We start from the raw sequence: 115,343 nt of genomic DNA, 5'->3' as shown, positions 1-115,343 counted from the left end.
ATGCCGTTGGAGAAGTAAGCCAGACCCGGCGTCTGTTTCAGGAGCGCCGTGTACATCGATGGAGCGAGCCCCAGGTAATTGTTGGTCGGGGTAGGCGGCCCGTACTGCAGGAAGTCCTGAATCGCATTCCACAGCCAGGCCAGGGGCCCCGGGTCCGACGCGTTCGCCGCCGCGGCCTGAGGTGCGCCGATCGAGGCGGCGGTCTGCGCCGAAGTGCCCGCCGGGCTCGCGGCGGCCTTGCTCACCGCCAGCGCCTGGCGGGCCACCCCGTCGGGCGCGCTGGTATGCGGTGGTGCGGTGAACGGAGGCAAGTCCGAAGCGGTCGCCGAGGCGCCGGCATAGCCATACATCGCCGCGGCATCCTGCGCCCACATCTGCAGGTATTCGGCCTCCGTGGCCGCGATCGCCGGGGTGTTCTGGCCGAAGAAGTTCGTCGCGGTCAGCGTCGCCAACGACACCCTGTTGGCGGCGATCACCGGCGGCGGCACCGTCATCGCGAAGGCCGCCTCGAAGGCGGCCGCGGCGGCGCGGCCGCGGCCGGCGGTGTCTTCGGCCGATGCCGCCACCGCGCCCAACCAACTCACGTACGGCAGCACCGCGGACAGCATCGACGACGACGCCGGCCCCACCCACGGCCCGCCGGTCAGTTCCGAAACCACCGCGCCGTAGCCACTGGCCGCGGTCGTCACCTCGGCCGCGACCTCGTCCCAGGCCGCCGCGGCGGCCATCATCGGCCCCGAACCCGGACCCGCATACATGCGGCCGGAGTTGACCTCCGGCGGTAACGCACCGAAGTCCATCGCCTACGAAACGACCGATCCGAACGGCATCTGCATTCCTCGCAACTGGTCTTGGCCGACTGACCTGCAAGCGTTTGCCTGCTTGTTGCGAAGGCTAGGTTCCGCTGGTGGCTGACCGCTGGCCGTGATTCGGACGCGGGAGGGGTGAGCCGACTACCGGACGGCCCTCAATAGCGGCGGCGCCGCAAACGCGCGGGCGGCCGTCCGCGCCGAGAAGTCATGGCACTGCCTGCGGGAACACCGCGCCGGGCGGTCGGTCACGCCCGCCCGCCCCGGGAGGCACGCGGCGCGACGGGCCCGACGGGCCGGATAAAAATCCGGGCGCAGAAAATGCCGCCGCGGCAAGGGGCCGCTCGTTGCGGCGGGGCAACGAGCCGCGCCGGGGCGGCGCGCTGAAAGACGCTTTAGCGCGGCACGTTTCGCGCGCTAAAGCGTCTTTCAGCGGGTTACGAGTAGCTACCCGGCGAACGGTGGGCGGGCCATGACGGTGGGCCGGAAGCCGTATCGGGGTCCGGCGCCGGCGTGGGTGCCCGAGCCCATGCCCGCCAGGGGCATGCCGCCGAGCAGGTTGCCCGGTCCCCCGGCCGCCTCCGGGGCGGCGCTGATCGCGCTGACCGGAATGGCCGAGTGGGTCATCGCCGCGGTCGCCGGACCGCCGGTCCAGGCCACCGGCACCGACAACTTGCCGCCGATGGAGGCCGCCCCACCGATCGCGGCCGCCGGGTGCACCGCCGCGCCGGCACCGCCGCCGAGCAGACCACCCAGCCCCCCCAGGCCGGGCAGCGCCTTGGCCGCGGCCGGAGCCGCACCACCGATCACGCCCAGCGTCTTGGCCATCTGCACACCGAAGTTGCCCATACCGACACTGAAGTACGGTAGACCCTCGGTGTTATAGAAGAAACTGGCCCAGGGGCTGTACCCGTTGAGCGCCGAACCCAGGTTGGTGGGGATGGTGGACTGTCCGGTCAGCAGGTACCAGATGTAGCTGAACGGGTCCTGGGTCGCCTGCTGGGCCGCTGCCTGCGGTGCCTGCGCGGCGGGCTGGGCCAACGACTGCAACACTTTCGACGTGTTGGTCGCCGTCGAGTTCGTCGTCGCGTTGGTGACCGCGGCGCTCTGCGTGGCCGGGGCGGTGTCGTTGGAGATCTTCGGCGCCGCGCTGAACTGCGTCAGCTTCGTCGTCGTCGCCGACTGACCCGCGTAGCTGTACATCGCGCTGGCGTCCTGCGCCCACATCTGGCCGTACTGGGCTTCCAGCTGGGTGATTGCGGGGGTGTTCTGCCCCAGCACGTTGGTCGAGATGAGCTGCTGCGTCTCGGCACGGTTGGCCGCCACCAGCGGCGGCGGCACCGACGCCGCCAGCGCCGTCTCGTAGGCCGCCGCCGCCGCCTGCGCCTGGGCGGCCGCCTCCTCGGCCTGGGCGGCCGTCGTCGTCATCCAGGTCACATACGGCTGCACCGCGGCCGCCATCGACGCCGACGCCGGGCCCATCCACTCCTCGCTACTGAGCGCGGTGATGAGCTTCTCGTAGCTCAGCGCCGCGGAATTCAGCTCCGCGGCCAACGCGTTCCAAGACGACGCCGCGGTCATCAACGACCCCGACCCCGGACCCGCATAGATGCGTGCCGAATTGACCTCCGGCGGTAACGCCCCGAAATCCAACATCATCGACTCCTTTAACCCGTCGCGGCCGCGTTGGCCGCCTCAGTCACGGCATACGACCCCGAGCTCATGCTGAGGGTGTTTACGAACATTTCGTGGATCGCCGCCGCCTGCGCGCTGACGGCCTGGTACATCTGGGCATGCGCGGCGAACTGCGCGGCGGTGAGCGCCGACACCTCGTCAGCCGCGGCGGGCACCACCCCCGTGGTGGGGGCCGCCGCGGCCGCGTTCTGCGCGTTGAGCGTCGAGCCGATGCTCTGCAGGCTGCCCGCTGCCGCGCTCAGCGCCTCCGGCTGCGTCGTCACAAACGACATCTGGATTCCCTCCCTGGTCTTTCGGCTCGGTGCTCTTCGCGGAACGGTTCACCATTGGGCATACCGCGGGCATGGCTTATTCGTGAGATTAGATGGGTCACGCGCTGCCTTGCCTCCCTAGTGCCGAGTGTTCATTAGTGGACAACTTCCGTTCACCTGGACTTTCCCTACCCGGCCGATGGCGGGCGCGTCAGCACGCTGTAGCGGAAGCCGTATTTGTGTGTGTAGCCGGCGGCGGCGCCGGCGCGACGGCCCATCGCACCGGTCGGCATGCCGCGCAACAGCGCGTTGCCGGGCGGGCTGCTCGCCGACACGGTTTGCATCGGACCGGCCTCCACGTCGGCGGCTTCGGCCGGGCTCACCGCGGAGGCCAGCGTGGCCCACTGCTGCGGCACCGACAACCCACCGACCTGAGCGGCCTGTCCGGCACCGGCCGTCACCGCCCCACCCGCGTTGCCCAGGCTGCCCAGGTTGCCCAATCCCAGCTGAGCGAACTGCGGCGTCGGGAACCAGGCGCCACCGGCACCGGCCGTGCCACCGCCGGGGCCGAAGGTCAGCTGCTGGCCGATGCTCCAGCCGAAGTTCCCGATGCCCACGCCGAAATATGCCTGCAGCGTTTGTTTGATGATCGCCGTGTAGTTACCGGGGGTCAGCGACCACCAGTTGGTCGGGCTGGGTAGGACGTCCTGCACCGAGCCGGTGGTCGGTGCCGTGGCGGCGGCGGTGACCTGCTGCGCCGTCTGCGGGGCGGTGGCCGACAGCGCCTGGGGCGTCGCCAGCTGCGACGACGTGTTGGAGACGGTTTGGGCGGTGTTGCCGGCCTGCTGCGTGGTTGCTTGCGTGACGGCGGCGAACTGTTCGGATTCGCCGTCCGGCGTGGTGGTCTGGGGCGCCGCGCTGAACGGCGTCATCTGCGACGCGGCCGTCGAGGATGCCGCGTAGCCGTACATGGCCCCGGCGTCCTGCGCCCACATCTCCATGTATTGGGCCTCGGTCGCCATAATCGCCGGCGTGTTCTGCCCGAAGAAGTTGGTCGCGACCAGCGTCGCCAGCAAAACCCTGTTGGCGGCGATCACCGGCGGCGGCACCGTCATCGCAAACGCGGCCTCGAAGGCGGCCGCGGCGGCGCGCGCATGGCCGGCGGTCTCCTCGGCCTGGCCGGCGATCGTCGTCAGCCAGCTCACGTAGGGCGTGACGGCCGCGATCATCGACGTCGAGGCCGGGCCCACCCAGGGGCCGTTGGTCAGTTCGTCGATGATCGCGTTGTAACCGCCTGCCGCCGTGCCCAATTCTGCGGCGAGTACATCCCAGGCTGCTGCCGCGACCATCATTGGCCCCGAACCCGGACCTGCATATATCCGGCCGGAATTGATTTCCGGCGGTAACGCCCCGAAGTCAAACACCTGTTCTCCTCAGTTGGCCGCGATCACTGGCGAACTCGACCGTCGTATCGGAATCAGTGGTGGCCGTGTTCACGGCTTCGTAAGCAAACGCCACCCCCAGGCCGCCGACATGTTGGAATCACCGACTCGGACCTTGCGGTCCACCACCCCAGTCGGCGGGCCGGTCGGCGCATCGTGCCGCTCCCGTACCGTGCGCCCAAAGGTGGTCTGCCACCACGTGTTTCGGACGTCCGGACAGGAACAACGTGCACCCTCAAGCCTCGATTGATCCCCTGTTGTCAGCAACCGAGCGACAGCTCGCGTGTGTCCGAACTGTCGCTCGCCCATGAGATTAGTTTGTTATCGGGAGTGCTCCGATACGCAATGCCAACTGTTCATTCCAGGCCAGCGATTGTTCACTCCCCGTCGACAAGCGTTCATGTTCGGCAACCGGTTGTTCATCCGCGGTTCGCCCGTCGGGACGAACGTCAGCCCTCTTCGATCACCAACGCCATCTCCGGGCAGGAGGCTACGCCGTCGCGGGTCACCTGCTCGTCCTCGGGCCTGACCTCATGTTCTTCCAGGGTCGAATAGCCCGAGCCGTCGATCGGGAACAGATCCGGATCGACCGCATAGCACTGGGCGTGGCCCACACACTTCGATTTCTCGAGACGAACCCGCACAGGTTTCCTCCCTACCCGGCCACGCGAAATCAGCAGGACCGCACTTGACGAATCGAGTCGTAGATTAGTCGGTCGGTGCGGCGGAGAAGAAGGTGCGGCGCCGCCGTCGGCCCTGAGCCGGGCGTTCGGCCGGCGCTTCGATTCGTGTCCCGTTGCGGCGGATGCGATATTGGTGTGCCACCAGACAGACAGGCAGACAGGCGGAGACTGGGCGGATGACCACTCCTGGCGAGGGCCAGTACGGCACGTTCCACCTCCCGCGGCTCGATTACGAGAAGTTGCCCATGGCCGTGGATCGGGGCGTCGGGTGGAAGACGCTGCGCGACGCCGGGCCGGTGGTGTTCATGAACGGCCACTACTACATCACGCGCCGCGAGGACGTACTGGCCGCACTGCGCAACCCCAAGGTCTTCTCGTCGACGATCCTTCAGCCTCCCGGCCACCCATTGCCCGTGTTGCCGTTGGCTTTTGACCCCCCTCAGCACACCCGGTACCGAAAGGTACTGCAGCCGTTCTTCAGCCCGAACGGACTCAGTGCGTCGCGGCCGGTGCTGGAACGGCACGCCGCCGAGATGATCGGTGCGCTTGCCGCCCAAGGCAAATGCGAAGTGATGGCGGATTTCGCCCGGCTCTACCCGTTTCAGGTGTTCATGGACCTCTACGGTCTGCCGTTGGAGGATCGGGACCGCCTGATCGGGTGGAAGGACGCCGTCGTCGGCGACAAGCCCTACCTCACGCCGGCCGACCTCGAGCAGGGCCGGCACCTGCTCGCGTACCTGGTCGACGTGATCCAGCAACGGCGACAAAGCCCGGGGTCCGACATGCTGTCGCGGATCATGGCCAGCGACGGCGACTTCAGTGACCTGGAACTGCTCGGCATGAGCCACCTGTTGATCCTGGCGGGACTGGACACGGTGACGGCGGCGATCGGATTCTGCCTGCTCGAATTGGCGCGCCGGCCGCAGCTTCGCGACCTGCTTCGTGACGATCCCCGCCAGATCCGGGTCTTCATCGAAGAGATCGTCCGGCTGGAACCGTCGGCGCCGGTGGCGCCCAGGGTCACCACCCAGTTCGTCGAAATCGGCGGCATGACGCTGCCCCCGGGCACGTCGGTGCGGTTGTGTATGGCCGCGGTCAACCGCGACGACAGCGACGCCACGTCCGTCAATGAACTCGTGATGGACGGAAAGGTGCACCGGCACTGGGGGTTTGGGGGCGGGCCCCACCGCTGCCTGGGATCGCACCTGGGGCGCATCGAACTGACGGTGGTCGTCGGAGAGTGGCTGAAGCAGATTCCCGACTTCGACGTGCCGGCGGACTATGCCCCCGAGATCAATTTCCCGTCAAAAAGTTTCGCGCTCAAAGAATTACCGCTGCGCTGGGGCTGATTCAACCGACCCCAGCGCAGCGGTATCCGTGCTATTTGCGCAACTCCGTCGCCGCCACCTGAACGAACACTCCCGTGTCCTCGGCCATCAGCAGGCCGCGGCCTCGCGGCAGCGGGCCACCCTTCATCTTGCCGCGGATGAAGCCCTCGTCCGGGTCGGCGTCCATCACCAGCAGCGGCGCATTGGCCTGGGCCAGCGCCCGCAGCATCGGGTCGCTGCCCGCCGAAGACCAACCACCGAAGGTCCGGGTGACGATCACGTGCAGTCCGACGTCGGCGGCCCTGGTCACCCACGGGGCGGCCTTGTGCAGCGGCGAATCGAAACCGGCCGGCAGCTGCTGGATGTCGTCGACGATCAGGAAGATCTCCGGTCCGCTCCACCACGACCGGGAAAGCAACTCTTCCGCGGACAGGCCGGGCGGCGGTTCGCGGCCCGCCAGGACCGCTGCCAACTCGCCCATCATCGCCTGCACGCCGTCGAGGTTGTAGGCGAACTTCTCGACGTAGTCCGAACCCAGCGTGGTCAGCAGCTGACGCCGCGGGTCCACCAGCCAGACCTGTGCCGACGGCTGGCCGGCCGGCGGCGTGGGTGCGCTGCTGGCGCCGGGCGCGTACAGCCGGCCGATTTCGCTCATGATGGTGGCCAGCGTGGTGGTACGCCCACATTCGCGTCGACCGGTCACCATCAGGTGCGCGTTCTCGGCGAAGTTGAGATAGACCGGCGACAGGTCCAATTCCGAGATGGCCCAAGCGATTCCGCCCGCGCCGACCCCTTGACGGGTGTCGTGTGCGGCCACCTCGCGCAGTTGCTCCAGGTCGAACCGGGCCGGGAGCCGGCGCACCGGCGGGGCCTGGCTGCTGGTGAGGCGACTGACCGCATCGATGATGCTGTCGGACTCGAAGACGTAGTCGGGCGTGGTGCCCAGCGCGGGTCGGGCCACCAGCGTGTGCAGACCGGCCTGCGGGTCGGAGTCCAGGCGGACGTAGTTCACCGCGACCATGCCGCGGCCGGGCTTGACCGGAACGTCCTTGGCGAACCGGGAACGCACCAGCTTCGCGTCCTCCACCGCCGCCAGGCGCAGCTCGACCCGGGAACCGAAACCGCTGCGCACCGGGGGCCGCAGCTCCGACTCGCGGTCGGCGGTCACCACCACGTGCACCCCGAACGAGGGGCCCTGGTTGATGATCAGGTTGACCTGCTCGATCAGCACCTCGTTCTCTTCGGCCAGCGCCCGGTAGTTGTCCACCACCAGGTAGACGTCGCCGAACCCGTCGTTGGGGATGGGGCCCGGCTCGCCGCCGAACTTGCGCCGCCGGAACACCTCCATCGAGGCGATTCCGTACTCGAGGAAAGTGCTCTTGCGCTGCCGCACCAGCGCCAGCAGCTCGGCCACCGTCCGGCGCACGCCGTAGGGGTCGGTCGGACCCGCCACCTCGCCCACGTGCGGCAACCGGGCGACGGTCGTCAGCGCGGTGCTGCTGTAGGCCAGGCAGTAGAACTGCACCTGCTCGGGGGTGTGGGTGAGCGCGGCCGAGCAGATCAGGGTCTGCAGGGCCGTCGTCTTGCCCGAACCACCGGCGCCCAGGATCAGGACGTTGGAGCCCGGGCCCGAGGTGTCGACGGTCCACGGCGGCTGGTCGTGCTTGAACGGCCGGTCGATGATCCCGATCGGGAAGACCAGGTCGCGCGCCGTGCCGTAATCCTCCTGCCACGGGTGGCCGAGGAACCGGTCGACCAACTCATCGATGGCGACGGGCTGGTTCAGCGGCGGTTGCCACAACCGGTACGGCTCGAAGTCGATCTTGCGCAGCTGATCGATGATCACCGTGCCGACCTTCGGAACCCGGATGCCCTCGACGTCGTCGTCGGCCGGCGCGCCGTCACCTTCGAGCGTCTCGCCGTTCGTGAGGGCGGCCGGGGTGAGCTCCGGGCCGCCGACGCTGACCTCGAGCGGAGTGAACGAATTGGTGAACAGTTGCGGCCGAACGTAATCGATGCTGTGTACCAACGCCGGCGCTTCCTCACCGTCGTCGGAGAGCCCACGCGGGAAGTAGTCCCGCCACAGGAACTCCGCCTGGAACCGGACGATGTCCTCCAGGCTGCGGCGGAAGTAACCCAGGCCCGCCTGGGCCGGCAGGTTCACCGCGTTGGGCACGCCGGCCGCCTGCGCGGCACCCGCGGTGCGCGCCTTCAGCACCAGGCGGTAACCCATGTTCTCCATGAGCTTTTCGGCGCGGCTCTCGATCGTCTGCGACGCCATCATCAGGTGGATCCAGTACGCGCGGCCCTGCCGCCCGATCGAGTCGAGCACGTCGACCGCCGTCGGCATGATGCGGAACCACTCGTAGAACTCGTCGATGACCACCACCAGCATCGGCAGCGGGGCCATGTCCTGGCCACGGGCCTGCATCCTGAGCCGGACCGAGTTGTACTCCTTGGCGTCGTCGACGCCGGCGCTGTCGCAGATCGCCTTGCGGCGGGCGATCTCGCCCCACAGGGCGTCCAGGAAGCGCTCCATCAGCGCCTGGTCCTCTTCCAGGTCGGTGATGATGCGCGACACGTGCGGCACCCCGGCGAACGGCTTGACCGCCGACCCACCCTTGAGGTCGGCCAGCACGAACTGCAGCTCCTCCGGCGGGTGGCTGAGCATCAGCGACTCGATCACGGTCCGCACCAGGGTCGACTTACCCGAACCCGTCGTTCCCGACATGACCCCGTGCGGGCCGTCGCCGCCCTCGTCCAGCGACTTCATGTCCAAGAACAGCAGCTCGCCGTTGTCGGAGCGGTTACCGAACGGCGCCCGCAGTCGCGACCGGCCCATCGTGTCGGTGCGCGCGCCCCACAGCGCCTTGAAGTCGATGCGGCCCGGATCGTCAATCCCGTAGTAGGCCATGATGTCTCGGGCGCCGATGTGGGCCACCCGCTGACCGATCTCTTCGTAGGCCTCGGCGAGCCGCCAGCGGGCCAACGCCTGGGCGAACTCCTCCGCCTCGGTGATGCTGATGTGGTCGGTCAGGGCGAAGAACCACGGCTTCTCGTCGATCACCATCCAGGTGTCGCGGTCGCGGGGCAGCGCCTCGATCACGCCCTTGTCGTCGAACCGCAAGGTGCGCTCGGGAACCGACGTCCACATCGAGGATCCGGTCAGGTCGAAGAACGTCACACCGTCGACGCCTTCGGCGCTGATGACGTACTCCCATTGGGGGTCGACGACGTCGGCGACGATCACCGTGTGGGGCGTCGGGGTCTGCGCCGACGAGCTGGCGTGCCGCGGCGTGAAAGAGCCACGGCCGGCGAACAATTCGGCCTGCTCGGCGGCGAACTCGCGGACCGAGCTGTAGACCATCCGCGCGTTGCCCGCGGCGTCCTGGCGCCGCGGGTCGCCGAAGTGCGGGATCCACTTCACCCAGTCCCACTCGTCGAGGTCCGAGCTGACCACCACCATCTGTACGTGGTCGGGGCCGTGCGAGAACGCGAGTTGGCAGATGATGGCGCGCATCAGGCCGAGGACCTGCTCGCGCTCGCCGTCGAACGAGTACCACGGTTCGACGAGCAACGAGATCATCTTGGGCAGGTTGTAGACGACGCTCTGGTAGCGGCCGAATTCCTGCAGCGCCTTACCGGTAACCGGCTCCAGCTCGATGTCGGTCGGCATGTTCTGGGGCTCACCCCAGGTCACCTCGGGCCGCGTCATGCCGACGCCGACTCGCACCACACCGAAGTTGAGGTCCTTGCCGTCGGGCTTGCGCTCCCACATCCGCGACGACCCGACCGCGGCGGACAGCGTGGTGGGCGCCGGGTGGAACCACCGGTAGTTGGAGTCCATGCTGTCGGCCGACTCGTGGGCGGTCTCGCGCAGCATGTCCAGCATCAGCATGAACTGGGCGCGCATCGCGTCCAGCTTGGGCCGGCTCATCTGTTGCTGACCGCCGAACCGGCCGCCGAACATCATCATCGCGACGCCGCCGATCATGAAGATCGGGAAGATCGACCCGGCGCCGCCGAACACGTGTGAGCCGCTGGCGAAGGTCATGGCGACCATGCCGATCAGCAGGCCGACCACCACGACGCCGACCACGATCAGCCACCAGGGCTTGCCCTCCGGCGGCGGGATGCTCAGGGGCGTCGGAAGGACGATGTTCTCCGGCTTGATGACCGGAGGCTTCTCCGGTGTCGGCCGAGCAAACCCGCGTTTCACTTTGGCACCGCCAATTCTCCTGGGGACGTATCCATCGGTAGGGTGTCGTGCTCCACGAGCGCGTCCGCCCGCGACAGGGTCGGACCTTGCGGGAGCAGCCGCAGCGCCACCCACGGCGCCATGCTCGGTTTTGTCTTCAGGCCGAGCGCCTCACGCACCTCGCGGGTGTCGTCGACGCCGAACCGGGCGCCCGCGTCCGTCAGCCACCACAGCGACTCCGTCGTCTTGGCGCCCGGGTCGTTGCCGGTGACGGCGACGAAGTTGCCGTAGTCGGGCCCGAAGAAGACCTGGTCGGCTTCGCGGCCGGTGGTGTCGGCCTTGACCAGCGACACCACCTTGTTCTCGTCCTTGGCCGCCACGGGAATGGTCGCGCCGGAGATGACCTGGATGCGGGCGCGGTTCTCGCCCGAGGTCTTCTGCCACCACCAGCAGGTCGCCGGATTCTCGCGGATGTCGGCCACGTTCAGCGGCGCGTCCGGGTAGGAAGACAGGTCCAGCTTGTTGACCACCGGCATCTTGGCCAGGGCGGACGGCTCCACGGTCACCGGTTTGGTGTTGCCCGGCCCGGCGTTCTGCAGGATCTGCGCCACCAGCGGCGGCAGCGTCTGGACGCCGTCGGCCAGCACCAGCGAATATTGTTGCGGCCCACTGATTTGCGGCGTGACGATGACGGTCCCGATCGGGCCGGGGGCGCCCGGGAACGAGGCGGCGGAGCCCGCGTTCTGCACCTGCGGCACGGTCAGTTCCGGGCCCACCGGCAACGCGTCGAACAGCGCGCGGCTCATGGGCTTCGCCTGCCCGACCTGCTCGGGCGTCAGGCCCAGCGGCAACAGCACCGAGCGGTTCGTCGCGTCGATCCGCGACCGGCGCCCCTCCCGGATCACCCACGCGTCGCCGCCGTAGCTCAGCACCACCGCGTCGGACCCGTTGAGCACGTGCCGGTGGTTGCTGAGGTCGGGGTTCCCGTCGATCACGGTCACCGTCACCCCGGACGGGGCGGTGACACCCGTCGAGGTGGCGACGGTGTCGCATACCAGCCACGACGAGGTGGAGGGAGTCGCGGTGTGGAAGTTCGACGGCGCACCGGGGATGCCCACCAGCGGGCCGCGCGGCAGGCTGGCGATCTGGTTCGACTTGACCAGGTGCGGGTTGTCCGGCCGGCCGGTGATCAGCCGCGCCGACGCGAGGTTCAGCGCCGGGTACAGCCGGTCACCCACGCGGACATAAAGCGCGCCCGAGTCGCGGTCGGCGATGATCGGCGAATCCCCGACCTGGCCCGCCGGACTGAGGAACGAGTAGAGCAGGGCGCCCAGGCAGATCACCAGGGCGGCGGATACCGAGGCCACCACGGCCAGCGTCTGCCGCCGGCCCGGCTCGACCTCCATGCGGACGCGCCACCGGGTGAGCGCCATGGCGGTGCGACGAGCGAGGAATTGGTAGCCCGTTACCTGGGTCCGCGTGGACAACCCGAGGCCATACCCCGACCCGCGTTGCCCGCGACTCTCTTCCGCCACGTTAATTCACCATCCGGTCTGCTAGAACGCCTGGATATTGTCCGTCGTAAATATCCGCTGCACGAATTACATCGACAACCGTAAGGCACCGATACGGGCCTCGCCACGCGGCGCCGATGGGTTCGCTGCTACATCTCTTCGTCCGCGGATGTCCGGTCGTCGGCCGCTCGCCGCCGAAGCGGACGCGGGCAACGTGCCAGGCGCCGTTGAGCTGGCATCTTTTTGTTCCCCCGCCGATCCCGCCCGGACTCCTCATGTCTCCTCAGGGCATCGTAATGGCGAATCACCGACTCGTCCTGTTGAGCGTGCGCCGTGAGCGAACGGCATGGCGGCCGGGGCGGGCATCTCCCCGATTGGTCGGCCGGCGAATTCTGGCAGCAAGATGTCCGGTATGAGTGAGCTCGCGCCGTCGCTGGTCGAACTTGCCAGGCGATACGGCATCGCGACCGAATACGAGGACTGGACCGGGCGGCGGGTGCCGGTCTCGCCGACGACGCTGGTGGCCGTATTGGCCGCGCTCGGGGTGGCGGCGGGCAGCGAGCAGGAACGCAACCTGGCCCTGACCGCGAAGCTGCGGGCACGTTGGGCCCGCCGGTTGCCGCCGACCATCGTCGGCCGCACCGGCGAGCAGACCCGGTTCTGGGTGCATGTGACCCACGGCGACCCCGCCGAGGTCTGGTTGCAGCTGGAGGACGGCACCGTGCGCGGCGGCATCCAGCAGGTGGACAATTTCACCCCGCCGTTCGACCTGGACGGACGCTGGGTCGGCGAGGCCAGCTTCGTCCTGCCGGGCGACCTGCCGCTGGGCTACCACCGGGTGCATCTGCGCTCCGGCGGTGAGGAAACCAGCACCGCCCTGATCATGACGCCGGACTGGCTCGGACTGCCGGAGCGGCTGGGAGCCCGGCGGGGCTGGGGGCTGGCCGCCCAGCTCTACAGCGTGCGGTCCCGACAGTCGTGGGGGGTCGGCGACCTGACCGACCTGACCGACCTGGCGGTGTGGTCGGCGTCGCGGCACGGCGCCGACTATGTATTGGTCAATCCGCTGCACGCGGCCGCGCCGACGCGGCCCATGGAGCCGTCCCCCTACCTGCCGACGTCGCGGCGCTTCGTCAACCCGATTTACCTGCGGGTCGAGGCCATTCCCGAACTCGCCGAGCTGCCCAAGCGCAGCCGGGTGCGGCGGCTGCGCTCCGAGGTGCAACTCAAAGCCGCCCGGCGCGACGCCATCGACCGCGACGGCGCGTGGGCGGCGAAGCGCGCCGCGCTCGAGCTGCTGCACCGGGTGCCGCGGTCGGCGGGACGGGAGCTGTCCTACGAGGCCTTCCGCAGCCGGGAGGGGCGCGCGCTCGACGACTTCGCGACCTGGTGCGCGCTGGCCGAGAAGCACGGTGACGACTGGCATTCCTGGCCGGAATCGCTACGGCATCCCCACGCACCCGGCGTCGCGGCCTTCATCGCCGAGCATCGGGAAGCGGTCGACTTCCACCGGTGGCTGCAGTGGCAGCTCGACGAGCAACTCGCCGCCGCGCAGTCCCGGGCGGTGCGGGCCGGCATGGCACTGGGCGTGATGCACGACCTGGCCGTCGGAGTGCATCCCAACGGCGCCGACGCGTGGGCCTTGCAGGACGTGTTGGCGCTGGGCGTCACCGCCGGCGCGCCGCCCGACGAGTTCAACCAGCTCGGCCAGGACTGGTCGCAGCCGCCGTGGCGGCCCGACCGCCTCGACGACGAGGAGTATCGGCCGTTCCGGGCTCTCATCCGTGCGGTGTTGCGGCACTCCGGCGGCGTGCGCATCGACCACATCATCGGATTGTTCCGGCTGTGGTGGATCCCGCGGGGCGCGGCACCCACCGACGGCACCTACGTGCGATACGACCACGAGGCGATGATCGGCATCGTCGCCCTGGAGGCGCACCGCGCGGGGGCGGTGGTCGTCGGCGAGGATCTCGGCACGGTGGAACCGTGGGTGCGCGACTACCTGATGTTGCGCGGCTTGCTCGGCACGTCGATCCTCTGGTTCGAGCTCGACCGCGACGGAAACGGCGGCCCCCTGCCGGCCGAGCGCTGGCGCGAGTACTGCCTGTCCTCGGTGACCACCCACGATCTGCCGCCGACGGCCGGCTACCTGGCCGGCGAGCACGTGCGCCTGCGCGAGTCCCTGGGCTTGCTGACCCGTCCCGCCGAGGACGAGCTCGCCTCCAGCCGGGCGGAGCTGGCGGCGTGGATGGCCGAGTTGCGCCGGGTCGGGTTGCTCGAGGAAGGCCAGGGGGACGCGGAAAGCGTCGTGCTCGCCCTGTACCGGTATCTGGGCCGGACGCCGTCACGGCTGCTGGGCGTGGCGCTGACCGACGCGGTGGGTGATTGCCGAACCCAGAATCAGCCCGGCACCACCGACGAATACCCCAACTGGCGGGTACCGCTGACCGGTCCCGACGGGCGCCCGGTGTTGCTCGAGGACCTGTTCACCGATGCCCGGGCCGCCACCCTGGCCGAGGCGGTGCGCGGCGCGATCGCGCCCGCGGCCGTCGAGACGGCGCCTGTTAGCTTTTGAGGCCATGAAGGTCTCAGTCGTGGCACCGGTCGGCGACGGCGTCACCGCCGACCCGGAGTGGATGGCGGCCTTCGCGCTTCACCTGGAGCGATGCGGGTTCGAGTCGGTCGTCGTCGTCGAGCACACCGTGCTGGTCACCCGCTACGACAGCGTCTACCCGTACGACAGCTCCGGGCGGGTGGGGCTGGCCGCCGACTGTCCCATCCCCGATCCGCTCGATCTGCTGGCCTTCCTGGCCGGCCGCACCACCACCCTCGGGCTGGCCACCGGCGTGTTGGTGCTGCCCAACCACCATCCGGTGGTGCTCGCCAAGCGGGCCGCCACCGTGGACGCCCTGTCCGGGGGCCGGCTGCGGCTGTGCGTGGGCGTGGGCTGGCTCAAGGAGGAACTCGAGGCGTGCGGCGCGGACTTCGACCGCCGCGGCACGCGCGCCGACGAGCAGGTGGACGTCTTGCGGACGCTGTGGGCCGACCATCCGCACGGGGCGTCGTACCACGGCGAGTTCTTCACATTCGACAACGTGATGTGTTACCCCAAACCCGTTGCCGGCGCACAACTTCCCATACATATCGGCGGCCATAGCCGAGCGGCCGCGCGCCGCGCGGGGCGTCTCGGCGACGGCTTCCAGCCGCTCGGCGTCACCGGGCCAGGACTGGCGGAACTGATCTCGGTGATGCGCGACGAGGCGTCCGCGGCGGGGCGAGACCCGGCAACCCTGGAAGTGTCCTTGGGCCACGCGGTTAACAAGATCGACGCCGACCGCGCGGACGGCCTCGCCGATCAGGGCGCCGACCGGCTGGTGCTGGCCATGCCGGCGACCACGGACATCGAGCAGGCCAAGGACGTGCTGTCCGCGTGCGCGCAGCGGCTGGCCTTGGTCTCGTGACCCACCCATGACCATCTCGGCCGAAGAGCGCGCCGCGCTCAGCGACTTGGTGCACCGGTACGCCGCGCTCGTGGACGAACGCCAATTCGATTCCGTGGCAGCGCTGTTCACCACAACGGCGGTGCTGAGGGTGCCCGAGCCGCCCAAGGCGCTGGAACCGATCCATTCACACGGGGGCCGGGACGCCATCGCGGCCGCCGTCTCCGCCGTCGGGACCGTCGCCCGCACCGAACACGCCATCGTCGGCGAGGTGTACGACCGGGCCGGCGCGCCGGGCGCCGCACGCGGGCGCGTTGCGTGCATCGCGCACCACTGGGATCGGCGCGACGGCGAGATCGTCGACGTGGTGTGGCATCTGCGCTACGACGACGAGTACGAGTTGACCGACCGCTGGCGGATCGGCCGCCGGACGCTGACTATCAACGCCGTTGAGATCCGTTCGGCCCGCCGACTGCGACCGCACGACGCGATCTAGCGGACTCGCAGAAGACTTTGCGCAAACTCACAGCGACCGCCCATGATCCGAATCTGCGTAGCGAATGGGCGGTTTGTTGAGCAGTTGCGGTTACCACCACCGGGTCCCCGGCGAGTTTTGCCGGTTCCCCACCGAAGCCGCGTGCGACCGGTCCGAACGGGCCCGCCAGCCGCGTATTTCTTCCTGATCGTGTCCAATTTATACAAGTCGATCCGTGTATTTTCGGCCGCGTGACGAACACCGAACATCGGAGCGTGAACGTCGATCCCGCCGCGACCACCGAACGACGCGCGGCACCGAACGGGAACGCATCGACACTGGCAGTGGGCACTCCGCTGGAGTCCCCACCGGATTACCGCAGCGAGATTCACACCGCCGAAGACGTCATCGACGTCGAAACCTATGGCGGCGGCTTCGATCTCACCCGACGGGCGACCGCGCCGAAGCTGCGCATCGGCCGCGACCGGTGGTTCAACCTGCTCTGGCTGATCCCCATCGGCTTTGCCATGCTGATCGCCGGGGTGGCCGTCGGCAAAGGTCTGCACAACATGCCGGCCGTCCAGTCGTTCATTCAGCGCTATCCCGGGACGGACAGCGCCGGCGTCACCCCCGGCCTGCCGGCGTGGATCGGATGGACGCACTTCTTCAACCTCTTCATGATGATGTTCATCATCAGGACGGGGATCCAGATCCTCTGCGACCACCCCCGGCTCTACTTCAGCCGCAACGCCACCCCCGGTAAGGACGAGTGGCTGCGGGTGGGCCCGCCGGTACCCGACGACGAGCTGTGGACCGCCAACGCCGACACCGTCGCCCTGCCACCGCAGTTGGGGCTGCCCGGGTTCCGGCACTCGATCGGGCTGGCCCGCTGGTGGCACCTCGGCGTGGACGTGCTGTGGCTCGTCAACGGGGCGGTCTTCTACGTGCTGCTGTTCGCCACCGGCCAGTGGCGGCACATCGTGCCGACGAGCTGGGACGTCTTCGGAAACGCGGCATCGGTGGCCATCCAGTACCTGTCGCTGGACTGGCCGACCGACAACGGGTGGGTCGCCTACAACGGCCTGCAGTTGCTGGCCTACTTCACCACGGTGTTCATCGCCGCGCCCGCGGCGTTGATCACCGGGTTGGGAATGTCGCCCGCGCTCTCGCAGCGCGTGCACTGGCTCAGCAAGCGGTTGAGCATCCAGCACGCGCGGTCGCTGCATTTCGTCGTGCTGGTCTACTTCCTGTTCTTCATCCTGGTCCACGTCACGATGGTGCTGACGACCAACGCGCTGCGAAACCTCAACCACATGTTCGCCTCCCGCGACGACAACAGCTGGGTGGGCTTCGGAATCTTCGCGGCGGCCATGGTGCTGACGACGATCGCATGGGTTTGGGCCACTCCCTTCACGATTCGTCACCCGCGCGTCATTCAGCGGGTGGGGTACGCGCTCGTCGGCCCGTTCCAGCGCATGCTCGAACAGCTCGACCCCAAGCCCGGCGCCTTCACGGAAAAAGACATCTCGCCGCACCACTGGCGCAACGGCCGACTGCCGGAGACCGTCGAGTACAAAGAGCTGGAAGCCAACGACTTCAAGGACTGGCGGCTGAAGGTTTACGGCCTCGTCGAGCACCCGATGGAGTTCTCGCTCGAGGACTTGATGGCGCTGCCCTACCACGAGCAGATCAGCCAGCACTTCTGCATCCAGGCCTGGTCGGGCGTCGCCAAATGGGGTGGCGTGCAGATGAAGACGATCATGGACATCGTCAAGCCGCTGCCGGAAGCCAAATGGGCGGTGTTCTACTCGATGGGCCTGGGCGCGACGGGGGGCATCTATTACAACGCCCACCACATCGGGCAGATGGACCACCACATGACGATGCTCGCCTACAAGATGAACGATCAGCCCCTCCCCTACATGCACGGCAGACCGCTGCGCCTGCGCAACGAACTGCAGCACGGGTTCAAGCTCGTCAAGTGGATCAAGGGCATCGAGTTCGTCGCCGACTACCGCGACATCGGTAGCGGTTACGGCGGTTACAGCGAGGACCACAAGTACTTCGGGCGACACCAGACCCTGTAAGGAGACCCCCGCGTCCGGGCCCGGCCTGGCCTGGCTTGCCATGGACCGCAGGCGGATTCGCGATGCGTAACGGGACTGGCCGCTCGGTCACGCGGCGCGGTAGCGCTCTCGCGTCCCGCAGTCGCTATTGCAGGGCGGCCAGGTTCTTCACCGACTTCTCCACGTCGGAGCGCAGCACCCGGGCCACCAGTCCCCCGATCGGCCCGCTGAGCAGCCCGCCCCGCAGGTCCGCGGTGAGATGAAAATCGGTTCCGGGATCCTCGCCCGTGACCGTCATCGCCACCCCGAGGCGAATCCCACCGCGGCCGCGGCCTTGCAGCTCAATCGCTTTCGGTTCGTCGTAGCGGGTGACCGTCCAGTGGATGACGTTGCGGAAACCCTTGACCTTCACGCACGAGGAAACGCACGTCCCCTCCTCGATCTTGTCGGGGACGGGGCCGCGCCACCCGGCGAAAATCGTCATCCACTCGTCGAATCGGCCCAGGTCCGACGCCAGCTTCCAGGCGGCCTCCGGATCTACCTTCGACGACACCGAGACATCCACACGTGCCAAGTCTCCCCGCTCCTCCCCAGACGATGATTGCCGCGGGCGCCGGCACGGCAGCACGGGCGACCGGCGCGCAACGCGCACTGAGTACCCGCGGACGGGCGGGGCTATGCGTCAAGCCTGGCCCTAGGGCCAGGCCTCCTGCAATTGCTGCGCCACGTCGATGATCTGCGCGGCTTGCGACTGGGGCGCGTCGATCTCCTCGGCGACGTACTGGGCGACGAACCGGCGGATCTCGCCGTCGACACCCGCGAGGATGCGCAACACCTCGCCGCGGAAGGACTTCGACGACACGTTGACGGTGATGTCGGAGGGGCGCGGCTTGGAGACGTCGACGATCAGCAGCAGCGGCTCGGCGGCTCGCGCCGTGGCCCGCAGCGCGATATCCCCGGATACGACGAACCGCTGCTTGTCGAGCCGAAGGTCCAGCAGCAAATCGATCGACAGCGGGATGTGTATGACGAACGTGATGCTGTCGCCTAGGCGGCGGGTGACTTTGGGCTCGTGGATCTTCACGTTGGCGCTGACCTTGGCGATCCCGCCGGGTCCCTGCGCGATGGGCTCCATGGCGAACTCGTTGCCGGCGATGTCGGCGAACGCGGCGGCGACCCGCTCGGGCGTGACCGCGACCTCGAAGAACCTGCGACCGAACTCTTCGTAGGTGACATAATCGTGAATCTCCATAGGCTTATACCGTCTCACGCCGGCCGCCGGAACCGTCGCTGATCCGACCGCGTCGCTGGAAATCCGCGTCCGCCACGATTCCCCGCCGGCCTCGCCAAGACCCGGTCGCCGTGTGAGGCACGCCACACGCGGGGGCCTTCGATTCGATGCGGCGGGCGGTGGCCTGGGACGCTTGGTGGATTGGGAGGTGTTTTTGATGTGCGCCCGGGAAGCTACCGAGCAGCGCTCGGCCCTATGGCCCGCGGCCCTGCTCACCTGGCTCGGCGGCGGGCAATGGCGCGAGCTGGGTGAGCGCCACGAGCGGTCCACCCATGCCCTCACCGGCGCCGTGGTGCTGGCAGGGGCGGTGCTCGCCTGGCTCGTCGCGATCCTGGCGGTGAGCGAGTCCGCTCGCTGGCCGCTCGCTTCCGTCATCCCGCTGACGCTGGTGTTCGGCGTGCTGGTCGGCGCGGTCACCCGCGCGACGGCTTCCGGGTCCCCGCGCGGGCGGGCCGGCGTCGGAGCGCGCACCCTGGTCGCGACCGCCCTCGGCGTCGTCGTCGGCGAGCTGGCCGCCACCGTCCTGCTCGCGGGCTCGATCGACCACCGTCTGGACGAACGCGCCCTGCGCAACGCCGCCTCGGCCCCGGCGGTCGCGCAGGCGTCGGCGTCCCTGCAACAGACCCGGGACGCGCGCGCGGCGCTCGACCGCGCCGTCGACCGGGCCCACCAGCAGCAGGACCAGGCCCTGGTCGTCGCGCGCTGCGAATACCACCCGAGCCCGGCCTGCCCGCAGACCCGCATCACCGGAGTGCCCGGGGCGGGGCCCGAATCACGCACGGCCAACGAGCTTCTCGCGGACGCCCAGCGCGAACTGGACGATGCGCTGGCCGCCCGCGACCGCCAGGCCCCCGCGCTGGACGCCACGATCTCCCGCCAGGACCAGGAACTCGCCATGGCACGCCACCGGGTGGTCGCGGACGCCGATCACGGCCTCGGCGCGCGCTGGGTCGCGATGAACGACCTGACCTCCGCTGACGCCGGCGCCCTGACGCTGCGGCTGCTGACGATCGCGTTCTGCGTGCTGCTCTACCTGCTGCCCCTGATCCTGGGGCGGTGGCGCGGTGAGACCACCCACGATCGCCGCGCGGCGGCCCGCGCCGAGCGCGAACGCGCGGAACTCGAGGCCGACACCGCGATCGCGATCAAGCGGGCCGAGGTCCGCCGCGAGGCCGAGATCATGTGGGCCGAGCACCAACTCACCCAGGCCCGCCTTGCCATCGAGGCCCAGACGGAGATCGACCGCGAGCAACAACGCCGGCGAATCGTGGAGGCTTTCGATCTCCCCGTCCAGGCGCCGTCGCAGCGCGCCTTCGAGCAGGTCGAGGAGGACATCTACCTGCCGATCGCCGCGGAGGCCGAGGCCGCGAGTCGCGCGGCCGTCGGGCTGCCCGCCCCGGCGCCGGCCGACGAGGTGGAGAACCTGCCGGCGCCCGTCGCGCGCGGGGTCGAGCCGCGCGGGGAGGGTGGCGCTTCGCTGATCCCGTCGATCCCGGACGCCACCAAGGCCGCGGCGCGGTGGATCCGCCCGCTGGTGCCGCCGTTCGTGGGCCGGGTGATCGGCACCACGACCGCACCGCTGCGCACCGCGCGTCACGTCTTCGAAGAGGTCGAGGAGATCACGTTCTCGCTGCGGCGCACCCACAAGGTGACGTTCGACGCCGAGAGCTCCGGCGGTGAGCGCCCCGCGCCAGCGGCGTCGGACGATGAATCCCCTTCCCCCGAAGCGGAATTCGTCAGATCGTCGCGCGTCGGCCGTGCGGCGGCAAGCCGCCGGCAGGTGGGCGGGCGAGAACACCGCGGCCCCTCGCTGGCCGGCTCCGGGCGCGACGATCCGAAATTGCCCCGGCGCGAGCGACCGGCCGAGCTGGATTCACCCGGGGGCCCGCCTCAGCTCCCGCCCGCCTGACCACCTGAATCTCGCGCGAGCGATTATTCGTCGCCGAAGGCCGCATAGAGCTCCGGCAGGAAGCCGGCCAGGTGATTCATCTCCTGGGCGCAATGCACCATCAGGTTGCGGGCGTTGGTCTCGGCGTTGCCGAGCATCCGCGCGGCGACCGGACGCACGGCCCGCGAGGCGACGCCGGGCACGTTGCGCACGGCGATGTGCCGCCCACCCATCCAGAACCGTGACCGCATCTCGGCCCCGCCCGGTGTCGACCGGACGTGGTGGATGAACCATCCGACGTCCACCGGAGCCTCGCTCGAGCCCAGCCGGGCACAGATCGCCACCGCGCGGTCGCTGTCGGGCGGGCAGCCCATCGTCGCCGGGTCGACGAATTGGATGGCACCATTGAGCATCGCCGAACCGATGTACTCGCTGATCAGCGACCAGCGGCCGACGTAACGCCGCGCGCCCCGGCGCCCCGCATCCTCAGCATCCGAGCCGTCCTTCCAGGCGGCGCACAGATGGGCCCGCGGATGCCACAGCTTGTACCGGCGGGTGTCGCACCCGTGCCAGCCGAACCACCACGACCACATCGCGGGGGTGACGCCGGGCATGTCGGTGCGAACCGACACCTGATAGCCGCCGTCGTCGAGGACGCCGTAGCCATTCTCGGTCTGCTGGTAGCCGTCCTCGGCGACGCGCGCGCCGTCGTCGAAAGCCGGCAGCGCCATGGCGCCCTGCGGCCCGTGTTCCAGGGCCGCGACGACATGGCGTGGCAACGGCGCCATCTCGGGCGTGAAGAACTTGCCGAACGGGGTCTGCGCGTCGTCGTCGCGGTAGCCCAGATAGAGGTCGCCGCCCATCAGAGTCGCCCCATCCAGCTGTTGAACAAGCCGTCGGGGTCGTACTCGGCGCGCACGCGGTCGAGCTTGGCCATCGCGGCGTCGCTGGCGAACCGGGCCGGACGTTGGCCGAGGTTCTCGTCGGCGAGCTGGATGCCGATCGCGAATTCGGACATCGCGGCCATGTTGGACCGCGCCCAGTCGGCGTACTTCGTCTCGTCGGCCGGGTCCTTCCACGAGCCGTAGAGGGCGAGGTAGATGTCGCCCTCGATGCTGTAGGCCATGTCCTGGCGGGGCGGGACCGGTCCCCAGTTCAGCCAGAGGAAGTGCGCCGGGTGCGGGGGCAGCGTGTCCAGGATCGTCCGGATACCCGGCAGCAGGTCTTCGGCCGGGGCCGATGTCCACATGTTGTCGACGGCGTAGTAGTGGTCGGCCAGGTAGTGACTCATCGCGACGTCATACCAGGTCGCCAAATCGGTTGGCATGTAGGGGATTTTGACGAGCGCCCGGTCGGCGACCGGGCAGGTGCCGAAGAGGGCGAGCGCCTTTTCGGCCTCCTCCTCGGAGTCGGCGAACGCGGGCGACGCGAACGAGATGCACGGGACGTCGATGCCCATGTTCGGTTCGCCGCGGGAGGCCACGGCCTGCAGCTCGACCCGCGGGTCCACCTCGGCGCCGACGGCGCGGGCCCACGTGAAGACCTCCTCGGCGAGTTCGAACGGGTAGACATACACGCTGGTGCCACACACGGCGGGCCGCGGATACAGCTTCAGGTAGAACGACGTGACCACTCCGAAGAACCCGGGTCCGGCGCCGCGGGCGGCCCAGTACAGATCGGCGTTGTTGCTGGCGTCGCAGTGGATCTGCTCGCCCTCGGCGGTGACGACGTCCAGGCCGACGACGCTCTCGCACGCCGGGCCGTAGATGCGGCTGTTCCAGCCGTACCCGCCCTGCAGCAGGTAACCGCCGAGGCAGACGCCCTTGCAGTGGCCGCCGGGGAAGAACAGGCCTTGCGCCTCGAGATCGGCCATCAGCAGGCTGCCACCCTTGCCCGGACCCACTCGGGCGAGGCCCTTCTCCGCATCGATGCTGACGTCATCGAGGCGGCTGACATCCAGCAGCACGGAACCGTCGCGCAGATGGCTGGCGGCGAAGCTGTGTCCGCCCGAGACGACGCTGACCTTGAGCCCCTGTGCGCGGGCGTAGTGGATGCCGGCGACGACGTCCTCGGCGTCGGCGGCCTGCACGATCACTTCGGGGTAGCGTTCCGGCACCCGTTGGTGCCACACGGTGCCGCGGCGGGCCGCCTCGTATCCGTCATCGCCTCGGAAATGGTGCCGTCCGGCCGGTAACCCGCCCATCTGGGGTCTCCCTTGGTTCGCAATTCGGATCTTTGAGATCCGGGATGCGGAACACTATAGTGGATGAATGCCGTCTCCGGGGGAAAATTTTCCAACTGGTCGCGATGAGGGCATCCAGGTGTTACGTCGCGCCGCCGCCGCGCTCGACGAGATCGCGGCCGAGCCCGGGCGGTTGCGCCTGGTCGACCTCGGTGAGCGCCTCGGACTGGCCAAGTCGACGGCCCGCCGCCTGCTGGTGGGCCTCGTCGAGGTCGGGCTGGCCAGCGTCGATTCGCAGGGCCGGTTTTCCCTCGGCGATCGCCTGCTGGGCTTCGGCAATTCCGACGCGGCGCGCGTCTCGGCGACCTTCCGGCCCACGATCGAGCGGGTGGCGCGTGCGACGGACGGCGAGACGGTCGACCTCTCGGTCCTGCGGGGCGGGCGCATGTGGTTCGTCGACCAGATCGAGTCGTCACATCGACTGCGCGCCGTCTCCGCCATCGGGGTGCGATTCCCGCTGGAGTCGAGCGCCAACGGAAAAGCGGCCCTCGCGGCGCTCGACAACGGCGACGCCGAGGCGGCGATCGCCCGGCTGGGCCGCGAGACGGCCGACCGGCTCCGCGCCGAGGTCGACGAGATCCGGCGCACCGGCATCGCTTTCGACCGCGACGAGCACACGCCCGGCATCTCGGCGGCCGCGATCGCCCGGCGCGCCGCGGGCGACACCGTGGTCGCCATCTCGGTGCCCGCGCCGACGGAGCGCTTCCTCGAGAAGGAGAACCGCATCGTCGCGGCATTGCGCGCCGCCGCGGATGCGCCGGTATGGACGCGTTGAGTCGGGCCAAACCGGGAATACCTGGATGCCGGGCCCGGAAGGCGGGCCCGTAAACCGGCGGCCGGCCGCTTTTCCCTTGCCCGGGTGCCACGAGGTGCAGCAGAGGTCGGATGCCGTCAACCACATGGCGCAGTCAGCTCAGCGACGCATTGCTCACCCGGCTGTGGCCGGTGCCGTTGCTCGGCGTGGTCTTCGCAATCGGAGCCGGCCTGGTCGTGCCGGAGCTCGACCGGGCGATCGGCAACGCGCGGCTCCATGTGCCTTTGCTATCGGGCAGCACCGCAGACGACGCGCGCGAGCTGCTGGGAACCATCACGACCGCGATGATGACCGTCACGTCGCTCACCTTCTCGTTGACGGTCGTCACGCTGCAGCTGGCCAGCGGCCAGTACTCGCCGCGGCTGCTGCGCACCTTCGCCCGCGACCGGTTCGTGCAGACCACGATGGCACTGTTCCTGGCCACCTTCGCCTACGCGCTCACCGTCCTGAAGAACATCCAGAACGGGCCACACCAGTCGGCCCACGCCGTGCCGCACATTGCGGTCAGCATCGCCGCCTTGCTGGCGCTGTCCAGCGTGGTGGGGTTGGTCTTCTTCCTGGCGCACCTGGTTGCCGAGATCCGCGTGGAGACCATGATGCACACCGTGTGCGCCGACGCGCTGTCGGCCGGGAGCGAGACGTTCCGGGCGCTGGAATCCAAGGAGGATCGCGAGCCGATACCCCGGCCCCCGGCGCGAGCCGCCCTGATCGCCGGGCGCTCGAGCGGGTTCCTGGTCAGCATCGATGAGGGAACACTGCTGTCCGCCGCGCTGGGGGCCGACGAGGTCGTCTTGGTCAACCGCGCTCCCGGCGACTGGCTCGTCGAGGGGGACCCGGTGGCTTTTGCGTGGGCACTCGACCCATCGGACACCCTCGAGGACGACCGGCTGCGGAAGGTCACGGAGTGCGCGGTGGCCGCCCTGCGAACGGGCAATGAGCGGACGCCGGTCCAAGACGTCGGCTACGGGCTGCGGCAACTCACCGACCTGGCCGTCAAGGCGCTGTCGCCGGGGGTGAACGACCCCACTACCGCCGTCCACGCGCTCGGGTACAGCTCGACGCTGCTGTGTCACCTGGCGCGTCGCCGCCTGCACCACACGGTTCTGTGCCGCGACGACGTGCCGCGTGCCATCATCCGCCAGCCGACCTTCGGCGACCTGCTGAATCTGGCCGTCGCCCAACCGCGACGATACGGCGCCGACGACCCCGCCGTGCTCGGCCGGTTGTTGACATTGCTTCGGGAAGTCGCTTGGCAGACAAGGAATCCCGAACACAGGTGCGCCATCGAGGACCAGCTGTCGCGCCTCCGGGGCACCATTGCCGCGCAGAACTTCCACGAAGCCGAGATCAACGAACTCGGCGCCCTGGAGCGCGACGTGGAGGCGGTCCTGGCGGGTGATTGGCGACCCGAGGTGCAAGGCGGCTGCTGAGCGCGCCATCGGCAGTGACTTCGCGCCGCTCGGCGGGCGCAGCCGGAAGTTGGTGGCGGCCGGGTTACCCCTCGAAGCTCGGCCGCCCCAACGTCTTACCCGCTCAGCAGGGCACCGCGGCGGAGGAGAACAGCGGTCCCCACTCGTGCCTGGCCGCCGATTGCGCATCGGTGAAGCTCGGTGTCTTCTCGCCGTCGCCGGCCAGGTGCACCAACGCCCAGGCCATCGCGAACACCGGCACCTTGTGCCGCAACGCCGCACTGTGCAGTTCGTCCAGGGCGGCTTCCGACGGACACCGGCGGAGGCCGATGAGAATGCCCCGCGCGGTGTCGAGAATGCGACCGGAGTGCGGCCCACACGAAGTTTGGGCGGGGACCCAGTTCGTCGTCATGCTGCGGATACCTCCTGCGGCGCCGTCACGAATCCGCCACTGCACGGCGGACGAGGATCCTGCGCTACGCATCGTCGCGGCCGCAAACCCCAAAGGCGCCCTGTGCCATGATTTGTCCATCGATGTCGTTGTGCCAGACCATCGCCACGATTGATACCCGCCTGTGACCGTTTCGGAATCCGCTGCTAATCAACGATTCCCGCGCCCGGACAATTTACCCCTACTGCTCCGGCAACGAATCACCCTGCCAGCGAGAGCAATTCGTCGAAGCCGGCGACGATAGCGGCGCGGAAGACGTCGTAGTCGGGTATCGCGGTGGTGTCAATGTTCATACCGAGCCCGCACGTGTCGACGTAGGTGAGCAGCGTGACATTGACGGCGGAGCCGATGGTGGGACCGAACGCGTATTGCGCGCGGACGGCCGCCCCGCCGAGGAACACCGGCACCGGGACACCAGGCACGTCACTGGCCACGAAGTCCACGTGGCGCAGGACCGAGCCGATGTACCACCGCGGCGCCAGGTTGAGCACCCCGGCGATCAATTGCGTGTAGGGCAGCGACCTTTCGCTACGTACCGCGGCAGTGCGCTGCCGTATCGCCGCGATCCGCTTCGCCGGATCCGCCTCGCCGACGGGGACATCGAAGCGCATCAGCGTGATCCGATTCCCGCCGATGCCATCGGCTTTGGTGCGCAGGCTGATCGGCATCGTGATGTGCAGGTCGCCCACCGCGACGCCGTGCTTCTCGTGGTAGATGCGCAGGCCCCCGGCCACGCCGGCGACGAACGCGTCGTTCAGCGCCCCGCCGCACCGGTGCGCCGCTTCGCGCAGCGGCCGCGTCGGCACCTGATGCACCCCGAGACGCCGGATCAGGCCCCGGTCGGTCGCCAACGGTGACCCGGTTCGGCTGATCGGCCGGACGGTTCGGTACACCGACGCCGCGGTCGTCGCCGCGGACCTGAAGGTGGCGACCGGCCGCCGGACGCTGTCGTACATCAGACGTGGGACCCGAGTGGCGGCGCCCGTAATCGCACTGTTGAGCAAGCCGGTGTCGTAGCGCACCGCGTCGCGGTAGCCCCCGAGCAGCGACGACCCCCCGATCTCGGGCTCGGGCGGCATGGCTTCCATGGGGTAGAGATCTTCGGAGAGGTCGAACAGGTGCATCGCGATCTGGATTCCGCCGACCCCGTCGGTGAGCGCGTGGTGGAACTTGCAGATCACGGCCGCGCCGTCGTTTTCCAGGCCGTCGACGAACGTCGTCTCCCACAGCGCGCGGGCGCGATCGAAATCCTGCATCTCGGCCACTCGCGCCATCTCGAGCACGTCGTCGAGGGTTCCCGGGCCGGAAATCGTCGCTCGCCGCAGGTGGTAGCCGAGGTCGAAATCCCGGTAATGCTCCCATCGCGGCGGGGCCGGCGGCGGTGACGGCACCACCCGCTGCCGGAACATGGGCAGTTTGCGGCTGATCAGGTCGAATCGCTTGCGCACTTCGTCCCAGTCCGGTGGCCGGTCCAGCAGGATCACGCTGACCACGGTCGATCGCAGCCGTGGGTCGGTTTCCATTGCCCAGGTGAACGCGTCGCTGGCGCGCATGAATGCAGTCATTCCGATGCTCCTTGCACAGAACGTACGACGGCGGGCGGCGTAGGTCACCGGGTAATCGGCAGGCGGTGACTTTGGTCCCCCCAGATAGCGCCTTTCGTCGACTGCCCGACCGCGCCGCCTACAGAATCGCCCCGGCGTCCTTGGCCCGGGCGATGTCGTCCCAGTCGACGCCGAGTTCGAGCAGGATCTCCTCGGTGTGCTGGCCGTGTTCGGGCGCACGCGCGGGCGCCGGCGGGGTCTCGTCGAACTGCACGGGCGCCGCGACGATCCGGTACTTTTCGCCGTGGTCGTCGACGTTGGTCACCACGTATCCGTTGGGTTCGACCTGGGGGTCGTCGAGGGTTTCCCGCGGCGTCGCCAGGGCGCCCCACACGCCGGGCTCTCCCTCCAGCGCTTGTTGCCAGTGGGCCAGGTCGTGGCGGGCGAACACGTTGGCCAGGATCTCGGTGGCCGCCGCGGCATTGGCGATCAAATTGGTCGACGGCACGAATCGCTCGTCGCTCGCCAGCTCGGCCAGGCCCACGCGCTCGCAGAACCCCGCCCAGAACTTGTCCGGCTGCAGGAACACCAACTGGATCCACCTGCCGTCGCGGGTCTTGTACCTGTTGACCAGCGGGTTGATGGCCAATCCCGGCGGTGCGCCGGGGATCCCGTCGATGTCGAAGAAATCGGCCGCGCAGATGGACGGCGCTATCGCCCACATCGCCTGCGCCAGCAGCGAGGAGTCGACGATCGTCGGTTCGCCGGTGCGTTCGCGATGAAACAGCGCGGCGCACACTCCCCCGGCCAGCGTCGCGCCACCCTGCAGGTCACCGAAACCCGGCCCCTGCACGGCGGGGGTTTCGCTACCGAACGGGGTGAGCGTGTACGCGACGCCGCCCCGCGCAAGGTAGGTGGCCGCGTCGAAGCCGCCACGGTCCCGATCCGGGCCCCGGACACCCAGCCCGGTGCCCCGCGCGATGATGATCTTCGGATTGAACGACCGGATGTCGTCCACGGTCAGCCGGGCCCGCTCGAGCGCGCCCGGCAGCCAATTGGTAAGGAACACATCGGCATTGGCCAGCAGGCGGCCGAACAGCTCGCGCCCGGCCTCGGATTTGATGTCGATGGCGATGCTGCGCTTGCCACGGTTGCCCAATTCGAGGATGAAGTCGGCGTCCGGGCGGGCCGCCTGCCGGGTGAACCCGCCGACGACCAGCGCGCGGCCGGGGTCGCCGGCGGCGACGCCCTCCACCTTGATCACGTCGGCGCCCCAGTCCGACAACGCCGCACCGGCCGACGGCACGTAGGTCCAGGACGCCAACTCGACCACCCGCACCCCCTGCAGGACACGCCCCTGCACGCCAGACATCGCCAACTCCCTCTCGGTCGATCCGCCATTCCTTGCTATTTTAGATATTCTAGCTAGTCTAGGGCGTAGTGGTGGCCCAGCTGCAGGTCAGGGCGGTTTCCAGGAAGCGCTGATCGTGTTGGGACCCAACGTCGATCGCGATCTGGACGCACGGACGAAGGACGGGCGATGGGCAGGGTAGCGGGCAAGGTGGCCGTCATCAGTGGCGCCGCGCGCGGGCAGGGCCGTTCGCACGCGCGGATGCTGGCGGCCGAGGGCGCGGACATCATCGCGGTCGACCTGTGCGCCGACATCGAGACCAACGAGTACCCCCTGGCCCGGCGGGAGGACCTCGACGAGACGGCCCGGCTGGTCGAAAAGGAGGGGCAGCGCGCGTTCACCGCGGTCGCCGACGTCCGCGACCGGGTGGCCCTGTCCGCGGCGATCGACGAGGGCGTCGCCGAATTCGGTCATCTCGACGTCGTCGTCGCCAACGCGGGCATCTGCCCGTTGACCGCCGGCCTGCCGCCGCAGGCCTTCGCCGACGCCGTGGACGTGGACCTGGTCGGCGTGCTGAATCTGGTGCACGCCAGCCTCAAACACCTGCGGGCCGGTGCGTCGGTCGTCGTGATCGGGTCCAACGCCGCGTTCATGTCGTCGATGAACACCACGGGCATCGATGGCGGACCCGGCGGCGCCGGGTATGCGTTCGCGAAATTGGCTGCGGCGCACTACGTCAACGACTTCGCCCTGGCGCTGGCCCCGTTCTCCATCCGGATGAACGCGGTGCACCCCACCAACGTCAACACCGACATGCTGCACAGCCCGCCGATGTACCGGGCCTTCCGGCCGGACCTCAAGGAGCCGACCCGCGCGGACGCCGAACCGGTTTTCCCGCTCGTGCAGGCCATGCCGATCCCCTACGTCGAACCCGAGGACATCAGCGAGGCGGTGCTGTTCCTGGCCTCCGACGCCGCGCGCTACATCACCGGCCAGCAGCTCCGTGTCGACGGTGGCGGCTTCCTCAAGGTCAAGCCGTGGTCGGGCGGGTGACGCCGATGAGCGACGGGGCAGCGGGTGCCGAGCGCCGGCTGTACGAACTGATGGCGCTGATGAAGGCGGCCGACGACCGGTTGTCCAAAGGCATCGGCACCGGCGAGTTCATCTGCGTGTACTGGCCCTCGCGCGGCCAGGAGGCCATCGCCGCCGCGATGGGCGTCGCGCTGAGGCCCGACGACCAGCTGGTGACCACGTATCGCGGCCTGCACGACCTGATCGGCAAGGGCGTCCCCCTGGAGGAGATCTACGGCGAGATGATGGGCCGCACCGTCGGCGCCGGCAGGGGCAAGGGCGGCACCATGCACATCGCCAATCCCGTTAAGGGCGTGATGCTTTCGACGGGGATCGTCGGCGCGGGCCCTCCGGTGGCGGTAGGCCTGGCGATGGCAGCCAAACGCAGGGGCTCCGACCGCGCCACGGTGGTCAGCTTCGGCGACGGCGCAACCAACACCGGGTCCTTCCACGAGGCGGCGAACATGGCCGCGCTGTGGGACCTGCCGATGGTCTTCGTCTGCCAGAACAACCTCTACGCCGAGATGACGCCGACCGCCGACACGATGAAGCTCGAACACGTCGCCGACCGGGCGGCCGGCTACGGCATGCCGGGGGTGCGCGTCGACGGCAACGACCCGCTGGCGGTCAGATCGTCGCTCGACGACGCGCTGCGGCGCGCCCGCGCCGGCGGCGGCCCCACGTTCATCGAATGCGTGACGTTTCGGTTCCGCGGCCACTATTTCGGTGACCGGGCGCCCTACATCCCCAAGGAGCAGCTGGCCGCCGCGATGGCGGCCGACCCGGTCCCCCGGTTCCGCAGTCATCTCGCCGACGCCGGCATCTGTACCGCCGACGAACTCGACCGCATCGACGAAGAGGCGCTGGCGGCGGTGGAAGCGGCGCTGCAAACCGTGCTTGGCGCGGATTCCCCGTCGATCGACGAGCTGGACCGCGACGTGTACGCGGCCCCGATCGCGTTCCCGGTGTGAGCATGCCAGAGACCGAGATGACCATGCGCGAGGCGCTCAACCTCGCGCTGGACCAGGCGCTCGCCGCCGACGACCGGGTGTTTCTGCTGGGCGAGGACATCGCCGATCCGGGCGCATCCGGCCCAACCGCGGGCCTGTCGACGAAGTACGGCCACGAACGCGTCCTGGACACGCCGATCTCGGAGGCCGCGATCGTCGGCGCGGCCATCGGCGCCGCCATCGACGGCCTGCTGCCGGTGGCCGAGATCATGATCATGGACTTCATCGGCATCGCCGCCGACCAGCTGATCAACAACGCGGCCAAGCTGCGGTTCATGACCGCCGGACGCACCACGGCGCCGATCACCGTGCGCACCCAGGTCTACGCCGGGCTGGCCACCGGCGCCACGCATTCGCAGAGCCTGGAGGCGTGGTTCATGCACATTCCGGGCATGAAGGTGATCGTGCCGTCCACACCCCGCGACGGCAAAGGCCTCCTGACGTCGGCGATCTTCGACCCCGATCCCTGCCTCTTCGTGGAAACCATTCGGCTGCAAGGAAAGAAGGGCCCCGTCCCCGTCGACCCAGGATTTACGATCCCCTTGGGACGGGCCGACATCAAGCGGCCCGGCAGCGACGTGAGCCTGATCGCTTACGGGCGCTGCGTGCACGACGCCCTCGCCGCCGCCGCCACGCTGGACGAACGGGGGGTGAGCGCCGAGGTCGTCGACCTGCGCACCCTGGTGCCACTCGACATCGACACCGTCGTGGACTCGGTCCGCCGCACCCGCCGGGCCGTCGTGGTCCACGACGCGGTCCAATTCGCCGGTCCCGGAGCCGAGATCGCCGCGACCCTGCACTCGGAGCTGTTCGCCGAACTGGCCGCACCCGTCGAACGGGTGGCGGCCCGATTCGTCCCCAACCCTGCCGCGGCGGCGCTCGAGGCGCAGGTGTACCCATCCCCGGAGCGGATCGTCGCGGCCGCACGGCGGACCCTCGACAAGGCCGGGGCGGGGGCGAGGGCGCATGGCTGACTTCATCATTCGCGTCCCGCGCGTCTCGGTGGCGGTGTCCGAAGCCGAGCTGACCGGCCTGCTCGTCGATGCCGGACAGCACGTGGAGGCGGGCACGCCGATCTACGTGATCGCAACCGAGAAGGTGGAACAGGAAATCGAAGCCGGGGCGTCGGGCACCGTGCGGTGGACTGGCCAGGTCGGCACCACCTACGACATCGGCGCCGAAATCGGTGTCATCACGTCGTGAACCAGGAAAGGTGAGTACGGATGGATCTCAACGAGACTCGCGAGAGGATCATCTACCAGAAAGAGGGGCCCATCGCCCGCGTCACGCTGAACTGGCCGGAGAAGGCCAACGCCCAGGACCAGAAGCTGGCCGAAGAGGTCGACGCCGCGCTGGCCGACGCGGACCGCGACTACGACATCAAGGTGCTCGTCCTCAAGGCCAACGGCAAGGGCTTCTGCTCGGGGCACGCCATCGGGAACAACGCGGTCGACTACCCGGCGTTCGTGGAGAACGCCATGGTGACCGGCCACCCGTGGAAGGCGCAGTCGGACCTGTTCGTCAAGCCGACCCTGAACCTGTGGGAATTCTCCAAGCCCACGATCGCGCAGGTGCACGGCTACTGCGTCGGCGGCGGCACCCATATGGGCCTGACCACCGACATCGTCATCGCCGCCGAGGACGCCTATTTCTCCTACCCGCCGCTGCAGGGATTCGGCATGCCCTCGGGTGAATGTTCCATCGAGCCCTGGGTCTTCATGAATTGGCGGCGCGCGGCGTACTACCTGTTCACCGCCGAGGTGATCGACGCCAAGAGGGCGCTGGAGGTCGGCCTGGTCAACGAGGTCGTCCCGCGTGATCAGCTTGACGACCGCGTCGAGGCCATCGCCCGGCACATTGCCCAGGCGCCGTTGACGACGCTGATGCTCACCAAGGCCAACCTCAAGCGAGCCTGGGAACTGATGGGCATGCGGGTGCACTGGCAGAGCTCCAATGACCTCGTCGCGCTGGCCTCGATCAGTAAAGATGTGCAGCAGCTGATTCAGACGGTGTTCAAGGACAAGGTGTTGCCGTCCGAGCACGCCCGGCGGCAGGCCGCGGCGGCCGCCCGGACTGACGGCGCCGCGGCCACTTAGGTTTTCGCGGGGCCTGCCGGTGAATCTCACCGACCACGCCGCGAGGGCCGGACAGGCGCCGGCCCTCATCGTCGCCGGCGGTGAAACGGTGTCGCACTCGCAGCTGTATGCCCGCAGCCGGCGGGTCGCAGCGCTGCTGCACGACGCCGGGCTGCGCCGCGGCGACGGTGTGGCCCTGGTGTTGCCCAACCGGCCGGAGTTCCTCGAAATCACCTGGGCCTGCCAGCTTTCCGGCCTCTATTACACCGCGGTGAACACCCACTTCACCCCGGACGAGGTCGCCTACGTGATCGACGACTCTGATGCGCGAGCGGTGTTCGTCGACGATTCCCTACCGGACCTCGCCGCGCACGTGCGCGCGGCGAACGCGACCGTCGACGTCCGCCTCGCCGTCGGCGGCGACCTGCCGGGCTGGCGCGGATACGCGGGGGCAGTTGCCACCGCCGGCGCGGCGCCCCCGGTGTCCGACGGGTCGGAGATGCTGTATTCGTCGGGCACCACGGGACGGCCCAAGGCCGTCCGCCGGCCGCTCCCTACCGACGGCAACGGCTCCTGGGCCCAGGCGGTGCTGGAGCTGGCGCTGACCCGCAAGTACGGGATGGACCGCGACAGCGTGTACCTGTCCCCCGCGCCGCTCTACCACGCCGCCGGGGTGAACTACACCATGGCGGTCAACCGCGTCGGGGCGGCGGCGATCCTGATGCGCAAGTTCGACGCCGAGGCGGTCCTGCGGCTGATCGAGACCCACCGCGTGACCCACGCCCAGTTCGTGCCCACCATGTTCGTGCGAATGCTCAAGCTGCCCAGGGCGATTCGGGAGCGCTACGACGTCTCCAGCCTGCGCTGCGTGCTCCACGCGGCCGCCCCGTGCCCGGTCGACGTCAAGCGCGACATGATGAAGTGGTTCGGCCCGATCATCCACGAGTATTACGGTGGCACCGAGGGATTCGCGGGCACCACGATCGGACCCGAGGAATGGCTCGCGCATCCCGGTTCGGTCGGCAGGCCCATGTCACCGGTGCACGTCGTGGGGGACGACGGCGTCGAGCTTCCGGCCGGCCGGGCCGGCGAGCTGTTCTTCGAGGGCGGCCCCGACTTCGAGTACTTCAAGGACCCGGCCAAGACCGCGTCGGTGTCCAACGACCGCGGCTGGCGCACCCTGGGCGACATGGGATACGTCGACGAGGACGGCTACCTCTACCTCACCGACCGCTCGACGTTCATGATCGTTTCCGGCGGGGTGAACATCTACCCCCAGGAAGTGGAGAACCTCCTCATCATGCACCCCAAGCTCGTCGACGCGGCCGTCTTCGGCGTGCCCAACGACGAATTCGGCGAGGAGGTCAAGGCGGTCGTGCAGCCGGGCGACGGGGTCACGCCCGGACCGGGCCTCGAGACCGAGCTCATCGAATACTGCCGGGCACACCTGGCCGGCTACAAGTGCCCGCGCACGGTCGAATTCGTCCCCGAACTGCCCCGGGACCCGAACGGAAAGCTGTACAAGAGACGCATCCGCGAGCCTTACTGGCATGGGCGGGCATCGCGAATCGTATGAGGGGATGAACATGGTCACCACCCAGAGCACCCACGACAGCCGAGTTGACTGGACCCCGCTTCCGGTGCCGTGGGCGGTCCAGGCCGTCGATCGCATTCCCAAGCAGCGCTACTACGACCCGGAGTTCTACGCGCTCGAAACCGAGATGCTCTGGCCGCGCGTGTGGCAGATGGCCTGCCGTCTGGAAGAGATTCCCAGGCCCGGTGACTACGTCGAGTACGAGATCCTCGACGAGTCGGTCATCGTGGTCCGCCTCGACGCGGAAAACGTCCGCGCTTACCACAACGCGTGTCGCCACCGCGGGGTAAAGCTGGTGGAGGGCAACGGCAACCGGCGCACGTTCGTGTGCCCGTTCCACGGCTGGTGCTGGGGCATCGACGGGCGCAACACCTTTGTGCTGAGGCCCGAAGAGTTCGACGATCACAACCTCGACCCGGAGGACCTCCGCCTGGTCTCGGTCCGGTGCGAGGTCTGGGGCGGGTGCGCGTGGATCAACCTCGACGACGACGCACCGCCGTTCCGTGACTGCTTGGAGCCGTTCGCATCGATCTACGACGCATGGAAGGTGGAGTCGCTGCGTGTCGAGTGGTGGCAGTCGTGCCGGTTGCCGGTGAACTGGAAACTGGCGACCGCCGCGTTCATGGAGGGCTATCACGTCCCGCAGACCCACCCGCAACTATTGCCGTCGAGCATGCCGAAGCAGCCCGCCAAACCACCGGGGCCGGCGCAGACCAACCTGTATTTCATGCGCACCCTGGGCGAGGGTATGGCCGGCATGACACACGAGAATGACGTCCGCATTGCCGAGGGTCTCCAGGACATGGACCTGCCGGCCGACCCGGCCGAGGCGATGGCCGTGTGGCGCAGCACCCTCAACGACGCCATCGTGCACTGGCATCGGGCCCGCGGCTGCGACGTCCCCGACCTCAACGAGTTGCAGCGGCGGGGCATCACTGAGGCCATCAATTTCGCCTTTCCCCATTACTTTCTGCTGCCGCAGTACAGCAGCGCCTCGTCGTACCGGATCCGGCCGCTGGGTCCGGAGGAGACGCTGTTCGAGATCTGGTCGCTCACCCGCATCCCGCCGGAGCAGAGCACGGCCAAGCCGACGCCGCCGGTCCCGATGGCGCCCGACGACCCGCGCTGGCCACCCATACCGGCTCAGGACTTCTCCAACCTGCCGAGGCAACAGAAAGGCCTGCATTCCAGAGGGTTTGACTACATGCGGCTGTCCAGCCGGATCGAGGGCCTGATCTCCAACTTCGAACGCGTGATAGACGGCTTCCTCGCCGGCCTGCCGTACGACGCCCTGGTGCCCGCGGTCCAGAAGACCAACACCACCATCGACGTTCCCGTCGCCGACCTGGGCTTCGGGCAGCGATTCGGCGGCGAGACCCGATGACCACCCGGTGGGACCGCTCCGTCGATCTGCTCATCGCGGGCAGCGGCGGGGGCGGCATGGTCGCGGCGCTGGCGGCGCTCGACTCGGGCATCGAGCCCCTGCTGATCGAGAAGCAGTCCCTGGTGGGCGGTTCCACCGGTCTGTCCGGGGGCATGGTGTGGCTGCCGAACAACCCGCTGATGCGCGCCGACGGCATCCCGGACTCGCACGAGGACGGCCTGGCGTACTTCGACGACGTCGTCGGCGACATCGGCCCGGCGTCTTCGCCGGCGCGCCGCGAGATGTTCCTCACCGCGGGCTACGAGATGATCATCTTCCTGATCCGCAAGGGCGTTCGGTTCGTACGCTGCCCGGGCTGGAGCGACTACTACCCGAACCACAAGGGCGGCAACGAATCCGGCCGCGCAATCGAGTGCACACCCTACGACGCGGCGGCGCTGGGGAGCTGGCGTGACCGGGTGCAGCCGTCGATGGCCAAGAGCTACGGCGGATTCGTGCTCAAGACGAACGAGCTGCGCTCGGTGCAGTACTTCAATCGGTCACCCCGGGCCTTCGCCGTGGCCGTGCGGGTGTTCGCGCGCACCAGGGCGGCCCGGCTTCGCCGCCGGGAGGTCCTCACCAACGGCGCGTCGCTCATCGGCCAGCTGCTCAAGTCGCTGATCGAGCTGCGCGGCGAGCCCCCCATCTGGACCGGCGCCGCGGTGGAGGACCTGATCGCCGAGGACGGCCGGGTCGTCGGCGCGCGCATCTCACGCGACGGCACCACGGTGAACGTGCAGGCGCGCAAGGGCGTCCTGCTCGCGGCGGGCGGCTTCAGCCGCAACGCGGACATGCGCCGCCGCTACAGCGGGGAGCAGCCCAACGAGGGGCGCTGGTCGATCGCGAACGCCGGCGACACCGGCGAGGTGTTGCAGAGCGCGATCCGGCTGGGCGCGCAGACCGACCTGATGGACGAGGCATGGTGGCTGCCATCGGTTTTCATCGCCGACGGGGGTGACGCGGCGAGGGCGCTGGGCAGCGGCCGGCAGCGGCCGGGCGCGATCTACGTCGACGGGACCGGCCGGCGGTTCTGCAACGAGTCCAACTCGTACGTCGAGGTCGGCAAGGCGATGTACGCGAACAAGGCGGTGCCGTGCTGGATGGTGTTCGACGAGGGCTACATCAGCCGGTACGTCTCGGGCGCCAACCCGTTCAAGAGGCGCCGCCTCCCCGAAGCACTCATCACGCGGGGCGCGGTCCTGCGGGGCGAGACCGTCGGCGACCTCGCGCGCCGGATGGACGTCCCGGCCGACGCGCTGGCACGGACCGTCAAGCGTTTCAACGGTTTTGCGGCCAAGGGTCTCGACCCGGACTTCGGGCGCGGGCAGTCGGCGTACAACGACTGCCTGGGCGATCCCGGCTATCGCCCCAACGCGGCGCTCGGTCCGCTCGAGCGGCCGCCGTACTACGCCACCAAAGTCGTTCCGGCCGACGTCGGGACGTGCGGCGGCGTGGTCACCAACGAGCACGCGCAGGTCCTCGACGAGGACGACTGCGTGATCGAGGGGCTGTACGCGACCGGCAACACCACGGCGACGGTGATGGGCCGGAACTACCTGGGCGCCGGCGGAAGCATCGCCTACACAATGGTGTTCGGTTACGTCGCCGCCCGCCACGCCGCCGGACGGCGGCTGGCCGGCGAGCGCACCCGCTAACCCGCGAGCAGACACAAAATCGCCCGATCGGCCGCCGAAATATGCGAATTCGCGTCTGCTCGCGCTACGAACTCTCGTCGCGGCCGACGAAATCGCGCGGCTTCATGCCCGATTGCTTCAGCTCGGCCCGGCGCGCCTGCACGTCGGTGGCGGCGCCGACCATGTTGGTCAGGATGTGGCTGACCTGCAGGTGCACCCGCATGCCCATCAGCTCCCACGCGCGCTTCACGTTGTTCTTCACCGCCATCAGGGTGGTCAACGGGATCTGTGCGATCCGGCGCGCCATGTCCTCGACGACGGCCTCGAGGTCCTCGCGCGGCACCACCTTGTTGAGCAAGCCCCAGTCGAGCGCTTCCTGCGCGGTGAGGGTGGGGGCAAGCAGCAGCCAATCCATCGTGCGATGCCAGTTCATCAACAACCACGGTTCGATCATGGTGTGGCCGCCGGGCTCGCCGAGGCTTTGGGCAAGGGGCATCTGGAAATACGCGTCCTCGGACGCGACGCAGAAGTCGGTCAGCAACCCGAGATAGATCCCGCCCCCCATGCAGTACCCGTGGATCGCGGAAATGGTCGGCTTCGGGAATTCCCACAGATACAGCGTCGGCCACAGGAACAGGTCGGCGGTGCCCTTGTAGAGGTCCTCGAACGTCTCGCCGAAGTCCGGATAGGGATTCTCGTCGGGCCCCCAGCGGGCAACGTGTCCGCCGCAGAATCCCTTCCCGTTCGCCTTGAGGATGACGACCTTGATCTCCTTGTCGCGGTCGGCTTCGTGCAGGCAGTCGTCGACCTCGGTGACCAGGACGGCGTCCTTGGTGTTGGCCTTGTCGACCCGGTTCAGGATGATCCGCGCGATCGGCGGCTCGCGTTCGTAGATGACCGCTTCGAGGACGCGCCGCTCCATGCGCGTGACATTACCCGACACCGCCATGCCGGAGGCCCGAATGACGCTGTCCGATCGCGCTTTCGGTGGGGAGCCCCATCGGGGGGAAAACGCTTGCCCCTCAGCGTCCTTCGCGCGCGGCGCGCGCCAACAGCCACGCGTGGCCGTCGGCCTCACCGGCGGCCAGTGGGTCGAGGTCGGCGAATGCCGCGGGCAGCTCACCGGCCACCGCGCGAAACGGGCCCGGGGCGGACCCCACTTCACTCAGCACGGCGATCGCCAGCAGCCCGCCGGGTGCGAGGCGTTCGACGATCGCACCGTCGAGGCGGCGGTCGCGGAACCGATGGCAGAGGATCACGTCCACGGGCGCCCCGGACGGCAGCCCGTCGTCGAGGTCCACGACCTCGAAGCGGCACCGATCGCTCACACCGGCGCGGTGAGCGAGGTCGCGCGCCTGGCTGACCGCCACCGGCGAGACATCCACCCCCACCACGTGCAGCCCGCGCAGCGCGAGCCACACCGCACCGAGCCCCGGTCCGCACGCGAGATCGAGAGCCGTCCCCACGGCGGGCACTTCATCCTCGTGGGAAGCCAGAAAGCCGGGCGGCCGCGCCGCGTCCACCGCCGGCGGTGCCGCCGTCGCGTACCGTTCGTCCCAGCGGAGCCGGTCCGCCTCGGCCATAGCCGCCACTCTAGGGCCAACCGCCACCCCGCCCGGCAACCGCGGGCACTCGTTCTGGACAGCTGTCCGTAAATTGCCGGCGGCGGACGACCGGCCTCCATGGCACTAAAGGGAAAACGGCAGCACCGACGGCCGATCGGGCACGCGACACGAGCCGGGCGGGCGTTGTTGACGCACCGGCGGCCTTCCTACACTGGACGGGTGTCTAAAGATGCGGCCCGCCGGTCGGATCGCCGGCCGGGGCAGACGATCCGCAAGGTCCTCGACGCCGGGCTCGAGGAGTTGCGCGAGTCGTCGTTCGCCAATCTGACGATGCGCTCGGTCGCGGCCCGCGCCGGGGTGTCGCCCGCCAGCGCCTACACCTACTTTCCGTCCAAAAGCGCCCTCGTGGCGGCGGTGTACCTGCGCTTCCTGCGCGAACTGCCGCTGCACACCGATGTCAACGAGACGACCAAGACGCGGGTCAGCGCCACCCTGCGCGACATGGCCGTCGTGGTGGCCGACGAGCCCGAGCTGACCGCCGCCTGCGGTGCGGCCCTGATGGCCGACGACCCGGCGGTCCAGCCGATCAGGGAACAGATCGGGCACGAGGTCGCCACCCGCATCGGCGCCGCGCTGGGCCCGGGCTGGCCCCGGGCCGTGAAATCCACGCTGCAGATGACGTTTTCCGGCGCCCTGATGACCGCCCGGTTCGTCAGCTTCGACGAGATCGCCGGGCAGCTCGAGGAGGCCGTGAACCTGATCCTGGGCGCCTCTGTGGCGTAAACCGCTGCGCGGCAAGGCTCAAGCGACCGGTGTCAGGCTCCTCGATGGCTGGCCGGCCCGCAGGAACCGGCCGAACTTCTCGTTGCCGAGCGCCGGCGCGGCCTCGCCCTTGCCGAACGCGAACCGCCCGCCCACGAGCACGGCGCTCACCGTGTCGTCGTTGCGGTTGACCATCCGCGACAACCCGCCGTAGGACTGCACCGGATGCTCGGCGTAGCGATCCAGCGAACCGTCGAGCTTCGCCGGGTCGATCACGACGATGTCGGCGCGGTCCCCTTCGCGCAGGGTGCCGGCGTCGATCCCGTACCACGACCCGAGTTCGCCGGTGAGCCGGTGCACGGCCCGCTCGACCGAAATGAACGGCGCGCCGCGCTTCTCGGCCTCGTGGACGTGCCGCAGCAGGCGAAGTCCCGAGTTGTAGAAGGCCATGTTGCGCAGGTGGGCACCGGCGTCGGAGAAGCCCATCTGGACGGTGTCGCTCCGGGCCAACTTCCTGAGCACCTCGGGACGGTGATTGGAGATCGTGGTGCGCCAGCGCAGCCTCTCCCCGTGCTCCACCACCAGGTCGAGGAACGCGTCGACCGGGTGCAGCCCGCCGCGGTCCAGCCCCACTTGCCCGAAGGACTTGCCGACGACCGACGCGTCCGGGCAGGCCACGATCTCGGCGTCGAAGAAGTCCCGGTGCCACACCCGGGGCCCGAACCTCTTGTCGTAGTCCTCGCGGAACCAGCGGCGATAGTCCTCGTCGCGCATCAGCCGATTGCGCTCGATCTCGCCCTGCAGGTGCAAGGCCGCGGCGCCGGCGCCGAACTCCTCGAACACCACCAGCGAGATCCCGTCGGCGTAGACCTCGAACGGCACCGGCAGGTGCTGCCAGCGGAAGTCGCCGCCGAGGGTGTTGACCACCCGGGCGAGCCGGTCCATCAGGTGAATCACCGGCGGGATGGCCTTGATGTCGGCCGCCGAGAGCAGGCTGGTCTTCAACCGGGGGCGGCCGAATCCCAGCGACGTCGCCAGCTGCGACACCACCGACAGCGGATTCTTGATGTCCGGTCCCGACTGCAGGATCTTGTTGCGCCGCCGCAGGATTGCGTTCAGCCGGCGCAGCTCGCGCGGCCGGGCGTACGTGGACGGCAGGGTGCGCGACCGGCAGATCTCGCCGTCGAGCTTGTCGAACAGTAGTTGTTGCGATGACATCCCGAGGAATCCCTCGTCGAGCGCGTCGTTGAGCATGGACTCCATCCGCGCCAGCTCGGCAGCGGAGGGCCGGACGTCCCCGCGGGTCGCGCGGTCCAGGCCCATCGTGGCGGCGCGCATGTCGGAGTGGCCCATGAAAGCCGCCACGTTGGGGCCCAAGTTCCGCCCCTCGAGCGCGGCGACATACTCCGCGGGATTGGCCCACGAGCGGGCGGCATCCAGGTGCTCGATAACGTGGCGCCGGGGAATCGCCTCGACCCTTCCGAAGATGTCGCCGGCATCGACGTTGTCCAGATAGACCGTGGACAACGAACACGATCCGAGCATCACGGTGGTCACGCCGTGCCGCAACGACTCGGAAAGCTCGGGCTCGCAGAGGATTTCGACGTCGTAGTGGGTGTGGATGTCGATGATGCCCGGGATCACCCACTGACCCGCCGCATCGATGACCTCGGTGCCCTCGATCGGTTCCGGGGTGACGGTGGCGACCCGGCCGTCGCGCACCCCGATGTTCCGGCGCGCCGACGGCGCACCCGTCCCGTCGAACCACCGGCCGTTCATGATCACCGTGTCGTACTGCAATGTTCGGCCTTTCTGCCGCGCCGGGGCCCTCACGACCCGCAGTGATCATACATAGTTCGCGAAGTGTCTTCCCGCGCTACCGAGGCGGTCGCGGCGCGTCAACCAGCGATGATCTCGCACATCCAGCCGCTATGATCCAGCTGTGGGGATCACCGACTACGGGTTTGCCGGTCGTTAGATGCGCAGTCACGGATGGGCAGGGAACACGCCCGCCTCCGACGAGGAGGCGATCGAGCGCATCCTGGATGCCGCCGACAGGATCATCGACGAACGCGGCCCTGCGCTGCGGATCGCCGACGTGGCGCGGGCGCTCGGGGTCACCCGGCAGACCGTGTACCGATACTTCCCCGGAACGCAGGCGCTGCTGGTGGCGTCGGCGATGCGGTCGGCCGACGGCTTCCTGGACCGCATGGCCGCCCACCTCGACGGCGTGACCGACCCGGTCGTGGCGATGACCGAGGGAATGGCCTTCGCCATCGAACAATTGGCGTGCGACAACCAGCTCGAATTCGTCCTCAGCCAACGCCACCGCGGCGGCCAGAAGGTCTCGATCATCTCCGATACCGCCCTGGCGTTCGGCCGGTCGATGCTGCACCGCTACGACATCGATTGGGCGAGCCACGGTTTCGATGAAGCCGGTCTGGACGAACTGAACGAGTTCAGCCTGCGCGTGCTGCATTCGTTTCTCGCCGACCCGGGGCGCCCGCCGCGCGGCGGCGCGGACCTGCGGCGCTATCTGACCCGCTGGCTCGGGCCCGCGATCGCCTATCCACAGCTGGTGCGCGCGATGGACGCGCTGCACACCCCCGAGCCACCGAGAACGCGGCGGCGCCCTTTCAAGGCGTCCTGATCCACGCCACGGTTGGCAACGACCTCAAGGAGCGGTCATGACGGGTCTCGGACAGATCGCCCTCAACAGTGCCCCCGTCTTCGGCGGCGCGATGCTGGCCGTGGCCGCCGGGCAGTTCCGGGGCCCCGACGTTCGGGGACTGATCCAGCAGGACATGGACTTGCTGGACCGGCTGCCGCCGGAGGCCGGCACGCGGCGCGCCGAACTGCAACGCACGATCGACGCCCGCATCGACGACCTGATCGATACCGCGGACCGGAGCCGGGCGCTGCGCAAGGCGGCGTTGTCCTACCAAGGGAACTGGCGCGACGTCGTGCTCCTGGTCTGCGTGGTGTTGTTCACCATCATCTGGTGGGACGTCGACCACGGCAGGGGCAACTGGCTACCGATGTTCGTCCTGCTGATCGTCCTGACCGTGGTGACCGCCGCCTACGCGTTTCGCGGCCTGCTGCGCGCCGCCAGCGCTCTCGCGCACAGGCGTCCCCACAGCACGAGCGCACCGCGCTGACCCGGGCGGCCGCATCCGCACAACGCGCGCTCTTTGTCACCTTGTGACAAAATCACGATGTGAAGGCGCATACCCCCGGCGGTCTGATTTGTGCTGTGCTGGCGCCCTTTTGGGCGTGCCCGGCCGCTCCCCCAGCGGCCGCCGGGCCGTGCCCCGATGTCGAGGTGGTGTTCGCCCGCGGTACCAACGAACCGCCCGGCGTCGGCCGTATCGGCCAGAGTTTCGTCGACAACCTGCGCGCGCACGTCGCCGGCAGGTCGCTGGGCGTGTATCCGGTCGACTACCCGGCAACCACGGACTTTCCCAGGGCCGTGGACGGCATCAGCGACGCGGGCGCGCACGTCGAACACATGGCGGCCTCCTGCCCAAGAACCAGGATGGTCCTCGGCGGCTACTCCCAGGGCGCGGCCGTCATGGGATTCGTCACCGAGAGCGCGGTGCCCGACGGCGTCCACCTCGTCCAGGCATTGCAACCGATGCCGGCCGAGGTTTCCAACCACGTGGCCGCGGTCGCGCTGTTCGGGAAGCCATCGACCCAATTCATGAGCATCATCAACGAGCCGCCCGTGACGATCGGCGCACCCTACGCGGCCAAGACCATCGAGTTGTGCGTGCCCGGCGACCCGATCTGTTCGGACGCCGCGAACCCCGCTGCGCACCGGCAGTACGTCGAAGCGGGCATGGTCGACCAGGCGGCCGATTTCGCCGCCGGTCGCCTCTAGACCGGCGCTTACACTGACCCTCGTGGCCGTTCACGGGCAACCGATCGAGGGCGCCGGCAGCGTGGCCTTCGACGCCGCCGACCGGTTGGCGATCGTCAACCTGTTCGGCGCCTACGCCTATACCTACGACCACAACCGGCTCGACGAATTCCGCCAGTTGTTCAGCGAGTCGCCGGAACTCGTGCTGCTGCACGAGGGCCAGCCGCTGTCCGCCGACATCGACACGGTGATGAGCCTGCTCGCGGCCAGGAAGGCGGCGTTCAAGGCCGAGAACAACCAACGCCGCCACGCCCTGAACTCGTTCTGGTTCTCCAGCCAGGGCGCCGACGAGGCGACCGGGCACTGCTACGTCCAGGTCTTCGCCATCAGGGACGGCGGTCCGCCCGCCGCCGACCTGACCGGCTGCTACGACTTCACCGCCGTCAAGCGGGACGGCAGCTGGCGGTTCAGCCGGTGGGTCGTGGGCCTCGATCAGACCCGGCCCGGCACCCCGTGAACGCGCGAGATCATCGGGGCCCGGAACCGGCATCGAGGGCGTCGAGGGCCGCATCGATGTTCGGGACGATCGTCGCGCCGTAGCTGCCCACCAGCTGACCGAGCGCCCGGGCGATGTGCGGACCGACGGCGCCCGCCGCGAGGACCTCCTCGGCCAGGACGATGCCGCGCACCAGGTGGGCGGCGCTGAGGCGCCCGTCGGCGGTCACTTCGTACCGCCAGTCGCCGATCTGCACCCGTTCCGCCTGGGACCGCCAGAAGCCGCGCCGCGCGGGTTGAGAGACCACCCCGGGGACCCCGCAGAAGACCCTGAGCACCATCCCGACTCCCCCGGGACCGGACAGCGCCGTCCCGACCGCGTGACCGACCCGCTCGTGGTCGAGGCTCGCCATCAATCGCTCGTCAATCGCTCATGGGCAACACGAACGAGGGCGTCAGCGTTTGCGCCTCGCCGCCGCGGCGCACCGCGGTTCCGGCCACGTAGAACTCGACGGTGTGATGCCCCCACGCATAGTTCGAAATCGCGAAATGCACTCCGACGACACCGGTTCCGCCGTCACGCTCGGCCTCACTCTGCATGCGCGACATCGCCAGCTCGCGGGCCTGATAGCTCCCCTGCGTCCATTGCGGCATCTCGGCGTTGCGTCCCACCTGGCTGAGCGTGCGCAGAAACCCTTGCACCGCAATGTGAAACACGCAGTTACCCATCACGAACGCCACGGGGGCGAACCCCGATCGCAGCAGGGTGGTCAGATCCTGCCCGGACAGGTGGCTGGTGAAGGCCTGACCGTTCGCGCGCCGATAGGCGCCGGGCTTCTGCGTGTACCGCACCGCGGTGCCGACCGCGATGAACTCGAGGTGCTCGCCCTCGCCCTGGTGACGCCATTCGAGCCGGACGCCCACCACGCCGTCGGCGCCCAGCGAATCGGCCTCCGCCTGCATCCGCGACATCGCGTTCCAGCGCGCCCGGTAGGTCGCGTCGGTGAGCACGGGCAGTTCCGACTGTTGCCGGATACCGGTGAACTGGTAGCCGACGTGGTAGACCGAGACGCCCATCACGAGCTCGATCGGCTCGAACCCGGCCCCGTGCAGCAAGGCGAATTCGTTGATCGACAGGTCGGAGGTGAACACTTTGTTCGCGTGCGACAGCCGTTCGCTGGCCACGGGGTCGAGCGGGCTCGGTTGCATGGTCAAGACGCCCTCCTGCGGTTCGCAGCACAGCGTAGGCCGCCGCGCCGCCTCGCACACCCATAACATGCGACTTTCCGGTGGCCCGGTGGCGAAATCGGGGTAGCCCGGGGCGCCGGGCGCCCGGCCCGGCCGCGCGCGGCCGCCGCACCGTTCGACGTCTTTGCTGTCAGCTGCCGCCCGGCGCCGCGTCAGGACGCCGGCTTCGCGGCGCCGATCATCTGATGCAACTCGTCGACCGACCAGGGCTGCGAGTCGTGGTGGTCGCGGTAGCCCAGCAGCCGCGGCGACGGCCGGTCGAAGCCACCGACGAATCCGCCTGCGGCAACGAAGATCTGACCGGTCACGTCGCGCGCCAGATCGCTCACGAGGTAGGCGTAGAGCGGGGCGACGAAGGCCGGCGAGGCGCTGTCCAGCGAGGCCCGCATGGTCGCTTCGTCCAGCAAGCCGCGGCGATGCAGGTCCGCGATGTGTTCTTCGTACTCGGCGCCGGTGGACAGGCGCGTCCGGGCCCCGGGACACACCACGTTGGCGCGCACGCCGCAGGCCTTCAGCTCGGCGGCGATGGCCATGGTCAGCGCGTTCACGGCGCCCTTGCCCGCGGGATAGCCGGTGCCGCCGTAGTCGCCCAGAAATGCCACCGAGCTCGTGTTGACGATGGCGCCGTGGCCCTGCCCGGCCATCAGCCGCGCCGCCGCCCGGCATGTGTGGAACGCCGAGCCGAGGTGGGCGCTGATCAGGCGGTCGAAATCGTCCGGCGAGACGTTCAAGATCGAGGAACCGGGCGGCTCGGCGACGCCGGCGCAGTTGACCAGCGCGTCCAGCCGCCCGTGCCGGCGCGCGCAGTCGTCGACCAATGCCCGGGCGACGCGCTCGTCGTTCGCGGGGCCGATCAACGCGCTGGCCCGCCCGCCCGACGCCGTGATCGCCGCGACGGTCTCCTCGACGGCGTGGGCGTCGCGTCCGTTGACGACCACGCCCGCCCCGAGTTCGCAGAGCAGCTCGGCGACCGCGCGGCCGATCCCACGGCTGCCGCCGGCCACCACCACGCCGCGTCCGGCCAGCGGGCGCCCGCTGCCGCTCACCGCCATTGACTTTGGAATGCATTGTGCAAGAACATATCTCGCCATCGAACGGATACCGAGCGCGCGAGGTCGGTGATGAACACTAGGCGAACAGTACCCAGGCGACACCCGAAAGAGAACCGCAATCCGCGCCGTTTCCTGCCCGCCGACCCGCCACCTGCCGTGGTCGCGCCGCGGTCGGCCCGCTGCGCGGCCTCGCACCGCGCGGGGTGCCGCTCACTTTGCCACCGACCGGCGGGTCAGTCCGCAAGCCCGCCGTTACGCCCAGCCCAGGGCCTCGGCGGGACCCGGCTGAGGCCTTCGTCAACGGTTTGCTGCGATGTCGGTTGTTCGCACGGTTCTCCACACGGTTGTTCACACGGCGGAAACCGTTGGGCGAAGAATCGGGATGGGAACCGGTGGCCCATCGCGGACGCAGGCGATGAGGCGTATAGTCACCTGTGAAGTCCGTTCTGGACGTGTCGCCGTTTAGCTCAAAGCGGCCAGTTAGCCGCACGGCTACTGAGCTCGATATGACTCCGGCGACCAACACCCGAGTCATCTCCTTTCGGTAGCTCGTGCGCGCGTCGGATAAACGACCAGGTCCTACGGATAGAGGTGCAGTGAGGCGACTGTGCGCATAGCTGCCATGTCTCGCTGCACACGACTCAGAGGAGTGAGTCAACAATGCAGAAACCGTTGTGCACCAAAGCTTTCAGGATCAGCAGCGCCGATACCGGGCGCGTGCGCCGATGACCGAAGTCATCACTCGCACCCGACCAGCCCCCTGCCGTGACACCAAGGCCGACGACTCCTACGACGACGTAGTCGAGATGTTCGTGCAACTGCGCACGATGCCGGCCGAGTCGCACGAGTACGCGCGTCAGCGCGAACGGATCGTGGCCCGATGCCTGCCCCTGGCCGACCATGTCGCCAGCCACTTCGCCCGCCGCGGCGAGGGTCTCGACGACCTCGTCCAGGTGGCGCGCGTAGGGCTGATGAACGCCGTCAATCGCTTCGATCCCGACAAGGGTCCCAGCTTCATCGGCTTCGCCGTCCCCACCATGATGGGCGAGGTCCGGCGCTACTTCCGCGACTACAGCTGGGGCATGCGGGTACCGCGCCGGCTGCGTGAATTGCATGTGCAGATCAGTAGGACGACCGGCGACCTCGCCCAAAAACTGGGCCGCGCGCCCACCGCGGGCGAGCTGTCCCGGGCGCTGGAGGTCTCCCACGAGGAAATCGTGGAGTGCCTCGTGGCCGGCGACGCCTACCGGCTGGATTCCCTGGACGCGCCGATGGGCACCGACAGCTCGGGCACGCCCCGGCTGGTCGCCGACGCGGTCGGCGGCATCGATCCGCAGATCGAGCACATCACCAACCGGGAAGCACTGCGCGTTCTGGTTGCCGCCCTCCCCGAGCGCGAACGCGAGGTGTTGCGCATGCGATTCTTCGAATCGATGACGCAGAGCCAGATCGCCGAGCGCGTCGGCGTGTCGCAGATGCAGGTCTCCCGCATTCTGGCCGGCACCCTGCGCTGCCTGCGCGAGCAACTGGACTAGCCCGAGCATCGAGCCCCGGGGCCTTCGGCGCCACGCCGGCGCCACGCCGGCGCAATGTACTGTGCGATTCGGAAAGTACTTGCGATTCGGAAACGAACTCGACGGTGGCGCCGGAGGCAGCCTGGAAGGGAGCTCGAGCGATGAGGACTTCACGGACGGTGGCCGCGGGCGTCGCGGTGCTGACGGCGCTGACGGTGGGGGTCGCGGGGTGCGGCAAGAAGCAGCCGCCGCCCTCGCCGTCGAAGCCGGCGACGTCCAGCTCGGCCACCGGCGCCCCCAGCCCGGCCCCGACGTCGTCCGCGCCCGCGCAGCCGAGCGAGTACACCGGGCTGCTGATCCAGGCCAGCGACATCAACGCACCCATACCGTTCACCGCCACCCCGCCGACCAGCAACCCGAACGGCCAGCCCGGCGTCGCGACGACGTTCAAGGACGAGGACGGCAGCCACGTCATCAAGGACACCATCCAGGTGTTCGCCGACCCCGGCGCCGCCACCGACGCGCTGAACAAGGCCAAGGGCGCTCAGGGTGACGTGATCAAGAGCCCCACGACGCAGGCCGCCAACGTCGGGACGGGCGGAACGACGTTGATGGGCAACTCCCCGGACAAGAGCAAGGGCGTTACCGTCCTGCTGTTCACCGAGGGCAGGGCCTTCGTCACGATCCAGTTCGACGGGCCGCCCGACACGCTGGCCCCGGCCGACTTCGTCAACGACGTGGGCCAGAAACAGGACGAGGCCATCAAGAAGGGGCTCGGCGGCTGAGCGTGGACCGACCGCCCGCCACGCCGACCGCCCAACCAGGAGCACGATGACCATCATCAACGGCCTGCCCGCCCACGCCCTGCTGCTGCACTTCGTGGTGGTACTCGTACCGCTGACCGCCGTCCTGGAGGTCGTGTGCGTCTTCTGGCCGACGGCGCGCCGGGGCCCACTGTTGTGGCTCGCACTGATATCGGCCGCCGCCACCATGGTGTTGACGCCGATCACGGTGAACGCCGGGGAATGGCTCTACGACCTGAGGGCCAAACCCAGCGCCATCCTGCAGAAGCACGCCGCCCTGGGGGTCACGATGACCTACTTCGCCGCCGCACTGCTGGCGGCGGCGCTGGTGCTGGTGGTGATGCGCGTGATCGAACGCCGTTCGGACAAAAGCCGCCTGGTCGTCCGGGCGATCAGCGCGATTCTGGTGCTCGCGGCCGCCATCTCGTCAACGGTTCAGATCTACCGCGTGGGTGATGCTGGGGCCCAATCGGTTTGGGGTGGCGAAATCGCCCATCTGGAGCAATCCCGCCACTCGGGTTAGCGGGCGTCGCGGCGCCTACGCGGTGGGCGTGAGGAGAAACAGCCGGAACTGCCGCCGCCCCGCGCGCTCTTGGGCGACTCGATAATTCGGCCAGTGCGCCAGCGCCGTCGACCACGCCTCGTCGCGCTCCTCGCCGCTGAGCAGCCGCACCGTTGCGACGAAACGTTCGCCGCGCCTGCGCACGGTAACGCGTTGGGTGGCTTTGAGATTCGCCGACCACGATGGATGGCGCTCACGTCCCCAGTTGGAGCCGACCAGCAGCAGGCCGTTCTCGACGGGCACGTATTGCACCGTCGCCGTACGGGCGAGGCCGGTCTTGCGGCCCGACGTGGTGATCCGCACGTTGGGCAGGCCGGCGAGGTCCAAAACGCCGCGCCGCCCGCCCGTCGCGAACCGCAGCAGCGCCTCGAGGCTTTCCGCGACCGGCCGGCCATCGAGGAGAAGCCGGCGGTAGGCCGCCGGGTTGCGCGCCAGCCGCTGGAGCGGATTCATACGGAGACTGTATTCCGGGGCCGACCCGGCCCGGGCGTCGCAGCGATGAAATCACCTTGACCAACCGGGATTCCGATCGAGCCGCCGGACACACCCAAGCCTGGGCGCCCGCCACGCCCATAAATAAATTGCTTGATTTAATCAGGTGGGCGGTGTTCACTGAGGCGATGACCGCCGAGCGGATCGCCCGCTCCGACAGGTCGACAGGCACCCGGGAGGCGATCCTGTCGGCCGCGGAAGTCCTATTCGCCGAACGCGGCATGTACGCGGTATCGAACCGGCAGATCAGTGAGGCGGCCGGGCAGGGCAACAACGCGGCGGCCTGCTACCACTTCGGGACGAGGACCGACCTGCTGCGAGCGATCGAAAGCAAGCATCGGGAGCCGATCGAGCAGCTGCGGGCGCAGATGCTCGCCGCCATCGACGACTCGATCGACCTGCGTGACTGGGTGGGCGCGCTGGTGCGGCCCCTCACCGATCACCTGCAGGCGCTGGGCACCCCCAGCTGGTACGCCCGGTTCGCCGCCCAGGCTATGGCCGACCCGACGTATCGCCACGTCGTCACCAAAGACGCGCTCACGTCGCCGCTGCTCGTGCGGACCATCGACGGCATCAACCGCTGCCTTCCCGACCTGCCCAGGCGGGTGCGGTCGGAACGCATGGTCATGGTGCGCAACCTGCTCATGCACACCTGCGCCGAACACGAAGGCGCGCTGGCCGAGCACGGCCCGCGTTCGCGTTCGGCGTGGCCGGTCGCCGGCGAGGGCCTGGTCGACGCGATCGTCGGGCTCTGGCGCGCACCGGTCCACGTGGGCGCGGCGGGGCGGCTAGTGATCGACGGACAACCGGGACAGCCTCACCGAGGAGAACGATGACCGAAGTCTCGACCGCCACCGATGGTCCCGAATTCGTTCCCGACTTCCCGATGTCGCGGGCACCCGGCTGCCCGTTCGCGCCGCCGCCAAAGGTGTTGGAGCGCAACGCCGGCAAGCAGCTGAGCCGCGTCCGGATCTGGGACGACAGCACACCCTGGCTGATCCACGGCTACGAGGCGATCCGGGCGTTGTTCACCGACTCGCGCACCAGCGTCGACGACCGGCTCCCGGGCTATCCGCACTGGAACGAGGGAATGCAGGCGACGGTGCACAAGCGACCTCGTTCGGTGTTCACCTCCGACGCCGAGGAACACACCCGGTTCCGCCGGATGCTGTCGAAACCGTTCACCTTCAAGCGGGTTGAGGCGCTGCGGCCGGCGGTGCAGAAGATCACCGACGACCACATCGATGCCCTGCTGGCCGGCCCCAATCCGGGCGACGTCGTCAACGCCCTTGCCCTGCCCGTCCCCTCCCTGGTCATCAGCCAACTGCTGGGCGTGCCCTACGAGGACGCCGACTTCTTCCAGACGCAGGCCCAGCGGGGCATGGACCGCTACGCCACCGAGGAGGACACGGCGCGGGGCGCCGCATCGCTGGCGAAGTACCTGGCGAACTTGGTGCGGGCCAAGATGCAAAATCCCTCGGAGGATTTGGTGTCCGACCTGGCCGAGCGGGTCAACGCCGAGGAGCTCAGCGTCCGGGAGGCCGCGCAGCTGGCCACCGGCGTGCTGATCGCCGGGCACGAGACGACCGCCAACATGATCAGCCTGAGCGTCGCGGCCCTGCTCGACCATCCCGATCAGCTGGCGTTGATGCGCGACACCGACGATCCCCAGTCGATCGCCGTCGCGGTCGAGGAATTGATGCGCTACCTCAGCATCATTCAGACCGGGCAGCGCCGGATCGCCGTGGAGGACATCGAGGTGGGCGGCGAGACGATTCGCGCCGGCGAGGGCATCATCCTCGACGTCGCGCCGGCGAACTGGGACACCCGGCAATTTCCCGAGCCGGACCGACTCGACCTGCGCCGGGAGGACGGCCCGCACGTCGGTTTCGGCTATGGCCGGCACCAATGCGTCGGGCAGCAGCTCGCCCGGATGGAACTTCAGATCGTCTTGCCCACCTTGCTGCGCCGCGTCCCGACCCTGCGGCTCGCCGTGCCGCTGGACGAGTTGCCGTTCAAACACGACGCGCTGGCCTACGGCCTCTACGAGCTGCCGGTGACATGGTGACGCCCGGACGAAGGGGACGCTGATGGCCGCGCAGACCCACACCGTGTACCCCGAGGGTGTGATCGGCGCGGTCGTCGAGATACCCGAGGAACCGGATCGGGCGCGCATGCGTGCGGAGACCGGGGCCCGGCTGCGGTCCGCGATGGCCGAGCACGGCGTGGATGCGCTGATTCTGTCGATGAATGGCTACGTCACCTATGCGACGGGCGCCAGCTGGCCGCTGCTGGACGCGGGCCTGTCCCACGTCGAGCGGCCGGTGGCGGTGGTGCTCGCCGACGACGAACATCCGCACCTGTTCATGCCGTTCCGCGGCGGGGCTTCGTCGCCACCGCCACTCCCGGACGACCACGTGCACGGGCCGGTGTACCTCGAATTCGACCACGGCGTCGCGCATTTCGCACGTGAGCTGGCCGCGTTGGTACCGCCCGGTGCCAGCGTCGCCGTCGACGAACTGACCGGCGCGATGCGTCGGGCGGCGCCCACGCTGTTCCCCGGTGGCGAGCCGTCCGACGCGGCGATCGTGGTCGGCGCGGCGCAATTGGTCAAGACCCGCGACGAGCTCGCGTGCCTGCGCAGGGCGTCGCGCATCACCGAGCGGGCCATCGTGGACGTGTACAACGCGCTGGCGCCGGGCGTGCGGCAGATCGACCTGTCGGCCGTGCTCGTGCGTCGCGCGTTCGAACTCGGCGCCACCACCAACATGCTCGAGGCCATTTGGCAGGTGATGCCCACCTCACGGGCGGCCGGGGTCTGGACCACCCATGGCGACCTTGCGCTGCCGCTGCTGCCCACGGATCGCGAGCTGGCCGCGGGCGACGTGCTCTGGACCGACATCAGCATCACCTACGCCGGCTACTGCTCCGACTTCGGCCGGACCTGGGTGGTCGGAGAACAGCCCACCCCCCGACAGCAGGATCAGTTTCGGCAATGGCGGGAGATCCTGGATGCGGTGCTCGCGGTGACCAAAGCCGGTGTCACCTCCGGTGACCTGGCGCGCGCGGCGATCGCCGCCAACGGCGGCCGCAAACCGTGGCTGCCGCACTTCTATCTGGGCCACGGCATCGGCACCTACCCCGCCGAAGCCCCCATGATCGGAACGGATCTCGGCGAGGAGTTCGACGACAACTTCGTGTTTCCACCCGGAATGGTGCTGGTTTTGGAACCCGTGGTGTGGGAGGACGGGACCGGCGGCTACCGCAGCGAGGAGATCGTGGTGATCACCGAGGACGGCTACCTGCCGATCACCGACTACCCTTATTCGCCTTATGGCGACTGAAGTCTGCCCCGACGGCCAGGCCCTGCGCCTGGCGCGCCGGGAACGGGCACTGGCCCAGATGGACGCGCACGGGCTCGACGTCCTGGTGCTCGGGCGGCAGGCCAACATTCGTTACGTCACCGGGGCGCCACAGTTGTGGATCGCCGGCACCCGGCCGTTCGGTCCGATGTGTGTCGTCGTGCGTGCCTCCGGCGACATCTATCTCAACAGCACCGACGACGAGGGCGTGCCCGAGGAGATCGGACACGACCACCTCTACGGGCTGGCCTGGAATCCGATGACGCTGATCGACGTGCTGAGGAAGATCGACGGGGCCGACTCGGCACGGCGGGTCGGAACCGACGCGATCACACCGACTTTCGCCGCATTGCTGCCCGAGGCGTTCCCCAACGCCGAACTCGTCGACGCGGAGGCGGCGATGCGCGCGGCGCGGCGAGTGAAGACCCCCGACGAAATCGGGACGATGGGCACCGCCCTGCGCGTCGCCGAACGCGGACTCGCCGCCGCGCTGGCCGAATTCGCGCCCGGAGTTGCCGAGCGAACGCTGGCCGGCGCCATGATGGAGGCGATGGCGGCCGGCGGGGTGAGCACGCCGGCCACCCAGGACGCCGCCTGGGTGACGTCGAAGGAACACCCGTGGCGCCGCGACGGCTCGGGCGCGGTGCGACCCGGCGACCTTGTCGCGTTCGCCGCCGGAGCCCTGGCGAACGGCTACGTCGCGGAGGTGGGTCGAACATGGGCTGCCGGCGGGCCCGCCTCCGAGTTATTCGATCGCTCAAACGTGTTGTACGAGAGCATTCTTGCGGCGTGCCGGCCCGGTGCACCCACCTCCGACCTGCTCGGCGCCTATGAGGCGGCCGGCGAGCCGATACCGCCGATGCCGGTCGCGCATGGCTTGGGGTTGGGCTTCGACCCGCCGGTGGTGTCCCAAACCCTGCTCGCCGCCGGCGAACGCGACCGGCTGGAGGCCGGCATGGTGCTCGCGATCACCGGCTACGTCTGGCGGGAAGGCGTCGGGGCGGTGTTCCGCCGGGATACGGTCCATATCACCGAGGGTGGCGCCGACGTGCTGACCACCAGTCCCACGTGGCCAGGCCCCTGAACTACGGCAATGACCGTCCGGCAATTGGGCTCCGCACGGGGACTTTCAATGTTGCGCGCTCGACGCCTCGTCTGCCACCGCGGCAATGTGGGTCAGCGCGCGCTTCAATGCGCGCAATTCCGCCGCTGCGAAGCCCGCGGCGAGCTGATCGTCGAGTGCGGCCACCTCAGCGTCAGCTCTCGCATACACCTGCCGTCCGTGTTCCGTCAGTCGTAGCTCAATCAGGTTCCGATGCAATGGGTGCGCCGTGCGTGCGACCAGCTTGGCCGCCTCGAGTCGACTCACCGTACTGTTCATCGTCTGTGCCGTGACGAAGCACCGGCGGGCCAGTTCTGCTGAAGTGATGCCGTCGTAGAGATTGATGATCGTCAGGGCCGCATGTTGCGCGCCGGTTATTTTATGGCGTCGGAGCGTGCGCTCCTTCGCCTGCTGAGTAGCCATCTCGGCACGTTTGACTAACCAGATCATTCGCTCGGTGTAGTCCGCCATCAACCCACCCTAGCCAACGGCTGAAGCGAATCAGTATGCTGATGTATGTATGTACACTGATATCCGTGCACGTTAGGAGTCGCCTTGAACAGCGTCGTCAAATACGTTCCGAGCATCTCGGCCACGGCCGCCACCGAGGCGGTCCGCGCAGCGATCGCGGCCGCCGAGGAGATCGGGGTGCCCTCCGCAGTGGCCGTGGTCGACGCCGCGGGACACCTCAGCGCTTTCACCCGGATGGATGATGTCGCGCTGCAGGCCATCCAGATCGCTCAAGACAAGGCCTACACCGCTGCCGGATTCGGTCTGCCGACCGGTCAGTGGCACGAGCTCATGACCCAGGACGCGCCCTTGGCTACCGGCGCCCCCACCGGGATCTCCCGGCTCATCAGCTTCGCGGGCGGGCTGCCCATCGTCGTCGGCGGCACTGTTGTCGGAGCGATCGGTGTATCGGGTGGGCATTGGAGTCAAGACCAGTCGATCGCCGAGGCCGGCGTCGACGCCATTACCTGATCGTTCGGCCGCCCCATCATCTACTCACCACGCGCCCGCGTGGGCGCGGGCTCTTCAACGACAACCAAGGAATGACCATGCGATTGATTTGCATTGAGGAACACACCATGGACGCCGACATCATGCGACGGGCGCAACCAACGCTGGAGGAGGAAGCGCCCTACATGGGTCTGCAGAGTTCCGCGGCCGCGGCCTCCCAATCAGCTGACCGGGACCGCCCGCATCTCGTCGAGATGAGAGAAGCGATCAGACGCGGCAGTGACCTCGCCGATCGCCGCATTGCGGAGATGGACGCTCATGGGATCGACATGCAGATCATCTCCTACAGCTCACCAATCCAGCTCGTGCCGGAGGAACACGCCGTCGAGTTGGCCGCGAGCGCCAATGACCGCCTCGGACAAGCGATTTCCCAATACCCGAACCGATTCGGCGGATTCGCCCTATTGCCCTGGCAAGCGCCCCAGGCTGCCGCCGAAGAGCTCGAACGCGCGGTCGTCGAGCTGGGCCTCAAGGGCGCCCTCATCGTCGGACGACCAGGCGCCCGCTTTCTCGACGATCGGCGGTACGATCCCGTGCTTCAAAAGCTCAACGACCTCCGGGTACCGCTTTACGTGCATCCCTTTCATCCCGTGCCGTCAGTTCAGCAGGCTTACTACAGCGGGTTCGGCCCTGAGGTCACGACGCAATTCTCGCTAGGGGGGTGGGGGTGGCACCACGAGGCCGGCATCCACGTGCTCCGACTCATCCTGTCTGGAGCATTCGAACGCTTCCCGCATCTGCGTGTAATCAGCGGCCATTGGGGCGAAATGGTCCCCTTCTATCTGCCGCGACTCGATGACGTCATGCCACCAAACGTCACGGGGTTGTCCACAACCATCACCGACACGTACTGCCGCCACGTGTGGATCACCCCCAGCGGGATGTTCTACGAGCCACACATCGACTTCATCGCACAAACCGTCGGTCTTGACCGGCTGATCTGGTCAGTCGACTACCCCTACCTCACCCTCGACGGCACACGGACCTTCCTCAACAAACTCAACATCAGCGAAGACGACCGCCACCGCATCGCTCACCGTAATGCAGAGGATTTGCTGAGCATCAACGCCTAGATGACACGGAGCGAGCCGTTCCGGCTGAGATCACTTGCGTCACTTTAGCTTCAGCGGTCTCCGTGAGGCCAATTTTGTCGGTGGGCGTGGCTAGTTTGGGGTCATGAGTTCAAGCGGTCATCCCGATGCCGAGGCGGTGTTCGACGACCTCGATGCGGTCTTGGCTCGTGCCCGCGCCTTGCCGGTGGACGCGATGACCGTCGGGCAACAGCTGGCAATGCTGGAGCGTTCGGAGCAGGTGCGCCGCCAATTACCGGCGCTGGAACACCCCGTGATCAACAACCTCGCTTGCCAGGCCACCCCCGAAGAGTTGGGCGGCACGCTTTCCCATGCGATCGCCGAGACGGCTTTGGTCAGCCGGGCCGAGGCCTCCCGGCGTGTCCACGAGGCGGCCGACCTGGGTCCGCGGCGCGGGTTGACCGGTGAACCGCTGGAGCCGATGCTGCCCGCGACGGCGGCTGCTCAACGCGACGGCCGGCTGGGCACCGGGCAAGTGGGGGTGATCCGGCGATTCTTCCACCGGCTGCCCGGCTGGGTGGACTTCCCCACCCGCGCCGCCGTCGAAGCCGACCTGGCCGACAAGGGCGGTCACTTCCGCCCCGAACACCTTGCCGAGCTCGCCGACCACATCGCCGATTGCCTGAACCCCGATGGCGCCTTTACCGACGACGACCGCGCGCGGCGGCGTGGGCTGACCCTGGGCAAGCAAGGCCCCGACGGCATGTCGGAGTTGCGCGGGGTCATCAGCCCGGAACTGCGGGCCACTCTCGAAGCGGTGCTGGCGAAGTTGGCCGCCCCGGGCATGTGCAACCCGCTCGAGGACACCCCCTGCATCGACGGCGCACCCAGCCAAGAGGCGATCGACCGCGACGGGCGTTCCGCGGCGCAGCGCAACCACGACGCGCTCCTGGCGGCGGCCCGCGGCCTGCTGGCGTCGGGAAAACTGGGCCAACACAACGGCTTACCCGCGTCGATCGTCGTCACCACCACACTGCAAGAGCTGGAAGCCGCCGCCGGGCGTGGCCTGACCGGAGGCGGCACCATCCTGCCGATGAGCGACGTGATCCGCCTGAGCCGCCACGCGCGTCATTACCTGGCGATCTTCGACAAGGGCAAGGCCCTGGCCCTGTACCACACCAAACGACTCGCCTCCCCCGGCCAACGAATCGTGCTGTACGCGAAGGATCGCGGCTGCTCGGCGCCGGGCTGCACCGTGCCGGGTTACTACTCGGAGGTTCATCACGTCACCGACTACGCCACCTGCCGGCGCACCGACATCGACGGCCTCACCTTCGCCTGCGGCCCGCATCACCGCCTGCTCAGACCCGACGGCTGGACCACCCGCACAAACACCAACGGCGACACCGAATGGATACCGCCCCCGCACTTGGATCGGGGCCACCCGCGCACCAACACGTTCCATCACCCGGAAAAATTGCTCCGAGACGGCGACGGCGACGAGGACGGTGACGGTGACGGCGACGGCGACGGCGACGGCGACGGCGACGAGCCGTAGCTCAGCCGCGACTCTCGGCAAGCGCGGCGTCAAGCAGCTCCCCGACCCGATGCCGCTCCCACAGGAACAGCAGATTCGACAGCATCTGCAGCGGTGCGCGCACGCTCTCGTCATCACGGATCAGGGGGTGCCGGCGACTGTCCGGTACGGCCTCGAATCGCTTGCGGATCAACGCCGGAACGCCCAGCAGCCAGGTGACCCCCATCGCCGCCGCATAGATCAACGTGTGGCGGCGCAGCCGAATCGGATCGAGTTCCGGGCCGCCGTATCGGTGGAACTCACTGGCGAACGATCCCAGCAGGTCGTCCAGATGCGCGTCCCACAGGTCGGTTTCGGCGCCGGACATGGCTCCCCAGATCGCCATGCCCACGTTCATCTGGCCGACGCATCCCCAGTCCAGCAGGCCGCAACGCAAAACGCCCGCCGCGTCGCGCCAAAACCACGCGTTGTCGATGTTGGCGTTCCAATGGCAGAGCGCGACATAGTCGGAGTCCCCGGACAGCCGGGCCGCGACGGTCTGTTCGCGGCGCGCGAATCGCGGGACGTCGTCGCGCAGCCGGGCGGCGAACTCCGGCGCACAGGCCGGCAGCAGCCGGGGATGGGCTCGAGCGAACGCGGCCAGCTGGTCTACCTGGCGAACCAACTTGTCGGCGGAGAGCGGCGCCCGCTCCCCCACCGTCGCGGCCGCCACGTCGAGCGGGAAGGCCGCGGTCAGCTCGGTCGGCAGGCTCCCGGACCGATGGGCGCCGGCGAGCCGCGCCAGCGCGGTGAGCAGCGCGCGGTAGTGTTCGAGCGGCCCGGGCATCTCGTAGTCGAGGCACTTGTGATACTGCCGCTCGATCCCGTTCTCGCCGAATCGGATTCGCTCGGTAATCAGTATTCCCGTGCCGCTCGGGCGGTGATAGTCGGCAAACTGCACCCTGGGCACCGCGATGGGAAATTCCGGTGCCCGGGACAGGGCGGCGAACCGCACTTCGGGCTCCATCTGGGTCTTCCCGCGGTCGCGCGCCGAGTCGCCGAAGTCGCGCGAGAACTTCACGAACATGTCGGTGTGCAGTTCGGCTGCGGGCCTGGCATATTCGACGGTGAGCGCCACCTTACGTCCGGTGCTGCCGCCCGCCATTTCACGAAACCCGACGATGCGCGTCACGCTGTTGTCACGCAACACTCCGGACGCGGCGAAGGCCCGGGTGAGGAAACGCGCGCCAGCGCCCGCCAGCGCCGCGGGATCGGCCGGAAACGCCAGCCCGTACTGGTCGCCGACGGCCCACCGTGACGTCGATGGCTCGGAACTCAATGGCTCACCAGGTTTGTTCGGCCGCGCGCACCAGCATGTGATTGACGGCGACCCGGCGGTCGCGGGTGACCATGAACAGCACCGCGTCCGCGATGTCCTCCGGGCGCAACTTGACCATGCCGGCGGTCTGGCGCTCGAACGCTTCCCGGGACGGCTCGGCGAGGTGGCTGAAGATCTCGGTGTCGACCGTCCCCGGGCCCACGACGCCGACCCGCACCCGCTTGCCGAGCACCTCCTGGCGAATGCCCTCACTGAACGCGTTCACGCCGAACTTGGTCAGCGAGTAGACCGCGGTGTTGGGCCGGGCCACCCAGCCGGCGGTCGAACTGATGGTGACCAGATCGGCGACGCCGCGGGGTGAGTCGGCGGCCGCCGCGATCAGGTGTGGGAGCGCCGCGCGGGTGGCGTACAGGACCCCTTGCACGTTGACGGTCACCATGGCGTCCCAGTCCCGCAGCGACGCCTCGGCCGCGGGGCCCGACTGCATCAGCCCGGCGTTGTTCACAACGGTGTCGAGCCGGCCGAATTCCGCGACCGCGCGCTGCACGGCGCTCGACACCTGCTCGGCGTCGGTGACGTCGGTCGGCACGGCCAGCGCTGTGCCACCGGCGGATTCGATGTCGGCCTGCAGATCGGCGAGCCGGTCCGCGCGGCGCGCGAGCAGGGCCACCGCGGCGCCTTCCGCGGCCAGCGCGCGGGCTGTCGCGGCCCCGATACCGCTGCTGGCGCCGGTGACCAGCGCCGCGGTGTGTGCAAGAGTCGCCGTCATGCGCCAAGTATCCCGCGTAGCAGGTACTCGGTGTGCTCGCCGAGGTCCGGCGCGCCGCGGGCGACGCGCGCCTGGTTGCGCGCCATCCGCCAGGACGGCCCGACGATAGGTCGCTGACCCTCTCGGTGGTCGCTGACGAACCGATACAGCTCGCGGTCCCACAGCAATTGATCGGCGATCACATCGACGGCGGTGGCGCTCTTACAGGCCGGCACACCCGCCGCGCGCAGGCGACGGGCCAGCTGCTCGGCGGCGTGGTGCCGGGTGAGCTGCGCAAGGTCGGCGTCGAGCGTCGCGGCATGCCGCCGGCGCTCGGCCATGGTGGCGTAGCGGCGTTCTCGGGCCAGTGACTCCGCATCGAGCACGCCGCACAATCCGCGCCACTGCGAGTCCTCGGCGACGGCCACCGTGATCCAGGCGCCGCCGGCGCAGGGATAGCAGCCGTGCGGGCACAGGTCCGGGTGATCGTTGCCGCAGGCCGCGAATTCTTCTCCCGTCAGGGCGTGCTCGAGCAGGCGGTCGCCGATCATCGACGACAGCGTTTCGACGGCCGAGAGGTCGACGAACTGCCCGGCGCCGGTGAGCTCGCGATGCAGCAACGCCACCACCGCGGCGTAGGCGGCGGCCGCGCCGACGGTCGAATCGCCGTAGCGCATGCTCGTCCCCAGCGGCGGGCCCCCGCGATAGCCGACCAGGGGCGCCAGCCCGGCCAGCGCGGCAAAGCATGGCGCGTAACCGGTTTGATGGCCCAACGGCCCGTCGTTGCCCCACATCTTGATCGACACGGAGATGATGTCCGGCTTGATCTCCCTGAGCTGCGCGTAGCCCAGGCCCTGGCGTTCCATCGCGCCCGGCCGGAGGTTGTTGATGACGATGTCGCTGCGCGCGATCAATTCGCGCAGCCGCGCCATGCCCGCCACGGACTTGATATCGAGGTCCACGCCGAGGATTTCGGTGTTGATGCTCAGGAAGTAGGGCGCGTGGTCGATGTCGGTGCCGCCGTACGCCCGCATCTCCTCGGGACTGCCCGCGGTTTCGATCTTGATGACCTCTGCACCCAGCATCGCGAGCAGCTTGCCCGCGTAGGGGCCGGCCCATACCTTGGTCAGCTCCACGACGCGCACCCCTTCCAGGGGCCCGCCACGCGGCTCCCGTGGTGGCTTGAGTTGCGGGGACTCGACCCGCGGCCGGGTGCGCGCGGTGGCCATGCTCTCCAGCACCTGCACTGTGTGCTGACCGAGAGTCGGTGCGGCGGAGATGATTCGCGCCGGTGAACGGCTGAATCCGTACGGCACCGTCGGGTAGGCCGCGTCGCCCAGCACCGGGTGGCGCACCGGCTGGAAGAAACCCCGGTGCCGGTACTGCGGCGAATCATGCAGATCGGCGGCCCCGTTCACCGGCACCAGCGGAACACCCAGTCGCTGCGCTCGGTCGGACGCTTCGTCCTTGGCCAGGTCGCGGACCCACGCGGCGAAACCCCGCTGGAAATCGGCGACCTTGGCCGCACTGACGGAGAACTCCAGCCAGTCGTCGTCGAACGCATCCAGCCAGTCCGGATGGTCCATGAGGTCTTTGAGGCCGAGCCAGTGCGCGCGGCTGGTCATGTACAGGTAGACGAAGCCGTCGGCGCACGCGAAAAACGCCGCGGGGCCGGCCTGATCGTAGTCGCCCCGGCACCCTTCGGCGGTCACCTCGCCGGTGATGAATCGACCGAGGATGCAGTCGGCGCGGGAGGCCAGCACGGCCTGCCCCGAAACGTCGATGGACTCGCCGCGGCCGCTGTGCAGGCGCCCGAACAGTGCTGCGGCCATGCAGAGCGCGCCGTCCAGTCCGGCCTCATAGTCGGCCAGGAACCGGCCCGGCCCCTGCAGCGGCGGCTTGTCCGGGTCCGGGTGGCTGGGCGTGTGGTATCCCCAGCCTCCGGCGTGGAAGACGTTCAGGCTCTTGGCATGGCGGAACTCGCCGGGCGCGTCCCCGCCGAACGGCGTGATCGAGCAGAACACCACGTCCGGATGTCGCCGCGCCCAGTCGGTGGCCGGGTCGAGGGCGCCGTCGTCGATCACCGCGTCCGCGGTGCCGATGAGCTGGTCCAGGGTCTCGACGTCCGCGCCGGAGCCGAGATCGAGCGCCACCGACCGCTTGTTGGTGTTCAGGTATGCGAACAGGCCGCTCCCGTCGCACCCGTCGGCCAGGACAGGAGCCATCGCCCGCGTGGGGCTGCCGCGCTCGGGCGCCTCGACCTTGAGGATCTCGACGCCGAAATCCGCCAACAACTTTCCGCAGTACTCCCCCGCGACGGACCCGGCCAGCTCCACGACCCGGAAACCCGTCAGCGCCGACACGCGAGCGTTCCCGGGACCGTCAGGGCTTCGCGCGTCCCGAGCGGCTCAGGCGCCACTCCGGCGGGAAGTTCAGGTCGTTGTCCTTGACCACGTTGTTCAGGCCCTTCTCGAACGTGCCCGCGGTCAGGTCCACTTCCTCCGCGTCGTTGGCGATCATCGGCAGCATGCCCTCGACCATGCCGGTCAACAGGCTGCCGAAATACTCGCCCTTGTGCTGCTTGTAGAGCTCCAGGAAAGTCTTCTGCACCGCGACGGTGTCGGTCGGCCGGGAGCGCGAGCACGCCATCGCGTACTTCAGCGTCTCTTCTTCCAGCTTCTCCCGCGGCACCACGCTGTTGACAAAGCCGCACTCGTACATCTCCTTGGCGCTGAAGGGCCTTCCGGTGAAGAGCATTTCGGAGAATTTGCGCAGGCCCATCGTCTCGGCCCACCACCACAGCCGCGGGCCCCAGCCCACGTAGCGGAAGGCCGGATGTCCGAACAGGGCGTCGTCGGACGAGACCACCAGGTCGGCGTCACCGGCCTGGTAGAAGTGCCAGCCGTAGCAGTAGCCCTTGGCTTCGATGATGCTGATCTTGCGCAGCTCTTGCAGGGGGCGGTTACCGGCGCGGGCCTTGGCGTAGAAGTCGGTGACGGTCGACAGGTAGCGGTAGGACCCGCCGGGCGGGTACTTGACGTCGTCGTCGTTGATGGCCAGTTCGTGCAGCAGCGGCATGCCGGGGTTTTCCAGCATTCCCCGCTGCTCGGGCAGGTCGCCGCCGCTGCCGAAATCCTCGCCCTCGCCGCGGATCACGACGACCTTGACGTCGTCGTCGACGTTGCACTTGTGGATCAGGTCGGCGTAGTTCTGCCGCATGCCCAAGGTGGTGGAGTTGAGCTCCTCGGGGCGGTTGAAGGTGATGTAGGCGATCCGGTTCTTCTTGTCTTTCTCGAACTTGATGTACTGCTCGGCTTCCTTCTTCATTTCTTCGTAGTCGTATTCGGGCATCGTCCTCTCCAACTTTCCTTGAATGAGCGCTTATTTGAGCAAGCTGCCCGCGTCGACGGGAAGCGAGACGCCGGTGACGTAACGGGCTTCGTCAGAGGCGAGGAACAGGACGGCGTTGCTGATGTCCGCGGCATCCACCCACGGCACCGGCAGCGTGTGCATCATCTGCGAGATGGGGGCGAAGTCGTCGGGGCCCGGGTTCTCCAGGTCCGGACGAAAGAGCCGGAACGTGTTGTCGTTCATCGCCATCGTGGTGCTGACCTGCGTGGGCAACACCGAATTCACCCGGATCATGTGCGGGCCGAGCTCGACGGCGAAGGCACGCATCAGACCGATGACGCCGTGCTTGGCCGCGATGTAGTGGCCGGTGTTCGGGTACGCCTTGCGCCCGCCGACCGAGCTGGTGAGCACGATCGACCCGCCGCGGCCGCCCGAGAGGATGTGTGGGACACCCGATTTGACCGTGTGCCAGACGCCGGTCAGGTTGATGTCGATCATGTCCTGCCAGACGTTCTCCCGGATCTTGTGCAGCTTCCTGCCGTCGGTGCCCACGCCGGCGTTGGCGACGATGATGTCCAGCCGGCCGAGCTGTTCCACGCCGCCGTCCACCGCGGCTTTCAACGCGTCGTAGTCGCGGACGTCCACCTGCGCGGTGACGATGCGACGGTCCTGGGCCTTCACCAGATCGGCCGTCTCGGCTAAGTCCTCCGGCGTCGAGTGCGGATAGGCCAGGTTCTCGATCGGCCCGCAGACGTCGATCGCGATGATGTCGGCGCCCTCCTGCGCCAGGCGCACGGCGTGGCTGCGGCCCTGACCGCGGGCGGCGCCGCTGACGAACGCGACCTTCCCCTCGACGCGGCCGGTCATCTCGGCACCAGAGCCGGCATGCACTCCCAGCCGCGCACGGTCGACGTGGGGCTCAGCGTGGCGTTGGCCAGGTCGACCTCCCACTCCGGGAAGCGTTTCAAGATCTCCTCGAGCGCGACGCGGCCCTCGAGGCGCGCGAGCGCCGATCCCAGACAGAAGTGGGTTCCCACGCTGAAGGTGAGGTGCGGGCGGACGGTGCGGTGAATGTTGAAATCGCCGGCGTCCGGCCCGAACTGGCGTTCGTCGCGGCAGGCCGCCCCGATGAGCATCATCAACACGCTGCCTCCGGGCACCGTCCGGTCGTAGAGTTCGACGTCGCGGGTCACATACCGGGACACGTGCGGGGCTGGAGGTTCGTAGCGCAGCAGCTCCTCGATTGCCTGCGGGATCAGCTCCGGGTGCGCAACGAGGTCGCGACGCTGGTCGGGATACTCCGCGAGAACCTTTCCGGCCCAACCGATCAGCCGGGTGGTGGTTTCGTTGCCCGCCCCGGCCACCACGTTGAGGTAGACCAGGATCTCGTCGCGGGTGAGCCGCCGCGTGGCGCCGGTTTCGTCGACGAACTCGACGTTGAGCAGCTCGGTCATGATGTCGTCGGACGGATGGTCGGCACGCCAGTCGATGTAGGCCTCGAACTGCTCGCCGACCGACAGGCCGTGCTCGGCGGCGGCCATGGGCTTGCCCGCCTCGGTACGCAGCTGGGCGTTGCCCCGGTCGCGAATGTAAACCTGATCGTCCTCGGGGATCCCCAGGAGCGAGCTGATGACCTTCATCGGCATCTGGGCTCCGAGGTCGGCGACGAAGTCGAAGTGGCCCGAGCCGACCAGCGGGTCCAGGAGTTGAGCGCAGTAGTCACGGATCATCGGCTCGAGCGCCGCGATCCTGCGCGGCGTGAACATCCGCGACAGCAGCTTGCGGTGCACGTCGTGAACCGGGGGGTCTTCGAAGATCAGCATCCCCGACGGGATCTCGAGGTTGGCCTTGATCAATTCCAGAATTGCGCCCCGGGCGGAGCTGAAAGTGCCGTGATCGACGAGCGCTTTATTCACATCCGCGTAGCGGCTCACCGCGAAGAAGTCGTATTCGGCGTTGTAGTAAAGCGGCGCCTCGTCACGCAGACGCGCGAACATCGGGTACGGGTCGGCGATCAGCTCGACGTCGTACGGATCGAAACGCACATGGCTATCGGTGCTCGTCGTCACGAAATCCCTCCTACCGCTGCCGTTTCCCGGCGTCCGGTCCGTCCGCGCAGCGCTGGCGCCCGCCAGTGTGGCAGCGCCGGATCCAGTTCGGGCAACTTATACACTCCGCTTAATTGCGTTGCTGTGACATGCATTCGGGCCATGCATTCGGTCCGGGCCGAAATCCGCCCATCAGCGTCACCTAACTCTATTCTCGTAGAGAACCATACGGCGAATGGTCTGGCAAGACCCCGTGCCGGATGGCCCGCCGGCGGTGTGCGCACGCTCAGCCGATCGCCGCGGACCGGCGCCGGCCCGCGGAGCGCCGGCCACCCGCGTCGGTCAGCCGGCCACGCTGTGGGCTGCGAAGGATCCCCGCGGCGATCGACGACAGGATCCCGTCGAGCTGCTCGGGACTGTCGACGATCCGGTCACCGTGCGCAAATCGCACGAGCAGGCCGTTGATGAACGTCAGCGTCACATTGCTCAGGTCCTCGACCACCGCGGGATCCAGGTCCGCGCCGTGCGGCATGAGCTGAACCAAAATCTCCCGGTGGAGCTTGGTGAATTCGTCCGTGGCCCGCTGCAGGATGGCAGCCAGCGCAGGATCGCGGGCGGCCTGCATTGTCAGCTCGTAGCGGGCCTTGGTCCGGAACAACTGCGGCTCGCGGCCGGACCGGATGACGACTTGCGACAGTCGCGAGGGCGAGGGATGTTTTCCCCGCCCGTCGGAGTCGTCGGCGACGGACTGGAGATCGGCGAGGTCCAGCTCGGCCAGCCGCTCCGCCACGGCGCGCAGCAGCGCGGAGCGGGTGCGGAAATAGAACGAGGTGGTGCCGTCGGGCACGCCGGTCTTGCGGTCGACCTTGAGGTGACTCAGTCCCTTGGCCCCGTCGTCGGCCAATAACTGAATGGCCGCGTCGCATAGGTCGCGGCGGCGCTCCTCGGGATTAGGCTTTCGGCGTTTGTCCATGCTGATCGGCTCTCGGACCGAGACCATACTCTATATTCGTAGTGTCGGTAAAGGGCCGTGGCTGATGGCCGACTATGGCGGGCGTGCGTGACCACCGCGGAAATCCGGGAGCGCTGCAGCGAAACCTGTTGCAGGGCGTCGGGGTTACCACGCAAGGACGCGGCGACGTTCCCGCCTGGGACAATGGTCGGATGATCCGGCGTCGAATGAGTGAAAAAGTTGACGTGGCGGGCCGTCGATTCCGCATCACGGCGGCCTGGCTCGCGTGTGCCGGCCTGGTCGCCCCGCTCGCGTGTGGCTGCCACTCGACGCGGCACGGCGCCGCGCCCACCACCACGTCGTCGACCACGTCGTCGACCGCCCCGGCGCCGACCACGAGCACGCCGGCCACCCCGATTGTCAAGATCGCACCGCTGCCCGTCCGCCCGGTGAACAAATCGCAGCCGACCGCCCCGCAGAAGTGCCCGGCCACCGACCCGAATCATCCGGTGGCGCCGACGGATGCGTTCACCGCGTGCGATATCGGACGAACCACGTTGTACACGCTCGGCCCCGAGACGATGCAGCTCGGGCTGATCCATGTGGAGCCACCGAAATCGCTGACGGCGGACTTCTACGACGTGACCCTCATTCTCGATCCCCCATCGGCGTCGGCATGGGCGTCATACACCGCCGCGCACCTCAAAGACCATGTGGCCTTCATTCGCGACAATCGCGTGCTGGAGGCGCCAATCATCGAAGGCCCCGTCACGTCGGGGCGCATTGCGCTGACCACCCAAACGGCCGAGGGCGCCGCGCAATTGGCCCAGCTCGCCGGTCGTCCCCTGTGACATGACCACGACGGGCACCGATCGGCTCGGCATCGGCATCGGCATGCTGAGCGTATTCGGCCTTCCCCCAGTCGAATTGGTGAACCTGGCGGCAGACCTCGGTTGCCGGTTCGTCTCCGCCGCGCTGCAGGGAATGCCGCTGGTGCCGCTGGGCTATCCGCGCTTCTCCCTGACGGACGACGCCGGCCTGCGACAGGCCGTGCTCGCCGCGATGGATGACCGCGGCGTGACGATTTCGCTCGGTGACGGCTTTCTCGTCCTGCCCGGCGCCGACGTGCGCGCGCTCCGGACGGATCTCGACGTCCTCGCCGAGCTGGGTGTCCCCCGGATCAACGTGGTCAGCCTCGACCCCGATGTCCCCCGCAGTTTCGACCAGTTCGCGGCGCTGGCCGACCTCGCCGCCCAGCGGGGCATCCAGACACTCGTCGAACCGGTCCCGGGCCTCACCGTCGGTGATCTGCCGACCGCGCTCGCCGCGGTCGAACACGTGGCGCGGCCCGACTTCCGATTGCTGATCGACACCATGCACTTGGTGCGATCCGGTTCCAGCGCCGCCGATCTGGCCGCGATCGACCCGGCCCGCATCGGTTATGCCCAGCTCAACGACACCACGCTGCGGCCGCGCGGCGGAAACTACATGGAGGAAGCCATGTTTGAGCGCATGGTTCCCGGCGAGGGCGAGCTACCGCTGCGCGACATTCTTTCCGCCCTGCCTGCCGGCATCGTGATCGAACTCGAGGTGCCGAGACGGGCGCTGGCGCTCTCCGGCGTCGGGCCCATCGACCGGCTCCGGCCGTGTGTCGACGCGGCCCGACGGTTGTTGTCTTAGATTCGGCCTAGCCGGCAGAGCCGGGCGCGCGGCGCGCGAAGTCCGGCGCATGTTCGGGCCGCACCCCGACGCCGACGAAGTACGCGGGCACGGCCGACAGCCACGGCAGCCGCTTCATCAAGCCGAGCAGCGCCGCGGGCGGCGTGGGATCCGCGCCGCGCAGCAGCGGTCCGAGCAGCATCCGGTGCAGCAGCTGCTGGACCAGTTGGGTGACGACGGTCGGGAACACACGCCGGCGGTGGACCGCGGCGAGCTCGCGGACCCCGACGCGGTGCCGCCGCAACGGCTCGGCCAGTAGGGTTGCGGCCGCGACGGCGTCCTGGATGGCCAGGTTGATGCCTACCCCGCCCAGCGGCGACATCGCATGCGCCGCATCGCCGATGCACAGCAGGCCGTCGGTGTGCCAGCGGCGCAGGCGGTTCACGTGCACGTCCAGATGCTTGACGTCGTCCATGGATTGCAGCGCCGCCACCGACTCGGGCATGTCGGGCAGCAGCTCTTCGACGTCGCGCCGGAACGCGTCGATGCCACGGGCCCGCAGCTGCGCATCGATGCCCTTGGGCCCCAGGTTGGCGATCTGGAAGTAGCGTTCCCGCGGGATCACGGCGAGTCCCTTGCCGGGGCCCAGGCGGGGCAGGAAGGAGTATTCGGTGTCTTCCTTGTGCGGCAACCGAAACCACCACACGTCGAACCTCACCGGGTATTCGCGCGCCTTCAGTCCGGCGGCCTGGCGGGTGACCGACCAGCGGCCGTCGCAGGCGACGGTCAGCTCGGCCCGCAATTCGCCCGGGCCGTCGGGGCCGCGGTAGCGCACCCCGGCGACCCTGCCGTCCTCCCAAAGCAGCCCGGTGACTTCGGTGTTCATTCGCAGCGAGAAGCCCGGCTCAGCCTTCGCCGCGTCGGCGAGCAGGTTGAGCAGATCCCACTGCGGCACCATCGCGACGAAGGGGTGAGGCTGGCGTAGCCGCTCGAAGTCGACATAGGTCACCGACCGCCCGTCGGATTCCAGCTTCGCCGTGCGGACCTCGGTGAAGGGCAAGGCCGCGAACGGTTCCCAGAGGCCGAGCTCGTCGAGCAGCCGCATGGTGGTCGGGTGGACCGTGTCGCCGCGGAAGTCGCGCAGGAAGTCGCCGTGCTTTTCCATCAGGGTGACCTGCACGCCCGCACGGGCCAGCAGCAGCCCCAGGACCATGCCGGCCGGGCCGCCGCCGACGATCGCGCACGTGGTTTCTTCAACCATCAGCACTCTGCTCAGAACTCTGCTCAAAACTCGAGGTCGAACACCGACACGGGGTCGAGGATCACGCCGTTCTCCTCGACGTAGCGGTCCCACAGCGTCAACAGTTCGGCGAGCTTCTCGGGGTGGGAGGCGGCCAGATCGTGGATCTCCCCGGGATCCGAGGCGAGGTCGTAGAGCTGCCAGCCGTCCGGGCCGTACGGCGCGGGCAGGTGCAGTGCCTTCCAATCCCCCTGGCGAATGGCACGGCGGCCGAACAACTCCCAGCCGGTGCCGGTCTCGGCGTCATGAACGGCCTCCGCACCGCCCGACAAGTAGCCGACCAGGGAGCGGCCTCGCATCGGCGCCACCTCGCGCCCGCGGTAGGACGTGCCGGGATGTGCGGCGCCCGCCAGTTCCAGCACCGTCGGGGCGATGTCCATGACGGTGCTGAACGCGGTGCCGACCTCCCCCTGCCGCTCGAAGCCCGGCCAGGTCATGAAGCCGACCACCCGGATCCCGCCTTCGGTGGTGAACGCCTTGTGCAGCCGCGACGGCGCGGTGGCGGCTTGCGCCCACCGCGGGCCGTACCAGATGAAGGAGGAGGGCCGGCCGAGGTTGTCGACGCTGTTGTCGCAGTTCTTTTCGATCTGCGCGACGATTCGGGGACCGACCAGTGGCATCGCCTCGACGATCGCCCCCTCGGCGCCGTTGTCGGACAAGAAGATCACGACCGTGTCGTCGAGCTCGCCGCTTGCCGACAGGTAGTCGATCACCCGCCCGATGTTCCAGTCCATCCGGTCGACCATCGCGGCGTAGACCTCCATGCTGCGGGCCGATACCGCGCGCTGTTCGTCGGTCATGTCGGCCCACTCGGGGGCCCCGTCGGCCACGACCGGGTGCGCCTCGACGTCCGGCGGGCACAGGCCCAGCCGCTTGAGCGCGGCCAGCCGCTCCTGGCGCAGCGAGTCCGGTCCGGCGTCGTAGCGGCCGCGATATTTCGCGATGGACTCGTCCGGGGCCTGCAGCGGCCAGTGCGGCGCCTGGAACGGCAGATACGCGAAGAACGGCCGCTCGTCACCGGGTGCGCGTTCGCGCAGGTATTGCAGCAGCTTGTCGGTGTAGGCGTCCGAGGAGTAGAAGTCGTCGCCGACGCTGACGAACTGGTCGTCCTCGGTGTAAAGGGTTGGCACGGGCGAGAAACTGCGGGCCCCGCTGCCGCCGAAGTGGCTGGCGCCGGCGGGCAGCAACGCGAACGAGCGCTCGAATCCGCGCGCCCAGGGCGATCTCTCGATCGTGGCGCCGAGGTGCCACTTGCCCGACATCAACGTCAGGTAGCCGGCGTCGCGCAGCAGTTCCGGCAACGCCACCACCCGGTCGTTCAGGTAGCCCTCGTAGCCGGGTGCGCCACGGAATTCGGGGCCGGCAACCTCGAGCATCGTGCCGATGCCGGCGACGTGGTGGTCGGTCCCCGTCAGCAGCATCGCGCGGGTGGGTGAGCAGGCCGGCGCGGAATGGAAATCGGTGAACCGGATCCCCGCGTGGGCCAGGCGGTCGAGATTGGGCGTCTCTATTTCCCCACCGAACGCGCCGATATCGGAAAACCCGAGGTCGTCCGCCACGATCACGAGGAAGTTGGGCCTCTTCACGCTCAAGTTCACGCTGAAGCATCCTGCCAGGTGCGGCGGCCGGGCGGAATGCCGCGGTCTCGGCGCGTCGTTATTGTCGAGGCGGCATTGTCTAGGCGGCATTGTCGAGGCGGCATTGTCGAGGCGGCTTGTCGAGGCGGCTTGTCGAGGCGGCGCCGTGCACGCCCGCGCGACGGAAGGGCTCAGAGATGCTGGCACAGTTCGGGATGTCCATTCCGCTCATCGCCGCCCCGATGGCGGGCGGCCCGACCACCCCCGCGATGGTGTCGGCCGCGACCCGCGCGGGCGGCCTGGGCATGCTGGCCGCCGGCTACAAGACCGCGGAGGCCGTCGAGGCCGAGGTCAAACAGGTCCGTGCTGAGGGAATCCCCTTCGGCATCAACCTGTTTGCGCCCAACCCGCTGCCCGTCGACCCCGAGAGCTACCGGGCCTACGCCGCGATCATCCAGCGCGACGCCGACCGGTTCGGCTTGACGCTGCCCCCGGACCCGGTCGAGGACAGCGACAGATTCGACGAGAAGGTCGCGCTGCTGCTCGACGACCCGGTTCCGATGGTGTCGTTCACCTTCGGCATCCCGCCGCGCGGGGTGATCGCCGCGCTGCGGAAGGCCGGTAGCGTCGCGGTCCAGACGGTCACCACGCCCGAAGAGGCGGCACAGGCACACGAGGCCGGGGTCGACATGCTCGCCGTGCAGGCCGCGGCCGCCGGCGGTCACTCCGGCACACTCTCCCCACGGACGCCCCCGCCGCCGGTGCCCGTCGCCGAGCTGGTCGAGCGGATCGTCGCGGCGGTGCCGCTGCCGGTGATCGCCGCCGGCGGGCTCGCCACCCCCGCCGCGGTCGCCGAGGTGATCCGCGCGGGTGCCGCGGCGGCAGCCGTCGGGACGGTTCTGCTGCGCGCCGACGAAAGCGGCGCCTCGGCCACCCACCGGGCGGCCCTGACCGATCCCCGGTTCACCGAAACGGTCCTCACGCACGCCTTCACCGGCCGCCCCGCCCGCGGGCTACGCAACGCGTTCATCGACGCGCACGAGGCGCAGGCGCCGCTGGGCTATCCCGCCCTGCATCACCTGACCAGCCCGCTGCGCAAGGCGGCGGCCGCGGCGGGCAAGCCCGACTACGTGCACCTGTGGGCCGGCACCGGATACCGCGACGCCACCGCCGAACCCGCGGCCGACATCCTGCGGCGGCTGGCTTCCGGCCTATGAGTATTCGAAGCGGTTGAGCACGTCGTAGTTGCGGGCGCCCGCAATCCACATCAGCCGGTAGATCAACCGCACCGCCGTCGATTCGATCCGTTGGTAGCCCGCCAGGGTCGACGTCTGTTCGAGCAGCCGCAGCCGGGGGTTCCAGTGCTGCAGCTCCCGCGCGTCGCGGATGCCCCACCTGATGATGCCCCTGGTGAACACCTTCGACAGCAGCGGCGCCAGCGCCGAGAGCGTGTCGAAATGCATTTCGCCGCTTTGGAATCGGTCCGTCAGGCGCTGGAGCAGCTCGCGGACCTGACGTTCGGTGAGATACATGAGCAGGCCCTCGGCGATGACCAGTGTGGGGCGACCGGTCGGGACCTGGTCGAGCCAGTCCGGATCGGTGACCGACGAGCCGATCATCCGGTAACCCGCCGCGTCGTCGTAGAGCCGCCGGCGCAGCTCGATCACCGCGGGTTGGTCGACGTCGAACCACGAGACCGACGGCGGCACGGCGACCCGGAAGGCGCGCCCGTCCAGACCGCAGCCCAGGTGCAGCACCACCGCGTCGGGATGGCGCCGCAGGAAATCCGCGCACCAGTCGTCGAGCTGCCTGGCGCGCAGGGCGACAAGGTACTGATTCGACGCCGGCAGCGAGCTGCGATGGATTCGCTTGAAGTCGTAGTCGATCCGCTCCACCGCTTCCGCGGCCGCCTTGTCGCCCAAAACCGGCCGCCTCGAACCGCTTTCGTGGGCGCGTAGATAGAGCGTTACCAGGTTCGTCCATTCCACCGAGCCCCAGGGGACGGCGGTAAAGTCGACTTTGGTCGCCGCCATGGCTCAGAACGCGTCCGGATTCCGCTGCACGTCGGGAAGCACCGGATGCCGGTACAAACGTGAAGCGTTCTCCCAGCTGAACTTCCGGACGACATCGGCCGGCAGGTCACCGATTTGCTCGTGGATCGTCTGCTGGGTGTGGGGCCAGGTGGAGTCGCAGTGCGGGTAGTCGGCCTCCAGCATGATGTTGTCCACACCGATCCGGTCGCGCTGCACGAACGACGACTTGTCCTCCACCGCGCAGAACCAGAAATTCCTGGTGAATACCTCGGCGGGAGTAAGCCTTTCGCCCAGGGCCTGCCAGGTTCCGTACATCGCGTGATAGCTGAGCATGTGGTCGAGGCGGTCCAGCAGCCCGGCGACCCAGCCGATGCCGCCCTCCGACAGGCAGATCTTCAGGTCGGGGAACCTGCTGGGCAGGCCGGAATACAGCCAGTCGACCGCCGCCGAGATGGCATATGCGAAAAACAACACGCCCTGCACGTCCGGCGGCGCGTCGTCGGTGGTGGACGGCGAGGACCCCGAGGATCCGATGTGCAGGTTCACCACGGTGCCCGTCTCGGCACACGCCGCCATAATCGGGTCCCAATGGCCGGAGTGGATGCTCGGCAACCCCAGCATCGCCGGGTTCTCGCTGAACGTCACCGCGTGGAAGCCGCGCTCGGCGTTCTCGTAGATCATCCGCGCGCCGAGTTCGGGGTCCAGCAGCCACGGCAGCTGGCACGGGATGATCCGCTCGGGGTACGAGCCGGCCCACACCTCGAGATGCCAGTCGTTCCAGGCGCGCACCGAGGCGAGCGCGAGGTCGCGGTCGGTGGTCACCTGCTGTAGGCGTTGGCCGGCGAACCCGGGCAGGAAGGACGGGAAATTGAGCGAGGCGTAGATGCCGTTGAGGTCCATGTCCCTGACACGCTCGTGGATATCCCAGGCGCCCCGGCGCATCTGGTCGAATCGAACCGGCTCGAAGCCGTACTCCGCCACCGGCCGGCCCACGACGGCGTTGAACCCGACGTTGGGCAGTTGCCGCCCGTCGTAGACCCAGGTCTGTCCGCCGCTGTCGGTCTCCACGACCCTGGGCGCGCGGTCGGCGAACTTGCGCGGCAACCGTCCGGTGAAGGTGTCGGGCGGCTCGACGATGTGATCGTCGACCGAGATCACGGTGTAGCGCCGCGGGGCGCGGGGCGGGTCCGGCAGGAAGGTGACCGAGCGCTGCTCGCCGGTCTTGGCGGTGGTGAAGCGCAGGTCGCCGGCCAGCTCGTCGATCGATTTCACTCTTCAATCTCCTTGCGAGACGGGACGCTTGAAAGTGCGGCCATGGCTTTGCGCGTGAGCTGACGGCACAGCCGCCGGGCATGTCGCCGCCGCCGCCGCCGTGAGTGCACACCCAACGCCGTTACCGCACCCCCAACCGCGGTCACGTGAGCACGTCGGGGTCGGCCTTGATGGTCATCCGTGCCGCCCCCGCCCAGTACACGTCGGCGGCGCGCTCGATCAGCGACCGCTGCATGCCCGCCATGTCGGACCAATTCATCTTCACCGGGTCCCTGCCGGTGAGCATGACGTCGTAGGCCAGCTTGCATACCCGTTCGATGGACGCCGCCCGGTAGACGGCCTGCGGGAGGTTGCGACCGGTCGCGATGACGCCGTGGTTGGCCAGAATGGTCAGGTTGGCGCCGCCGATGCGGGTGGCCAGTTCGGCCGCGCGGCCGGGGCCGTCGATTTCCCCGTCGTACGTGTCGACCAGGCACAGGTCGTCGAGGAAGAGCGAACCGGTCTGGTGCACCAGTTCGGGGAGCCTGCCCAGGGCGGCGAGCACGCACACGTAATACGGGTGGTTGTGGATGACGACCCGGGCGTCGTCGCGGACGCGGTGCAGCTCGGTGTGGATGTGGATCGCCGGGGTGACGTCCCAGCGGCCGCGCAGGACCCGGGCGTCGGCGTCGACCACGCAGATGTCGGACGCGGTGATCTCCTGCCACCACAGCCCCCACGGATTGACGAGCATTTCCGCCTGCCCGTCCGGCTGCCAGGTGATGTGTCCCGCCATGTTCTCGGCGAATCCGATGCCGGCCAGGTGACGGAAGGCGACCGCGAGCGCCTGCTCGTCGGACAGGTCGACCCCGATCGGGGGAACGACCGACGGTGCCCAGACTTCCAGGCCACCCCGGCGCGGGTTAGGAGCGTTCATCGTCTCCCCTTCGTTCTCGCTCGAATATCCTCGCGGAGCCGGCCTTTGGCAACCTTGCCACCGGAGGATCGCGGAAGCTCGTCGACCACGACGAGTCGCTCGGGCAGCAGCTCCTTGGATACTCCCAGCGCCAGCAGGTGTTCGATCAAGTCTGCGAGCTCGAGGGTGGCCGAGTCGACGAGTTCGGCGTACAGGCAGACCTTTTCGCCGAACACCTCGTCGGGCATCGCGACCGCCGCCGCCACCGCGACGGCGGGGTGGGTCGTGACGGCGTCCTCGACCTGGGTCGCGCTGATGTTCTTGCCGCCGCGCAGGATGAAGTCGGAGGTGCGCCCGGTGACGGTCAGGTAGCCGTCCGCGTCGATTTCGCAGATGTCGCCCATCCGCATCCAGCCGTCCGGGGTGAACAGCTTGTCGTGGTCGGTCCCGCCCAAATACCCGAGGCTGGTCGCCGGTCCGCGGCAGGCGGGTTGGCCCCGTCCCGTCGCGGTGACGTCCCGTTCCCCGTCGAACAGGCGGACCGCCATCTCGGGGACGATCCGGCCGCCCGTGCGCAGCCGGCGTTCGCGCGAGTCTTCGAGCGTCGTCGCGCTCAGCACGCCGGTTTCGTTCGAGCCGTAGAACTGCAGGATCGTGGCGCCGGTGAGCTCCTCGAACTCGGCGGCCGGCCGGTATGGCAGCGCCTCGCCGCCGGTGAACACCACACGCAGCGAGCTGAGGTCGTGGCCACGGGTCGCGGGATCCGCCATCAGCATGGTCAATTGCGTGCTGACACAACACAAGACGCTGACCCCGTGCCGGGAGATCGCCTCGCAGGTCGCCGCCGTGCTGAACCGGTCCAGGATCACGGCGGTGGCGCCCAGGTAGATCGGCGTGGTGTGGCTGGTCCACAGCCCGAAGCCGAACGGCGTGGGAATGACCGGCAGGAAAACGTCTTCCCCGGTGAGCAGCCCGTTCGCGACGGCCTTCTGGTGGAAGTAGTACCAACGGTTCTGGGTGTGCACCACGCACTTGGGCAGCCCGGTGGTCCCGGAGGTGGAGTTGATGAGGAAGACGTCGTCGGGCCCGAGCGAAGATTCGGCAGGCAGCTCCGCCGGCGGGCCGTCGAGTCGGGGCGCGCCGCCGGCATCGGCGGTGACGACCAGCGTGGGTAGCGACAGCTCGCGGGCGACGGCCGCCGCCTCGGTGCCGCGCTGCCGGTCGCTGATCAGGAGCTTCGGCCGCGCACTGCGCAGTATCGCCGCGACCTCACGCGTGCCGGCCCGCGCCCCGACGCCGACGACGACGGCCCCGCACCGCTCGACCGCGACGAAGAGCACGTGCAGCGCCGCGGAGTCACCGTGCCACACCCCCACCCGGTCGCCGGGCGCCACCCCCGCGCCCGCCAGTTGTTCACCCAGAGACGTTGCGGCGCGGTCGAATTGGTGCCAGGTTAGCGCCGCGCCCGGATGGTCGACATAGGCGCGACGATCGGGTGATTCCTCGGCGTTGGAGCGCACCGCGTCCGACAGCGTCGTGTCAGCCCAGAAGCCGGCGGCGCGGAATCGGGCCGCGTCCTCGTCAGTGAATGCCGGCGAGCCCGCGGTTTCCATGAGCAGATGATAGGGAAGCCGCGGGCGGTCCCGCCCGCAACGCCCGCTACGGGTCTTGCGGGGCGGGAATCGGTGCGGCGTGTTGCGGGTCGCCCGCGACGTTCGGCGGACGCGGGTGGGGCTTGTGGCAGTTGCGTGTGCAGCCACAGTTGAGCCCGATGATGCAGCCACCCCCACCCGCGGGTTGCACGGGCAGGGCGCCGCCCGGAGTCGGCGGCGGCGCGGGCGTCACGCCCGAAGAACCCAGGGTCGCGGCAGAAGCGGGGGTCGCCGCCCTGGCGGTGGCGTCACCGGGCGACCAACCGAAGGCCAGAACCAGCGCGGCCCCGCAGGCGCACAGTGCCGCCGCCGTCCTGGTCTGTAGGTTCCCCATGCCTTTTCACTGTAGTTACCCAACGCGCGACGCGCAGACCAGCCGCCGGGTTGAAAGAACATTCAAAGAAGTCGCCAAGAATCCTCCAAGGCCGGACCGCGACGGTGAGGTCGACCGGCGCCCGTTGGGATCGGTAGCGGCGCGGGTGGTCTGGACTTGGCCCACCAGTTACCACCGCTGCCGCCGGCGGCGAACTATAGGGAGGTACACCGCGGATGAAGAGCAAGGTCGTCGTGCTGCTGGCCGGCGGGATGCTGGCGCTCGTGCTGCTGACCCGTTATTTCGCGCTCAGCCGGGCCGGGGTGCCGCTGGGATGGATGCTCTACCTGGGGCTGCCGATCACGGGCGCCGGCGTCCTGTTCGCGTTGCGGCTCGTCGACCTGGGCGCCGGGTGGACCACCAAGGGCGCCACCCTGCGGCAGACCGGCGGCATCCGCGCCCACCCGGCGGCGCTCCCGCTGCCCGATCCGACGCTTTCCGAGCGCCTCACGCAGCTCGAGGACCTGCACGCCAGCGGCGCCATCTCCGACACCGAGTACAGCGCCCGGCGGCTACAGATCATCGCCAACATGTAGCTCGGGCGCCCCCTCCAGGGCGGCGACGAGATGGGCGAGGTCGCGCCGCCGCGACGCGGCCGCCCACGCCACCCAGGTGCGGCGCACCAGCGGACGCCCGGCCAGAGGAAGCCAGCGCACCGAGTTCGGCAGCGGGTCCAGCCGCCCGGCCGGCGCCAACGCGAATTTCCCGCCCGCACTGACCGCGGCCACCTTCACCTCGGGCAACAGGTCCTGGTCGTAGGATTCCGGCGGCCCGGGCTCGATCCCGTGGCTGCGCAACACGGCGGTCAGTTCGTCGTACCAGGCCGGGCTGCCGCCGCGGGGAAAGCCGAGCCAGTGCAGACCGGACAATCGATCGAGGCGCACCGTCCCGTCGACGGTTTCCATGGCGTCGGCCTGCTCCACCGCGAGCAACACGCCCAGCGGTTCCTCGATGGCGATCGAGACGTCGAGACGCCCACCGACCGGCCGTTCCCGCACCAACCCCACGTCCAGCTCCCCGTCGTGCAGCGCTTCGATCTGCCGGGCGGTCGGCAGGTGGCGAATCTCCACCACGGTCAGCGGGAACGCCGCCGACAACGACGCGAGCGCCCCGGCCAGCGGTTGCGGCGGCAACTCGAGCGGAACGCCAACCCGCAACGAGCGCCCGACCTGCGCCGAGTGCTTGGCCATGGCGGCGAGCGCCTGGTCGTAGCGGGCGATCACCGCCCGCGCCTCGCCCAACAACGTCATCCCCGCCGCGGTGGGCGCCACGCCCGCGCTGCTGCGGGTGAACAGCCGCACGTCGAGGTGCTTCTCGAGGGCCTGGATCGTCTGGGACAGCGACGGCTGGCTGAGGTGCAAGCGACGCGCGGCGGCCGAGAGTCCCCGCTCCTCCACCACCGCGACGAAGGCGCGCAGATCCGAGATGTCCATGCCGTACTCCAACACGACGCGCACCGGCCGCTGTTCCATTGCGGCCTCCGATGACGCCCATCGCGCATGGAAATGAGCGCCGGCGTCGCCGGCGGCCCGGCATCCGGTTGCATGGGAGGATGCCCCGCGCCGACCCGCAACCGGTCACATGACCGCCGCCGAGACCACCCGGCCGCTCGAAAACTATCGACGGTCCGGGCGCACCTTCACCGCGGCCGGCGTCTCGTCATTCGTGATCGACGACGGCCCGCGCGGCGCGCCCCCGGTGCAGGCGTGTGGGGTGCGCGCGACGCGATGCTCCCCTGGCGACGCTACGGCGTCGCGGCCCAGCGCGCCGTGGGCGCGGGAGACCCGGTGCTATTGCCCGCCAAGCATTTTCTGCAGGAGGACCACCCCGAGCAGATCGCCGCGGCGGTTCATCGCCCGGCGACGCGCACTGCGTAGATCGCGGCGCTGACCCCGAACATCGCCGCGGTCAGCAGCAGCCAGCGGCCGAGAAACGGATCCTGGGTCTGGCCGGTCGCGGCCACATACGTGGCGGCGCCCTGCTTGATGATGCCGGGCAGGAACACCAGCAGCGTCAGGCCCGCACCCAGCGCGGGCACCCGGATGTGGTTGAGCACGGGCACGCCGCGCGGCGCGAGCCGGTCGGCGGTCCGCGACAGCAACCGGTCGAGTAGCGCGTAGATCGGGAACAACAGCAGGTCGTGGGCGACGATGGCCGCGGCGAACCACACGATGATGGACTGCCACCACACCGCGGGGTTCCACAGCGCGACCGGTCTGATGGTGGCCACCTCGTAGGCCAACAGCGCCAATCCGGCGATCAGGGTCAGCAGATGCAACGGGCGGGAACCGTACAGCTTGACGAAACCGCTTCGCGCGCTATGCATTCGGGACCGCCCGGAAGGCTATCGACTCCACCCACTTGGTGTTGTGCACCCCGGGTAGCGCCGGCACGACGATGCGCGCCGGGAAGCCGTGGTCCGGGGACAGGTCGCTGCCGTTGACCCGCAAGGCCAGCAGGGCGTCGGGGTGCAGCACCTGGCTTTGTTGCAGCGTCGCACGCCCGAACGCGCCCGAGCGCTCCAGCGACGAGACGAACGCCGACTCCGGTGCGGCGACGCCGGCCAGTCGGGCCAGGTCCGCCAGTCGCACGCCGGTCCACGTCTGGGTGGTGGACCAGCCTTCCACACAGGCGATCGGCAGCACCGCGGTGTGCTGCGGCATCGCCAGGAGCGCGGAGCGGTCCAGGACGACGGCGCGGGGCCCCCCGGTCAGCGTGAGCCGCCAGCGCTCGCCGGTGTTCCCGGCGGAGATGCCGGCAACGGACGCGGTCCGGTTGACCTCGAAGTCGTTGGGTCCGCGCCCGCGGGTGCGCCCCCGCGGCAGCAGCAGTGCGGCGGGCCGGGCGTAGCCGCCCAGCGTCTGCCCCGCGGTGATGACGGCCATGAACACCGCGCCGCCGCCCACCAACGCCAGGGCACCGCGGCGACTCATCGTCGCGGGCTGCGGGTCCGCGGCGACCAGCCCGTCGGGCTCCCACCGTTCGGCCCGGGTCTCCGCGCGCCCGGTGCGCAGCACGTCGCGCGCCGAGATCGAACGCAGGCCGGACCACATCGTCGGGATCTTGATCGCGATATGCACGACGAATCCCGCGATGAACACCCAGGCGCCGAAGTAGTGCGCGGTGTAGAAGCTGAACCCGAAGATGTAGTCGTACTGGATGTTCAGCACGCCCGTGACGATCTCGAAGAGGATGCCGCCGACCAACATCAGCAGCGAAACCCGTTCCAGCAGTTGGGCTATGGACCGGGCGGGGGGCCAGGCGAACAGCCGCGGTATCACCGACCACAGCTTGGCCAGCACCACCGGGATCAGGACCAGCCCGAGCCCGACGTGCAACCCCTGGGTCAGCCGATACAGCCACGACGGATTGGTCGGCCAGTCGAACGTCGGCAGCTTCAACCACCCGACGTCACCGGGGATGGCCTGGCCGAACCGCGGGCCGTAGGCGATGTAGGACAGCAGGCCGGTGAGGATGACGATCGGCAGCGTCACCAGCAGCACCAAACCGAACACCGATGTCAGCCACGGCCCCCGCAGCGGGCTGCGCCACCGCTGGGCCCGCTCGACCCCGGGCGGCGGGTGCGCGTCCAGCGCCCGCCACAGCCGCGCGGGAAACCCGTAGCCGCCGGAATCGGCCGGCTCGGTGTCATGGCTGTCGGGCTCGCGGATGCGGCGCATCATCGATGATCATCCACGACCGGTCGGCGAAAAAGGTTCAGATTCGGCGTCTGTTCAGACCGCGGCACCGCCGCCGTCGACGTAAAGCGTCGAGCCCGTCACGTAGCTGGCCCGCGGTGACGCCAGGAACAGCACGGCCTGCGCGATCTCGGCCGGGCGCGCGGTGCGGCGCAATGGGAGACCGGTGCCGATGTCCTCGATGGACTCGCCCCACTCCGCCAGGACGCCCGCGGTGCGGGTGGGCCCCGGCGAGACGCTGTTCACCCGGACACCGTGCGGGCCGAATTCGGCGGCCCACGTGCGCGTCAGCGACGCCAGCGCCGCCTTCGTCGCCCCGTAGACCGACGCGCCCGGCATGCCCTTGGCCGCCGCCAGCGACGTGACGTTGACGATGCTGCCGCCCCCGCGGGCCATCATGCCCCGAGCGAGCGCGGCGACCAGGAAGTAGGCCCCGCGCACGTTGGTGTCGAACATGACCCCGTACGAGGCCGGATCCTGCTCCACGGTGGGTGCGACCGGGAAGGCGCCCGCGTTGTTGACCAGGATGTCCACCGAAACTGCTTGCTCCACCAGCTCGGCGACGGAATCCATGTCACCGAGATCGGCCCGGACGAACCGGACCTTGCCGTCGATTTCGGCCACCGCCCGGGCGCCGCGCTCGGCGTCGCGCCCGGAGATCACCACCTCGGCGCCCTCGCCGGCCAGCAGGCGGGCCGATTCCAGGCCGATGCCCGCCGTACCACCGGTCACCAGCGCGATCTGAGATTCGAGTTCCATGTCCACATTCAAGCGGCGGGCCGACCGGAACAGTCCGCGAGAGCCATTGGCGTCACCGATGCCGTCGATCGGCGATCCCGATGACCCGTTCAGCCCTGGACGGTCGGCCGGATCGTGATGTCGCCGATCTCAACGTCGTGTGGCTGTTCGACGGCGAAGGCGATGGCACGCGCGACAGCGGCCGGGGCCAGGCCGAAGTCGGTCATGTTGCGCCGGATCTGCGCGCGCACGTCGGGGTCGTCGATGGAGTTGTCGAGTTGCGTGTCGACGAACCCCGGTGAGATCGACGTGGTCCGGATGACGCCATCGGTCGATTCCTGGCGCAGCCCTTCCATCAACGTGCGAACGGCATTCTTGGTGGCGGCATAGACCGCCATGGTGGGGACGATCTTCAGCCCGGCGGTCGACACCGTCGTGACGAAGTGGCCGCGTCCCTGGCGCCGGAACACCGGCAGCGCCGCGGCGATTCCGTGCAACACGCCCCGCACGTTGACGTCGATCATCGCCGACCACCCGTCGACGTCGAGATCTGACATCGGCCCTACCTTGCTGATCCCGGCGTTGCTCACCAGGACGTCGAGCCGGCCGAACCCGTCGGCCGCCGCGGCGACGAGGCGCTCGAGGTCTTCGCGTCGCGAGACATCGGTCTCGCACGTGACGGCTTGTCCACCTCGGTCGCGTATCCGTCGTGCGGCCTCGTCGAGCCGATCGACCCGCCGGGCGCCCAAGACCACCCGCGCTCCGCGCTCGGCGAGCAAAAGGGCCGTCGCCTCCCCGATGCCACTGCTTGCCCCGGTGATGGCCACGACCTGCCCGTCGATTGTCACCGGGCAAAGGCTACTCATGGGCGCGCGGCGCGGCGGTCCGGTGAGATCAGTCCTTGCCGCGGGGCGGCGGTTGCACCTGGACGCCGGTGGCCTGGTGTTCGGGGCCCGCGGCCGGGTGTTCGGCGGGGACCCGGTCACGGAACCGGGTGCTCTCGCTCGGCCGCTCGGGGTCGGGCCGATGGACGTTGCCGTGGTAGGGACCGGGCTTCGGCCGGGGCTTTCCTCCCGGGAAGGCCAGCCGGAAGATGCTGCGGTGCACCATCGCCCACTGCTTGCCGAACCGGCCCGAGTTGTACGGCAACTCGTAGCGCTCGCAGATCTCCTTCACCTGCGGCGCGATTTCGGAGTAGCGGCTGCTCGGCATGTCCGGGTAGAGGTGGTGCTCGACCTGATAGCCGAGATTGCCGCTGACGATGTGGAACAACGGGCTGCCGTCGATGTTCGCGGCGCCGAGCAGTTGGCGGACATACCAGCCACCGCGCGTCTCGTTCTCGGTTTCCTCCTGTGTGAACGTGTAGGCCTGGTCGGGGAAATGGCCGCAGAAGATGATGGCGTGCGCCCACACGTTGCGGATGACGTTGGCCAGCGCATCGGCGGTCAGGGTGCGCAGGTAGGTGCTCTCGACGCCCGGCGCGATTTTGTCGAGGAAGTTCGCCGCGGCGCCGACGCGGCGACCGCTCGACACCCTGCGCAGCCTTCTGGCGACGCGGGACTGCGCCGGCTGCTCGAGCCGGCCGCGCATAGCCAGCTGGGTGAGGGCGAAGGCCCCGGCGCTGATGGCCGGCCAACCGAGGTAGTCCTTGTAGATCTGTGCGCGCGCCTTGACGCCGATGCCCCGCAGGTCCTTGCGCACCTCCGACCAAGGCTTCTCGCGTTTGCGTATCGCGTCGATGTCCATGTCGTGGACGGCCACACCCCACTCGAACAGGAGCGTCAGCAGCAGGTTGTAGATCGGTTGGCCCAGGTAGCGCGGAGCCCATTTCTGGTTGGGGTCGATCCGCATGATCTCGTAGCCGAGATCCTTGTCCTTGCCGAGGATGTTGGTGAATGTGTGGTGGATGTAGTTGTGGGAGTGCTTCCAGGACTCGGCGGTCGACGCCGTGTCCCAGTCCCACACCGAGGAGTGAATGTCGGGATCGTTCATCCAATCCCATTGACCGTGCATCACGTTGTGGCCGATCTCCATGTTCTCCAGGATCTTGGCCATGGACAGGCAGGCGGTGCCCAGCAGCCACGCGGTCTTCGACCGCGACGCCAGCAGCAGCACGCGGCCGGCCACCACGATCTGCCGCTGCGCCGAGATGACGTTCTTGATGTAGCGGCGGTCGCGGTCGCCGAGGTCGGCGAAGACCTCGTCGTGGATCGCGTCGAATTCCTTCGCGAGCTTTTCCAGTTCTTGTTCCCCCAGCCGAGCGAGCGGTGACTCCCCGGCTTTCTTCACGGCAGTTGTCACAGGCCGCTCCTTTCGATCACAGTGCGAGCTCGATGTCGCCCTCGGCGGTGTTGATGCAGATTCGAACGTCTTGCCCGGTTGGTTCGGTCACGTCACCCGAGCGCAGGTCTCGCAGCTTGCCCGACTTGAGCGTCCCGACGCAGGTGTGGCAGATGCCGATGCGACAGCCGAACGCGAGGTTGAGCCCGGCCTTCTCGCCGGCCTCGAGAATCGATGTGCCGCCGTCGCATTCGACTTCCTTGTCGCTGTCGGAGAAGCTGACCGTGCCGCCCTCGCCGGCGTTGGCGTCGCCACCGATCTTGGGCTGGAAGCGCTCGAAGTGCAGGCGGTCCCGGTCCCCCTTGTCCTCCCAGTGCTCGATCAGCGCGTCGAGCATTTCTCCGGGGCCCGAGCAGAACGCCTCGCGCTCGCGCCAGTCCGGGCAGACGTCGTCCAGGTCGCCGGGCGTGATTCGCCCCTGTTCGGAGGTGAGGCGCAGATCCAGCCGCATCCCCTCGTGGCGTTGCTCGAGCTCTTCGAGGGCGGGCAGGAACATGGCCTGCTCGCGCGTCCGTGCGGAGTGAATGACCACCGCGTCGCGCAGGTCATCGCGATGGTCCAGGTCACGCAGCATGCTGATGATCGGGGTGATGCCGCTTCCGGCGCTGATGAACAGCAGCTTGTCCGGCAACGGCTCCGGCAGGGTGAAGACGCCCTCGATCTCGCCCAGCCGCACCAGGTCCCCCGGCTGGATCTTGTGCACCAGATACGGCGACACGACACCGCCGTCCACCCTCTTCGGTGTGACGCTGATCAGTCCGTCCTCGGGCCTGGGATCCGAGGTCAGCGAGTACGCGCGCCAGTGGTAGACGCCGTCGATGACCACGCCGAGGCGCACGTACTGGCCGGGCTTGTGGCCCGGCCACTCGTACCCCGGCCGAATCAGAACGCTGGCCGCTTCCGAGCCCTGCGCCTCGATGCCCTCGACCTTGCCGCGCAACTCCTTGGTGGTCCACAGCGGGTTGATCATCTCGAGGTAGTCGTCCGGCTCCAGCGGGCTGAACAACCGCCGCACCGCTCGCAGGAACAACCGGCGTCCGCGTGGGACCCGAGGCTCGGCACCGCGTTCAGCCATGCCGCCAGAGTACACAGTTGTACACCCACTTTAAACGTTCCATTTGAATGCGCTTGCAGCACAGATATTTGATAAAAAAACCGCAACCGCGACAATCACGCACGACCGTTCACTGACGTTCGTGGGGTCCGAGCCGGGGCTGACGCCATGTGTACTCCTGACTTGCCCGGACGGCCCCTCGCCCAAACATTTGTTCAGAGGTTTCTCAGGCGCCCGCCCGCCCGGTGGCCCGCGGGCGCGCACCGACGCCGACGCCTATTGTTCGACGTGTGCTGATCGGCTTCATCCTCGCGCTTGGCTGCTCGGTCTGTTACGGCACGGCTTCGGTGCTGCAGGCGGCGGCGACGCGATCGGTGGAGGCCGGGAGCGGCTCCGGCGTCGACACCGTGCTCTTGCTGCGCGCCGCCCGGCAGTGGCGCTACCTTGCCGGCGTCGGCCTGGACGCGCTCGGATTCGCGCTTCAAGTGGCGGCGCTGCGCCTGGTGCCGATCTACGTGGTCGCCGCTGCGCTGGCCGCCTCGATCGCGGTCACCGGCATCGCGTCCGCCTGGTTGCTCTCGGCGCGGCTGTCGCGGGCCGAATGGACCGCCGTCGGCGTCGTGTGCGCGAGCCTGGTCGCGCTCGCGCTGGCGGCCGGTCCCGGGCACTCCCGGCGCGCCCCGGCCGGCCTCGGCTGGGCGCTGCTGGGTGTGGCGGCCGCGGTATTCGTCGCGGGCGCGCTGGCGGGCCGGCTGCCGGACCGGCCGCGCGCACTGGCGTTGGGGCTGGCGGCCGGGACCGGCTTCGGGATCACCGAGGTGGGCGTGCGGCTGATCGACGTGATCGATCCGACCAAACGCGCCTTCTATGCCAATCCTGCGCTCTACGCGGCGGCCGCGGGCGGGGCGGCCGGTTTCCTGCTGCTCACGTCCGCGCTGCACCGCGGATCGGTGACCTCGGCGGTGGCGGGGATGGTGGTCGGTGAAACCATCGCGCCCGCGTTCGCCGGGGTGGTGTGGCTGGGCGACAGCGCGCGCGACGGCCTCGGCTGGCTGGTGGTGGCGGGTTTCGCGGTCGCCGTCTCGGCGACGCTGGTGCTGGCCCGATTCGGGGAAGCGCCCCAAGAGGTCGCCACCTAGTTCATCGCATGGGGTTTATCGCATGGGGTTCATGGCGTGAGGTTTATGGCATGGCGTTCATGGCATGGGCTTCCATCGCGGGACGGTAAGTGGTGCCGCGCGCCCGCCGGGCCCACAGCACCCCGCCCTCGGCGCTGGCGCCCGCGGCCATCAACGCGCGCTTGAGGATCTTGTTCGTCGCGGTCGTGGGCAGGTCGGCGTTGATGCGCACATACCGCGGCCAGGCCTTCGGCGACAAGTCCGGTTGCGCCGCAAGAAACTCGGCGAACCCGTCGGGCGTCAGGCGCGCCCCGCTCCGCAGGACCAGCGCGGCCATCACCTGATCGCCGACGCGGTCGTCGGGCACCGCGTAGACGGCGACCTGGCTCACCTCAGGCAGGCGTCCCAGGATCCGCTCGATCGGCCCCGCCGCCAGGTTCTCGCCGTCCACCCGCATCCAGTCCGCGGTGCGGCCGGCCAGGTAGATCCAGCCGTCGGCGTCGCGGTAGGCCAGGTCGCCCGACCAATACATGCCGTGCCGCATCCGCTGCGCGGTGGCCGCCGGATCGTTGTAGTAGCCGACGAACGGGCCCGCACCCTGGGTGTTGACGAGCTCGCCGACCGCGTCGTCGAAGTTTGTCAGCGCCCCATGTTCGTCGAATTCGGCGACGGCGCACTCCCGCAGCGTGGTCGAGTTGTAGATGCTCACCCCGGGATACGGCCTGCCGATCGATCCGGGCGGGGTGCCGTCCTCGCGGACGACGATCACGGCGAACTCGCTGGAGCCGAAGCTGTCCACCACCCGGCAGTCGAAACGCCGTGCGAATTCGGCGATGTCACGATCGGTCGCCTCGTTACCGAACGCGACCCGCAGCGTGTTGTCCGCGTCGTCGGGCCGCTCGGGGGTGGACAGGATCAACGCGAGGGGCTTGCCCACATAGTTGAGGTACGTCACGCGGTGGCGACGCACGTCGTCCAGGAACCGTGACGGCGAGAACCGGGCCGGGACCATGGTGGCCCCGGCGCCGATCGCCACCGCCCATCCGGCGGCGACACCGTTGGAGTGGAAGAGCGGCATCGACAGGTAGCAGACGTCGTCGGCGGTCACGTCGTATTGGAAGATCAGGCTGGCACCGCACATGACCGCCATCGCGTGCGCGAGGCGAACGACCTTCGGGTCACCGCTGGTGCCGGAGGTGAAGATCATCATCAGCGTGTCGCCCCCGGCGACCTCGCGATGCGGAACCAGGCGCGGCGCGGTCGCCACCAGCTCGGCGTAACGCCCGCCGGTCACGTCGAGGACCTGAATCCCGTTGAGGTCCAAGCCATCCAGCAGGGCACGGTGTTCGGGGTCGACGAGCAGCAGCTGGCAGTCGGATCGCCGGATGTCGGCCAGCAGCCCGGCGCCCCGCCGCGTCGTGTTGATCCCGCACAGCACGTAGCCGCCCAGCGCAGCCGCGGCCATGGCGCGCAGCATCGCCGGGGAGTTGGGCAGCAGCGCCCCGACGTGCAGCGGCCGGGCGGGGTCGGCGAGGGCGATCAGCGCGGCGGCCTCCGCCTCGGCCTCCGCGAGGTGTTCCCGCCAGGTCCACGTGCGCTCGCCGCACGCCAGCGCCGGGGTGTCGTCGTCGCGACGCTGCCGCAGCAGCTGCTGAACGGTTTCGATCATCGGGTCGTCAGCACCAGCCCGGCGTAGTCCTGGCGGGCCACCTCGTCGCAGTGCCGCCGGTAGGTGCCGAACCCGCCGGCGTAGGGCATGAAGACGCGCTTCTTGCCCGCGATGTTGGCGCCCAGGTACCACGACGAGGCCGCCTTCGGAAAGAGCGTCCGCTCGGCGGCCGTCGCCACGTGGTCGGTCCACGCCCCGGCGGCGTCGCGGCGCGGTTCCACCTCCGTCACCCCGAGGCGGCGGGCCGTCAACACCAGGTCGATGACCCAGTCGACCTGCACCTCGGCGTGCAGCACCATGTTGGCCAGCACCGACGGGCTGCCGGGGCCGCTGATGGTGAACATGTTCGGCAGCCCGGGCACCATCAGGCCGAGAAAGGTCAGGGGACCGTCGGCCCAGATGTCTTGCAGCCGCACTCCCCCGGGGCCCACCGGGTCGATGCGGGTCAACGCCCCGGTCAGTGCGTCGAAGCCGGTGGCGAAGATCAGCACGTCGCAGGGGTAGAACGCGGCGCCGGTGCGCACGCCAGCGGCGGTGATCGCGTCGATGGGCTCGCGGCGCAGGTTCACCAGCGTGACGTTCTCACGGTTGAACGCGGCGTAATAGCCGCCGTCGGTGCAGATCCGCTTCGTCCCGATCGGGTGGTCGACCGGGATGAGGTCGGCGGCCACAACGGGATCCGCGACGATTTCGCGGATGCGTTCCTCGGCGAACTCGCGCGCGATGTGGTTGGCGGCAAGGTCGGAGTTCTGGTCGGGGAAGGTCTTGGCGAACAGCACGCCGCCCTCGCGCCAGCGCCGCCAGAGCGCTTCGGCGCGTTCCCGCGGTTCGGTGTCCACCGCCTTCTTGTGGTACGTACCGTGCGGGGTTCCCGCGGCCGCGTAGGCCGAGGCGCGGCGGCGCTCGGGGTACCGCTCCCGGATCTGTCGTTGCTCCTCGGGTGTCCAGGGGCGGTTGGGCATCGGGATGCTGTAGTTCGCCGACCGCTGGAACACCACCAGCCGGTCGGCCTGCGCCGCGACGATCGGAACCGCCTGGATGCCGGAGCTTCCCGTGCCGATCAGGCCGACCCGCTTGCCGCGCAGGTCGGGGTCCTCGCGCGGCCACGCGGCGGTGAAGTAGGCCTCGCCCGCGAAGTTGTCGACGCCGGGGATGTCGGGGCGATTGACCGCCGAGAGGCAGCCCGTCGCGCAGACGAGGAACTGCGCGGCATGGGTCTGGCCTTCGCGGGCGCGGACCCGCCAGCGGCCCCGCTCGAAGGCGGCGCCGACGACGTCGACCCCGAACCGGTAGTGCCGGCGCAGGTCGAACCGGTCGGCCACGTGGCTCAGGTAGGCGAGGATCTCCGGCTGGGCGGCGAATCGTTCGCTCCACGTCCAGCTCTGCTGGAGTTCGTCGTCGAACGAGTAGGAGTAGTCGACACTTTCGACGTCGCACCGGGCGCCCGGGTACCGGTTCCAGTACCAGGTGCCGCCCACGTCGGGCGCCGCCTCGAGCCCGAGCACCGACAGGCCCGCCGACGCGGCCCGGTGCACGGCGTAGAGCCCGGCGAATCCCGCGCCGATCACGATCACGTCGGCTTGCGTCTCCGGGTTCATGTCGACTCGCAGAAAGCGGGCTGCAGGAGGGCCCGCAGGTCGGCACAGATCATGTCGCGCGCCGAGTCCGCGGGCGGGAACGACGGGATGGTCAGGAAGCCGTGAAACAGGCCCGGGAAGTCGCGGTGCACGACGGGCGTCCCCGCGTCGCGCAGCCGGCGCGCGTAGTCGCGGCCCTCGTTGTGCAGGGGATCGAGGCCGGCGGTGACGATGACGGCCGGCGGCAGGCCGGCGTGCGACGCCGCGCGGGCCGGCGCCACCAGGTGCGGGGGGTCGAAAACCGTTTGTGCGCCGACATATTGGGCCCAATACCAGCGCATCGCGGCGCGGGTGAGGAAGTGGCCGGTGGCGCAGCGCCGGTAGCTGTCGGTGTCGAAAGCCGGCTCGATGACCGGATAGATCAGGAGCTGCGCGGCGGGCCGGGCGGCCGCCCGGTCCCGACACAGGATCGCGGTCACCGCGGCGAGGTTGCCGCCGGCGCTGTCGCCGGCGATCGCGGTCCGCGCCGGGTCGATGCCGAGCTCGGCCGCGTGGTCGACCACCCAGCAGAACGCCACGAAGGCGTCCAGCGCGGCCGCCGGCGCCGGGTGTTCGGGCGCGAGGCGGTAGTCGATCGACACGACGACGGCCGCGGTGCCGCGGGCCAGGGCGCGGCAGAAGCCGTCGTGGGATTCGATGTCGCACACCACGAATCCGCCGCCATGGCAGAACACGACGGCCGGGCGGCCGCCGCGCGGCTCGCCGTGCGGGTGGTAGACCCGGGCGGGGATGTCGCCCCCGGGGCCCGGGATCGTGCGGTCTTCGGTGCGGCGGACGTCGTCGATGTTGGTGACGGGCCGGCGCCGCCGGGCGACGGCGGCGCGGGCCTGGGCGGCCGTCATGGTCTCGACGCGGGGGAAGCCCGCGTCCAACTCGCGCAAGAGCGCCCGGACGCCGTCAAAGGGATCGTCCATCTGACGCCTCCGCCCGCGTCGGTGGGCCGCTCACGCCGGCCGGTACTTCACTAGGGTGATTCCGTCTTCGGGCAGATCGTAGAACACCGGCTCGACCCGCATGCCGATATGGATGTCGGCGGGATCGACGTCGACCAACTCGGTGCTGAACTTCGGTCCGGCGTCCCACTGCACGACCGCGGGCAGCTGCGGCAGCGCGTCCGCCCAGGGCGGGCCGGTGGGCCGGCGGGCGACCGTGTACGTGTACAGCATTGCGGCGCCGTCGATCTCGCGCCATTCCAGGTCGTCGGCGAATGTTCCCGGCGCGAGGGTGCGCGGGTAGAACACGTAGCGCCCCAACGACGGCGAATACTGCACCAGGATGCGGTGCGCGGCCAGGCCGTCCCAGAAGGGCCGCGACACCGGCGTGGGCTCGGGAACGGGGATGTCCATCGCTAGTCCCCCCGCATCAGCAGCGCGACCTGCTCGCTCATGATGCCGCCGTTGCCCGTGACGAACGCGGTGTGGCAGTCGGGCACCTGCGCGGCGCCGGCCCGGCCCATGACCTGTCGCGCGCCGTCGACGACGTGGTGCATGCCGCCTGCCATGCCGGCCTGCCCGAAGGACAGCTGGCCGCCGGCCGTGTTGAGCGGAAAGTCGCCGCGGTGGGTCAGGTCGTGCCCGGCGACCCACGACATCCCGTGGCCCTTCTCGCAGAAGCCGGCGTCCTCGAGGCTCATCAGCACGGTGATGGTGTAGCAGTCGTAGATCGACGCCATGTCCACCTCCGACCGGTCCAGCCGCGCCATCGCGAACGCCCGGTCGGCGGCGCGGGCGATCGGGGTACGCAGCAGGTCCTCGGCGTACGTGGGGGTCTTGAACGCGATGTGTTCGCCGAAGCCCCTGATCCACACCGGGCGGTGGCGACCGCGCCGGGCGAGGTCGGCGTTGGCGATCAGCACGCCCGCTCCCCCGTGCACCCGCATCACGGTCTCCAGCATGTGGATCGGGTCGGCGATCATCGGGCTGGCCAGAACGTCGTCCACCGTGATCGGGGCGCCGTGGAACACCGCGCCGGGGTGGGCGCACGCGTTGAGGCGCTGGTCGACCGCGATCTTGGCCACCGCGGCCGGGTCGTAGCCGAACTCGGCGGCATAGCGCTGCGCGATCTGCGCGTACGGCGCGTTCTGGCCGACGTTGCCGTACGGGATCTCGAATTCGGCCTGCGGGGACCCGTAGTTGTTCGACGAGGCCCCGTACCAATTCGGCGCCGGCGGGGGCCGCTTCTCGGACTGTGGCTGCGAGGTCGAGCCGGGGACCACGGCCAGCACCGCGTCGCAGATGCCGAGCTCCACCGCGGCCGCGGCCCGCCAGATCATGCCCGCCGCGGTGGCGCCGCCGAGGTCCACACGCTCACCGAAATCCAGTGCCAGACCGAGGTATTCGCACAGCGTGGCCGGCGCGAACATCGCCGACTCGGCGATGCCGTGGGTGAGCAGGCCGTTGACGCGGGTGGGGTCGACGTCCGCGTCCTCGATCACCGCCTTCGCCAGCAGCGCGTACTGGTCGAGGGTGAACAGCGGCGGCCCGGTGGGGCGCCGCTGTGCCGGCAACTCGGCGATGCCGACGATCGCGGCCTCGCCGCGCAGGCCGGTCACCGATCGGCCTCGCGAGGCGTCGCCCGTCGCGGCAGTTCGACGGTCGCGGTGCCGGGCATCAGCACCGTCTCCCCGCGCCGCCCGGCGACGTCGAGCTCCACCAGCCCGGCGCCCCCGTCGGAGAGGCGTTTACCGGTGACCGTGCCGCCGAAGCTCAGCGGCTGGCCTGGATGGGCGACCGCGCGGTTCTGGACGGAGAAGGACACCAGCCGCCCACGGCCGCCGATCCAGTCGCCGATGGCCCGGCCGAGCAGCGCCGCCTGCAGCGGGCCGTGGACCAGCACGTCGTCATACCCTTCGACCGTGCGCGCCCAGTCCTTGTCGTAATGGATGCGGTGGCCGTTGTAGGTGGCGGCGCTGAAGAAGAACAGCTGCGTCTCGTCGACGGTCACGGTGAGCTCGGGCAGCCGCTGGCCCACCTCGACGTCCTCGTAGAAGACTTGGTCGGTCATGGGCGCTCCCAGGGGCGGGCGATCATCGACGTCGAGGCCTCGGCGAGCAGGTCCCGGTGCTGGTTGCGGTAGACCGTGTGCCAGGTGACCAGGACGAATCTGCCTGAACGGCCCTGCTTTTCGACGATGGAGTCGACGGTGCGCACCATCGCGACGTCGTCGCGGTGGTAGGCCGGCAGGTGGAAGGTGAAGCTCTCCCCGCCGGCCATCCGTTTGGGGGCCCGGGGGAACGCGAGGCTGCCCGAGATCGCGCCGGAGGAGCCGTCGGGCCGCAGCGCCTCGAGGTGCGTGACGCCGAGCACGGCGTACTGCAGGAACAGCGGCGGGCAGATGATGTCGCGAAAGCCGTTGGCCCGGGCGTAATCCGGGTCGAAATACAGCGGGTTGTGGTCACCGATCGCCGCGGCCCACCGCTGCCAGTCGCGCCGGTTCACCTCGCCCGTGGCACTCGCGGCGACGGTCCCGACGCGCGAGGCGGACTCGGCGTCGATCAGGCTGTCCTCGTTCACCGGGTCTCCTGTGCGTTCAACGTCTCCTCCAGCCATCCGGCGGCGACGTCGGCGCCGCCGCCCCACGTCGAGCCGAGCCGGGCCCGCTCGCTCCACAGATGCAGATCGGTCTCGGTGACATAGCCCATGCCGCCGTGTAATTGGTGGGCGTCCAGCGTGATCGACCGGGCCGCGGTGGCCGCGTGCATGCGCGCGATCGCGGTCTCCCGGGTCGCGGTGCGCCCGCGTGCGATCCAGAAGACCGCCGCGTGCGCGGCCAGCCGCGCCGCCGCGAGCGCGATGTGCATGTCGGCGACCAGGTGCTGGGCCGCCTGGAAGGACGCGATGGGCCGGCCGAACTGGTGGCGCAGCGTGGTGTAGTCGACGGTGCGGTCGATGACCGCCTGCCCGACCCCGACCAGGTCGAGAGACCCCAATGCGATCGCCGCGTTGGCCAGCCGGCGCAGCGCGGTCCCGGTGGCCTCGCCGAGCAGCGCCCCGCCGTCGACCACGACGTCGTCGAAGCGCACCGTGAACGCCCGCTGTCCGCCCGCCATGGCGAGCGGCTGCACGCTCACGCCGCTTGCTCGGGTGTCGACGGCGAAGGCCAGCGTATGGCGTTGGGCCGCAGCCGAAATCACGATGATGTCGGCGACGTCGGCGTCGGCGACGTAGTCCGCGGCGCCGTTCAGCCGCCATCGCTCCGGCGCCGGGTCGGCGCGCAGCGGGGCCGACACGACGGCGGCGTCGCGCGCGTTCCAGAGCGCGGTGGTGCCGCGGGCCGCGCCGCACGCCAGCGACGGCAGCCAGGCGGCCTTGGCGCCCGGGGAGCCGAGCTGGTCGACCGCGAGCCCGGCCTGGATGCTGCTGTGGACCGTGGTCGGGCACAGCGCGCGGCCCGCCTCGGTGTAGAACACGGCGAGATCGTCCAGCGACCCGCCCGAGCCGCCGTGTTCCTCGGCGAGGGCCAGCCCGAAAACGCCGGCGTCGGTCAGCGCCTTCCACAGCGCCGGCGTGCGGCGGTCCGCGTCGGGTTCGTTCAGTGCGCGCACCAACTCCACGGGGCTCTCGGCGGCCAGCACGGCCCGCAACGACGAGGCGAACGCGCGCTGCTCGACGGTGGGTATCGCCCTCATGCGTCAGCGGCCGTAGCTGGGCATCTTGTGCCCGCGCTGGGCGATGATGTCGCGGAGCACCTCGTTGGTGCCGCCGCCGAAGCGCATCAGGGGCGCGGCGCGGTAGAGCCGCTCGAACGTGCCGGCCAGCGGCGCCTGCGGGTCGCGGTGCGCCAACAGACCGTCCGGGCCGAGCAGGTCCAGGGCCAGCACGGCGATGCGTTGGCGCAGCTCGCTGGTGAAGACCTTTTCGACACTGACCTCCACCGAGGGGATGACGCCGCTGTCGAGGATCGATGCGGCCTCGTAGCCCATCAGCGTGGCCACCGCGACGTCGGCCTCGGCCTGCGCCAGCCGGCGCCGCAGCGACGGGTTGTCGGCGGCCACCGTGCCGTCCCGGCGCGGGGTCCGCGCCAGCGCGCGCAGTTCCTCCACGGCGCGACGCAGGTCGCCCGCGTTGGTCAGCGCGCCGCGCTCGAGGTCGAGCGCGCCGGTGATGTACGTCCAGCCGCGATTGACTTCGCCAACCAGGTTGCCGACCGGCACCCGCACGTCGCGGAAGTGCACCTCGTTGGTGCGGTAACCCGACCAGGCGTACAGGGGGCGAATCTGTATACCCGGGCTGTCGATTGCGACGATGATGACCGAGATGCCCCGGTGCCGCACGGCGTCGGGATCGGTGCGCACGCAGAGCCATTCGTGGGTGGCGCGCTGCGCCCCGCTGTTCCAGATCTTCGTGCCGTTGATCACCCATTGCTCGCCGTCGCGGACCGCGCTGGTGCGCAGGCTGGCCAGGTCGGTGCCGGCCTCGGGTTCGGAATACCCGACGGCGCAAACCATTTCACCGCGGGCGATCAGCGGCAGCCATTCGGATTTGTTCCGCTGGGTGCCGTGCCGCATGATCATCGGCGCGACCGAGGTGACCGTCAGATCGGGGCCGGGAACGCCCCAGTATTCGAATTCGCTCATCAGCAGGTGCAGGTGGACGGCGCCGAGCCCCAGACCGCCGTACTCGCGCGGCCAGTTCAGCCCGAACCAGCCCTTCTCCCCGATCCTGCGACGGAACCTCGCCACCTCGCCGCCGGGCAGCTCCAGGTCGTGCTCGGCGAGCTCGGCCCGCAGCTCCGGGGTGACGTTGTGGTGGAGGAAGTCGCGGACCTCGGCGAGCCAGGCACGCTGCCCGGCGTCGAGTTCGAAGTCCATTCGGGCCCCTTTGCCTTTCTGCGAACCTTTCCACCGGGCAGCGTCAGCGTAACGCCACCCCCAGAATGGGCCCGGGATTTCGCCGTGCCGTCAGTCGCGGCGGACGGCAGGCGCGGACAGGGACCCGACTGTAAATACGCTGTCAAACTCCCGTTAATTCGCATCGCCGCTCTCGCAGATATGTGGCCGTGCTGCGAAAATTTGTGAATCGGCTGGTCGACGTGGACCAGGACCCTTGCCCGGCCGCAGCCCGAGGGAGATGTCATGCCCACTGTTGAGACGCGCCTCCGCGACGACTTGCGCAACTATGCCGTCGAACTGAGGCAGCTGGCTTACACCCTTCCGCTCGGCGTCGGCGAGCACAGCCTGCTTCAGTTGTCGGACCGCATGCGGGCCGCGGCCGACCAGGTCATCCGCAAAGGAGCCTGACCGCCCAGACGCCTCAGCCGCCCCTGAGCCGGATCTTCCAACGCACGAAGCCCAGGTAGAACAGGCTGATCAGCACCAGCATGGCCGTGTCGAACCACCACGCGCCCGGGGTGTGCCGCCAGTGCGAGTCCTTCGGGCTGAGCGGGCCGGGCACCAGCTTGGTCAGGTCGGCGGTGGAGGCCGAGGCCGCGAACCCCCAGCGCGCCGGCGTCGCCCAGGACATCTGGTCCAGCCCGAGCCGCCCGGTCACCGGGATCATGCCGCCGGAGAAGACCAGCTGCGACATCACCGCCACCACCAGCAGCGGCATGATCTGTTCGTTCGACTTGGCGATGGCCGACAGCGCCAGCCCGAGCATCGCCGAGGCCACACACGTCAACGCGACGTCGGCGAACAGTTCGAGGCCCGGCCGGCCGAGTGCCACCGCGCCCTGGGTGGGGCCGCCCTTGCCGATCAGCACGATCACCGTCACGATCGCCGACTGGATGACCGCGAACACCGTGTAGACGCAGACCTTGGCCAGCAGGTAGGCGCTGGTGGACAGGCCGACCGCCTGCTCGCGCAGGAAGATCGGGCGCTCACCGATCAGGTCGCGGATGGTCAGCGCGGTGCCCATGAACACCGCGCCGACGTTGAGCAGCACCAGGATCTGCCCGGGCTCGTTGGGCGCGGCGCCATAGGGGTTGGGGATGCCGAACCCGACGGTGCCGGGGACCGACATGGACAGCGAACCCATGATGAAGGGCAGCACCGCGAGGAAGACGAAGTAGCCGCGGTCGGAGAAGATCAACCGGACCTGCCGCCGCGCGATCGTCGAAAACTGCCGGAACAGGCTGGTGTGCGACGGGTCGCCCAGGTCGGCGGGCTGTTGCGCGGGCGGTGGTGGGGGCTGCGGGCCGGTGCGCGCCAGATACCGCGCCTTGGCGCCGTCCGGGTCGCCCGCGACCGTGCTGAAGATGTCGGCCCAGTTCGTCGTGCCCATGGCCGGCCCGATCTGGCCGGGCGGCCCGCAGAAGGCGGTCTTGCCGCCGGGGGCCAGCAGCAACACCTGGTCGCAGACGTCCAGGTAGGTCAGCGAGTGGGTGACGACGAGCACCACGCGACCCGCGTCCGCGAGCTGGCGCAGCATGGTCATCACCTGACGGTCCAGCGCCGGGTCCAGCCCGGAGGTGGGCTCGTCCAGGATCAGCAGCGACGGGCCGGTGAGCAGCTCCAGGGCGACCGAGGCGCGCTTGCGCTGGCCGCCCGAGAGCTTGTCGACCCGGGTGTGCAGGTGCTGGGTCATCTCGAGTTCCTCGAGCACCCGGGCGACCACCTGCGCCCGGTCGTCCTTGGTGGTGTCCGGCGGCAGCCGCAGCTCGGCGGCGTACATCAACGCCTGCTGCACCGTCAGCTGCCCGTGGACCACGTCGTCCTGGGGCACCATGCCGATCCTGCTGCGCAGCGACGCGTACTCGGCGTGCACGTTGTGGCCCTCGAACGCCACCGTTCCCCTGCTCGGGTGCGTGTACCCCGCGACCAGCCTGGCGAACGTCGACTTGCCCGCGCCCGAGGGTCCGATGACGGCCGTCAGCGTCCCGGGCTGGGCGCCCAACGAGATGTCGTCCAGCAGCGTCTTGTCGTTCTCGATCGTCCACGACACGCTGCGCACGTCGAGGCCACCGGTGGGGGTCGCGGTCGCGCTCTCGTCGCGGCGGGCCAGCGTGCCGCCGGCGAAGACGAGGTCGATGTTGCCGATCGTGACGACGTCGCCGTCGTGCAGCACGGCGGAGTCGACCCGTTGGCCGTTGACGAAGGTGCCGTTGATGCTGCGGTTGTCGTGGATCTCGGTGCCTTGTGGCGTCGGGATCAGGGTGGCGTGGTGGCGCGAGGCCAGCACCTCGGGAATGACGATGTCGTTGTCGTTGGCGCGGCCGATCTTGATCGCGCCCGGCGCCGATTCCGTCGCCCGGCCCGGCCGCAGGATCTTCATCATCGACGTCGCGATGTTCGACGCGTCACCGCCGACACGCCCGGTCTCCGGCGCGGCCGGGCCCGGGACCTGGGCTGGCGGGACCTGCATGGGCTGTGAGCGGTAGATCTGCGGTGCGTGTTGCGGCGCGCTGTGCGGCGCCGCCGGCTGGCCGCCGGTCGGGTATCGCGGCTGGGGCCCCGACGGGTGGCTCGGCATCGATCCGCTCGGCGGATGAATCGGCATGGAACCGCTCGGCGGGGGGACGGGCTGCGGCCCACTGGGCTGGCGGAACGAGGCGGACGCCGGCTGCTGGGGCGGGCCGGGCCAGTGCGCGCCGGGCGGCTGGGCGTGGGGCGCTCGGGGGCTCGCCGCGGTGGCGGGGTTCACGATCGGTATCGACGTCGTCAGCGGCGGCCGCCCGGCCGTGCCCTGGTGGCGGCCGACCTCGAAGGTCAGCGCCGGACCGTCCGGATTGCCGATGTTGACGCGCGTCCCGTCCTGAATGTCGACGGTGGGCACGCGCTGGTGGTTGACGAACAGCCCATTCAGGCTGCCGTTGTCGATCGCGATCCATCGGCCCTGGTCGAATCGGACGATCAGGTGAGTGCGGGAGATCAGGGGATGGGCCACGCGCACGTCGGCCCGAAGGTCACGCCCGATCGCTACGTCGTTGCCCGCGGCGAACGTGCGCTCGGATCCCTCGTACCGCACGGTCAACACGGGTGGGGTTGGTCGGCTCATCACGACCAACTGTATCGGCAGCCGCGCCAATCGGGACGGCGAATATGGACCGGTCCCCGGCCACGCGCCCCGGTGTGTTGCGCCGGCGCCGTTTCCGCAGACCGGCGGGCGGGTAGCCGCCGCCCATACCCGAGAGTGACGGCGGTTTTGCCGACGACGCCGCCGTCGCCGATGCCGTGGAGCAGCGGGGTGCCGCTCGAGGCTTCCGCGCCCGACTGGCTGGAGTAACGCGAGACGGCGGTGAGCAACCGTGCGCCTGCGGGGCGCGAGCGGTAGCCGCGCCGGCCGATGATTCGAATCACCCTGCGGTAGACCGTGTTCGGGGTTCGGTCAGCCCACCGCGGTCGCGGGCAGGCCACGGCGCCAAGGCTCGCGCGCCGCGGTGACGTCTTTGATGAACTCCCCGATGTAGCGGATGGCCCGCCTGCCTTCGGGCAGGATGTCGGCCGCCAGCGGGAAATCGTGAATCTGTCCGTCCCACAGGTGCAGGTCGCACGGGATTCCACTGGATTCCAGGCGCTTTGCCATCAGCTCGGCATCGGGAAGGAGCAACTCGTCGGAGCTGGCGTGGATGGTGACCGGCGGCAGGGAAGACAGGTCGGCGTCCACGGGCGAAGCCACGGTGGAATCGCCGCGACCCTCCAAAAGCTCTGCCTGGCTGAGGTATTGGGCGAACATCGACAGCGCGCCGCGGGTGAACATCGAGCACTTGCGCGCGTTGCGGTGCTTCAGCTTCCGGACCGGGTCGGCATCGGTGAACGGTGAAATGGTGGCGATCCCGGCAGGCCTCATCATCTCGCTCTCGATGGCCAGCAACGCCGTCATGAACGCGAGGTATCCCCCGGCCGAGTCGCCGGCTATCACCACCTGTGCGCCATCGAAACCGCGGTCCTGCAACCAGCGAAGCCCGCTCAGCCCGTCGTCCACCGCGTCGGTGATGCGATGCGAGGGCAGCTTGCGGTATCCGACGGTGAGCACGGCGGCGTCGGCCGCCTTGGACAAACGCGTGACCACCGAGCGGTGGGTGTTGAGGCCGCAGGTGAGGAAGGCGCCGCCGTGCAGATACAGGATTGCCCGGTCGGTCGAGGCGCCGGGCGCGCAAACCCACTCGGCCGCACAATTTTCCAGCCGTACCGGTTCGATGTTCGCCGAGATCCCGAAACGCGGCACCAATCCCGCGAGACCGTCGACGTATTCGAACGGCCAGTGCAGGTTGGGAGTGAACGCCCACGCGCGCACCGTGTTCTTCACGATCAGCCGGCTGGCCATCGACACGGCGAACGATTGCGGGCTGTGGCGGTGGTGGACTCGCCGTTTCATTGCGCCGCTTGGCAATACACGACGTGGAGCGATGGTGCTAACCATTGCAAATCCCTCCTAAGTGCGGAGGGAATACCCCTCCGCGGCCAGGAAAAACTGCCGGTGAAGGCCCCGCGAATGTTGGGTAGATCACGGTTTACCGCGGCTGGCCGCTGGGTATAGGACAGGTTTCGGGGGTGTCGCCCGCCCGGGGAGTGCCGCATTTGGCCGGTGGCCCAAGATATGAGCGATGAACGACGAAACTTGCGCTGACGCGCTGTTGCGCGACCGGGTGGCCGTGGTGACCGGTGGTGGGGGCGGCATCGGCGCGGCCACCGCCCGACTGTTCGCCCGACACGGCGCGCACGTGGTCATCGTGGACATCGACGACGGGCTCGCCGCGCGGACGGTCGACGACATCGCGGCCTCCGGCGCGTCGGCCGTGGCGGTGGTCACCGACGTTCGGGACGCGGCCGCGGTCGACGAGCTGGCGCGGTCGGTGCTGGACCGCTACGGCCGGGTGGATGTGCTGGTGAACAACGTGGGGCACTGGCTGCGGCATCCCGGCAACTTCGTCGACACCGACCCGCAGTTCTGGGACGAGCTGTACCGGATCAATCTGCAGCACGTCTTCCTGGTCACCCGCGCGTTCCTGCCGGCGATGGTCGCCCGGCGGACCGGCGCCGTGGTCAACGTGTCCTCGATCGAAGGCCTGCGCGGCTACCCGGAAGATCCGGTCTATGCCGCCTTCAAGGCCGCCGTCATCCACTTCACCCGCAGCCTCGCGGTGCAGGTGGGCTCGCACGGGGTGCGGGTCAACGCCATCGCCCCCGACGTCACGGAATCCCTTCAGGTGCCCTACTCGCGGTGGCTGTCGGCCGACGAGCGGGCGCAATGGCCCCAGTGGGTTCCGGTCGGCCGGATGGGCGTGCCCGAGGATCAAGCCCGCGTCATCTTGTTTCTGGCCTCGGAGTTGTCGGCGTTCGTCACGGGCCACACCGTTCCGACCGACGGCGGAACCGGCGCGGCGGGCGGCTGGTTCCGCTCGTCGCGCCGGCCCGACCGCGAATGGACGAATCGTCCCATCGCGCCCTGACCCGCCCGGGCAGCGCTCAGGCCAGGCCCAACGCCGCGTTCTCCGCCCGGATCCGGACGCTGAGCACCAGCGCGTTCGCCACGCTGAACACGATCGCCGTCAGCCAGGCCGAGTGCACCAGCGGCAGCGCGGCAACCTCCGCCGCGACCGCGGCGTAGTTGGGGTGGCGCACCCATCGGTACAGCCCGTCGCGCACCAATGGCGAGCCCGGGATCACGATGAGCCTCGGGTTCCAGCGCTTGCCGAGCACGCTCACGCAGCGCCAGCGCACCACCGTGCTGAGCACCACCACCGCGAGCATCGGCCAGCCCAGCCACGGGACGAACGGCCGGGCGAAGGTCCAGGTTTCCACGACGCACGAGACCAGCAACAGCGCGTGCATGCTGACCATCGCCGGGTAGTGATCGCGGCCGAACTCCTTTCCCCCTTGTGCCAGCGACCATTTGGTGTTCCGCTGCGAGACCGCCAGCTCGACCAGGCGTTCGGCGGCGATCGCCAGAATGAACAGGTAGTAGTACATGGCTTCGCCCCTCACCACTGCAGCAGCAGAAGTTCGAAACTGAAGCCCGGCCCCATCGCCAGCATTATCCCGAACGCCCCTTCGGGCGGCGGCTCCGCGACGGTGCGGCGCAGCACGTCGAGCACCGACGCCGACGAGATGTTGCCGTTGTCCCGCATCGAGTTTCGGCTGTGCGCCAGCGCCTCCGGCGGCAAGTCCAGAGCTTCCTCGATCGAGTCGAGGACTTTCGGGCCGCCGGGATGGCACACCCACGCCGAGATGTCGGCCAGGGACAGGCCATGGTCGGCCAGGAAGGCGTCGACTTCGTCGCGCAGGTGGACCTCGGCCATCTTCGGCACGTCGCGAGACATCACCAGTTGAAATCCGCTGGACCCCACGTTCCACCCCATCACGTCGACGGTCTCGGGAATCACGCGGCTGCGGGTGGCGAGAACTCGCGGCGCGCGATTGCGCTCCGGGCCCAACGGAATTCGGTCGGATCCGGTGGCGACCACGGCCGCGGCGCCGTCGCCGAACAGGGACACCCCGATGAGTGCGGGGATCGAGGTGTCGTCACGCTGCAGGGTCAGGGAACACAGCTCGACCGACAGGAGCACGGCGACATCCCCCGGGTAGCCGTGCAGGTAGTCGTGCACGCGCGCCATGCCGGCGGCCCCGGCCACGCAGCCGAGTCCGAACAGCGGGACGCGTTTGATGTTGGGCCGCAGTCCGATTCGGCTCATCAGACGCGCGTCGATGGTGGGCACCGCGATGCCGGTGCTGGAGACCATCACGATGGTGTCCACCTCGTCCGGTTCGACGCCGGCCTCGTCCAGCGCCGAACGTATCGCCTGCTCGCCGAGGTCGACGGCGACCTGGAGGTAGGCGTCGTTCGCTTCCGTGAAGCTGTTCAACCGCGGGTAGCGCGACAACGGCAGCGCGAGGCTGCGGTGGTCGACTCCCGTTGTCTGGGCGAAGCGCAGGAAACGCGGATCGGTGAATTCGGTGAGCTCGCGGGCGACCTCGTCCTGGTTGTAGCGGTGCGGCGTGAATGCCACCGCCGCCCCGGCGATGTGCGGTGCGCCGTGTCCGCTACGAGCGGCCCGGCGCGTGGTTGTGAGATGCGTTGTTGCAGTCATGCCTATGCCGACGAGGGGCTTGCCTAGACGGTTCATCGGAATGGCGTTCGGGTGAGATGAACCACAGGCCGGCGCGTGCCGTTAACGTTCGAGACGGGCCGGGAGGAAAAGGGTGGGCTGCCTCAAAGTCTTTTCGCGGGTCGGAACCGCGCTTGGTCGTCGATGATGGTGACCGGTATGCCGTTGAGCGCGCCGTTGCCCGACGGCTCATCGATAAACGTCGGCGGGGAAAGGACATTCGTGTTGACCCCCGGCGAGCCGTTGGCGACCGCCATGCGGGTGCCCGGCTTGCCATGCCCCCAGCCGTGGGGCATCGAGACCACGCCCGGCCTGATCGCGTCCGTGACCTCGACCGGCACCTTGATCTCGCCCGCGGCCGATTTCACGGTGACGACGTCGCCGTCGGCGACCCCGCAGCGCGCGGCGTCGTCAGGATGAATCAGCAACGTGCAGCGGTCTTTTCCCTTCATCAGCGCGGGCACGTTGTGCAACCAGGTGTTGTTCGATCGCAGGTGCCGGCGACTCACCAGGACCAGCGGCTCGGCCGGGCGCTGAAGCCGCGCGGCCAGCCGGGGCAGATCGTCGAGCAGGTATTGCGGCGCGAGCCGGATCTTCTTGTCGGGCGTGCCCAGAATATCGGGGAGCTGCGGCACCATCGGCCCGAAGTCGATGCCGTTCGGGTTCGCCTTGAGCAGGTCCAGCGTCAGCCCACCGGGGTTCTTGCCGTACTCGTCCCCGAAGGGGCCGGTCCGCAGCGTGAGGTCGAGCATCCGCTCGGGGCCGCCGCGCAAACCGGCGGCGTCGCAGAGCTTGCGGATCTCCGCCCCGTCGAGGCCCCGGGTGAACGCCAGGTAATCGAAGAAGCCGTCATCGATCGCGGCGACGTCGACGTCTTCGGCCGGTGTGCCGGTGCACAGGCCCGTCAGCCGGATGAGGATCTCCCACTCGTGCGGGCGGTCCCCCGGGTCGAACACCGGCGCGGAGTAATTCGCGACGCTGCGGATCGCGAAAAGCAGGATCAGGTCGTCGTGGTGCGGCTGCTCGAGCGGGGACAGTCCCGGCAGGATCACGTCGGCGTGCCGCGTCGTCTCGTTGATCCAAAGGTCAACGGAGATCATCGCTTCCAGCATCGGCAACACCTCGTCGAGCTTGTCACCGCCGGGGGTCGACAGGACCGGGTTGCCGGCGACGGTGATCAGTGCCTTGAGCTGCCCCTCGCCCGGGGTGGCGATCTCTTCGGCCATGCAGGACACCGGCGCCTGACCGAGCACCTCCTTCGCCCCGCGCACGCGGGTGCGCCAGCGGCCGAATTCCGGCAGGCCGCCTTCCAGGCCGGGCAGCGGCTGGGTGGTGATCGACCAGGCCGCCGGCTTGGGAAACATCGCTCCCCCGGGCACGTCGAAGTGACCGGTCAGGATGTTGATGACGTCCACCAGCCAGCTGGCCAGACTGCCGAACTCCTGGTTGCACAGTCCGATTCGCCCGTATACCACCGATCGTTCGGTGCCGGCGAGCTCGCGGGCCAGTAGCCGGATGCGGTCCTCGGCGATGCCGGTGACGGCGCTGACCCGTTCCGGTGGCCAGTCGGCGGCGACCCGGCACATCGTGTCCATCCCATCGACGCAGCCGTCGATGTGCGGGCCGGGAGCGACCAGGTCTTCGTCGAACAGCGTGTGCGCGACGGCCAACAGCAGGGCGGCGTCGGTGCCGGGCACGATGGGCAGCCACTCGTCGGCGCGCGCCGCCGTCGGAGTGCGGACCGGGTCGATCACGATCACCCTACCGCGCTTGCGGATACCGTCGATCAGCCCCATCACGTCGGGCGCGGCCAACAACGACCCCTGCGACGCGGCGGGGTTGGCGCCCATGATCACCATCAGGTCGGTGCGTTCGATGTCCGGCACGGGGAAGTTCCACCAGAGGCCGTACATCAGGTGCGAGGACAGGTTCTTCGGCCATTGGTCGACCGTCCCCGGGGAATAGGTGACGGGGATTCCGGACATCCCCATCAGCACACCCGCGTACCGGGCCAGGGAGAACGAATGCGCCAGCGGGTTGCCGGTGTAGGCGGTAACCGCGCCGATTCCATACTTTTCGATCACCGGGGTGAGCAGTTCGGTGCAGCGACGGAAGGCCGCGTCCCAACTGACCTCCCGCCACTGCCCGTCGACCTTGATCATGGGTCGGCGGATGCGGTCCGGGTCGTCGTGCAGCGCCGCAAGTGAGACGCCCTTCGGGCAGATGTGTCCGCGGCTCCACACGTCGTCTCGGTTGCCCCGGATGCCGGTGACGCTGCCGCCTTCGACGTGAATCTCCAAGCCGCACATGGCTTCACACAGGGGGCAGGTGCGCAGATGCCTGCCGTCTTCGCCCGTTGTCACCCACCCACTGTATTCCGCTACGGACCGTCGCGGAAGTGGGCAAAACCCGCGTCTCGGGATGCCCACGACCCGGTGCCGGCGACCCGGTGGGCGCGCATGCGGTCAGCAGCCCCGCCCAAGCGCCGCCCGCGGGATTTCCTTGAGAGACATTTGAATCTGGCCACTCAGCTGTACAACGCCGGGTCACCGAAATTAGCGTCGGCCCCGGAGGACACGTTCACGGGAAGGGAGCCGGCTCGTTGAGCATCCAAGCGGGCCCGCCGCATCGGGGTGCGCCGTGAGCGACCGCCAGGGCATCGAATACCTGCGCGCCGAGGTCATCGACCGGTTGGACGCCCAGCCCTTCGAGGACTGGCCCCCCGCCCTGCTGCGGGCCCTGATCGCGGTCTTCGATCTGAACGGCGTGACGCCGGCCGTGCCACGCGTGTTCCGACCCCACATCGTGAGGTAGCCGTCGCGCATTCGGGTATTAGGCTGCGCCCGAGGAGTCACGACGGTGGAGATATGGGAATTGGTCGCGCGTGAGCGGATCCGCGACACCCTGGCGCGGTACAACTGGGCGGGCGACGTCGGCGACGTGACGGGGCTCGCCGAGACGTTCTGCGTGGACGGCGTCCTGGAGATCCGCGGCCTCGAGCCGCTGCGCGGGCGAGCGGCGATCGCTTCGTTTCTCGGCGGTGTGGCCGTCACCCGGCCCGCCAGCGTCAAGCCGATCGTCCGGCACAACCTGACCAATGTGCTGTTCGCCGGACTGACTCGCGACGCGGCGCACGTCTCGTCGTACTTCACCGTCGTCACCCATGCCGGGCTCGACCATTTCGGCCGCTACCGGGACACTTTGGTGCCCGACGGCGACACCTGGCTGATCAACCACCGGCGGGTGTCGACCGACTGGGCGGCCCCCGACTCGGCCATGGCTCGGCAGCGAGCCGGCGGGTGAGCGGCGCGCGGAGATGAACGCCGGTGGCGATTTCGTTAAATGTCTAGCGCGGATGTTTGCCTGAGACCGCTCAGCGGCTACAGATAGAAATCACACCTACAGATTGCGGTCGACCCCTGATTGCGTTCATCGGTGGGGCCCGGGGGTGACCATAGGTCATGTGACCAGCGGTCATGGCCGCGCTAATGAGACGAGCGGAAATGCAACGACTCAGTGGATTAGACGCGTTCTTTTTGTACCTGGAATCCCGCACGCAACCCTTGAATGTTTGCTGCGTGCTGGAGCTGGACTCCGGTGACTTGCCGGGCGGCTACACGTTCCCCGAATTTCGGGCTGCGCTGTCGGCGCGGGTGGACGCGGTGCCGGAATTCCGCCTCAAGCTGGCCGACAACCAGCTGAACCTCGACCATCCCGTCTGGGTCGACGACGACCGTTTCGACCTGTCGCGTCATCTCCACCGGGTGGCGCTGCCGGCGCCCGGGGGATCCAGGGAGTTAGCGGAGATCTGCGGGCACGTCGCCGGGCTGGCGCTGGACCGGGACCGCCCGCTGTGGGAGATGTGGATCGTCGAGGGCCTGCATGGCGGGGACGCGGTGTCCGTCGTCCTGAAGGCCCACCACGCCGTGGTCGACGGAGTGGGCGGCGCCAACCTGCTCGCCCAGTTGTGCAGCACCGTCCCGAACGCCCCGGCGCCCGAGCCCGCTACTCGCGTCGGCGGGGCGAATCCGCTGCAGATCGCGGCGTCCGGGCTCCTCGGCGCCGGGTTACGGCCATGGCGGCTGGCCAAAGTGGTGCCGGCGACCGCTCTGACGCTGGCACAGACGATCCTGCGCGCCCGCGGCGGCGGACACACCATGGCCGCCCCGTTCGCGGCGCCGCCGACGGCGTTCAACGGGCACTTCACCCGGCGCCGCAACGTCGCCCTCGCGACGCTCGACCTCGAGGACGTCAAGAAGGTCAAACGCACGTTCGGGGTCACGATCAACGACGTGGTGACCGCCTTGTGCGCGGGCGCGTTGCGCCAGTACCTGCTGGACCGCGACGAACTTCCCGACAGCCCGATGGTGGCCAGCGTGCCGGTATCGGTGCGGGGCAAAAGCGACCGGCCGGGCCGCAACCAGACGACGTGGATGCTGTGCCGGCTCGAAACCCACATCGACGATCCCGCCGAACGGTTGGGCAGCATCGCGGAACGCAACGCGGCGGCCAAGGACCACGCCGCCGCCATGGGCCCCAGCCTGCTGCAGGACTGGACACAAGTGGCGGGACAAACCATGTTCGGCGCCGCGATGAAAGTGCTGCCCCGGATTCCCCTGCCCGACAAACCGCCGCACAACCTGGTGCTGTCCAATGTGCCCGGCCCCCAGGAACAGCTGTACTTCATGGGTTGCCGGGTCGACGCCATGTACCCGCTCGGCCCGATCATCGCCGGCGCCGGACTCAACATCACCGTCATGTCGCTCAACGGCCGCCTCGGCGTCGGTCTGATCTCCTGCCCGGACCTGGTGGCCGACCTCTGGGACCTCGCCGACACGTTCCCCGCCGCGCTCAAAGAGCTGCTGAATTGCAGCGAGCCCGGGCACGGCCACACCTGACCCGGGCCGCGCCGCGGCGGCATGGCAAGGTGACACCCGTGGTAGACACCGTTACCCAGCAGGACCTGCGTGAAATCAGCACTCCGAAGGGCGCTTTGCGCTACTACGACTGCGGTCCGGACTCCGCCCCGACGCTGCTGTTCCTGCACGGCTCCGGTCCGGGCGTCACCGGGTGGCGCAACTTCCGCGGCCTCCTGCCCGCCTTCGCCGATCGGTTCCGCTGCCTGGTCCTGGAGTTCCCCGGCTTCGGCGTCAGCGACGACTTCGGCGGCCACCCGATGGTCACCGCGTTCGGCACCGTGTCCCCCTTCCTGGACGCGCTCGGCGTCCGGAGGGTGCACATCGTCGGGAATTCGATGGGCGGCGGCGTCGGCATCAACTTCGCCACGCACAACCCCGACCGCGTCGACCGGTTGGTGACCATCGGCGGCATCGGGACCAACATCTTCAGCCCGAGCCCCAGCGAGGGCATCCGGCTGCTGCAGGAATTCGTCGAGGACCCCACCCGGCAGCGACTGGTCGACTGGCTCAAGTCGATGGTGTACGACCAGGCGCTGATCACCGACGAACTCGTCGAGGAACGCTGGGAGCTGGCCACCGATCCGGACACGCTGGCCGCCGCGCGCCGCATGTACGGGAAGGCGGCCTTCGCCGCGATGAACTCCGCGATGGCCGCCTCCGACCGCCCGCTGCCGTGGGCGGTCATGCACAAACTGACCGCGCCCACCCTGCTGACGTGGGGACGCGACGACCGGGTCAGCCCGCCGGACATGGCGCTGATCCCGATGCGCACCATTCCCAACGCCGAGCTGCACATCTTCCCCAACTCGGGGCACTGGGCGATGATCGAGGCCAAGGAGGCGTTCGAGAGCACCGTGCTGGCGTTCCTCTCGAGGGGGTAGAGGCGATCGCGAGCTCCATCGATCTCGACGCCAGCGCGAAGAAGGCGCGTTGACGTCGATCTCGGCACAGCGCCTGACCGCCGCGGCTCAGACCGACCCCGCGACGCCCCTGGTCAAAAGGTCGTGGGCGTCACGATTGCCGTCCAGGACGCGGGTGGTGCGCGCGCCGATCCGCCACTGGCCATCGATCCGGCTGAGCACGAAATGATTTGCGGCACAGCGCCATACGCGGTACCCCTCGCCGTCGCGGACCAGCACCAGGGACTCGCACACCGCGACCGCCGAGTCGCCGGTGACGGTGACGACGCACGGCCCGAGGAAATGGCAGCACCCCTGGGCCACCAGCTTCTGATGCGCCGACGAACTCACCATGGCGTGCACGCCGGCCCGGCCCTCCATGCGCCAGCCGTCGACGTCGTAGCTGCCGTCGCTCGCCCACAGTCCCGCGGCGGCCTCGGCATCGCCGGCATCCACCGCCGGGCCGTACGAGGCGATCAGCCGCGCAATGTCGCGTTCGTCCTCCAGCCGGCGCAGCCGCGCGGACAAGTCGTCGATGTCGTTCATGGTTGCTCCTCATCGTCGGGGTCGCGGACCACCACCCCGCCCCCACACGTTAAGACGTAAGAGCCCACGTAACCGCAACGGCCCTTTGGGGTTTGCTCCGAATTTGAATCAGGCGAGCCGAACATTTCGATCGAGCGTCCCCAACAGCTGTGATCACTTTTTACATGTTTGTTACTCGGATCCGTGTCAAGTTGCTGGCCCCCTAACCGCGGGTTAGGTTGGTCGGGTTTGCAGCCGGGGCCAGCGTCGGTCGGCGGCTGCGTCGCGAATCACCGCGAAGCAACCATTCGTGATGTGCGTGAAAGGGATTGCGCGTGCGACAGCTTTCACCGCTGCGGGTGGTGTCGGCGGGGCTCGGGGCTGCCGCGGGGCTTGGCGACGCCGTCGGCAAGCTGGCCGCTGCGGGCCTCGATGTCGTCGCGCTGCCCGTCCGGGTGGGCGCCACGGTGCTCTCGGGTGAGGTTTCCCGGTCCACGCTGACCCGGCGGTGCGGGCGCGGTGACGGCCGGCTGTGGATCGAGGTGCGCGGGCTCGACGGCGCGGACGGCGCGGCACGCGCCCGCGCCGCCGTGGACGCGATGCGGGCGCAGCCCGGGGTCACAAAGGTCAGCCTGAACCGTCCGTTATCGCGGGTGGTTGTCGAGATCGACGACGGCCGGGCGTCGCTCGACCAGCTTTGTTCTGCTCTCGCATCCGCTGAAAAGGCTTACGGCCCAGCCGATTCCATCCGGGCCGGCGGCTTGCCCGGTGATGGGCTGCTGATGGTCACCCGCGGCGCGATGGTGGCCGTCAACGCCGCCGGGTTCGCGGTCGCGGTCGCGGGCCGCGCATTGCGGTTGCCGGCGGCCCCGATCGCCGTCGATGCGGTGTCGGCGATCGCGAATCATCAGCCGTGGCTGCGTCGTGCGCTCGAGGCCGGGATCGGCCCCGGCGCCACGGACACCGCGTTGTCGGTGTTCGGCACCGCCGCGCACGTTGTCACGCTGTCGCCGGCGAAGCTCTCGGTCGACCTCGCGATGCAGGCGTTCAAGGCCGCGGAGTCCCGGGCCGCGGCGCGGGCATGGGCCCGTTATGAGCCGGACCTGGCCCGGCATGCCGACGAGTCGGAGATGCATCACTTACCCCGCGCGGTTCCCGCGCCGGCCGGCCGGATCGAACGTCATGGGAAGCGCGTCGCGTGGGTGCAGCTGATCGGTGTCGGCCTGACCGGTGCCCTCACCCGCAACGTCACCATGGCGTCGAACGCCGCGCTGGCGGCCTCGCCGAAGGCGATGCACACCACGCACGAGGCGTTCGCCACCACCCTCGGGCGCGGCCTGGCCGACCGGCACGCGGTGCTGCCGCTGCGGCCGGAAAGTCTGCGCCGCCTCGACAAGGTCGATGCGCTGCTGATCGATCCGCGCGTGCTGTGTGGCGCTCAGATGCGGGTGGTTCGCGTCCGCGGCGCCCGCGACGACGACTTGCCGGCGGCCTGGGCCCGCGCGCAGCAGCTGCTCGACGACGGCCCGGGCCCGGGCCCGGGCTGGCACCGGATTCCGGCCTCGTCCGACGACGTCGATGGCGGCGATGCGGTCGAGGCTCTCATCGCCCCGGCGCCGCACCCTCTCGCGTCGGCGCTGATCACCCGAGCGCGCGACTCCGGCGCGCGCCTGGTGTCCGTTGACGCCGGCCTGCTCGGCGACCTGCGTCCCGCCTTCGATGACGTACACCCGGTCGACGGCGCCGATGTCGACGGCGCGCTCGCCGACGCGGTGTCCGCGCTGCAACGGGACGGGCACACCGTCGTTGTGTTGTCCTCGTCCGGGGCGCAAGCCCTTTCGAGCGCCGACGTGGCGCTGGGGATCAGGCCGGGCGCGGATGCTCCACCGCCGTGGAATGCGGACCTGATGCTCGACGACCTGGCCGGGGCGTGGCGGGTGCTGCATGCGTTACCGGCCGCCAGGAGGGCGAGCCAGCAGGGCATCGCCATCTCGGTGGGCGCCTCGGCGCTGGGCGCGTTGTTCATGGTGCCCGGGGTGCGCAGGTTGCGCGGGCCCGGCCCGGTGACCATCGGCGCCGTCGCGGGCCTGCTGTCGGGATACCTGTTGGCGCTCGGCACCGTTCGCACGCCCGTGCCCCGGCCGGCGCCGGTGTTCGAGTGGCACGCGATGTCGGCAGAGCGGGTCCGCGAAGTGCTGGCGGCGCTGCGCGACCCCGACGAACCCCCTGCCGCAACGGGTTCCGGACCGGACGACGGACGCTTTCCCGCCGCGGTGTGGGAGTTCGCCAGGGCCGCCGTCGCCGAGCTGACCGGCGACCCGCTGACGCCAATCCTCGGATTGTGTTCGGCTGCCACCGCGGTGCTCGGGTCACCTGCCGACGCGGTCCTGGTCGGCACCGTGCTGACCGGGAACGCGCTGCTGTCGACGGCCCAACAGCTTCGGGCCGAGAACCGGCTGAACCGCCTGCTCGCTCAGCAGACCCCGCCGGCCCGCGTGGTAATCCCGGGATCCGACGCCGCACGCGGCTACCGCGAAGTCGTCGTCGAGCAGCTGCGGCCCGGTGACGTGATCGAGGTGCGCAGCGACGAGGTGGTGCCCGCGGACGCTCGGGTGATCGAGGCCCACGACCTCGAGGTCGACGAATCGTCGTTGACCGGTGAGTCCCTGTCCGTCCAGAAGCAGGTCGAGGCCACGCCGGGGGCGGAGCTGGCGGAGCGTCGCTGCATGGTCTATGCCGGCACCACCGTGGTGGCGGGCACCGCGATCGCGGTGGTCACCGCCGTCGGCGCCGACACCCAGACGCGCCGCGCGGCCGAGCTGGCCTCCGGGGACCTCCCCACCGTCGGCCTGCATCATCAACTCAGCCGGCTGATGAGCCGCGCGTTCCCCTTCAGCGCGGGCGGCGGGGTTCTGGTCGGTGCACTCGGCCTGTTGCGCGCGGGCGGTCTGCGCCAAGCGCTGAGTAGCGCGATCGCGGTCTCCGTGGCCGCGATCCCCGAGGGCATGCCCCTGATGGCGACCCTGGCGCAGTCCGCGTCGGCGCAGCGGCTGGGCGACGCCGGAGCGCTGGTGCGGGTGCCCCGTGCGGCCGAGGCGCTCGGCCGCGTCGAAGTGGTCTGCTTCGACAAGACCGGGACGCTGAGCGAAAACCGACTCCGAGTCGCCGAGGTGCGTCCGGTGGCGCAGCATTCCCGCGATGACGTTCTGCGGTGCGCCGCCCAGGCCGCCCCGGCGGACGACGGCAACCCGCACGTCCACGCCACCGACGAGGCCATCATCAAGGCCGCCGACGAGGTGGCCGGTCCCAGGTCGCGGCCCGAACCGGACGCTCACCTACCGTTCCGTTCCGGCAGGGCGTTCTCGGCGTCGGTGACGGGCACCCAGCTGACCGTCAAGGGCGCGCCGGAGGTGGTGTTGGCCGCCTGCCGCTCCGTCGGCGCGGAGGTGGACGACGCGATCACCACCCTGACGACCGCGGGCCTGCGGACCATCGCCGTTGCCCGGCGGAAATTGAGCGCCCAGCAGGCGCGCGCGGTGCGGGAAGACCCCGACCGCATCGGCGCTCTGTGCGGCACGGGGTTGACGCTGACCGGCTTCCTCGGGCTCTCGGACACGCCGCGCCCCCAGGCGCCGCAATTGCTGGCCGACCTGTCCGACCGCGGGGTGGCCATCCGGCTGATCACCGGTGACCATCCCGTCACCGCCACCGCGATCGCCCGCGAACTGGGCGTGCCCGTCAGCGCGGAGCAGGTGATCACCGGGTCGGAGTGGAACGCCATGTCCCGCGAGGAGCAGCGGCTCGCGGTGTCCGAACGGGTGATCTTCGCCCGGATGTCGCCGGAGAACAAGGTGCAGGTGGTCCAGACGCTCGAGCGCGCCGGGCGCGTCTGCGCCATGGTGGGTGACGGCGCCAACGACGCCGCGGCGATTCGCGCCGCGAGCGTCGGGGTCGGTGTGGTCGCCCGCGGCAGCGACTCGGCGCACACCACCGCCGATCTGGTGCTCACCGACGGTCGCATCGAGACCCTGGTGGCCGCCATCGACGAGGGGCGGCGCCTGTGGCGGGGAGTGCAGGCCGCCGTGACCGGCCTGCTCGGCGGCAACGCCGGCGAGGTGATCTTCTCCGTGATCGGCACGGCGCTCACCGGGACGTCGCCGCTGAACACCCGCCAGTTGTTGCTGATCAACATGCTCACGGACGCGCTACCGGCCACCGCGGTCGCCGTCAGCACGCCGGCGGGCCCGGTGCAGCGCGTCGGGAGCGGCATCGACGACCGCGCGCTACGTCGGGCCGTCGCGGCGCGCGGGACGCTCACCGCCGCCGCCGCCACGACGGCGTGGCTGATGGCATCGGTCACCGGGCTGCCGCAACGGGCGTCCACCGTCGCGTTGATCTCGCTGGTGGCCGTCGAACTCGGCCAGACCGTGGTCGACTCGCACGCACCTTTGGTGTTGCTCACCGCCGCCGGGTCGTTCGCCGCATTCACCGCGATGATCACCACCCCGGGGATCAGCCAGTTGCTGGGCTGCACGCCCGTCGGCCCGCTGGGCTGGGCGCAGGGTCTGGGCACGGCCGCCGGCGCGGTCCTCGCCGTCGCGGCCACCAACTGGTTGAGGTCTGATCACCGGGACGCGGAGTCGCCCACCGGTGACCGCCCGGTGCTCGAGGGGCAACCCGGATCGCCTCCCCCACCGCGCCGCCAACACCCCCGGGCACCGCATACGGCCGCGCTGAAGGCGCCGGCAACGGGCGCACCCGCGCTGAGATTGGTGGACCAGCATCAGCATCGAATCTCGGGGGAGGTCGTCAACGATCGCCCGCGCGGACGGTAATTGCTCGTCCGAAGGCCACGCGGGGCTCCCCCGTCGTGCGGCGATTGGACCTTCGCCAAGGTGTCGTTCAATTGCTCTACGCCGCAAGCCATGTGCGTCTTTGCCGACGTAGCGGCGGTGGCGCCCGCCAGAGGGTGACCTTTCCCGTGGTCGCCGCGCACCTCGCTTTCGGCGTGAGGCCGCCGCCGGGACTGCGTGATGCTGGCGTGCCGGGCCCGGTCCCCTGAGCGCCACATCGTGCGCACCGGTCCGACCGCTTTTGCTTCCGCTCACCGGAACGCCTTCGGCGAGGGCACGAACTGCGGTAGACCATTACCAAGCCCCCAGACGTAAGGACACCAACATGAGCGAACGGGTACTCGACCGGGTCGTGGCGATGGCGGACCAGTTGCGCGACCAGGCCCCGGAGGCCGAACGGATCGGCCGGCTCACCGACGACACCGTCAAGCTGATGAAGGGAGCCGGCTTGATCCGGCTCCTGCAGACCAAGCAATACCAAGGCTTCGAGGCCCACCCCCGCGAGTTCGCCGAGACGACGATGGCGACCGCGGCGCTGGACCCGGCGGCCGGCTGGATCGTCGGCGTGGTGGGTGTGCACCCCTACCAGTTGGCGTACGCCGACCCGAAGGTCGCCGCCGAGGTATGGGCCGATGACGTCGACACCTGGATGGCCTCGCCGTACGCACCGCAGGGGGTGGCCAAGCCGGTCGACGGTGGCTACCTGTTCAACGGCCGCTGGCAGTTCAGCTCGGGCACCGACCACTGCGACTGGATCATCCTGGGCGCGATGCTGGGCGACGACAAGGGCATTCCGATCATGCCGCCGCAGATGCTGCACATGATCCTGCCGCGCAAGGACTACGAGATCGTCGAGGACTCGTGGAACGTGGTGGGGCTGCGCGGGACCGGCTCCAAGGACGTGATCGTCTCCGACGCGTTCGTCCCGGCCTACCGGACGATGGACGCGACGAAGGTGATGGACGGCACCGCCCAGCGCGAGGCCGGCATGACCGAGCCGCTGTATCTGATGCCGTGGTCGACGATGTTCCCGCTGGGCATCTCGGCGGCCACGATCGGCATCGCCGAGGGGGCGCTGGCCGCGCACCTGGACTACCAGCGCGAGCGCGTCGGCGCCACCGGCACCGCGATCAAGGACGACCCCTACGTGATGTTCGCCATCGGCGAGGCGGCCGCCGACATCAACGCCGCCCGCCAGGAACTGCTGGCCAACGCCGACCGGATCTACGACATGGTCGCCGCGGGCAAGGAGGTGTCGTTCGCCGACCGCGCGGCCGGGCGGCGCACCCAGATCCGCGCGGTGTGGCGCGCGGTGTCGGCGGTCGACGAGATCTTCGCCCGCTCGGGCGGCAACGCGGCCCGGATGGACAAGCCGCTGCAACGCTATTGGCGCGACGTCCATGTCGGCCAGCTGCACGCCATCCACATGCCGGGCACCACCTATCACGCGTCGGCGCTGAGTTCGCTCGGTATCGATCCGCCCGAGGGCCCGCTTAGGGCTTTGATCTAGGAGACCACGTTGACCGACCTGAAAAGCCTGGGCTACATCACGATTTCGACGAGCGACATCGACCGCTGGCGGCACTTCGCCTTCGGCGTGCTGGGTTTCGCCGAGGGTAAGGGCCCCGA

At 69.2% G+C, this 115,343-nt stretch carries 102 protein-coding genes and 1 pseudogene (1 of these 103 running past the window's edge); 45 read left to right on the top strand and 58 right to left on the bottom strand.

Annotated features, from left to right (window positions below; all coding sequences use genetic code 11):
• From BST44_RS12460 to fdxE, 5 genes are all read right to left on the bottom strand, one after another.
• Positions 1-800, bottom strand: the 5' portion of a protein-coding gene (locus BST44_RS12460) for a PPE family protein (protein WP_083177416.1). Its footprint begins 412 nt before the window's first position; only the first 800 of its 1,212 coding nucleotides appear in the window; it begins with the start codon at positions 798-800; its stop codon lies beyond the left edge, outside the window.
• Between the two features lie 456 nt (positions 801-1,256).
• On the bottom strand, positions 1,257-2,468 hold the full coding sequence (locus BST44_RS12455; protein ID WP_083177415.1) for a PPE family protein: 1,212 nt from the start codon (positions 2,466-2,468) through the stop codon (positions 1,257-1,259).
• Positions 2,469-2,476: 8 nt separating this feature from the next.
• On the bottom strand, positions 2,477-2,776 hold the full coding sequence (locus tag BST44_RS12450; RefSeq protein ID WP_083177414.1) for a PE family protein: 300 nt from the start codon (positions 2,774-2,776) through the stop codon (positions 2,477-2,479).
• Between the two features lie 167 nt (positions 2,777-2,943).
• Entirely contained in the window at positions 2,944-4,179 is a 1,236-nt protein-coding gene (locus tag BST44_RS12445) for a PPE family protein (RefSeq protein WP_083177413.1), read from the bottom strand.
• Positions 4,180-4,646: 467 nt separating this feature from the next.
• A complete protein-coding gene (gene fdxE / locus BST44_RS12440) occupies positions 4,647-4,841 on the bottom strand; it encodes a ferredoxin FdxE (RefSeq protein ID WP_083177412.1) in 195 nt (64 codons plus the stop codon).
• Between the two features lie 215 nt (positions 4,842-5,056).
• On the opposite strand from fdxE, the gene BST44_RS12435 reads away from it, so the two are divergent.
• A complete protein-coding gene (locus BST44_RS12435; protein ID WP_083177411.1) occupies positions 5,057-6,229 on the top strand; it encodes a cytochrome P450 in 1,173 nt (390 codons plus the stop codon).
• A 31-nt stretch (positions 6,230-6,260) separates the two neighbouring features.
• Here BST44_RS12435 and eccCa read toward each other — a convergent pair whose 3' ends face one another.
• Entirely contained in the window at positions 6,261-10,427 is a 4,167-nt protein-coding gene (gene eccCa, locus BST44_RS12430) for a type VII secretion protein EccCa (protein WP_083177410.1), read from the bottom strand.
• On the bottom strand, positions 10,424-11,941 hold the full coding sequence (eccB, locus tag BST44_RS12425; RefSeq protein WP_083177409.1) for a type VII secretion protein EccB: 1,518 nt from the start codon (positions 11,939-11,941) through the stop codon (positions 10,424-10,426). Before eccB ends, eccCa begins: the two co-directional genes overlap by 4 nt.
• 391 nt (positions 11,942-12,332) lie before the next feature.
• Here eccB and malQ point away from each other — a divergent pair, with 391 nt between their 5' ends.
• The 4 genes from malQ (at position 12,333) to BST44_RS12405 (ending at position 17,922) form a co-directional block, all read left to right on the top strand.
• Positions 12,333-14,495, top strand: a complete 2,163-nt coding sequence (malQ, locus tag BST44_RS12420; RefSeq protein ID WP_083177408.1) for a 4-alpha-glucanotransferase — start codon at positions 12,333-12,335, stop codon at positions 14,493-14,495.
• 4 nt (positions 14,496-14,499) lie between these two features.
• The gene (locus BST44_RS12415) at positions 14,500-15,381 is read left to right on the top strand and encodes an LLM class F420-dependent oxidoreductase (RefSeq protein ID WP_083177407.1); all 882 of its coding nucleotides are present in this window, start codon (positions 14,500-14,502) and stop codon (positions 15,379-15,381) included.
• Positions 15,382-15,388: 7 nt separating this feature from the next.
• Positions 15,389-15,856: a nuclear transport factor 2 family protein gene (locus BST44_RS12410; RefSeq protein WP_083177406.1), complete on the top strand. Its 468-nt coding sequence runs from the start codon at positions 15,389-15,391 to the stop codon at positions 15,854-15,856.
• Positions 15,857-16,179: 323 nt separating this feature from the next.
• Entirely contained in the window at positions 16,180-17,922 is a 1,743-nt protein-coding gene (locus tag BST44_RS12405) for a molybdopterin-dependent oxidoreductase (protein WP_083177440.1), read from the top strand.
• A 124-nt stretch (positions 17,923-18,046) separates the two neighbouring features.
• On the opposite strand, the gene BST44_RS12400 is transcribed toward BST44_RS12405, so the two are convergent.
• The gene (locus BST44_RS12400) at positions 18,047-18,475 is read right to left on the bottom strand and encodes a type II toxin-antitoxin system Rv0910 family toxin (RefSeq protein ID WP_083177405.1); all 429 of its coding nucleotides are present in this window, start codon (positions 18,473-18,475) and stop codon (positions 18,047-18,049) included.
• 120 nt (positions 18,476-18,595) lie between these two features.
• Positions 18,596-19,153: a hypothetical protein gene (locus tag BST44_RS12395; protein ID WP_083177404.1), complete on the bottom strand. Its 558-nt coding sequence runs from the start codon at positions 19,151-19,153 to the stop codon at positions 18,596-18,598.
• 196 nt (positions 19,154-19,349) lie between these two features.
• On the opposite strand from BST44_RS12395, the gene BST44_RS12390 reads away from it, so the two are divergent.
• Positions 19,350-21,101, top strand: a complete 1,752-nt coding sequence (locus tag BST44_RS12390; RefSeq protein WP_083177439.1) for a DUF4407 domain-containing protein — start codon at positions 19,350-19,352, stop codon at positions 21,099-21,101.
• Between the two features lie 23 nt (positions 21,102-21,124).
• Here the strand turns inward: BST44_RS12390 and BST44_RS12385 are convergent, their stop codons facing one another.
• On the bottom strand, positions 21,125-21,943 hold the full coding sequence (locus BST44_RS12385) for a DAPG hydrolase family protein (RefSeq protein ID WP_083177403.1): 819 nt from the start codon (positions 21,941-21,943) through the stop codon (positions 21,125-21,127).
• Positions 21,943-23,283: an FAD-binding oxidoreductase gene (locus BST44_RS12380; protein ID WP_083177402.1), complete on the bottom strand. Its 1,341-nt coding sequence runs from the start codon at positions 23,281-23,283 to the stop codon at positions 21,943-21,945. The genes BST44_RS12385 and BST44_RS12380 overlap by 1 nt, the downstream gene beginning before the upstream one ends.
• Before the next feature lie 67 nt (positions 23,284-23,350).
• Between BST44_RS12380 and BST44_RS12375 the strand changes: the two genes are divergently transcribed.
• On the top strand, positions 23,351-24,097 hold the full coding sequence (locus BST44_RS12375) for an IclR family transcriptional regulator (protein WP_083177401.1): 747 nt from the start codon (positions 23,351-23,353) through the stop codon (positions 24,095-24,097).
• Between the two features lie 110 nt (positions 24,098-24,207).
• On the top strand, positions 24,208-25,566 hold the full coding sequence (locus BST44_RS12370; RefSeq protein WP_083177400.1) for a DUF2254 domain-containing protein: 1,359 nt from the start codon (positions 24,208-24,210) through the stop codon (positions 25,564-25,566).
• A gap of 103 nt (positions 25,567-25,669) precedes the next feature.
• Here the strand turns inward: BST44_RS12370 and BST44_RS12365 are convergent, their stop codons facing one another.
• The 3 genes from BST44_RS12365 to BST44_RS12355 all read right to left on the bottom strand — a co-directional run bounded on the left by BST44_RS12365 (position 25,670) and on the right by BST44_RS12355 (position 28,912).
• Positions 25,670-25,957 carry an ANTAR domain-containing protein gene (locus BST44_RS12365; protein WP_007169962.1) on the bottom strand — a complete coding sequence of 96 codons (288 nt, stop codon included), beginning with the start codon at positions 25,955-25,957 and terminating at the stop codon, positions 25,670-25,672.
• 239 nt (positions 25,958-26,196) lie between these two features.
• Positions 26,197-27,561, bottom strand: coding sequence for a wax ester/triacylglycerol synthase domain-containing protein (locus BST44_RS12360; RefSeq protein ID WP_083177399.1), 1,365 nt, complete (start codon positions 27,559-27,561; stop codon positions 26,197-26,199).
• Positions 27,562-27,679: 118 nt separating this feature from the next.
• The gene (locus BST44_RS12355) at positions 27,680-28,912 is read right to left on the bottom strand and encodes a CaiB/BaiF CoA transferase family protein (RefSeq protein ID WP_083177398.1); all 1,233 of its coding nucleotides are present in this window, start codon (positions 28,910-28,912) and stop codon (positions 27,680-27,682) included.
• Positions 28,913-29,080: 168 nt separating this feature from the next.
• On the opposite strand from BST44_RS12355, the gene BST44_RS12350 reads away from it, so the two are divergent.
• Genes BST44_RS12350 through BST44_RS12315 form a run of 8 tightly spaced genes read left to right on the top strand, consistent with a single transcriptional unit; the run spans position 29,081 to position 37,719 of the window.
• Positions 29,081-29,944: a mycofactocin-coupled SDR family oxidoreductase gene (locus BST44_RS12350; RefSeq protein WP_083177397.1), complete on the top strand. Its 864-nt coding sequence runs from the start codon at positions 29,081-29,083 to the stop codon at positions 29,942-29,944.
• A gap of 5 nt (positions 29,945-29,949) precedes the next feature.
• Positions 29,950-30,933, top strand: coding sequence for a thiamine pyrophosphate-dependent dehydrogenase E1 component subunit alpha (locus tag BST44_RS12345; RefSeq protein WP_083177438.1), 984 nt, complete (start codon positions 29,950-29,952; stop codon positions 30,931-30,933).
• Positions 30,934-30,935: 2 nt separating this feature from the next.
• Entirely contained in the window at positions 30,936-31,946 is a 1,011-nt protein-coding gene (locus BST44_RS12340; RefSeq protein WP_083177396.1) for an alpha-ketoacid dehydrogenase subunit beta, read from the top strand.
• Entirely contained in the window at positions 31,939-32,175 is a 237-nt protein-coding gene (locus tag BST44_RS12335; protein WP_083177395.1) for a lipoyl domain-containing protein, read from the top strand. The genes BST44_RS12340 and BST44_RS12335 overlap by 8 nt, the downstream gene beginning before the upstream one ends.
• Before the next feature lie 20 nt (positions 32,176-32,195).
• On the top strand, positions 32,196-33,068 hold the full coding sequence (locus BST44_RS12330; RefSeq protein ID WP_083177394.1) for an enoyl-CoA hydratase-related protein: 873 nt from the start codon (positions 32,196-32,198) through the stop codon (positions 33,066-33,068).
• A 19-nt stretch (positions 33,069-33,087) separates the two neighbouring features.
• The gene (locus BST44_RS12325; protein ID WP_083177393.1) at positions 33,088-34,623 is read left to right on the top strand and encodes an acyl-CoA synthetase; all 1,536 of its coding nucleotides are present in this window, start codon (positions 33,088-33,090) and stop codon (positions 34,621-34,623) included.
• A 4-nt stretch (positions 34,624-34,627) separates the two neighbouring features.
• Positions 34,628-36,025: an aromatic ring-hydroxylating oxygenase subunit alpha gene (locus BST44_RS12320; protein ID WP_208619784.1), complete on the top strand. Its 1,398-nt coding sequence runs from the start codon at positions 34,628-34,630 to the stop codon at positions 36,023-36,025.
• Entirely contained in the window at positions 36,022-37,719 is a 1,698-nt protein-coding gene (locus BST44_RS12315; protein ID WP_083177392.1) for an FAD-binding protein, read from the top strand. The genes BST44_RS12320 and BST44_RS12315 overlap by 4 nt, the downstream gene beginning before the upstream one ends.
• A 64-nt stretch (positions 37,720-37,783) precedes the next feature.
• On the opposite strand, the gene BST44_RS12310 is transcribed toward BST44_RS12315, so the two are convergent.
• Together BST44_RS12310 and BST44_RS12305 are read right to left on the bottom strand one after the other, a co-directional pair.
• Positions 37,784-38,620, bottom strand: a complete 837-nt coding sequence (locus tag BST44_RS12310) for an enoyl-CoA hydratase-related protein (protein WP_083177436.1) — start codon at positions 38,618-38,620, stop codon at positions 37,784-37,786.
• Positions 38,621-38,720: 100 nt separating this feature from the next.
• Positions 38,721-39,281 (bottom strand): class I SAM-dependent methyltransferase, encoded by a 561-nt coding sequence (locus tag BST44_RS12305; RefSeq protein WP_083177391.1) that lies wholly within the window; start codon positions 39,279-39,281, stop codon positions 38,721-38,723.
• 168 nt (positions 39,282-39,449) lie between these two features.
• Here BST44_RS12305 and BST44_RS12300 point away from each other — a divergent pair, with 168 nt between their 5' ends.
• Entirely contained in the window at positions 39,450-40,046 is a 597-nt protein-coding gene (locus tag BST44_RS12300; RefSeq protein ID WP_439330716.1) for a TetR/AcrR family transcriptional regulator, read from the top strand.
• A gap of 18 nt (positions 40,047-40,064) precedes the next feature.
• On the opposite strand, the gene BST44_RS12295 is transcribed toward BST44_RS12300, so the two are convergent.
• The gene (locus BST44_RS12295) at positions 40,065-41,825 is read right to left on the bottom strand and encodes an N-acyl-D-amino-acid deacylase family protein (protein ID WP_083177389.1); all 1,761 of its coding nucleotides are present in this window, start codon (positions 41,823-41,825) and stop codon (positions 40,065-40,067) included.
• 178 nt (positions 41,826-42,003) lie between these two features.
• On the opposite strand from BST44_RS12295, the gene BST44_RS12290 reads away from it, so the two are divergent.
• The 4 genes from BST44_RS12290 (at position 42,004) to BST44_RS12275 (ending at position 44,401) form a co-directional block, all read left to right on the top strand.
• A complete protein-coding gene (locus tag BST44_RS12290; RefSeq protein WP_083177388.1) occupies positions 42,004-42,675 on the top strand; it encodes a TetR/AcrR family transcriptional regulator in 672 nt (223 codons plus the stop codon).
• Positions 42,676-42,712: 37 nt separating this feature from the next.
• The gene (locus BST44_RS12285) at positions 42,713-43,183 is read left to right on the top strand and encodes a hypothetical protein (protein WP_083177387.1); all 471 of its coding nucleotides are present in this window, start codon (positions 42,713-42,715) and stop codon (positions 43,181-43,183) included.
• Positions 43,184-43,278: 95 nt separating this feature from the next.
• Positions 43,279-43,905: a cutinase family protein gene (locus BST44_RS12280; protein ID WP_083177386.1), complete on the top strand. Its 627-nt coding sequence runs from the start codon at positions 43,279-43,281 to the stop codon at positions 43,903-43,905.
• 22 nt (positions 43,906-43,927) lie between these two features.
• A complete protein-coding gene (locus tag BST44_RS12275; RefSeq protein ID WP_158086653.1) occupies positions 43,928-44,401 on the top strand; it encodes a nuclear transport factor 2 family protein in 474 nt (157 codons plus the stop codon).
• A gap of 10 nt (positions 44,402-44,411) precedes the next feature.
• Here the strand turns inward: BST44_RS12275 and BST44_RS12270 are convergent, their stop codons facing one another.
• The 3 genes from BST44_RS12270 to BST44_RS12260 all read right to left on the bottom strand — a co-directional run bounded on the left by BST44_RS12270 (position 44,412) and on the right by BST44_RS12260 (position 46,679).
• The gene (locus BST44_RS12270) at positions 44,412-44,792 is read right to left on the bottom strand and encodes a DUF5073 family protein (RefSeq protein WP_083177384.1); all 381 of its coding nucleotides are present in this window, start codon (positions 44,790-44,792) and stop codon (positions 44,412-44,414) included.
• Between the two features lie 10 nt (positions 44,793-44,802).
• On the bottom strand, positions 44,803-45,588 hold the full coding sequence (locus tag BST44_RS12265; protein WP_083177435.1) for a heavy metal-binding domain-containing protein: 786 nt from the start codon (positions 45,586-45,588) through the stop codon (positions 44,803-44,805).
• A 191-nt stretch (positions 45,589-45,779) separates the two neighbouring features.
• On the bottom strand, positions 45,780-46,679 hold the full coding sequence (locus tag BST44_RS12260; protein WP_083177383.1) for an SDR family NAD(P)-dependent oxidoreductase: 900 nt from the start codon (positions 46,677-46,679) through the stop codon (positions 45,780-45,782).
• 725 nt (positions 46,680-47,404) lie between these two features.
• Here BST44_RS12260 and BST44_RS12255 point away from each other — a divergent pair.
• The 3 genes from BST44_RS12255 (at position 47,405) to BST44_RS12245 (ending at position 49,519) form a co-directional block, all read left to right on the top strand.
• Positions 47,405-48,214, top strand: a complete 810-nt coding sequence (locus BST44_RS12255; RefSeq protein ID WP_083177382.1) for a SigB/SigF/SigG family RNA polymerase sigma factor — start codon at positions 47,405-47,407, stop codon at positions 48,212-48,214.
• Positions 48,215-48,354: 140 nt separating this feature from the next.
• Positions 48,355-48,978, top strand: a complete 624-nt coding sequence (locus tag BST44_RS12250; RefSeq protein ID WP_083177381.1) for a hypothetical protein — start codon at positions 48,355-48,357, stop codon at positions 48,976-48,978.
• A gap of 46 nt (positions 48,979-49,024) precedes the next feature.
• Positions 49,025-49,519, top strand: coding sequence for a DUF2231 domain-containing protein (locus BST44_RS12245; RefSeq protein ID WP_083177380.1), 495 nt, complete (start codon positions 49,025-49,027; stop codon positions 49,517-49,519).
• Between the two features lie 15 nt (positions 49,520-49,534).
• On the opposite strand, the gene BST44_RS12240 is transcribed toward BST44_RS12245, so the two are convergent.
• The gene (locus BST44_RS12240) at positions 49,535-50,011 is read right to left on the bottom strand and encodes a nitroreductase family deazaflavin-dependent oxidoreductase (protein WP_083177379.1); all 477 of its coding nucleotides are present in this window, start codon (positions 50,009-50,011) and stop codon (positions 49,535-49,537) included.
• A 152-nt stretch (positions 50,012-50,163) separates the two neighbouring features.
• Between BST44_RS12240 and BST44_RS12235 the strand changes: the two genes are divergently transcribed.
• From BST44_RS12235 to BST44_RS12220, 4 genes are read left to right on the top strand one after another with little or no spacing between them, the layout of a single operon-like run.
• A complete protein-coding gene (locus BST44_RS12235; protein WP_083177378.1) occupies positions 50,164-50,886 on the top strand; it encodes a TetR/AcrR family transcriptional regulator in 723 nt (240 codons plus the stop codon).
• Positions 50,883-52,118 (top strand): cytochrome P450, encoded by a 1,236-nt coding sequence (locus tag BST44_RS12230; RefSeq protein ID WP_083177377.1) that lies wholly within the window; start codon positions 50,883-50,885, stop codon positions 52,116-52,118. Before BST44_RS12235 ends, BST44_RS12230 begins: the two co-directional genes overlap by 4 nt.
• A 22-nt stretch (positions 52,119-52,140) precedes the next feature.
• Positions 52,141-53,394 carry a M24 family metallopeptidase gene (locus tag BST44_RS12225; protein WP_083177376.1) on the top strand — a complete coding sequence of 418 codons (1,254 nt, stop codon included), beginning with the start codon at positions 52,141-52,143 and terminating at the stop codon, positions 53,392-53,394.
• Positions 53,384-54,496, top strand: coding sequence for a M24 family metallopeptidase (locus BST44_RS12220; RefSeq protein ID WP_083177375.1), 1,113 nt, complete (start codon positions 53,384-53,386; stop codon positions 54,494-54,496). Before BST44_RS12225 ends, BST44_RS12220 begins: the two co-directional genes overlap by 11 nt.
• A 45-nt stretch (positions 54,497-54,541) precedes the next feature.
• On the opposite strand, the gene BST44_RS12215 is transcribed toward BST44_RS12220, so the two are convergent.
• Positions 54,542-54,985 carry a MarR family winged helix-turn-helix transcriptional regulator gene (locus tag BST44_RS12215; RefSeq protein ID WP_083177374.1) on the bottom strand — a complete coding sequence of 148 codons (444 nt, stop codon included), beginning with the start codon at positions 54,983-54,985 and terminating at the stop codon, positions 54,542-54,544.
• An 84-nt stretch (positions 54,986-55,069) separates the two neighbouring features.
• On the opposite strand from BST44_RS12215, the gene BST44_RS12210 reads away from it, so the two are divergent.
• From BST44_RS12210 to BST44_RS12200, 3 genes are all read left to right on the top strand, one after another.
• Positions 55,070-55,495, top strand: coding sequence for a GlcG/HbpS family heme-binding protein (locus tag BST44_RS12210; protein ID WP_083177373.1), 426 nt, complete (start codon positions 55,070-55,072; stop codon positions 55,493-55,495).
• A gap of 107 nt (positions 55,496-55,602) precedes the next feature.
• Positions 55,603-56,607, top strand: coding sequence for an amidohydrolase family protein (locus BST44_RS12205; RefSeq protein WP_208619782.1), 1,005 nt, complete (start codon positions 55,603-55,605; stop codon positions 56,605-56,607).
• A gap of 103 nt (positions 56,608-56,710) precedes the next feature.
• Positions 56,711-58,123, top strand: coding sequence for an HNH endonuclease signature motif containing protein (locus BST44_RS12200; RefSeq protein ID WP_083177372.1), 1,413 nt, complete (start codon positions 56,711-56,713; stop codon positions 58,121-58,123).
• A 1-nt stretch (position 58,124) separates the two neighbouring features.
• Here BST44_RS12200 and BST44_RS12195 read toward each other — a convergent pair whose 3' ends face one another.
• The 7 genes from BST44_RS12195 to BST44_RS12165 all read right to left on the bottom strand — a co-directional run bounded on the left by BST44_RS12195 (position 58,125) and on the right by BST44_RS12165 (position 66,540).
• Positions 58,125-59,420, bottom strand: a complete 1,296-nt coding sequence (locus tag BST44_RS12195) for a hypothetical protein (protein ID WP_083177371.1) — start codon at positions 59,418-59,420, stop codon at positions 58,125-58,127.
• A 4-nt stretch (positions 59,421-59,424) separates the two neighbouring features.
• Positions 59,425-60,189, bottom strand: a complete 765-nt coding sequence (locus BST44_RS12190; RefSeq protein ID WP_083177370.1) for an SDR family NAD(P)-dependent oxidoreductase — start codon at positions 60,187-60,189, stop codon at positions 59,425-59,427.
• Positions 60,186-62,531, bottom strand: a complete 2,346-nt coding sequence (locus BST44_RS12185) for a CaiB/BaiF CoA transferase family protein (protein WP_083177369.1) — start codon at positions 62,529-62,531, stop codon at positions 60,186-60,188. Before BST44_RS12185 ends, BST44_RS12190 begins: the two co-directional genes overlap by 4 nt.
• A gap of 19 nt (positions 62,532-62,550) precedes the next feature.
• Positions 62,551-63,519, bottom strand: a complete 969-nt coding sequence (locus tag BST44_RS12180; protein ID WP_083177368.1) for an enoyl-CoA hydratase/isomerase family protein — start codon at positions 63,517-63,519, stop codon at positions 62,551-62,553.
• Between the two features lie 30 nt (positions 63,520-63,549).
• Positions 63,550-64,386 carry a mycofactocin-coupled SDR family oxidoreductase gene (locus tag BST44_RS12175; protein WP_083177433.1) on the bottom strand — a complete coding sequence of 279 codons (837 nt, stop codon included), beginning with the start codon at positions 64,384-64,386 and terminating at the stop codon, positions 63,550-63,552.
• Positions 64,383-65,588 (bottom strand): cytochrome P450, encoded by a 1,206-nt coding sequence (locus tag BST44_RS12170; RefSeq protein WP_083177367.1) that lies wholly within the window; start codon positions 65,586-65,588, stop codon positions 64,383-64,385. Before BST44_RS12170 ends, BST44_RS12175 begins: the two co-directional genes overlap by 4 nt.
• A 265-nt stretch (positions 65,589-65,853) precedes the next feature.
• Complete coding sequence (locus tag BST44_RS12165) at positions 65,854-66,540, bottom strand: TetR/AcrR family transcriptional regulator (protein WP_083177432.1); 687 nt, start codon at positions 66,538-66,540, stop codon at positions 65,854-65,856.
• Between the two features lie 206 nt (positions 66,541-66,746).
• Here BST44_RS12165 and BST44_RS12160 point away from each other — a divergent pair, with 206 nt between their 5' ends.
• Positions 66,747-67,370, top strand: coding sequence for a SecDF P1 head subdomain-containing protein (locus tag BST44_RS12160; RefSeq protein WP_244184801.1), 624 nt, complete (start codon positions 66,747-66,749; stop codon positions 67,368-67,370).
• 1 nt (position 67,371) lies between these two features.
• A complete protein-coding gene (locus BST44_RS12155; RefSeq protein WP_083177366.1) occupies positions 67,372-68,199 on the top strand; it encodes a sugar phosphate isomerase/epimerase family protein in 828 nt (275 codons plus the stop codon).
• Between the two features lie 7 nt (positions 68,200-68,206).
• On the opposite strand, the gene BST44_RS12150 is transcribed toward BST44_RS12155, so the two are convergent.
• Positions 68,207-69,439, bottom strand: coding sequence for an FAD-dependent oxidoreductase (locus BST44_RS12150; protein WP_083177429.1), 1,233 nt, complete (start codon positions 69,437-69,439; stop codon positions 68,207-68,209).
• A gap of 23 nt (positions 69,440-69,462) precedes the next feature.
• Positions 69,463-71,064 (bottom strand): arylsulfatase, encoded by a 1,602-nt coding sequence (locus tag BST44_RS12145; protein WP_083177430.1) that lies wholly within the window; start codon positions 71,062-71,064, stop codon positions 69,463-69,465.
• A gap of 188 nt (positions 71,065-71,252) precedes the next feature.
• Here BST44_RS12145 and BST44_RS12140 point away from each other — a divergent pair, with 188 nt between their 5' ends.
• Positions 71,253-72,272 (top strand): NAD(P)H-dependent flavin oxidoreductase, encoded by a 1,020-nt coding sequence (locus BST44_RS12140; protein ID WP_083177365.1) that lies wholly within the window; start codon positions 71,253-71,255, stop codon positions 72,270-72,272.
• Here the strand turns inward: BST44_RS12140 and BST44_RS12135 are convergent.
• The 5 genes from BST44_RS12135 to BST44_RS29550 form a co-directional block, all read right to left on the bottom strand.
• Complete coding sequence (locus BST44_RS12135) at positions 72,267-73,088, bottom strand: class I SAM-dependent methyltransferase (protein WP_083177364.1); 822 nt, start codon at positions 73,086-73,088, stop codon at positions 72,267-72,269. The two genes, BST44_RS12140 and BST44_RS12135, sit on opposite strands and share 6 nt — an antisense overlap.
• A gap of 3 nt (positions 73,089-73,091) precedes the next feature.
• Positions 73,092-74,360: an amidohydrolase family protein gene (locus tag BST44_RS12130; RefSeq protein ID WP_083177363.1), complete on the bottom strand. Its 1,269-nt coding sequence runs from the start codon at positions 74,358-74,360 to the stop codon at positions 73,092-73,094.
• 142 nt (positions 74,361-74,502) lie between these two features.
• Positions 74,503-75,276, bottom strand: a complete 774-nt coding sequence (locus BST44_RS12125; protein ID WP_083177362.1) for a class II aldolase/adducin family protein — start codon at positions 75,274-75,276, stop codon at positions 74,503-74,505.
• Positions 75,273-76,868, bottom strand: a complete 1,596-nt coding sequence (locus BST44_RS12120; protein ID WP_083177361.1) for a class I adenylate-forming enzyme family protein — start codon at positions 76,866-76,868, stop codon at positions 75,273-75,275. Before BST44_RS12120 ends, BST44_RS12125 begins: the two co-directional genes overlap by 4 nt.
• Before the next feature lie 46 nt (positions 76,869-76,914).
• Entirely contained in the window at positions 76,915-77,241 is a 327-nt protein-coding gene (locus BST44_RS29550) for a hypothetical protein (RefSeq protein ID WP_142274472.1), read from the bottom strand.
• A gap of 215 nt (positions 77,242-77,456) precedes the next feature.
• On the opposite strand from BST44_RS29550, the gene BST44_RS12115 reads away from it, so the two are divergent.
• On the top strand, positions 77,457-77,816 hold the full coding sequence (locus BST44_RS12115; protein WP_083177360.1) for an SHOCT domain-containing protein: 360 nt from the start codon (positions 77,457-77,459) through the stop codon (positions 77,814-77,816).
• Here the strand turns inward: BST44_RS12115 and BST44_RS12110 are convergent.
• From BST44_RS12110 to BST44_RS12075, 7 genes are all read right to left on the bottom strand, one after another.
• Complete coding sequence (locus BST44_RS12110; RefSeq protein WP_083177359.1) at positions 77,793-78,752, bottom strand: LysR family transcriptional regulator; 960 nt, start codon at positions 78,750-78,752, stop codon at positions 77,793-77,795. The genes BST44_RS12115 and BST44_RS12110 overlap by 24 nt on opposite strands.
• A gap of 377 nt (positions 78,753-79,129) precedes the next feature.
• Positions 79,130-79,606, bottom strand: a complete 477-nt coding sequence (locus BST44_RS12100) for a hypothetical protein (RefSeq protein WP_083177358.1) — start codon at positions 79,604-79,606, stop codon at positions 79,130-79,132.
• Entirely contained in the window at positions 79,599-80,963 is a 1,365-nt protein-coding gene (locus tag BST44_RS12095; RefSeq protein WP_244184800.1) for a molybdopterin-dependent oxidoreductase, read from the bottom strand. The genes BST44_RS12100 and BST44_RS12095 overlap by 8 nt, the downstream gene beginning before the upstream one ends.
• A 51-nt stretch (positions 80,964-81,014) precedes the next feature.
• Positions 81,015-81,737 (bottom strand): SDR family NAD(P)-dependent oxidoreductase, encoded by a 723-nt coding sequence (locus BST44_RS12090; protein ID WP_083177357.1) that lies wholly within the window; start codon positions 81,735-81,737, stop codon positions 81,015-81,017.
• A gap of 89 nt (positions 81,738-81,826) precedes the next feature.
• Entirely contained in the window at positions 81,827-82,564 is a 738-nt protein-coding gene (locus tag BST44_RS12085) for an SDR family oxidoreductase (RefSeq protein WP_439330715.1), read from the bottom strand.
• Positions 82,565-82,610: 46 nt separating this feature from the next.
• Positions 82,611-84,017, bottom strand: a complete 1,407-nt coding sequence (locus tag BST44_RS12080) for a fatty acid desaturase family protein (RefSeq protein ID WP_083177355.1) — start codon at positions 84,015-84,017, stop codon at positions 82,611-82,613.
• Between the two features lie 16 nt (positions 84,018-84,033).
• Positions 84,034-85,131 (bottom strand): ferredoxin reductase, encoded by a 1,098-nt coding sequence (locus tag BST44_RS12075; RefSeq protein WP_083177354.1) that lies wholly within the window; start codon positions 85,129-85,131, stop codon positions 84,034-84,036.
• 269 nt (positions 85,132-85,400) lie between these two features.
• Here BST44_RS12075 and BST44_RS12070 point away from each other — a divergent pair, with 269 nt between their 5' ends.
• Positions 85,401-86,249 (top strand): DMT family transporter, encoded by an 849-nt coding sequence (locus tag BST44_RS12070; protein ID WP_244184799.1) that lies wholly within the window; start codon positions 85,401-85,403, stop codon positions 86,247-86,249.
• A gap of 43 nt (positions 86,250-86,292) precedes the next feature.
• Here the strand turns inward: BST44_RS12070 and fadD1 are convergent, their stop codons facing one another.
• Genes fadD1 through BST44_RS12025 form a run of 9 tightly spaced genes read right to left on the bottom strand, consistent with a single transcriptional unit; the run spans position 86,293 to position 95,343 of the window.
• A complete protein-coding gene (gene fadD1, locus BST44_RS12065) occupies positions 86,293-87,897 on the bottom strand; it encodes a fatty-acid--CoA ligase FadD1 (RefSeq protein ID WP_083177353.1) in 1,605 nt (534 codons plus the stop codon).
• The gene (locus BST44_RS12060) at positions 87,894-89,495 is read right to left on the bottom strand and encodes a flavin-containing monooxygenase (RefSeq protein WP_083177352.1); all 1,602 of its coding nucleotides are present in this window, start codon (positions 89,493-89,495) and stop codon (positions 87,894-87,896) included. The genes fadD1 and BST44_RS12060 overlap by 4 nt, the downstream gene beginning before the upstream one ends.
• Positions 89,492-90,448, bottom strand: a complete 957-nt coding sequence (locus tag BST44_RS12055; RefSeq protein WP_083177351.1) for an alpha/beta hydrolase — start codon at positions 90,446-90,448, stop codon at positions 89,492-89,494. The genes BST44_RS12060 and BST44_RS12055 overlap by 4 nt, the downstream gene beginning before the upstream one ends.
• A gap of 30 nt (positions 90,449-90,478) precedes the next feature.
• Complete coding sequence (locus BST44_RS12050; protein WP_083177350.1) at positions 90,479-90,880, bottom strand: Zn-ribbon domain-containing OB-fold protein; 402 nt, start codon at positions 90,878-90,880, stop codon at positions 90,479-90,481.
• A gap of 2 nt (positions 90,881-90,882) precedes the next feature.
• Positions 90,883-92,085, bottom strand: a complete 1,203-nt coding sequence (locus tag BST44_RS12045) for a thiolase family protein (RefSeq protein WP_083177349.1) — start codon at positions 92,083-92,085, stop codon at positions 90,883-90,885.
• On the bottom strand, positions 92,082-92,537 hold the full coding sequence (locus BST44_RS12040) for a MaoC family dehydratase (protein WP_083177348.1): 456 nt from the start codon (positions 92,535-92,537) through the stop codon (positions 92,082-92,084). The genes BST44_RS12045 and BST44_RS12040 overlap by 4 nt, the downstream gene beginning before the upstream one ends.
• Positions 92,534-93,046: a MaoC family dehydratase gene (locus tag BST44_RS12035; protein WP_083177347.1), complete on the bottom strand. Its 513-nt coding sequence runs from the start codon at positions 93,044-93,046 to the stop codon at positions 92,534-92,536. The genes BST44_RS12040 and BST44_RS12035 overlap by 4 nt, the downstream gene beginning before the upstream one ends.
• A complete protein-coding gene (locus BST44_RS12030) occupies positions 93,043-94,161 on the bottom strand; it encodes an acyl-CoA dehydrogenase family protein (protein WP_083177346.1) in 1,119 nt (372 codons plus the stop codon). Before BST44_RS12030 ends, BST44_RS12035 begins: the two co-directional genes overlap by 4 nt.
• Before the next feature lie 3 nt (positions 94,162-94,164).
• On the bottom strand, positions 94,165-95,343 hold the full coding sequence (locus BST44_RS12025; protein WP_083177345.1) for an acyl-CoA dehydrogenase family protein: 1,179 nt from the start codon (positions 95,341-95,343) through the stop codon (positions 94,165-94,167).
• A 264-nt stretch (positions 95,344-95,607) separates the two neighbouring features.
• Between BST44_RS12025 and BST44_RS30400 the strand changes: the two genes are divergently transcribed.
• Entirely contained in the window at positions 95,608-95,772 is a 165-nt protein-coding gene (locus BST44_RS30400) for a hypothetical protein (protein WP_167380193.1), read from the top strand.
• 13 nt (positions 95,773-95,785) lie between these two features.
• Here the strand turns inward: BST44_RS30400 and BST44_RS12020 are convergent, their stop codons facing one another.
• Both BST44_RS12020 and BST44_RS12015 read right to left on the bottom strand, forming a co-directional pair.
• Complete coding sequence (locus BST44_RS12020; RefSeq protein WP_083177426.1) at positions 95,786-98,467, bottom strand: FHA domain-containing protein; 2,682 nt, start codon at positions 98,465-98,467, stop codon at positions 95,786-95,788.
• Between the two features lie 330 nt (positions 98,468-98,797).
• Complete coding sequence (locus BST44_RS12015; protein WP_083177344.1) at positions 98,798-99,832, bottom strand: alpha/beta hydrolase; 1,035 nt, start codon at positions 99,830-99,832, stop codon at positions 98,798-98,800.
• A gap of 184 nt (positions 99,833-100,016) precedes the next feature.
• On the opposite strand from BST44_RS12015, the gene BST44_RS12010 reads away from it, so the two are divergent.
• Positions 100,017-100,862 carry an SDR family NAD(P)-dependent oxidoreductase gene (locus BST44_RS12010; RefSeq protein WP_083177343.1) on the top strand — a complete coding sequence of 282 codons (846 nt, stop codon included), beginning with the start codon at positions 100,017-100,019 and terminating at the stop codon, positions 100,860-100,862.
• Positions 100,863-100,878: 16 nt separating this feature from the next.
• Here BST44_RS12010 and BST44_RS12005 read toward each other — a convergent pair whose 3' ends face one another.
• From BST44_RS12005 to BST44_RS11995, 3 genes are all read right to left on the bottom strand, one after another.
• A complete protein-coding gene (locus BST44_RS12005; RefSeq protein WP_083177342.1) occupies positions 100,879-101,382 on the bottom strand; it encodes an isoprenylcysteine carboxyl methyltransferase family protein in 504 nt (167 codons plus the stop codon).
• 11 nt (positions 101,383-101,393) lie between these two features.
• The gene (locus BST44_RS12000; RefSeq protein ID WP_208619781.1) at positions 101,394-102,500 is read right to left on the bottom strand and encodes a type III polyketide synthase; all 1,107 of its coding nucleotides are present in this window, start codon (positions 102,498-102,500) and stop codon (positions 101,394-101,396) included.
• A gap of 122 nt (positions 102,501-102,622) precedes the next feature.
• Positions 102,623-104,881 carry a molybdopterin oxidoreductase family protein gene (locus BST44_RS11995; RefSeq protein ID WP_083177341.1) on the bottom strand — a complete coding sequence of 753 codons (2,259 nt, stop codon included), beginning with the start codon at positions 104,879-104,881 and terminating at the stop codon, positions 102,623-102,625.
• A 277-nt stretch (positions 104,882-105,158) separates the two neighbouring features.
• Here BST44_RS11995 and BST44_RS30095 point away from each other — a divergent pair, with 277 nt between their 5' ends.
• The 4 genes from BST44_RS30095 to BST44_RS11980 all read left to right on the top strand — a co-directional run bounded on the left by BST44_RS30095 (position 105,159) and on the right by BST44_RS11980 (position 108,318).
• Positions 105,159-105,332: a hypothetical protein gene (locus BST44_RS30095; RefSeq protein ID WP_158086652.1), complete on the top strand. Its 174-nt coding sequence runs from the start codon at positions 105,159-105,161 to the stop codon at positions 105,330-105,332.
• Positions 105,333-105,377: 45 nt separating this feature from the next.
• Positions 105,378-105,821 carry a nuclear transport factor 2 family protein gene (locus tag BST44_RS11990; protein WP_083177340.1) on the top strand — a complete coding sequence of 148 codons (444 nt, stop codon included), beginning with the start codon at positions 105,378-105,380 and terminating at the stop codon, positions 105,819-105,821.
• Positions 105,822-106,021: 200 nt separating this feature from the next.
• The gene (locus BST44_RS11985) at positions 106,022-107,416 is read left to right on the top strand and encodes a WS/DGAT/MGAT family O-acyltransferase (protein WP_083177339.1); all 1,395 of its coding nucleotides are present in this window, start codon (positions 106,022-106,024) and stop codon (positions 107,414-107,416) included.
• A gap of 38 nt (positions 107,417-107,454) precedes the next feature.
• Positions 107,455-108,318: an alpha/beta fold hydrolase gene (locus BST44_RS11980; RefSeq protein ID WP_208619780.1), complete on the top strand. Its 864-nt coding sequence runs from the start codon at positions 107,455-107,457 to the stop codon at positions 108,316-108,318.
• An 87-nt stretch (positions 108,319-108,405) separates the two neighbouring features.
• On the opposite strand, the gene BST44_RS11975 is transcribed toward BST44_RS11980, so the two are convergent.
• Entirely contained in the window at positions 108,406-108,882 is a 477-nt protein-coding gene (locus BST44_RS11975; protein ID WP_083177338.1) for a nuclear transport factor 2 family protein, read from the bottom strand.
• A gap of 314 nt (positions 108,883-109,196) precedes the next feature.
• Here BST44_RS11975 and BST44_RS11970 point away from each other — a divergent pair, with 314 nt between their 5' ends.
• The 3 genes and pseudogenes from BST44_RS11970 to BST44_RS29545 all read left to right on the top strand — a co-directional run.
• Positions 109,197-113,696: an HAD-IC family P-type ATPase gene (locus tag BST44_RS11970; protein WP_083177337.1), complete on the top strand. Its 4,500-nt coding sequence runs from the start codon at positions 109,197-109,199 to the stop codon at positions 113,694-113,696.
• Positions 113,697-114,039: 343 nt separating this feature from the next.
• Entirely contained in the window at positions 114,040-115,224 is a 1,185-nt protein-coding gene (locus tag BST44_RS11965) for an acyl-CoA dehydrogenase family protein (RefSeq protein WP_083177336.1), read from the top strand.
• Positions 115,225-115,233: 9 nt separating this feature from the next.
• Positions 115,234-115,343 (top strand): annotated as a pseudogene (locus tag BST44_RS29545) (2,3-dihydroxybiphenyl 1,2-dioxygenase); the annotation flags it as partial.

The organism is Mycobacterium scrofulaceum (assembly GCF_002086735.1).
GTDB classification, from domain to species: Bacteria; Actinomycetota; Actinomycetes; order Mycobacteriales; family Mycobacteriaceae; genus Mycobacterium; species Mycobacterium scrofulaceum.
Note: the sequence above shows the minus strand (reverse complement) of the source record. Positions and strands in the feature narration are given on the sequence as shown.

Bases quoted from the DNA above. Each gene is read 5' to 3' on its own strand.
- BST44_RS12455 (WP_083177415.1), bottom strand. From the start codon at position 2,468: ATGATGTTGGATTTCGGGGCGTTACCGCCGGAGGTCAATTCGGCACGC.
- BST44_RS12450 (WP_083177414.1), bottom strand. From the start codon at position 2,776: ATGTCGTTTGTGACGACGCAGCCGGAGGCGCTGAGCGCGGCAGCGGGC.
- BST44_RS12435 (WP_083177411.1), top strand. From the start codon at position 5,057: ATGACCACTCCTGGCGAGGGCCAGTACGGCACGTTCCACCTCCCGCGG.
- malQ (WP_083177408.1), top strand. From the start codon at position 12,333: ATGAGTGAGCTCGCGCCGTCGCTGGTCGAACTTGCCAGGCGATACGGC.
- BST44_RS12415 (WP_083177407.1), top strand. From the start codon at position 14,500: ATGAAGGTCTCAGTCGTGGCACCGGTCGGCGACGGCGTCACCGCCGAC.
- BST44_RS12410 (WP_083177406.1), top strand. From the start codon at position 15,389: ATGACCATCTCGGCCGAAGAGCGCGCCGCGCTCAGCGACTTGGTGCAC.
- BST44_RS12395 (WP_083177404.1), bottom strand. From the start codon at position 19,153: ATGGAGATTCACGATTATGTCACCTACGAAGAGTTCGGTCGCAGGTTC.
- BST44_RS12390 (WP_083177439.1), top strand. From the start codon at position 19,350: ATGTGCGCCCGGGAAGCTACCGAGCAGCGCTCGGCCCTATGGCCCGCG.
- BST44_RS12385 (WP_083177403.1), bottom strand. From the start codon at position 21,943: ATGGGCGGCGACCTCTATCTGGGCTACCGCGACGACGACGCGCAGACC.
- BST44_RS12380 (WP_083177402.1), bottom strand. From the start codon at position 23,283: ATGGGCGGGTTACCGGCCGGACGGCACCATTTCCGAGGCGATGACGGA.
- BST44_RS12375 (WP_083177401.1), top strand. From the start codon at position 23,351: ATGCCGTCTCCGGGGGAAAATTTTCCAACTGGTCGCGATGAGGGCATC.
- BST44_RS12370 (WP_083177400.1), top strand. From the start codon at position 24,208: ATGCCGTCAACCACATGGCGCAGTCAGCTCAGCGACGCATTGCTCACC.
- BST44_RS12365 (WP_007169962.1), bottom strand. From the start codon at position 25,957: ATGACGACGAACTGGGTCCCCGCCCAAACTTCGTGTGGGCCGCACTCC.
- BST44_RS12360 (WP_083177399.1), bottom strand. From the start codon at position 27,561: ATGACTGCATTCATGCGCGCCAGCGACGCGTTCACCTGGGCAATGGAA.
- BST44_RS12355 (WP_083177398.1), bottom strand. From the start codon at position 28,912: ATGTCTGGCGTGCAGGGGCGTGTCCTGCAGGGGGTGCGGGTGGTCGAG.
- BST44_RS12350 (WP_083177397.1), top strand. From the start codon at position 29,081: ATGGGCAGGGTAGCGGGCAAGGTGGCCGTCATCAGTGGCGCCGCGCGC.
- BST44_RS12345 (WP_083177438.1), top strand. From the start codon at position 29,950: ATGAGCGACGGGGCAGCGGGTGCCGAGCGCCGGCTGTACGAACTGATG.
- BST44_RS12340 (WP_083177396.1), top strand. From the start codon at position 30,936: ATGCCAGAGACCGAGATGACCATGCGCGAGGCGCTCAACCTCGCGCTG.
- BST44_RS12335 (WP_083177395.1), top strand. From the start codon at position 31,939: ATGGCTGACTTCATCATTCGCGTCCCGCGCGTCTCGGTGGCGGTGTCC.
- BST44_RS12330 (WP_083177394.1), top strand. From the start codon at position 32,196: ATGGATCTCAACGAGACTCGCGAGAGGATCATCTACCAGAAAGAGGGG.
- BST44_RS12320 (WP_208619784.1), top strand. From the start codon at position 34,628: ATGAACATGGTCACCACCCAGAGCACCCACGACAGCCGAGTTGACTGG.
- BST44_RS12315 (WP_083177392.1), top strand. From the start codon at position 36,022: ATGACCACCCGGTGGGACCGCTCCGTCGATCTGCTCATCGCGGGCAGC.
- BST44_RS12310 (WP_083177436.1), bottom strand. From the start codon at position 38,620: ATGGAGCGGCGCGTCCTCGAAGCGGTCATCTACGAACGCGAGCCGCCG.
- BST44_RS12305 (WP_083177391.1), bottom strand. From the start codon at position 39,281: ATGGCCGAGGCGGACCGGCTCCGCTGGGACGAACGGTACGCGACGGCG.
- BST44_RS12290 (WP_083177388.1), top strand. From the start codon at position 42,004: ATGCGCAGTCACGGATGGGCAGGGAACACGCCCGCCTCCGACGAGGAG.
- BST44_RS12285 (WP_083177387.1), top strand. From the start codon at position 42,713: ATGACGGGTCTCGGACAGATCGCCCTCAACAGTGCCCCCGTCTTCGGC.
- BST44_RS12270 (WP_083177384.1), bottom strand. From the start codon at position 44,792: ATGGCGAGCCTCGACCACGAGCGGGTCGGTCACGCGGTCGGGACGGCG.
- BST44_RS12265 (WP_083177435.1), bottom strand. From the start codon at position 45,588: ATGCAACCGAGCCCGCTCGACCCCGTGGCCAGCGAACGGCTGTCGCAC.
- BST44_RS12260 (WP_083177383.1), bottom strand. From the start codon at position 46,679: ATGGCGGTGAGCGGCAGCGGGCGCCCGCTGGCCGGACGCGGCGTGGTG.
- BST44_RS12255 (WP_083177382.1), top strand. From the start codon at position 47,405: ATGACCGAAGTCATCACTCGCACCCGACCAGCCCCCTGCCGTGACACC.
- BST44_RS12250 (WP_083177381.1), top strand. From the start codon at position 48,355: ATGAGGACTTCACGGACGGTGGCCGCGGGCGTCGCGGTGCTGACGGCG.
- BST44_RS12245 (WP_083177380.1), top strand. From the start codon at position 49,025: ATGACCATCATCAACGGCCTGCCCGCCCACGCCCTGCTGCTGCACTTC.
- BST44_RS12240 (WP_083177379.1), bottom strand. From the start codon at position 50,011: ATGAATCCGCTCCAGCGGCTGGCGCGCAACCCGGCGGCCTACCGCCGG.
- BST44_RS12230 (WP_083177377.1), top strand. From the start codon at position 50,883: ATGACCGAAGTCTCGACCGCCACCGATGGTCCCGAATTCGTTCCCGAC.
- BST44_RS12225 (WP_083177376.1), top strand. From the start codon at position 52,141: ATGGCCGCGCAGACCCACACCGTGTACCCCGAGGGTGTGATCGGCGCG.
- BST44_RS12220 (WP_083177375.1), top strand. From the start codon at position 53,384: ATGGCGACTGAAGTCTGCCCCGACGGCCAGGCCCTGCGCCTGGCGCGC.
- BST44_RS12215 (WP_083177374.1), bottom strand. From the start codon at position 54,985: ATGGCGGACTACACCGAGCGAATGATCTGGTTAGTCAAACGTGCCGAG.
- BST44_RS12205 (WP_208619782.1), top strand. From the start codon at position 55,603: ATGGACGCCGACATCATGCGACGGGCGCAACCAACGCTGGAGGAGGAA.
- BST44_RS12200 (WP_083177372.1), top strand. From the start codon at position 56,711: ATGAGTTCAAGCGGTCATCCCGATGCCGAGGCGGTGTTCGACGACCTC.
- BST44_RS12190 (WP_083177370.1), bottom strand. From the start codon at position 60,189: ATGACGGCGACTCTTGCACACACCGCGGCGCTGGTCACCGGCGCCAGC.
- BST44_RS12180 (WP_083177368.1), bottom strand. From the start codon at position 63,519: ATGCCCGAATACGACTACGAAGAAATGAAGAAGGAAGCCGAGCAGTAC.
- BST44_RS12175 (WP_083177433.1), bottom strand. From the start codon at position 64,386: ATGACCGGCCGCGTCGAGGGGAAGGTCGCGTTCGTCAGCGGCGCCGCC.
- BST44_RS12165 (WP_083177432.1), bottom strand. From the start codon at position 66,540: ATGGACAAACGCCGAAAGCCTAATCCCGAGGAGCGCCGCCGCGACCTA.
- BST44_RS12160 (WP_244184801.1), top strand. From the start codon at position 66,747: ATGAGTGAAAAAGTTGACGTGGCGGGCCGTCGATTCCGCATCACGGCG.
- BST44_RS12155 (WP_083177366.1), top strand. From the start codon at position 67,372: ATGACCACGACGGGCACCGATCGGCTCGGCATCGGCATCGGCATGCTG.
- BST44_RS12150 (WP_083177429.1), bottom strand. From the start codon at position 69,439: ATGGTTGAAGAAACCACGTGCGCGATCGTCGGCGGCGGCCCGGCCGGC.
- BST44_RS12140 (WP_083177365.1), top strand. From the start codon at position 71,253: ATGCTGGCACAGTTCGGGATGTCCATTCCGCTCATCGCCGCCCCGATG.
- BST44_RS12135 (WP_083177364.1), bottom strand. From the start codon at position 73,088: ATGGCGGCGACCAAAGTCGACTTTACCGCCGTCCCCTGGGGCTCGGTG.
- BST44_RS12125 (WP_083177362.1), bottom strand. From the start codon at position 75,276: ATGAACGCTCCTAACCCGCGCCGGGGTGGCCTGGAAGTCTGGGCACCG.
- BST44_RS12120 (WP_083177361.1), bottom strand. From the start codon at position 76,868: ATGGAAACCGCGGGCTCGCCGGCATTCACTGACGAGGACGCGGCCCGA.
- BST44_RS29550 (WP_142274472.1), bottom strand. From the start codon at position 77,241: ATGGGGAACCTACAGACCAGGACGGCGGCGGCACTGTGCGCCTGCGGG.
- BST44_RS12115 (WP_083177360.1), top strand. From the start codon at position 77,457: ATGAAGAGCAAGGTCGTCGTGCTGCTGGCCGGCGGGATGCTGGCGCTC.
- BST44_RS12110 (WP_083177359.1), bottom strand. From the start codon at position 78,752: ATGGAACAGCGGCCGGTGCGCGTCGTGTTGGAGTACGGCATGGACATC.
- BST44_RS12100 (WP_083177358.1), bottom strand. From the start codon at position 79,606: ATGCATAGCGCGCGAAGCGGTTTCGTCAAGCTGTACGGTTCCCGCCCG.
- BST44_RS12095 (WP_244184800.1), bottom strand. From the start codon at position 80,963: ATGATGCGCCGCATCCGCGAGCCCGACAGCCATGACACCGAGCCGGCC.
- BST44_RS12090 (WP_083177357.1), bottom strand. From the start codon at position 81,737: ATGGAACTCGAATCTCAGATCGCGCTGGTGACCGGTGGTACGGCGGGC.
- BST44_RS12075 (WP_083177354.1), bottom strand. From the start codon at position 85,131: ATGGCTGAACGCGGTGCCGAGCCTCGGGTCCCACGCGGACGCCGGTTG.
- fadD1 (WP_083177353.1), bottom strand. From the start codon at position 87,897: ATGATCGAAACCGTTCAGCAGCTGCTGCGGCAGCGTCGCGACGACGAC.
- BST44_RS12060 (WP_083177352.1), bottom strand. From the start codon at position 89,495: ATGAACCCGGAGACGCAAGCCGACGTGATCGTGATCGGCGCGGGATTC.
- BST44_RS12055 (WP_083177351.1), bottom strand. From the start codon at position 90,448: ATGGACGATCCCTTTGACGGCGTCCGGGCGCTCTTGCGCGAGTTGGAC.
- BST44_RS12050 (WP_083177350.1), bottom strand. From the start codon at position 90,880: ATGGACATCCCCGTTCCCGAGCCCACGCCGGTGTCGCGGCCCTTCTGG.
- BST44_RS12040 (WP_083177348.1), bottom strand. From the start codon at position 92,537: ATGACCGACCAAGTCTTCTACGAGGACGTCGAGGTGGGCCAGCGGCTG.
- BST44_RS12030 (WP_083177346.1), bottom strand. From the start codon at position 94,161: ATGAGGGCGATACCCACCGTCGAGCAGCGCGCGTTCGCCTCGTCGTTG.
- BST44_RS12025 (WP_083177345.1), bottom strand. From the start codon at position 95,343: ATGGACTTCGAACTCGACGCCGGGCAGCGTGCCTGGCTCGCCGAGGTC.
- BST44_RS30400 (WP_167380193.1), top strand. From the start codon at position 95,608: ATGCCCACTGTTGAGACGCGCCTCCGCGACGACTTGCGCAACTATGCC.
- BST44_RS12020 (WP_083177426.1), bottom strand. From the start codon at position 98,467: ATGAGCCGACCAACCCCACCCGTGTTGACCGTGCGGTACGAGGGATCC.
- BST44_RS12015 (WP_083177344.1), bottom strand. From the start codon at position 99,832: ATGGTTAGCACCATCGCTCCACGTCGTGTATTGCCAAGCGGCGCAATG.
- BST44_RS12010 (WP_083177343.1), top strand. From the start codon at position 100,017: ATGAACGACGAAACTTGCGCTGACGCGCTGTTGCGCGACCGGGTGGCC.
- BST44_RS12005 (WP_083177342.1), bottom strand. From the start codon at position 101,382: ATGTACTACTACCTGTTCATTCTGGCGATCGCCGCCGAACGCCTGGTC.
- BST44_RS12000 (WP_208619781.1), bottom strand. From the start codon at position 102,500: ATGACTGCAACAACGCATCTCACAACCACGCGCCGGGCCGCTCGTAGC.
- BST44_RS11985 (WP_083177339.1), top strand. From the start codon at position 106,022: ATGCAACGACTCAGTGGATTAGACGCGTTCTTTTTGTACCTGGAATCC.
- BST44_RS11975 (WP_083177338.1), bottom strand. From the start codon at position 108,882: ATGAACGACATCGACGACTTGTCCGCGCGGCTGCGCCGGCTGGAGGAC.
- BST44_RS11965 (WP_083177336.1), top strand. From the start codon at position 114,040: ATGAGCGAACGGGTACTCGACCGGGTCGTGGCGATGGCGGACCAGTTG.